The following is a 114,394-nucleotide window of genomic DNA, read 5'->3' as shown; positions in this document are numbered from 1 at the left end:
GGTGGATTTCGTGGCGAGTGCGGGAGTACTCCTGTTTTTCTTTGCTTTCCAGTGGTTTTCGGAACAGTTGCGCGTCATTATCGGTGGGTACCGCAGCGCGCGGCGGCGGTGCGAGGTCGCGGCACGGTAGGGGAAACATCGGAATGCTGGTTCGGATCAGGCCGGGTGCGGAGCTCACCGGCGCCGAGCGGGAGTTCGTCGAATGCCTGCGCGCCTTGTCGAGCACGGGGCTCGCGCTGGTCGACTGCCGGGTGGGTGATCGTCGGCTCGGGGCGGTGGTGATCACCCCACGGGGGATCACCGTGATCGAGGTGAAGGGCTTCCGGCGACGGCAGAGCGGACTGCTCGCGCTCTCGGCGCAGGGCGAATGGACGATCAGCGACAGCCCGCTCGACCTCGACGTGGAGAACCCGCACGGACTCACCGACCGGGTCGAGCACGGGGTACACGCGGTGCGGGTGGCGCTGGAAAACGCGTTGCAGGACAGCAGGCACGTCTGCGGCGGGGTGGTGCTGATTCCGTATCGGGGCGTGGTGGTCCGGCCCGCGCGTACCGCGCTGCGGCCCGGCCTCGACGTGCTTGTCGCCAATACCGTCGACGCTCATGAGTTGCAGATCTACCTGGAGGGGTTCTCCGCGGGACCGCGCGACTGGACCATCGATCGGGTACGCAACACCTGCACCGCGCTCGGCCTGGCCGAGCTGGCGCCGAACCGGGCCGACCTGGCCGAGGACGGCTTCCAGGAGAACCGTCCGCCGCCCACCCCGATCCCGCAGCAGATGCGCAAACCCGTCGAACCGACGCCACCGCCGGTCACCGAGGGCTCGCGCGGCAAGCTCGCCTCGGTGGTCGTGCTCGCTGTCGCACTGCTCGGGGTGCTGGTGGTCTTCGTCGTGGTCGGTGCGGCCCTGATCCGCGATTCCCCGCGGCCGCGTCCGATGTCGGAGACCACCGAGACCACCACCAGCGTGCCGACCCCGGCCAGCCAGGTGCAGTGCTGGCCGTTCCAGCCGGACTGCTGACCGGCATCAATCCCGCACGGCGCGACCGAGTTTGGTGAACGCGATCGCCTGCTCCGCGCGGACCCGCACGTGGGCGCGAGAGGAATTGATGTGCGCGGTGAGGGTGCGCAGCGCGCGTTCGTCGTCACCGGCGAGCACCTGCTCGGCGATGACGATGTGCTCGGCGGTCATCGCCGCGACCCGCTCGGCATTGGGCACGTCCAAGGTGCGGACGGGACGCACCCGCTCGTACACCGCGGTCAGCGCCTCGGCCAACGCGGAATTCCCCGCAGCCCTGAGCAATTCGGTGTGGAAACGCTCGTCGGCGGCGACCAGGTCGGGTCCGGGGTCCGGCGGATCGTCGCGGAACTCGCGCCAGCGGGCCAGTTCGGCGCGCACGGCGAGCAGATCATGGGCGGACGCGCCACGTGGATGCGCCGGGCCGGTGACAGCGATGCGCTGGAAACCCCTGGACTCCAGCACTATCCGCAACTCGAACAACTCATCGAGTTCGTCGAGTCGCGGCCGGTAGAGGTAGAGGCCGTCGGCGTGGCGCTGGACGAGTCCATCGGCTTGCAGCCGGGCCAGCGCCTCGCGCACCGGAGTCCGCGAGACGCCGTACCGCTGGGCCAGCCGTTCGGCTCGCAACCGTTCGGTCGGCTGGAGCGTTCCGGTGGCGAGATCGTGGCGAAGCTCGGCATAGACTCGCTCCGCCAGTGACACCCGCCCCCTGTGTGCCATTGTGCGTGCCTGCGTTCAGATGGCCATCGCCGCGCGGACCGCGGATTCCGCGCCGGCCCCGCCCGCGCCGCTCGAACCGAGATGCCCCGAATGCAGGACGTAGTACTGCTGGGCGGCCTGCAGCGCGAAGCCGATGTGCTGCTCCACCAGCAGCACGCTCAGCCCGCCGCGCTGGGTCAATTCGATGATGGTGCGCTCGATCTCGGCCACCACCGAGGGCTGGATGCCCTCGGTCGGCTCGTCGAGGATGAGCAGCTTGGGTTCGGTGATCAGCGCGCGGGCGATCGCCAGCTGCTGACGCTGACCGCCCGAGAGCAGTCCCGCCTTGCGGGTCAGCAGCTCACGCAGCGCGGGGAACAGGTCGAGCGACTCGTCGATGAGCGCCTTGCCGCGTTTGCGCCCGTCCGCCACCACCTGCAGATTCTCGGCGGTGCTCAGCTGGGGGAAGCTCTGCTGGCCCTGCGGCACATAGGCGATGCCGCGCTTGACCCGTTGCGAGGGCGAGAGTTTGGTGATCTTCTCGCCGTCGAAGGTGATCGTGCCCGACTTGGTACCGAGCAGGCCCACCGCGGTGCGCAGCAGGGTGGTCTTGCCCGCCCCGTTGTGGCCCATGATGGCGACCACGCTGTCGTCGGGAACGGTCAGGCTGACACCGTGGATCACCTCGGTGCGGCCGTAACCGGAATGGATCTCGTGTAGTTCAAGCATCCGCCGACTCCTTGTCTGTCGTTGGCAGGTCGTCGGTGGCCAGCGCCGCGGTGCCGAGGTAGACCTCCTGTACCTTCGGGTCGGCCTGCACCTGTTCGACACTGCCCTCGCTGAGCACCTTGCCGCCTGCCAGCACGGTGACCGAGGTGGCGAAGGACCGCATGAAGTCCATGTCGTGCTCGACGACGATGACCACGCGGTCGCCGCCGATGCGGCGCAACAGGTTTCCGGTCTCCTCGCGCTCCTCGGCGCTCATGCCCGCGACGGGCTCGTCGAGCAGCAGCACCGAGGCGTTCTGCACCAGCAGCATGCCGATCTCGAGCCACTGCTTCTGCCCGTGCGCGAGCACACCCGCCGGCTTGTCCCGCAGGTCGGTCAGACCAGTTGTCTCCAAAGCCTCTTCGATGCTGGGCAGCACCGACTTGCGGGTGCGCAGCAGCGACAGCGGCGAGCGGCCCGCGCCCGCGGCGATGTCGAGGTTCTGCAGCACGGTGAGCTGTTCGAACACACTCGCGGTCTGGAAGGTGCGCCCGATGCCGAGGCGGGCGATCTGGTGCACCTTCTGGCCGAGCAGTTCGACACCGGCCTTCTGCGCCGAGCCGGTGGCCGGGACCAGGCCGGTGATGGCGTCGATCAGCGTGGTCTTGCCCGCGCCGTTGGGTCCGATCAGGAACCGCAGGTCGCCCTGCAGCACGGTCAGGTCGACATCGGTGACCGCCTTGAATCCGTCGAAACTCACCGAGAGACCGCGGATTTCGAGGTAGTCACTGTCCATGCCCGCGTTGCCGCCGGCTTTGGGTTCGTGCGTGGGTTCGGTCATCGCGCTTCCACCTTCTCCTCGGTGCCGACGGTGTCCGCTGCCGGTGGCGGCGGCGGTGTGGTGCTCGCGCGCCTGCTGTCGAGCCAGCCGCGCAGCAGTGGCCACAGACCGGCGAGCCCGGCCGGGATGAAGCCGACCACCACGATGAACAAGATGCCCTGCATGTAGGTCCAGCCCGAGGGGAACGACTCCGACAGCGAGGTCTGCGCCCAGGCCACGCCGATCGCGCCGAGAACCGGGCCGAGCAGCGTGGTGCGGCCACCGATCGCGACACCGATGAGGAACGCGATCGACGGGATGACGCCGATGTCGGCGGGGGAGATGATGCCGACGATCGGAGTGAACAGCGCACCGGCGATACCGGCGAGGAACGCGGCGACCACGTAGGCGACGATCTTGATGTTGGCCGGGTCGTAGCCGAGGAAGCGCACCCGCTCCTCCGCGTCGCGCACCGCGACCAGCAGTTCGCCGTAGCGGCTGCGGTTGAGCTGACGGATCAGCGCGACGACCACCAGCAGCGTGCCCGCCGCGATGAAGAACAGCATCTGCCGGTTGGCCGGGTCCGAGAGCCGGAAACCGAAGAAGGAACGGAAGTCCGACAGGCCGGTGAAGCCACCGATCGCCTGCTGACCGGTGAGCAGGATGGCCAGCGCCGCCGCGAGCGCCTGGCTCAGGATGGCGAAGTAGGCGCCACGGACCCGGCGCTTGAACACGCCGTAGCCGAGCGCCGCGGCCACCAGCGCGGGCAGCACCAGGATGGCGATGATCGTGACCGGCGCGGAACTGAACGGCTGCCAGAAGCCCGGCAGTTCACTGATGCCCGAGATCTGCATGAACTCGGGGACATCCTCGCCCAGGCGCGCGGCATCGGCGAGCTGCATGTGCATGGCCATGATGTAGGCGCCGATGCCGAAGAACACGCCCTGGCCGAGGGTGAGCATGCCGCCCCGGCCCCAGGCCAAGCCGATACCGGCCGCCACGATGGCGAAGCAGAGGAACTTGGCGAGCAGGTTCAGGCGGAAATCGCTGAGTACCGCGGGGGCCACGGCGAACAGCAGGATCGCGGCGACGCCGAAGCCGACGAGCGGGGTTGCCCGAGGATGGGCGCGGAGGCGTTCGGTGAATGCGCTCATGCCAGGCTCCTTGTCCGCACGGTGAACAGGCCCTGCGGGCGCACCTGCAGGAAGATGACGATCAGCACGAACACGATCACCTTCGCGATCGACGCGGTGGTGGAGTATTCGATGAACGAGTTGAGCAGGCCGAGCGCGAACGCCGCGATCACCGTGCCCTTGATCTGGCCGAGGCCGCCCATCACGACCACGAGGAACGCGTCGATCAGATAGCTCTGCCCGATGGTGGGACTCGTCGAACCGATCAGGGTGAGCGCGACACCGGCCACACCGGCGAGGCCGGAACCGATGAAGAACGTACTGATATCGGTGAAACGTGAGGAGATGCCGCTGGTTTCGGCCAAGCCGCGGTTCTGCACGACCGCGCGGATGCGCCTGCCCATCGGGGTGGTCTTGAGTACGGCGGCCAGCGCGGTCACCGCGACGATCGCCAGCACCAGGATGAAGATGCGGGTCTTGGGGACCACCGCGCCCATGATGGTGATGCCGCCGCTGAGCCATTCGGGCACCAGCACGTTCTTGGCCGGTGCGCCGAAGATGTCACGCGCGGCCTGTTGCAGCACCAAGCCGACACCGAAGGTGACCAGCAGCGTGTCCAGCGGCCGGTCGTACATCCAGCGGATCAACCCCATTTCCAGGGCGGCGCCGAGCAGGCCACCCACGAGGAAGCCCATCAGCAATGAGACGAGCAGCGACACACCAGCCGATGAGAACACTTGCTGCACAACATAGGTCGTGTAGCAGCCGGCCATGATGAACTCGCCGTGCGCCATGTTGATGACGCCCATCTGACCGAAGGTCAGTGACAGGCCGAGTGCGGCGAGCAGAAGAATTGATCCCAGGCTCAACCCCGTGAAGAGCTGGCCGATCAGTACGTCCATTGCAGCGGACTCCTTGGAAATGGGGCGGTGTGGGACGCGCGGTGCGCGCGTCCCACACCTGTCGGGCTACTTACTTGAGGCCCTCGGCCCAGTCGTAGGAGGTCAGGTACGGGTCCGGCTCGATCGCCTCACCGGAATCCCAGGTGGTGTAGATCAGGCCGTCGGCGCGGATCTCACCGATGCGGGCGGTCTTGGAGATGTGGTGGTTGGAGCCGTCGATGGTGACCAGGCCCTCGGGAGCCTCGAAGCTGACACCGTCGGCCGCGGCCTGGATGTCGGCGACGGCGAAGGAGTTGGCCTTCTCGACGGTGTTCTTCCACAGGAAGACCGAGGTGTAGGCGGCTTCCATCGGGTCCGAGGTGGGCTTGTCGGCGCCGAAGGCGGCCTTGTAATCGGCGACGAACTTGGTGTTCGCCGGGCTGTCGACGGTCTGGTAGTAGTTCCAGGCGGTCAGCTGGCCCGCGATGTTCTGCGCGCCGATGCCACCGACCTCTTCCTCGGCGATCGACACCGAGACGACCGGCATCTCGGCGGCCTTCAGGCCGGCGTTGGTGTACTCGCGGAAGAAGGCGACATTGGAGTCACCGTTGAGGGTGTTGAACACCGCGTCCGCGTCGGCGGAGCGCACCTTGTTGACGATGGTGGAGAAGTCGGTGGAGCCGAGCGGGGTGTAGTCCTCGCCCTTGATCTCGATGCCGTTGGCCTCGGCGTAGGCCTTGATCACGCGGTTGGCGGTCTGCGGGAAGACGTAGTCCGAGCCCACCAGGTACAGGGACTTGACGCCCTTTTCCTTGAGGTAGTCCAGCGCGGGGACGATCTGCTGGTTGGTGGTGGCACCGGTGTAGAAGATGTTCTTGCTGTCTTCCAGGCCCTCGTACTGCACGGGGTAGTAGAGCAGCGAGTTCAAGCTCTCGAACTTGGGCTTCATCGCCTTGCGGCTCGACGAGGTCCAGCCGCCGAACACCGCGGCCACACAGTCGGAGCTGATCAGCTTCTCCGCCTTCTCGGCGAAGGTCTTGGGGTCCGAGGCGCCGTCTTCGAGGACCATCTCGATCTTCTTGCCGAGTACCCCGCCCGCGGCATTGATCTGGTCGATCGCCAGCTTGGTCGAGTTGGCCACGGTGACCTCGGAAATGGCCATGGTGCCCGACAGCGAGTGCAGCGAGCCCACCTTGATGGTGTCGGCGCTGGTGTCCACGCAGGACACGGCGGTCGTTTCGGTGGCATCGTCACGCGCACCGCAACCGGTGAGCAACAATCCGGCGATGGCCGCCGCGGCAGGCACGGCGAGTGCCTTGACCAAACGGGATTCAGACATGGGGCGGTTCTCCTCATCAGGTGTAACGGTGACGCCATACGCGCCACAACGAACACCGCTGCGCCCCGGCGACTGGATGTACACCGGGTTGTATACAGCGGCTGTATTCGTGATTCGAGACAGTAGGCGGCTCATGTTGCACCGGAATATCTGTCGATCACGGCCCGGTTTCATCTGTTTCCGATATGTGAATTGTTCATCGCAACCCGAATCGGACACCGGTGTGCCTACGGTTGCGTAGCCCGTGACCGGTGCGGCACGCTTGCCATTCGTACGACGTCGAACAGCCCAAACGCGCGACGACGGGTCGCGCGAGGTCAGTCGAGGAGGACCCCAGTGGGGCACTACAAGGCAAACGTGCGCGACATCGAGTTCAATCTCTTCGAGGTGCTCGGGCTCGACAAGCTCCTCGACACCGGCGCCTACGGCGACCTCGACTCCGAGACGGTCCGCCAGATCCTCGACGAGGTGAAGCGGCTGGCCGAGGGGCCGATCGCCGAGTCCTTCGCCGACGCCGACCGCAATCCGGTGGTCTATGACCCCACCACCTTCGACATCACCGTGCCCGAGCCGCTGCGCAAGACGGTGGCCGCCGTGCACGAGGCGGGCTGGTACCGCCTCGGCATGCCGGAGGGCATGGACGGTACCGCCGCGCCCAATGTGCTGATGTGGGCGATCAACGAGCTCATCATCTGCGCCAATCCGTCGGCCAGCTTCTTCAACATGGGTCCGCTGATGGGCTCGGTGCTCTACGAAGTGGGCAACGACGAGCAGAAACGCTGGGCGCGTGGCGGTTTCGAACGCGGCTGGCAGGGGACCATGGTGCTCACCGAGCCCGATGCCGGGTCCGATGTGGGCGCGGGCCGGACCAAGGCTGTGCCCCAGCCCGACGGGTCGTGGCACATCGAAGGGGTGAAGCGGTTCATCTCCGGCGGTGACGTGGGCGAGGCGGCCGAGAACATCTTCCACCTGGTGCTCGCCCGGCCGGAGGGTGGCGGTCCTGGAACCAAGGGGTTGTCGCTGTTCTATGTGCCGAAGTTCCTGTTCGATTCGCAGACACTGGAACTCGGTGATCGCAACGGGGTGTATGTGACCGGGGTCGAGCACAAGATGGGCATCAAGTCCTCGCCCACCTGTGAGGTGACCTTCGGCGGCACCTCGGTTCCGGCCAAGGGGTGGCTGGTCGGTGATGTGCACAACGGGATCGCGCAGATGTTCAAGGTGATCGAGAACGCGCGGATGACGGTCGGGGTGAAGTCGTCCGGGACGTTGTCGACGGGGTATCTGAATGCCCTGGAATACGCCAAGACGCGGGTGCAGGGCGCTGATCTGACGCAGATGGCCGACAAGGCGGCGCCGCGCGTCACCATCACTCATCACCCGGACGTGCGACGGTCGCTGGCGATGCAGAAGGCGTACGCGGAGGGGCTGCGGGCGGTGTATCTGTATACCGCCGCGCATCAGAACGACGATGTGGCACAACTGGTCTCGGGTGCCGATCCCGAGCTGGCGCACCGCGTGGACGACCTGCTGCTGCCGATCGTCAAGGGCGTCGGTTCCGAACGCGCTTACCAGCTGCTCACCGAGTCACTGCAAACCTTCGGCGGCTCCGGCTATCTGCAGGACTACCCGATCGAGCAGTACATCCGCGACGCCAAGATCGACTCGCTCTACGAGGGCACCACCGCGATCCAGGCGCAGGACTTCTTCTTCCGCAAGATCATTCGCGATCAGGGCGCCGCCCTGGCCCACGTCAACGCCCAGATCACCGCCTTCCTGGACAACGACACCGGCCGCTTCGCCACCGAACGCGCCCTGCTGCGCACCGCCCAGGCCGACATCGCCGCCATGGCCGCCACCCTCACCGGCTACGCCATGGCCGGCCAGTCCGATCCCACCGAGCTCTACAAGGTCGGCCTGGGTTCGGTCCGCTTCCTCATGGCCGTCGGCGACTACCTCATCGCCTGGCGCCTGCTCACCCAAGCCGAAGTCGCCACCGTCGCCCTCACCGCCGGATCCACCCCCAAGGACCGCCCCTTCTACGAAGGAAAGATCGCCGCGGCCACCTTCTTCACCAAGAACGTCCTGCCCCAACTCGCCGCGACCAAGACCATCCTCGCCACCCTCGACAACGACATCATGACCATCCCCGAAGAAGCCTTCTGACTATTTGATCAGGTAGGGCGACACGGAGCTGCGGTGTTCGCTGATGTCGAGGGACTTGCCCAGGGGTGGGAAGGCTCGTTGGGGGCAGTTGGCGCGGACGCAGACTCGGCAGCCCGCGCCGATGGGGGTGGCAGTGGCTTCGCCGAGGTCGATGCCGTCGGCGTAGACGACGCGACCCGCGTGGCGTAGTTCGCAGCCCAGCCCGATGGCGAAGGTCTTGGAGGGTTGGCCGTAGCGGGTGGCGCGGCGTTCGACGGTACGGGCGACCCAGAGGTATTTGCGGCCGTCGGGCATCTGGGCGATCTGGGTCATGATCTTGCCGGGGTAGGCGAAGGTCTCGTAGACGTTCCACAGCGGGCAGGTGCCACCGCTGGCGGAGAAGTGGAAACCGGTGGCGGACTGGCGCTTCGACATGTTGCCCGCGCGGTCGACCCGGACGAAGGAGAACGGGACGCCGCGCAGGGTCGGGCGCTGCAGGGTGGAGAGGCGGTGGCAGACCGTCTCGAAGCTCTGCGAGAAGAAGGCCGACAGGCGCTCGATGTCGTAGCGGAAGTCTTCGGCCACCTCGTGGAAGTGGGTGTAGGGCAGTACCGTCGCGGCGGCGAAGTAGTTGGCCAGGCCGAGCATGGCGAGCTTGCGCGAGGCCTCGGAGGCGAAATTGCCTTCGTCGACCAGCTTTTCCAGCAGTGGCCCGCATTCGAGATAAGCGAGCTCGGCGGCCAGCTTGAAGGTGCGCTGCCCGCCGGACAGGTGCGGGGAGATCTCAAGCTGCTTGGTCTCGGGATCGAAGGTGTGCAGCACGCCCTCGCCGAGGTCGATCCGCTCGCTGATCCGCACGCCGTGCGCGCGCAACAGCCGGCCGATCTCGGTGCTCACCTCGCCACCGTGGAACCGGATGCGGGCGGTGAGATCCTCGGCGGCGGTGTCGAGTTCGTGGATGTAGTTCTGGCGCTGATAGAAGTAGTCGCGCACTTCCTCGTGCGGCTTGCTGATCGCGGCGCTGCCGGAACCGTCGGCGAACCGGTCCTCGGTGGCGGCGGCCAGCTGGGCGCTGGTGTTGCGGTACCGGTTGTGCATGGCCACCAGCGCGCGCGCCATCGACGGATGCGCCGAGACCATGTCGGCGATCTCCTTGGTGTCGGCCTCGATGCCCAGCTCCGCGTCCATCACGACTTCCTGCAGTTCGGCGATGAGCCGGGTGTCGTCGTGGGCGGAGAAGAAGGTGGGATCGACGCCGAAGACCTCGTTGATCCGCGTCAGTACCGGCACGGTGAGCGGCCGCACATCGTGCTCGATCTGGTTGAGGTAGCTGGCCGAGATCTCCAGTTTCTGGGCTAGTGAGACCTGGCTCAGTCCTCGTTCGGTGCGCAGCTGACGCAGCCGCGCACCGACATAGGTCTTGGCCATATGTCCAGTTTATGGGTGGTTTCGCAACCTTGCCAACGGATTCTTAACAGCGCTGCCTGAGCGATGGATCACAGGCCGGGCGTGGCGGCGTCGGGCAGCAGTCGATGCAGGACATCGGTGATGGTGACGATCCCGATGAACTCCCTCGACTCGGGAGCGGCGATCACCGCGAGATGGTTGCGGCCCTCCCGCATGATTCCCAGCGCCTCGTAGACCGGCAGGGTCGTGGACAGCGTCAGCGCGGGACGCATGAGATCCCGTGCGGTGGCGTTCGGCTCGGTGAGCGAGTCGCGCACGTGCACGACGCCGTGGATGCCCGCCGCGTCGCGGACCAGCAGACGCAAGTGTCCGCTCGCCCGGGAGGTCTCCTGGATGGTGTCGGAGTCAGCCGCGGGCACGACCGTGCTGGGATCAGGGTCGGGGTGCACGATGTCGCCGAGGGTGAGGCGTTCGAGCTCCAGCGCGCTGGTGAGATTGCCGTGGTAGCGCTCGTCGAGCGTGCCGACGGTGGCCGAGTGTTCGACCAGGTGGCGCAGCGCGGCCGGATTCTGCCCGGCGTCGACCTCGTCGACCGGAGTCACCCCGACCTTGCGCAGGCAGGCGTTGGCCAGCTGGTTCAGCACGGTGAGCAGCGGCCTGGTGAGCCACATGAACGCGCGCATCGGCAGCGCGAGCATGGTGGCCGACTTCTCCGGGTGCGCGATCGCCCAGGACTTGGGCGCCATCTCGCCGACCACCAGGTGCAGGAATGTCACCACGATCAACGCCAGGACGAAGCCCACCACATCGGCGACCCACAGTGGGGCGCCGACCTGCTCGATCAGCGGGGTGAGCCAGTGATGCACCGCGGGCTTGGTGATCGCGCCGAGGGCGAGGGTGCATACGGTGATGCCGAGCTGGGAACCTGCCAGCAGCACCGAGAGTTCGGTCGAGCTGCGCAGGGCCGCGCGGGCGGCGCGACTGTTCGGCGCGGCGTCCTCGAGCCGGTGCCTGCGGGCGGCGATGAGGGCGAACTCCACCGCGACGAAGAAGGCACTGGCCGCGATCAGCGCGATGGTGACGGCCGTGATAGTCCACGGATTACTCATCGACGGCGGGCTCCTGATCGCGGCGGACGGTCAACGCGACCGTGGCGGGGACGTGATGGTCGATCTCGCGGACCTCGGCGACCACGGTCCGGTCCGTGGGTGGGTGGGCGCTCGCGTAGTCGGCGCCCTCGGGCAGCACGGTGATCTCCACGACGGTGCCCACCGGTGGCAGCCCGGCGAAGGTGTCGATCACGAGTCCGGCCACGGTGTCGTAGTCGCCGGACGGCAGTCGCACGTCGAGCAGACGCTCGGCCTCGTCGATCCGCAGATCGCCCGGCACCAGCCAGCCGTCCTCCTCGGCGACGATCTGCGCGTCCGAGGCCAGGTCGTGCTCGTCGTCGATCTCGCCGACCAGTTCCTCGGCGATGTCCTCGATGGTGACGATGCCGGCGAAACCGCCGTACTCGTCCACCACCAGCGCCATCTCGTCGCGCACGGCGTCGAGCTGGGCGACGACCTGGGGCAGCGGCAGTGAACCCGGCACCATGACCGCGGGCCGCAGTCGGGTGGCGACAGTGCCGGTGGGCGGGCCGCCGAGTAGATCGTTCAGGTCGATGACGCCGCGCAGGTCGTCAGTGGTCTCGCCGATCACGGGGTAGCGGGTGTGGCCGGTGCCCATCGTGCGCAGCACCTCGGCGACGGAGTCGTCGATGCCGACGGTGTCGACCCTGGCACGCGGGATCATGGCGTGCTCGGCGGTACTGGTCGGGAAGTCCAGGATGCGATCGAGCAGGGTGGACAGCTCGCGCGGCAGCTCCCCGGCATCGCGGGAGGCCGCGACGATGTGTTCGAGATCGCGCGGGGTGGCCGAGTGCTCGACATCGTGCACCGGCTCGATCCGCAGGGCGCGCAGCAGTATGTTCGAGGACTGGTCGAACAGCCAGATCAGCCAGCCGAACAGCCTCAGGTACAGCGTGGTCGAGGTCGCCAGCCACCGGGCCACCGGCTCGGGCCTGGCGATGGCCAGATTCTTCGGGAACAGCTCACCGAACAGCATCTGGACCAGGGTGGAGAACGCGATGGCCAGCACGGTGCCGACCGCCACGCCGACGGCGGTCGGCACACCGACACCGCCCAGCAGCTCGCCCAGCCCGCGCCCGATCAGCGGCTCGGCGACATAGCCGACCAGCAGACCGGTGACGGTGATGCCCAGTTGCGCCCCCGAGAGCATGAACGAGGTGCGCCGGGTGACGGCCAGCGCGCGGCCGGCGCGGGAGTCACCGGCCTCGGCGGCCGCGGCCAGCCGCGACCGGTCCACGGCCATGTAGGCGAATTCCTGCGCGACGAAATAGCCGGTCAGCGCGGTGATGAGCAGGACGACGACAACGCCGAGCAGGATACTCAACACGGTCAGCACGATCGGACCTCCGGGTCGACCGGTCGGTCAGAGGCGGGGTCGGTCATGAACCGACGTGCTCGGTTTCGAGATCGGCGGACTCGGTCCGCTTCTTGCCGAAGACGCGCTTGCCGACTTCGATGACGATCGGCAGCACCGAGACCGCGACGATCAGCAGGAAGATGTAGTCGATGTTGTCGCGCACGAACTCGATCTGGCCGAGCAGGTAGCCCAGGAAGGTGACGCCGGAGCCCCACGCGATGCCGCCGATGACGTTGTAGGTCACGAAGATGCGGTACTTCATGTTCGCCGCGCCGGCCACGACCGGGGCGAAGGTGCGCACGATCGGCACGAAGCGGGCGAGCACGATGGTGATCGGGCCGTGCTTGACGAAGAACTCGTGCGATTCGTCGATGTACTTCTTCTTGAAGAACTTGGAGTCTTCCTTGAACAGCGCGGTGCCGCCGCGGGCGCCGATCACATAGCCCACCTGGTCACCGGCGATGCCAGCGATCGGAATGAGGATCATGAGCAGCCAGATCGGGGCGAAGGGCTCGATCTCGGTGGACTTCGAGGCGGCGATCAGACCGGCGGTGAACAGCAGCGAGTCGCCCGGCAGCAGCGGGAACAGCAGCCCGGATTCGATGAACACCACGAGCAGCAGCCCGACGAGCATCCAGGTGCCGAACGAGTTGAGCAGGTTCACCGGATCGAGAAAGCCGGGGAGCAATGCCAGGTTCGTCGTAGAGCTCGCCACGGCGTACGTCATCATCTCTTGGTCTACCTCGCGTTCGTTCGGTCGGCGCCTGCCTGGCAGACTTGTCAGACAGTAACACGTGGCACTGTATGGTTTACCTGCGCGCCGGAAGGAGGGCCTGATGGCCGACGCATTGCTCAAGATCGGTGAACTGGCTGCCCGCGCCGAGGTCAGTGCCCGCACCATCGACTATTACACGAGTTTGGGTCTGTTGGTCCCCGCGCAACGCAGTGCGGGGAACTACCGCCTCTACAGCCCGGCCGACGTCGACCGGGTCCATCTCGTCCAGCGCCTGGAAGCCCAGGGGATACCGCTGGAGGAGATCGCCACGGCGCTGGCGGCCGGACCCGAGGACACCAGCGAGGTCCTGGCCAAGATCGACCACGATCTGCGATCCCTGCAGTCGATCACCGAGACCGCGCCCGCGGAGTTCCACGGGCTGCTCAGCATCATCGCCACCCGGGTTCACTCGCTGATCTCCGTCGCCGTTCAGGTTCCACCGCACCTACCGATCATCTGACGGCCGGACCGTTTGCGCAAATGTCCGCGCGGCGTGGCCGCTGACGGCGGCGGGCGGTTGTATTACCGTCGTGAGGTGCTGTTCAGCGATGTCGTCACGGTGTCGGCGGCGGTGCGGGCGACCCGGTCGCGCAAGGCGAAGATCGCCGCGCTGGCCGAACTGTTCGCTGCCGCGAGTCCGGGCGAGATCGGGACCGTGGTCGCCTGGCTCTCCGGTGACCTGACCCAGGGCCGCATCGGCGCGGGGTGGCGCACGGTGGCCGGTGTGCAGACGCCGCCGAGTGCGCAGGCGAACCTGACGGTTGACGCCGTGGACGCGGTCTTCACCCAGCTGACCGGCCTGAGCGGCACCGGTTCCACGATCAGACGCCGCGACATGCTGGGTGAGCTGTTCACCGCCGCCACCCAGGACGAGCAGTCGTTCCTGATCCGGCTGCTCACCGGTGAACTGCGCCAGGGCGCGCTGGCCGCGGTGGTCGTCGAGGCGCTGGCCGTCGCCACCGGCATCCCGGTCGAGGTGGTCCGGCGCGCCCACATGCTCTCGGGCCGGCTGCCCGCCACCGCCGAAGCCGCGCTCACCGGTGGAGCGGCGGCGCTGGCGGAGTTCCGGCTCGAGGTCGGGCGGCCGGTCGCGCCCATGCTGGCCTCGCCGGGTGGCGCGCTGGACGAGGCGTTGGCCGAGCTCGGACCGAGGGTGAGCGTCGAACACAAACTCGACGGCGCCCGCATCCAGGTGCATCGCCGCGGCGAGCAGGTGTGGGTCTTCACGCGGACGCTGCGCGAGATCACCGCGGGGGTGCCCGAACTCGTCGAGCTGGTCGCCGGACTGGACTGCACCAGCGTCGTCCTCGACGGCGAGACCCTCGCGCTGACCGACGCGGGCCGCCCCCGGCCGTTCCAGGAGACGATGAGCCGCTTCGCCACCGTCGCCGACGCCCAAAAACTGCTCCTGCACCCCTATTTCTTCGACTGCCTGCACCTCGATGGCGTCGACCTGCTCGACGAACCGCTGCGCGTGCGCCGCACCGCGCTCGAGCAGGTGGCCGGTGCGCACAGCATTCCCGCGCTCATCGCCCCCGACCTCGACGCCGCCACCGAGTACTACGACGACGCGCTCGCGGTCGGCAACGAGGGCGTGATGATCAAGGCGCTCGACGCGCCCTACGCGGCGGGCCGTCGCGGCAAGTCCTGGCAGAAGATCAAACCGGCGCACACCCTCGACCTGCTGGTGATCGGTGCGGAATGGGGGTACGGCAGGCGCACCGGATTCCTGTCGAATCTGCACCTGGCCGCCCGCGATCCGGACACCGGCGAGCCGGTGATGGTCGGCAAGACGTTCAAGGGCCTCACCGACGAACTGCTCCGCTGGCAGACCGAGGAGTTTGTGCGCCACGAGGCCCACCGCGACGATCAGACGGTCTACCTGCGCCCCGAACTGGTCGTCGAGATCGCGCTCGACGGGGTGCAGACCAGCACCCGTTACCCCGGCGGCGTGGCGCTGCGCTTCGCCCGCGTGCTGCGCTATCGACCGGACAAGGAACCCGCCCAGGCCGATACGATCGCGGCCGTACGGGCCCTCGTCTGAGTTCACTGGTCATCTCACCGATTACGAGGTGGCGATAATCGTCGAGCCCACACCGGAAACGGAGTAGTCGCGCGGCGACACTTTCGATGTGCCAGTGGAATTGGGGGCACGGTGGTTGGCGAATCGCTCGGATGCCGGACCGGTGCGCGCTAGCATGCATCCGTGGTTCGGCGTGCGGATGAATCCGACAGTGGTCGCAGTTATGGCGGATTGTCGCGCCAACAGCGAGTTGCCTTGCGACGCAGTCGGTTGACCGACGCCGCGCTGGAACTATTCGGCACCCAGGGCTATTCCTCGACGTCCATCGAGCGCCTGTGCGCGACGGCGAATGTGTCGACCCGCAGTTTCTACGAGGACATCGGCAGCCGCGAAGCCCTGCTGATCGCGCTCGTCGACCGGTTGAACACCGCCGCGCTCCAGCGGCTCGACGAGGCGCTCGCGCGCACCGGCGATCAGCCACTGGTGGTGCGCGTGGTGGAGAGTTTCCGCGCGTTCCTCTCGGTGACCTGCCGCGATCGCAAGGCGGCGCGGGTGTTCTTCGTCGAGGTCGTCGGGGTGAGTCCGGCGGTCGAGGAGTGGCGGCGCGGGCAGCGGCGCTCGATCTCCGGTCTGCTCACCCGTGAGGCGCAGCGCGCCGCCGAACGCGGCGAGGCCGAATCGCGCAGTTTCCACCTGTTCACGCTCGCGCTGATCGGCGCGGTGACCTCCCTGGCCCAGGAGATGGTGCACGCCACCGTGCCCGGCGAGGCGATCTCGGTCGACGAGATCTGCGACGAGATCGGCTATTTCATCCACTCCGGATTCTCGGTGCGCCCGGCGGTTCAGCCGACCTGAGCACAGCAAAAGGGAGGCATCCGAATGGATGCCTCCCTTTCCTCATGTTCGGGTATCAGATGCCCATGCCCTCGGCGAGCATCGGCCACGACTCGTGCAGCGCCTCTTCCCAGTACGGCCAGTAGTGGGTGCCGACCGGGTTGAACTTGTAGGTCGCCGGAATGTTCAGCGAATCCAGCTTGTTCTTCAGGTTCTTGGTGCACTCGTTGGTCGCGGCCTCGATCGCCACGCCGAGTCCGAGGTTGACCACACCCATCGGGCCGTTGCCCTCGGTGTAGTACCGCACGTCCTCCATCACCGGCATGCCGCTGCCGCTGGAGATGTAGAGGTTGGTGCCACGCAGCTTCTCGGCATTGATGACCGGGTCGTTCTCCACCCAGGCCGGATCGTTGTCCGGGCCGTACATGTTCGCGGTGTTGCCACCGGACCAGGTCTCGACCGAGAACTTCACGAACTGCTTGCCCATCGGGTCGGCGATCTGCGCGCAGCCACTGTAGGCGGCCACGGACTTGAACAGACCCGGCTTGGCCTCGGCCAGCTGCAGCACCGAGGTGCCCGAGGTGGACAGTCCGGCCAGCGAGTTCAGCCCGGTCGAGTTCAGCGTCTTGTCCAGCAGCGGCGGCAGCTCCTGGGTGAAGAAGGTGTTCCACTTGTTCAGACCCAGCTTCGGGTCTTCGCGCTGCCAGTCGGCGTAGTAGCTGCCGCGGCCACCGATCGGCTGGACCACGTTGACGTGCTTCTCGGCCAGGAAGCCGAGCGCGTCGGTCTGGGCGGCCCAGCTGGCGGTGCCCTCACCGGCGTCGAGGCCGTTGAGCATGTACAGGTTGGGAGCCGGGGTCGACTCGTCGGCCGGGCGCTGCACGTCGACGGTGATGTCGCGCTTCATCGACGCCGAGTACACCTTCAGGTGCCAGGTGCGCCCGTCCTTGACGATCGAGCTCACCGACGAGGGCTTCTCGGGTTCGGCGGAGGCGGCGCCACCGGCGAGCACGGCCACCGACAACGCGGTGGTGAGTGCCACGGCGGTCGTGCGCAGCGCGGCGGTCTTACGTAGTGCGGAGAGCTTCATCGAAACAGTCGGTTCCCAGTCCACGGGCCCTGTCGGCCCCGTCATCGCAGTGTGCCCCCGTCGCGGTCGAGCTGTGCGCCCGGCAGCGACGAGGCTGTCAGATCCTGTCGACACTCTATGTCCTCTTCGGGTCCCGAATTGTTACCGGTCCGCATCTCGGGGACGTTAACGGTGCCGCAATACTGCCCCGGATTCGGAAATACCGGCGCAATCGGGCGCTCTTATGGTGGCGCCATGGGTAGCGGGATCGAGATCAGCGGGTTGTCGAAGTCGTTTCGAGTGGGCCGCGACACAGTGAATGCGCTGGACTCGGTGGACCTGCGCACCGCGAACGGGGCATTCCTTTCGTTGCTCGGGCCCTCGGGCTGCGGCAAGTCGACGGTGCTGCGCATTCTGGCCGGGCTGGAGGAACCGAGCGCGGGGACCGCGCGGATCAACGGGCTCACGCCGACCCAATTGCGTGGCGGACATCAGCTCGGCATCGCCTTCCAGGACTCGGCGCTGCTGCCGTGGCGCAGCGTGGAATCCAACATCCGGTTGCCGCTGCAGGTGGCCGGGCTGCCCACCGAGCCGGAGCGGATCGCCGAACTGATCGCGCTGGTCGGGCTGGAGGGCTTCGAGAAGGCCAAGCCCGCGCAGCTGTCCGGCGGTATGCGCCAACGGGTTTCGATCGCGCGGGCGCTGGTGGTGCAGCCCTCGGTACTGCTGCTCGACGAGCCCTTCGGCGCACTCGACGACATGACGCGCCAGCGGCTGAACCTGGAACTGCTGCGCATCTGGACCGAGAAACCGGCGACCACGCTGATGGTGACCCACGGCATCGGCGAGGCGGTGTTCCTCTCCGACGTGGTGGCGGTCATGAGTCCGCGGCCGGGCCGGGTGCTCGAGCTGGTCGAGATCGATCTGCCGCGCCCGCGCACGCCCGAGATGATGCGCACCCCGGAATTCCACAAGCTCTGCGACTACCTGTCCGAGCTGCTGTTCGGGCGGGGTGGGGTGGCATGAGCGCGCCGGCCGTCACGACGGGCGGCGTGCGCGGGCGCCTGCCCGGCTGGGTGGGGCTGGATCGGGTCGCCGGGTCGCTGGGCGTCGCGGCCCTGATCGCGCTGTGGTGGGCGCTCGCCGCGGCCGGGGTGGCCGGTGGCACGATTCCCACCCCGTGGCTCGTGCTGAGCACCATGTGGTCGGACGGCTGGGCGCTCTACGGGCCGAACTTCCAGGTCACGGCGGCGGGCGCGCTCCAGGGATTCCTGTGGGGCAATGCCCTCGCCATCGGGATCGCGGCGCTGATCATGCTGGTGCCGCGGATCGAGCCGCTGGCCACCCAGCTGGCCATTCTGAGCTACTGCACGCCGCTGCTGGCGCTGGGCCCGATCATTCTGGTGGTGTTCGGCGGGCGGATGCCGACGGTGTTCCTCGCCGCGATGTACTGCTTCTTCACCACCATGGTCGGCGCGGTCAGCGGGCTGCGCTCGGCCGATCCGGCGAGCCTGGACCTGGTCCGCGCCTACGGCGGCGGCCGGTGGCAGCAGCTCTACCGGGTGCAGGCCATCGCGGCGCTGCCGAACACGTTCGCGGCCTTGAAGATCGCCGCGCCCTCGGCGGTGCTCGGGGCGATCATCGGTGAGTATCTGGGCGGGGTCGACAGCGGAATCGGCGTCGCGCTGACCGCCGCCCAGAACGCCTACAACGTGCCACGCACCTGGGGCATGGCACTCGCGGCCGCCGCGCTGGCCGGGCTCGGCTTCGCCGTGGTCGCGGTGGCGGCGCGCCTGATCACGCCGTGGACGAGCGCGCAGGAGAACCGATGACGATGATCGTGCTGGGCCGAATCGGCCGTTTCCTGCTGCCACTGGCGAGTTCGCTGGTGTTGCTGCTGGTCATCTGGACGCTGTTCCTGCGTCTGTTCCCGCAGATCGGGCCGCGCGTGGGCAAGACGCCCGCCGACATCTGGACCTACCTGGTGACCGCGCCGGGCGCCCCGGCGGCGCGCCAGGCGATCCTCGACGATCTGGCGATCACCCTCACCGACGCGGCGACCGGATTCGTCGTCGGAATGCTCGGCGCGCTCGGTGTCGCGGTGCTGTTCGTGCTGTACTCGGCCGTGCAGCAGACATTCATGCCGGTGGCCATGTTGCTGCGCTCGGTGCCGCTGGTGGCGCTGAGCCCGATCGTGGTGCTGGTCTTCGGCCGTGGCACGGCCGGTGTGACGGTGCTGACCGCGATCGTCGTGTTCTTCCCCGCGCTGGTGATGATCATGACCGGCCTGCGCGAAGCGCCCAGGCAGGCCATGGAATTGGTGACCGCCTACGGCGGGTCGCGGTGGACCAGGCTGCGGATGGTCGCGGTACCCGCCGCGTTGCCCTCGGTGTTCGCCGCGGCGCGGATCTCGGTGCCCGGTGCGCTGATCGGCGCCCTGCTGGGCGAATGGCTCGGCAGCGGAACGGGTTTGGGCGCCAGCCTGGTGCGGGCCATTCCGATGTTCCAGTACAGCCGGCTGTGGGCCTCGATCGTGGTGGTCACGGTGGTGTCGGTGCTGCTGTACGCGATCGTCGGGGTGATCGAGAATCTGGTGCTCGCTCGATTCGGGCCGAGCGCGGGGCGAGTCGCGAATTAGCAGCGGAACGTCGACGCAAAGTGGACGAAACGCGCTGAATCTACATTCGGCGTATGAACAGTATCGACCGTCGTTCCTTTCTTCGCTATTCCGCGCTGACCGGCGTCGCGCTCGGTGGCGCGGGTCTGCTCGCTGCCTGCGGGAGCAGCTCGGGTACGTCCCCGAACGGCTCGACCGACGACGGATCGAAATACGGCAAGGTCGCCGTGCAGTTGTCGTGGATCAAGAACATCGAATTCGCGGGTGAGTATTTCGCCGATTCGCGCGGATATTTCCGGGATGCGGGATTCGGCGCGGTGGACCTCATCGCCGGTGGCGCGGCCAGCACCTCGGTGGAGGCCGGACTCGACACCGGCAAGGTGTGGATCGGGCTGTCCGCGCCGCAGACCACCGCGCCCGCGATCCTCGAGGGCCTGCCCGCCAAGATCGTCGGCGCGACCTTCCAGAAGAACCCGTTCGCGATCGTCAGCTCGGCGGCCGATCCGATCAAGTCCCCGGCCGAGATGAAGGGCCGCAAGATCGGCGTGCAGGACACCAACCAGCTCATCTTCGCCGCCCTGCTGGCCGCCAACGGCATCGAACCCGACGAGGTGACTGTCGTGCCCGCCCAGTTCGACCCCACCCCGCTGGCCAACGGCGAGGTCGACGGCTGGGTCAGCTACGTGACCAACGAACCGATCGTGCTGGCCGCCAAGGGCTTCGCCAACGACCATTTCCTGTTCGCCGATTTCGGCCTGCCGCTGGTCGCCGAGACATTCACTGTCACCCAGGACACCATCGACAACGAGCGCGACAAGCTCAAGGCTTTCCTGATCGCCGAGATCAAGGGCTGGAAAGACGCGGTCGCCGACCCCGCCGAGTCCGCGCGCCTTGCCGTCGAGATCTACGGCAAGGACCAGGGCCTCGACCTGGCCGAGCAGACCGAGGAAGCCATCGCCCAGAACGAGCTGGTGGTCTCCCCGGACACCGAGGCCAACGGCTTGTTCACGATGACCGACGCCCTCATCGAACAGAACATCGCCGCCCTGCGCACCGCCAAGATCGACATCACCGCCGACCAACTGTTCGACATGTCCATCCTGAACGAGATCTACGCCGAGAACCCCGACTTGAAGTAGGGGTTCGTTCGCCGGACCTATCGATCACCTGGCCCTGGTTGCCCACCCACGACAGTGGGCGCCACCAGGGCCTCGGTCAGTAGCTGCAGAGCTCGATCCATACGCTCAACAGTCGCTGAAAACGCAGGTGACGGGCACCGTCAGATCGCCATGCCGACCGTGGAGGAACCGAAATCGCGGTGGGCGGCCAGGCGCATGCCCGCGCGGGAGGCGAGGAAGTCGGCGGTGATGAAGACGGCGGTTTCGGCGGGGGTTCGCGGCCCGGATTCGAGGCCGGCGGGCACGTGCAGGCGGGCCAGGGTGGGCTCGTCGAAGCCGCCCGCGCGCAGATCGTCGAGGCGACGGGCCTGGTCGGCGGGGGAGCCGAGGGCGGCGAGGTAGCCCAGTTCGGGCAGGCGCAGGGCGACGGTGAGCAGGGGGATCTCGAAGCGGGGCTCGTTGGCGAGGACGACGATGCCGGTGTCGGAGTCGATCTCGCCCGCGGCCGCGAGGGTGTTGAGGTAGCGGTGCGGCCAGTCCACGACCACCTCGACGCCGGGGAAAGAGGCCGGGTCGGCGAATTCGGGGCGCGAATCGCAGATGCTGACCTGGTACCCGATCATCCGGGCCTGCGCGGCCAGGGTGGCGGCATAGGCGTTGGCGCCGAAGATCAGCAGCCGCGGCGGCGGGCAGTAGGAGGCGACGAACAGATCCGACTCCGGCAGCGCGACGAGTTCGGTGGCGTGCTTGCGATCGGTGACCAGATGCTGGCCGATCACATCGGGGTCCTGATTCCACACCACGGTGAACACGGTGACCCGGCGATGGGCCTGGATGTCGGCGGCGATGGTGGGGAACTCGGGGAAATCGCGGCAGGAGAACGGCTCGACGAAGATGTCGACGAGGGTGCCGTCGTCGGAGGTGGACTCCATGCCGGTGATCATGCTGTAGCGGCGTAATTGCCGGACGCCGGTGCGCGCGGCTTCCAGCGCGGCCGCGTAGACGGTCTCTTCCAACCGGCCCGACGCGATGGATCCGAAGACCCCGCCGTTGGGGGTGACGAGCATTGCCGAACCGATCGGCAGCGCGTTGGTGCCGATGGTGCGGACCACGGTGGCGAGGCCACCCGTGCGGCCCGAATGCCACACTCGCAGAAGGTCATCGACGATATCGCGCATATCTCAAACTCCGATCACTGTGCGGCGACTTCCGGGAAATCGCGATCGGTCCCTGTCGCCAAGTCGTCGCACGTGACGCACACCATATCCTGTCGGGTGCCCAAATAGGAACCGCCCCCTGTATCACCTACTGCCGTCGCCGAAATTGCTTCCCAGTGCTTGTTCTTCATCACAGCGGGATGACCGGGTGTGCTGTGAAACACAGCACGAGCCAATCCACTGTCACTCGCGCGCGCCGCGGCCAGCACCCTGGCGACGACATCGGCACCGATATCGGGGAGGTCGACGGGCAGGAACGCCGCGTATTCGGTGTTCGCCTCGGCGGCCGCGCGCAAGCCCGCGCGCACGGTCGCGCTCAGCCCGGTCGCCCAGTCGGCGACCCAGCGCCACTCGGTGTCGGCTGGCAGATCGACGTTCGCTGGATCTGGTCCGGTGGCGCCGAGCATCACGATCACCGGCGCGCAGCCGCCGTCGCGCAGGGCGGTGACCGCCGCGCGCAACCAGGCGCCGTTCTCGGCGAGTGCCTTGGGTTTGCCGTAGCGGGTACCCGCGCCCGCGGCGAGGACGATTCCCGCGCACGGCTCGATCGGGGACATGTGAGCAAAGGTAATGACGCAATGTTGCCGGTCGATTACAGCCGCGCAGCCCCTCGGCGACGACACGCCGACGTGACGGACTGCACATCGGTGGCGGCCAGGTGGGGATGGGGAGATGCTGGACCGATGCAGAGCGAAGCGATCGGCCTCGCGGGTTTCAACGATCTTGCGGCGCCGGCCGCAGAGTCGGCATTGCTTGCCTGTTGCTCCGCCCCACGCTGGGCGCGGGCGGTGGTGGCCGCCCGCCCCTATGACACCGCGGATTCGCTGTTCGATGCCGCCGACGCCGCGCTGGCGGCGCTCGACGACGCCGATATCGACGAGGCGCTGGCCGGTCACCCGCGCATCGGTGACCGCCCGACCTCGGCGGCTTCGGCCCGCGAGCAGTCCGGTGTCTCGGGTGCCCAGGTGCGCTCGGCACTGGCCGAGGGCAACCGCGCCTACGAGGCGAAGTTCGGCCACATCTACCTGGTGTGCGCGGCGGGGCGCGGCGGCGAGGAGTTGCTGGCGCTGCTGCGGGCCCGGCTCGACAACGATGCTCCGACCGAAAGGCAGGTCATGCGAACCGAATTGGCGAAGATCAACCGACTGCGCCTGGCGCGACTGGTGGACGCGTCGTGACCGGGCTGAGCACGCATGTGCTCGACGCGGTGCGCGGGGTGCCCGCCGAGGGGGTCGCGGTGTGGCTCACGCGCGGTGAGCAGCGGCTCACCGAGGCGCTCACCGATGCCGACGGGCGGGTGAAAGAGCTCGCCGCCGGTTTGAATCCGGGCGACTACCGCCTGTTCTTCGATACCGGGGCCTATTTCGCGGCGCAGGGCGTCGAGACCTTCTACCCGGAGGTCTGCGTCGCGTTCACGGTGGGTGAGCAGCCGCATCTGCATGTGCCGCTGCTGCTGTCGCCGTTCGCCTATTCCACCTACCGAGGGAGCTGACCGATGGCATTGACCGGTCCGATCGTGTTGACCGACCACCGATACGGCAAAGCCGAGAACCGGGTCGTGCGCTTCCACAAGGAGAACGCGCGCCACGAGATCCGCGACGTGAACGTCTCGACCACCCTGCGCGGGGATTTCGAGGCGGCCTACACCGAGGGTGACCAGCGTCACGTCCTGCCCACCGACACCCAGAAGCACACCGCCTTCATCTTCTCGAAGAAGCCGGGGCTCGACACCGTGGAGGACTACGCGATCGCGTTGGCGAAGCACTTCGTCGACACGGTCGACCCGGTGTCGAGCGCACGCATCGACGTGGATTCCTATGGTTGGCAGCGTGTCTCGATCGACGGCACCGAACACGACCACACCTGGGTCCGGCAGGGTCCCGAGGTGCGCACCGCCGCGGTGACCGTGGCGGGCACCGGTGCCGAGCAGCAGAGCTGGGTGATCGGCGGGATCAAGGACCTGGTGCTGCTCAAGTCGACCGGCTCGGAGTTCGCCGATTTCCTGACCGACGAGTACACGACCCTGGCCCCGACCCACGATCGCGTGCTCGCCACCTCGCTGATCGTGCAGTGGCGCTTCGCCGAGACCAGCGGATTCGACTGGGACGAGGTCTACGACGGCATCCGCGCCACCCTGCTCGAACTGTTCGCGACCACCTACTCCAAGGCGCTGCAACAGACGCTGCACGCGATGGGCACCGCCGCGCTGGAACGGTTCCCGGTCCTCGCCGAGATCCGGTTGTCGGCGCCGAACAAACACCACTTCGACTACGACCTCGCGCAGTTCGGGCTCGGGAACGTCAACGAGGTGTTCTGGGCGGCGGACCGGCCCTACGGCTCGATCCACGCCACCCTGGCCCGCGCCGACGCACCCGAGGCGGGCATCGCATGGCAGCCGTGAGCACGCCGGACCTGCTGATCGACGGGTGCGCGGTGGTGACCGTCGACGCGGCGGGTACCGAGTATCGCGAGGGCTGGGTCACGGTGCGCGGCAACCGGATCGATGCCGTCGGTGCGGGCAAGGCACCGGGCCTCGGGCCCGAGGTCGCCCGGATCGACGGACGCGGCTGTGTGCTCACGCCCGGTCTGGTCAACACCCACCACCACCTCTACCAGTGGATCACCCGCGGCCTGGCTGCCGACAACACGCTCTTCGAATGGCTGACCACGCTGTATCCGGTGTGGGCGCGCATCGATGAGAAGTCGGTGCGCACGGCGGCGACCGGTGCGCTGGTCTCGCTGGCCCGCAGCGGCTGCACCACGTCCTCGGATCACCACTACGTGTTCCCGCGCGGCGGCGGCGATCTGCTCGGCGCCGAGATCGGCGCGGCGGCCACGGTGGGGCTGCGCTTCCATCCGGCGCGCGGGTCGATGGACCTGGGACAGAGCCAGGGCGGGCTGCCGCCGGACGAGGTGGTCGAGTCGATCGACGACATCCTCACCGCGAGCGCCAGGGCCATCGCCGAGTGGCACGACCCGTCCTTCGACGCCATGGTGCGGATCGCGCTCGCGCCGTGCTCGCCGTTCTCGGTGACCGCCGAACTGATGCGCGAGTCCGCGACCCTGGCCAGGACCGCCGGGGTCCGGCTGCACACCCACCTCGCCGAAACCCTCGACGAGCAGGACTTCTGCCTGCGCACCTTCGGTTGCACGCCCGCGCAGTACATGGAACAGCTGGGCTGGCTCGGCGACGACGTCTGGTACGCCCACGCCGTGCACCTCGACGATCCGGCGATCGCCGCGATGGCGCGCACCGGCACTGGGGTGGCGCACTGCCCGACCTCCAACGGCCGGCTGGGCGCGGGGATCGCGCGGACCGCCGATCTGGTGGCGGCGGGGGTACCGGTGGGGCTCGGGGTCGACGGCGCGGCGAGCAATGAGTCGAGTTCGATGATCGAGGAACCGCGCAACGCGCTGCTGTACGCGCGAGCCGTCGGGGGGCCGCGGGCGATGACCGTGCGGACCGCGCTGGAACTGGCGACCATGGGCGGCGCGCGGGTGCTCGGCCGCGAGGCCGAGATCGGGTCGATCGAGCCGGGCAAGCTGGCCGATCTGGCGCTGTGGCGGCTCGATACGCCCGCGCATGCGGGGATCGAGGACCCGGTGGTGGCCTTGGTGCTCGGGTCGGCACCGCCGCTGGCCGGGCTGTGGGTGAACGGGTGCGAGGTGGTGCGCGACGGTGTCGTGACGACGGTCGACGAGGCGATGGTCGGAGCCGAGGTGGCCCAGGCGCAGGCCGCCCTGCTGGCCGGTGCGTGATCGTCGCCGTGCGTGCTGAGCTGCGGTTTCGCCGAGATCGGCGCACACTGGAGTGGTATACCGGATTAACCGCAGCGCAATCTGTCGCGAGTGTCGCGCAACATCGCGGCAACTCCCGGCCCCTACTGTGGCCGGTGAGGTAAGCGAGGTGCAACGTGGATCTGGACACTGTTCGAGAGGTGGTTCTCGCCCGCGAACGCGCCGATCTGGCCCTGGTCGGGCCGGGCAGCGCGGTACTGGCCGGGGGCACCTTCCTGTACTCCGAGCCGCACGATCATCTCGACCGGCTCGTCGACATCACCACGCTGGGCTGGCCGTCGCTCACCGCGACCCCGGCCGGGCTGGAGATCGCGGCGACCTGCACGCTGGCCGAATTCGCCGGTGCGCGTCCAGGCCGGGAACTCGGCACGGCGACGCTGCGTCCGGATTGGCCCGGCACCGCGCTGTTCGCACCGGCGTGCCGGGCCCTGCTGGCCTCGCACAAGATCTGGCGCACGGCCACCGTCGGCGGGAACGTCTGTCTTTCACTGCCGGCAGGTGCGGTGCTCGGCGCGTTGGTCGCGCTCGACGCGGTCGCGGTGGTCTGGCCGCGCGGGGGCGGCGAGCGGCGGATTCCGCTGCGCGAGTTCGTGACCGGGCCCGGGGAGAACGTGCTGGCCGCGGGCGCGGTGGTGCGGTCGTTCCTGGTACCCGCCGCGAGCCTGATGGCGCACACCAGTTTTCGCAAGATCGCGTTGGCCCCGCTCGGTCGCTCCGGTGCGGTGGTGATGGGCAGGCGGACGGCCGACGGCCGGTGCGCGATCACCGTCACCGCCGCCACGGTGCGTCCGGTGGTACTCGACTTCGATTCTGTACCGAGGGAATTCGAGCTCGCCGACGCGCTGTCCGAGGTCGAGCCGTCGCTGTGGTTCGACGATCCGCACGGCGCGCCGGACTGGCGTCGGCACGTGACCGGGCTGCTGGCAGCCGAGGTGGCCGCCGAGCTACGGGCGACACCCTGACCACGGCCCGAGGAGGTGGCTCATGAGACTGGAAGTCGACGGACACGCGGTCGAGGCGACCGCGCGCCCCGGCCAGTGCCTGCGCACCCTGCTGCGTGACCAGGGCGAACTCGCTGTCAAGAAGGGCTGTGACTCGGGCGACTGTGGTGCCTGCTCGGTCCTGCTCGACGGCGAACCGGTCCACTCCTGCCTCATCCCCGCGCACCGCGCCGCGAACCGTACCGTGACGACAGCCGCCGGCCTCGCCGATACCGACGGCCCGAATTCGGTGCAGCGCAGCTTCGTCGAGCGCGCCGGATTCCAGTGCGGGTTCTGTACCGCCGGGATGGTGGTCACCGCGACCGGTCTCGCGGCGGCCCGCTCGGCTCCTGTCAGCGGCGACTCGCCGAGTCCGGCGGAAGACGGTCAGGCGGAGACCGCCGACACCGAACCCCTGAGCGCGGAGGCCGTCACCGACACCGAGCGCGCTGAACTGCTGAAGGGAAACCTCTGCCGCTGCACGGGCTACCGTGCCATCGCCGACGCCCTCACCACACCCTGTGCATCCCTGTGCACAACCGCCGGACCTGCCGATTCGCCGCAAACGGTGGCCGAGCGGCCTGGTCCGTCCGCTGGCGACGTGGAGGGGCGCTTCACTGACGAGGCGACTGCTCTCCCCGTGAATTCGCAGGTCGACGCCGCCACCGGTGCGGCGGTCGTCGCCGCGGGGCCCGCCGTCGACTCCTACGTCGGTGCGAGTCGGGAGCGGGAAACCACCACTGTTTCCGCGGCGGAAGGCCCCGACGTAGGGGAGGCCGCGGCGCACGCTGTCGAGGCGCGAATGGGTGGTCACGGCTCGGGGCTTGCGAGCGACGTGCAGGCGAGCCCGGCGGAGTCCGAGAGCGGTGCCGGGGCCGAGGCAGTGCCCGTAGTGAACGCCGAGGTCGGCGGCATGCGGGGTCGGCATCGCGCCGGACAGGTCGGGGACGGGGTACGGGCTCCTGGGGCGGAGCGGATCGTGCGGGGTGGGGAGGCGTTCACCCTCGATGTGGTGCCGGGGTCGGGGGAGCAGGCGCCGCCGGTGGCGCCGTGGCATCTCGCGGTGCTGGCCAGCCCGCATCCACACGCGCGGATCGTCGCCATCGATGTGACCGCGGCAGCGGCTGTTCCGGGAGTGCGGGCGGTGTTGACGCATGGGGACGCACCCGCGACAGCGTTCTCGACGGCGCGGCACGAACTGCGCGAGGACGATCCGGACGACACCTTCGTGCTCGACAGCACCGTGCGGTTCGCGGGGCAGCGGGTGGCGGCCGTGGTGGGCGAGACTCTCGACGCGGCGCGGGCCGGTGTGCGGGCGTTGCGGGTGGAATACGAGGTGCTGCCCGCGGTGTTCGAACCGGAAGCGGCGTTGGCCGACGATGCGCCGAAACTGCATGCCGACAAGCCGGATTCGGCGCGGATCGCCGACCGCGACCACAATCTGATCGCCGAGATCCACGGCGGTGTCGGCGATGTCGGCGCAGGCATCGAGGGTGCAGCGAAAATCGTTCGAGGCGTGTGGAATTCGCCGCGTGTGCAACATGTGCACCTGGAGACGCACGGCGGGATCGGCTGGCTCGACGACGCGGGCAGACTCGTGGTCCGGTCGAGCACTCAGGTGCCGTTCCTGGTGCGCGAGGAGCTGTGCCATCTCTTCGGACTCGGGCGAGATCGGGTGCGGGTCTTCGCCACTCGCGTCGGTGGCGGATTCGGGGCCAAGCAGGAGATGCTGGCCGAGGACCTGATCGCGCTGGCCGTGCTGCGGACCGGGCACCCCGTGCAGTACGAGTTCACCCGTACCGACGAATTCACCTCCGCCACCGTTCGTCACCCGATGCGAGTGGCGGTGACCGCGGCGGCCGACGCGAACGGCCTGCTCACCGCGTTGGCGGTGGACGTCCTCGCCGACGCGGGCGCCTACGGCAACCACAGCGCGGGCGTGCTGTTCCACTCCGTCGGCGAATCGGTGGCCGTCTACCGCTGCCCGAACAAGCGCGTCGACGCACAGGCGGTGTACACCAACAACGTTCCCTCCGGTGCCTTCCGCGGCTACGGCCTGGGGCAGGTGATCTTCGGCGTCGAGTCCGCCATCGACGAACTCGCCCGCGAACTCGACATCGACCCGTTCGAATTCCGCAGGCGCAATGTGGTGATCCCGGGCGACCAGTTCACCGGCGCCGAGGTCGACGAGAGCGATCTGACCTTCGGCAGTTACGGCCTCGACCAGTGCCTCGACACCGCCCAGCAGGCCCTGCGCCGCGGCAACGGTGCCGCGGTGCCCGGCCCGGACTGGCAGCTGGGCGAGGGGATGGCCGTGGCGATGATCGCTACCGTGCCGCCGCGCGGACACCATGCCGACGCCACCGCCAGGGTGCTGGCCGATGGTCGCTACGAAATCGGTGTCGGCACCGCCGAATTCGGCAACGGCACCACCACTGTGCACGTCCAGCTGGCCGCGACGGCGTTGGCCACCACCGCCGACCGCATCGTGATCCGTCAGTCCGATACCGATGTGGTGGGCCACGACACCGGCGCCTTCGGCTCCACCGGCACCATGGTCGCGGGCAAGGCCTCCTACGCGGCGGCCCTGGAACTGCACGCGATGCTGCTGGCCAGGGCGGCCAAGGTCAGCGGACATCCCGAACGGGAATGCGTGCTCGAGGCGGGCGGGGTGCGCTGTGGCGACGACCTGCTCGCCGCCGCTGCGCTGCTCGCCGACGGTCCGCTCGTCGCCCACGGCACCCACGCGGGCACCCCGCGCTCGGTGAGTTTCAACGTGCACGCCTTCCGGGTGGCCGTGCAGCCGTGCACCGGCATCGTGCGCATCCTGCAGTCGATCCAGGTCGCCGACGCGGGCACCGTGGTCAACCCGGTGCAGCTGCGCGGCCAGATCGAGGGCGGGGTCGCCCAGGCGATCGGCACCGCGCTCTACGAGGACCTGCGGACCGACCAGGGCGTGGTGACCACCAGGACTTTGCGCCACTATCACCTTCCGCAGTTCGCGGATCTGCCTCGCACCGAGGTCTATTTCGCCGAAACCAGTGACGAACTGGGACCACTGGGCGCCAAATCGATGAGCGAGTCCCCGTACAACCCGGTGGCGCCGGCCCTGGCGAACGCGATCCGCGACGCCGTCGGCGTCCGACCGGACCGACTACCGATGACCGCCGACCGTGTGTGGCGGACCGTCAAGGAAGGAACCGCCGGGTGAGCACCCATCTTCCCGAGCACATCCGCGCCCGGATCGACGCGGTGCTCGACTCGGTCGACGCCGACCTGCGGGCGCGATATCCGGGCCAGGGCGACCGGGTCCAGCCGGTGCACACCGCCTATGTGGCCGCCGACCGCGCCACCGCCGACACCCCCGCGGACTGGGGCGCGGCCGCCCTCGAACTGCTGCACCGGCACGCGGACTTCCTGGTCGGCCTCGATGCCACCGGTTCGTTGCCCGCGGTCCGGCGCAGGCTGACCGACCAGCCGATCCAGGATCTGCGGATCGACTTCGAGGACGGCTACGGCTTCCGCTCCGACGAGGAGGAGGACGCCGCCGCGATCGCGGCGGGCAAGGCGTTGGCGAGCTGGGCGGATCGGCCCGGCGCCCCCGCCTCGTTCGGGGTGCGGACCAAGGGGCTGGCCGCGGGTGAGCGCAGGCGCGCGCTGCGCACCCTGGAGCTGGTGCTCGACGGTGCGGGCGGCGTGCTGCCCGGATTCGTGTTCACGGTGCCGAAGATCCGCGCTGCCGAACAGGTTTCGGCGATCGTCGACCTGTGCTCTGGGCTCGAACGCGGGCACGGCCTGCCCGATCACACCCTGCGCTTCGAACTGCAGATCGAGAGCCCGCAAGCGATCATCGCCCCCGACGGCACCGCGCCGATCGCCCGGATGATCTCTCTCGCCGCCGGACGGTGCAGCGCACTGCATTTCGGCACCTACGACTACACCGCCGCCTGCGGCATCGCCGCCACCGACCAGGCGCTCGATCACCCGGCCGCCGATCACGCCAAGTCCGTCATGCAGGTCGCCGCCGCGCAGACCGGGGTGTGGATCTGCGACGGCTCCACCCAGATCGTGCCCGACGCCGATCCCGAGGCTGCCTTCGCCAACCACCACCGCCTGGTCGACCGCGCGCTGCGCCGGGGCTACTACCAGGGCTGGGACATGCACCCCGGCCACCTGATCACCCGCTGGCTGGCCACCTACGACTTCTTCCGCACCGCCACCGCCGTGGCCGTGCCCCGGTTGCAGGCATATCTGGACCGGCGCTGCGGCGGCGTCGTCGACGAACCGGCCACGGCCGAGGCGCTGTCGACCACCGTGCTGCGCGGACTGCACTGCGCGGCGACCTCGGAGTCCGAATTGCTCGACCGCGCACCGGAGCTCACCGCCGATGTCCTGGCCGCGCTGGCGGCACGACGCACCCCGCCGCAGGAATCCCGATGACACACCTCGGCGGGTTTGCGGCCGTATCTCGGCGATGCCGGCGGTACAGGAGAACGTGACAGCACCGGACCTGGCCCGACGCGGGGCGACACGCGCAGCGCAGCACACAGAGGGGCGTCCGCCGATCGAGCGGAGTGCCCGAGGCACGAGGAGACACGGTGAGCGAACACCACGGCAGCGAAGACTTCACGCTCCTACCGGACCTGGCGGCTCGACCGCTCGGCGGTTCGGTGATCTGGGCGAACGACGAGTTCTTCGCCGAGAAGGAGAATCTGGTCAACCCCGGTCCGGCCGAGTACCAGCCGTCGACTTTCGGGCACAAGGGCCAGGTCTACGACGGGTGGGAGACTCGGCGGCACCGGGGCAAGCCCGGTGACGACACCGCGATCGTCCGGCTCGGCGTGCCCGGCGTGATCCGTGGTGTCGTGGTGGACACGGCGTGGTTCAAGGGCAACTATCCGCCGGCGGTCTCGCTGTCGGCGCTGGTCGTGGCGGGTTACCCGCCCGCCGAGGACATCGCCGCGCGCACCGACTGGGTGACCCTGCTCGACCGCGTCGAAGTCGATGGTGACAGCCGCAATCCGTTCACCATCGACAGCGACGAGCGCTGGACGCACGTGAAACTCACCATGCACCCCGACGGCGGGGTGGCCCGGCTACGGGTGCACGGCGAGGGCCGCCCCGACCCGACTCTGCTCGGCCTCGGCCCGCTCGACCTCGCCGCGCTGGAGAACGGCGCGCTCGTACTCGACTGCTCCAACCGCTTCTACAGCTCGCCCAACCAGCTGCTCTACCCCGGTCAGGCGCGGGTGATGGGCGACGGTTGGGAGACCGCGCGCCGCCGTGACGACGGAAATGACTGGGTGCGTATCCGATTGGCCGGTCCCGGCGCGATCCGGCTCGCCGAGATCGACACCTCCTGCTTCCTCGGCAACAGTCCCGGTGCGGCCTCGCTCACTGGATTCACCAACGACGGCACCGAAGTCGAACTGCTGCCACGGACCGAGCTGCTCCCCGACACCCGGCACCGCTTCGCCCTCGCCCCGGCCGCCGCCTCGGTCGAGGAAGTGCGCCTCGACATCTATCCCGACGGCGGGCTCGCCCGGTTGCGGCTGTTCGGGGAGCTGGGCGCGTGAGCGATATTCGCGACTTCGTCGGCTACGGCCCGAATCCGCCCGACCCGCAATGGCCCGACGAGGCGCAGATCGCCGTGCAGTTCGTGTTGAATTACGAAGAGGGCGGGGAGAACAACGTCCTCGACGGGTCGCCGCATTCGGAGACCTTCCTCTCGGAGATGACGCCGGCCGAGGCGTTCCCGAACCGGCACATGAGCATGGAATCGCTCTACGAATACGGTTCGCGCGCCGGGCTGTGGCGGGTACTTCGCGTCTTCGAACGGCGCGGACTGCCGCTCACCATCTTCGCGGTGGCGCGGGCCATGCAGCGTAATCCCGAAGCGGTGGCTGCTTTTCGGGAGCTCGGGCACGAGATCGCCAGTCACGGACTGCGGTGGCAGTCCTATCAGCTCACTGATCGCGATACCGAGCGCGCCGACATGGCCGAGGCGGTCCGCGTCCTCACCGAGCTCACCGGTTCGGCCCCGCTCGGCTGGTACACCGGGCGCGACTCGCCGAACACTCGCGAATTGGTGGTCGAACACGGCGGTTTCGTCTACGACTCCGATTCCTACGCCGACGATCTGCCGTACTGGACCGAGGTGAACGGCCACGACCACCTCGTTGTCCCCTACACCCTCGACACCAACGACATGCGTTTCGCCTCGCCCGCGGGTTTCGCCAACGGCGAGGAGTTCTACGCCCACCTGCGCGACGCCTTCGACGTGTTGTATCGCGAAGGCGCCGAGGGTAGTCCGAAGATGCTCTCGATCGGACTGCACTGCCGCCTGGCCGGTCGCCCCGCCCGCACCGCAGCCCTGGAACGCTTCCTCGACCACATCCAGACCCACGACCGGGTCTGGATCACCCGCCGCATCGACATCGCCGAACACTGGCACAAGGTCCACCCGGTCTGAGGAGCCCCCACCGCCCACAGAAATATGGGCATTTCACTTTCTGTGGGCGGTGGGTACTGTTCGAATCCGGAACAGTCGCGGCGAAAGGTGATCCCCATGACTCGAACCCTGGCGAAAACCCTTGCCGCAGCGGGCATATCCTGCGCCCTCCTGGCCCTCGGCCCCACCGCCTCCGCCGCCGCCCAACCGGGCTCCGGCAGCGGCACCGAGCTGGTCCAATCGGGCTCCTCCACCGGCTCCGTCGGCGTAGATCTCCCCACTGCCGTCCTGCTCTGCGAACTCACCGGCGGCGACTACGTCATCGGCGCCTCGATGGCCAACACCCACATCGGCTGCTACGGCGGCCTCTTCGGCAAACCCCGCTACCTCGACTGAGGCTTGTCGGGGCGAGACGCTAATCCACAGTGGTCAGTCGTCCGACAAGACGATCAACGCAACCTTCTGTGCTGACCGATCGATGGCCACCAGTTCGTGGAACTCCGTGTGGATGTTTCCGTAGTCATTGATCGCGGATTTTCCCAGCTCGTTCAGCTCGTAGCAGGAATCGCTGGCCTTGATGGCCCGGTAAGCGGAGTCGTGCAGATCGCGTTGCAGCGTCTCGGGAAGTATCCCGCACTTCTGCAGCCACTGCTCGACGACAGCAGTGGCTGTCGTCGGATCCACAGATCGGAAGACATCGGCTGAAATGCTGGAGATCCAGTACGGCCCATGACGTGTGCCGCTCGGATCAACGCCGCCGCCAACATAATCGTCTCTGTACTCGACACTTGCGATGATCCCGGCCAAGATACGACGGTCGTCGCTGGGATCATCGTCGATGGTGAACGTTCGCACGTCCACCCATCGAAAACCGTGGGAACCACCTGCTCCGAAATTGTAGTCGCGAAAGTTCATGAACTCCATTCCAAGATACTTCATGGCGTTCGGCTCCATCCTTTCGTGGTCGATGTTAGATGTGCCAGCGCTTCACTGGGACGCCGGGGACATTATTGAAATCGATCTTCTGCACCCTCGTCTATCAGTACTTTCATAGCGATGATCTCGGCGAGGGCTAGGGCTACCTTTTGTGTGTCGGGCACCTCCTCGAAAGCGGTGATGGCTCCGACTGCTCCGCCGAATGCTGCGGTGAAACCGAGGATCTTCAGAAGCTTTTGTGAGTTCAGCGTCGTTCGGATTTTCGACACCGCGCTGACAACCAGGACCCCAACCCGGGCCGCCGCGATCGCTGCCGACCCTCCCATGGAGAAGATGAATCCGACGGCGGCGAGGACGATGGTGTCGGCAGAAGCGCTGATCGTATCGAGGTGTTGCTGGATCAGTGCACGGTTCTCGATTTCGTCGAGGCCGTCGAACATCTGCGAGATGGTTGTGATTCTGGCCTTGGCGCCGGAGAGCGCATCGCTCGCAGCGAATGTCGACCATGCTCGCGACACCTCAGCGAGCGCGTCGATGTTCGCGTTCGGCAGCTTGTTGAACTCGCTGGCGATGCTGTCGACAATTGGTCGAAGAAGTCGCCTTCGCTGTCCTTCTGGACTCCGATTCCGGCCGTGGCCGTCGTCGCCGAGGGGATCGTGACTTTGTACTCGGACAGTGCGGCGATGGTCGGTTGTGGCGGCGCGGGATCGCTGTTGTTGCTGGTTCCGTAGTTGTATCCAGCGGCGTAGAGGACGTTGCCGAAGTTGGTCAGAGCGTCGGCGAGATTGGTGCAGGACTGGAGGGTCCGTTGCGCGACGTCGTCGTACGCTCGGCCCACTCCACGCAGCCCGGAGCGTCTCCTGCCATGCCCGCGCCGATCTGTTTCACTGCGGTGTGTACGGGTTTGTCCGCTGCACGTAGTTCGGCGGCCAGATCATGGCACTTCTTCGCGGCGTCGTGGTAGGAGACCCAGTCGACGTACACGACGTCATCCGCCTTGCAGCATGCGCCGGTTCAGCTGGACAGCGGCGGTGTACCGTCCGTGTGCCGCCTGAGTGGCATCGCTGATCTCCCGGATGCCCTCGACGAATTCGCGTGCGCCAGCTGCCCATTGCTGGTGCGCGACCTGATATGCCTCTGCGGCGATGCTTTCCCAGCCGGTACCTGTCAAACTTGCCACCTTGCCGTCGATTTCATCGAGATGGTCGCTGATGAACCCGGACAGTCCGGTGAGTTTGGAGACGATCTGTTCGAGGTGGTCGAGGTCTACGTTGAAGTCGGTCGCCATCAGGCGCCCGGTAGGTCGAGGCTGAAGGTGTTCAGCAGGGTGGAGTTGGTTTCGTCTTGTCGGACGTAGGTGTCGGCGGTGACACCGGGCGAGCCCCGTACACGTAGCTACCGACTTCGCGAACTTTCTCCGGGACCACAGTCAACGACTGGCCGTCCCCCCCAAGGGCTGCTCATAGTCGGCGATACTAGCTGGTGGTAGCCGAAGACTTCAGGAAGGTCGGTGTGGGCGACTCACGCAACTCGGCGCCTGCTCCGGGCGTGATCAGGCCAGGCCACAGCGTTCGATGTTGGCCAAGGTGATCTGGCGGTCGGATTCCTTGGCCTGGGGGACGCGGTTGTAGGCGCCGAGGGAATCCATGTAGTTGACGAAGGCGTCGGCGATCTCTTCCGGCGTCGCGTCGGGTTTCGCGGCGCGAATGTTGTTCACCAGGTCGCGCGTCGTCTCGCACTGTTCTTCCTGGGTGAAGATCGGCGGCGGGTCGGCGTGTGCGAACGCCGGGGCGAACGCCAGGACGGCAGCAGCGAGAACGATGGATCTAATTCCCCTCATACGCCTGACCCTACCCGGCCGATCCGGTTGGTACACGAGGCGTTCAGCGCCATCGTCGATGGTGAAATGTTCTGCACTCCAACATTGGAGAGTGCGCGCGATCAGCGGATGCGCATGTCGTCCAGGCTGGCGGCGGTCAGGATGCGAGCGGACCATTCGCGGAGTTGTTCCTGCTCAGCGCTGTGCACACGGGAGGTGATCTCGGCGGTGAGCGGGCCGAATTTCAAGGTCAGCTGCTCGACGAGGATCTCGCGGAGCATCGCGGAACGTCCGCGGGCCTCGCCACGCGCCTCGCCTTCGGCGCGGAGTTGTTCGGCAGTGGTCACGAAGGCCTCCTTCGCCTCTGGTCCCAGTTGATCGATGAAGGGTTGCAGGTCGGCGGATGGAGTGTCGCCGACACTCACGATGTACGTCAGCACGGCGACCTGCAACCGCGGCAGGTGTGGTCCGAGTGCAGCGCGGGCGGCGGGGTCGATGCCGATCAGGTCGGCCACCTCCACGGGGGCGTCCCAGGCTTCCTGGCGGGTGCTGGCGTGCACCACCAGCGGAACGATCGGCGGCAAGGTGGTGGCTTTGGGGTGGTCGCGCAGGTAGTGGGTCCAGATCGCAACGAGGTAGTCGAGCATGCGCAGCGCCATGAACCGGTCGGTGCGTGACTGGTGCTCCAGTAGGAGGTACAGGTAGGCGTCGCACCCGTCGAGACGGGTACGGAAGAGCAGGTCGCTGTAGGTGGCGCGCAGGTGTTTGGAGACGAAGCTGCCGGACTGCGGTTCCAAGTTGGCCCAGTCGAGGCGGTCGGCGATTTCCGCCGGAAGCATTGGGCGTAGCTGGGAGGCGGCGTCGGCGGGACGGCGGAGCATGTGCCGGAAGAACGCGTCATGGGGCTTGGGCGCCGAATCAGCCATAGCGACAAGCTATCTCGCGACCGGTGGTGGCGCCGAATCGGACGGCGCACTCCCTCGACGGGGACGGATCGGGGAGTGCGCCGCGGGGGTCAGGCGAAGAGGGACTGGACGAAGGGGAGGGAGTCGACCAGGGAGGCGTTGACGGCGGCGTTGTGGTCGGTGGGGTAGGTGCGGACGGTGACCGGCTCACCGTTCGCTACGAGAACAGCGGCGAAGCGGAGGGTTTCGGGGGTGACGACGTCGGTGTCGCGCAGGCCCTGGCCGAGGAAGAGGGGGCGGTCGTAGCCGGATTCGGGGAGACCCATGTAGCTCGAGAGCAGGCCGTGGAGGTTGGGGATCGAGGACAGCGGGCGGGCGAACATGCTGCCGAGGGAGGGCTTGGCGTCGGACAGTTCGTCGCCGAGGGGGCCGATGCAGGTGGTTTGCGCGCGGTCGAGCCAGGTGCGGCCGGAGTCGGTGAGCAGACCCTCGATGTCGAGGTCGGGGAAGGTGGTGCGCAGGCCGTTGAGGATGTAGAGCACGTAGGCGGACAGGTGGGAACTCAGGGCGATGGGGGGCATGCCGGGGCCGAGTAGTTGCAGGACGTCTTCGATGTAGGCGGGGACGCCGGTGCCGACCGCGCCGCGGTAGTCGAGGTCGGGGCCGCCGAACTCGGTGGCGTAGCGGGCGGTGAACACCGCGGCGCCGCCGCCCTGGGACTGGCCGACCACGACCCACTTGGTGGACAGGTCGGTGTAGCGGTCGGTGGCGGCGCGCACGGCGTCGACCACGTTGTGTGCCTCGACGATGCCGTTGAGGTAGGGGTGCTCGCCGGGGCCGCCGAGGCCCGCGTAGTCGGCGGCGACGATCGCGTATCCCTGCCGCAGCCAGGTGCTCAGGTAGGCCCAGTCCCGTTCGACCGCGCCGGGACCGGCCACGCTGTAGGCGCAGTCGTCGCCGAGGCCGACGGTGCCGTGTGCCCACGCGATCACCGGCCAGCCGCCCTCGGGCGCCGCGCCGGGCGGGAAGTACACGGCCGCGCTGGTGGTGGTCGGCTGATCGCCCACGGTCGTCGATCGGTAGAGCAGGCGCTCGGCGCGCGCCGAGCCGGGCAGGGTCGCCGCGGCCGAGAGCGCTTCGACGCCGACGACGCTGCCGGCTTCGGGCTGTGCGGTCGCCACGGTGGCGGGCAGCAGGGTCATCGTGACCGTCGCGGCGACCACGGTCATGGCGAGCTTCGACGCCGCGATCCTCGTAATCCTCATGCGGTCACCTTCTCGTCTGGGCGCACGCCTGTCCAGCACGCGGCGCGCCCGCCCGGCGGTGACGACACGCACACCATTGCTCCCCCGCGTGGTGTGTGAAACGACTCACAGAGTGGAAGGGTTGGCCGGGTCGGTGCCGGTCCGGCCGGTGATCTCTAACAGTACGAGCGTTATGCTGAAACTCCTGGTCAGCACTACCCGTCGGTAGATTCGGTGCTTGCAATTAGCCCGCAAATTTCGCAAAGTTAGCAAACGCGGCGGCAAACCTAGCTGAGATTCACACAAGCAACAGGTAGACGGCTATTTCCTGGTGTGCCATCGTGTGGAAGTACACCCCTTGGGCCCTAGCTAGTCCTAGCAAGCCTGCAAATTGCTCCAGCAGTACGAGCCGTGCAACCGAAGGCGTTCAGACGCCGGATGTTTCACTGGCCGCGCGGCGCGGAGCACCGACCACACCGAGGAAGTGGAGTCAGAGATGTCGATCCCCGGCACCCCGAAGACCGCTGCGGAAATCCAGCAGGATTGGGACACCAACCCGCGTTGGAAGGGTATTACCCGCAACTACACCGCCGAGCAGGTCACCAAGCTGCAGGGCAACGTTGTCGAGGAGCACACCCTCGCGCGCCGTGGTGCCGAGATCCTCTGGGACCTCGTCAACAACGAGGACTACATCAACTCCCTCGGTGCCCTCACCGGCAACCAGGCCGTGCAGCAGGTCCGCGCCGGTCTGAAGGCCATCTACCTGTCGGGCTGGCAGGTCGCCGGTGACGCGAACCTGTCCGGCCACACCTACCCCGACCAGTCGCTGTACCCGGCGAACTCGGTCCCGTCGGTGGTCCGTCGCATCAACAACGCGCTGCTGCGCGCCGACGAGATCTCCAAGGTCGAGGGCGACGACTCCGTCAAGAACTGGCTGGCCCCGATCGTGGCCGACGCCGAGGCCGGCTTCGGTGGCGCGCTGAACGCCTACGAGCTGCAGAAGGCGATGATCGCCGCCGGTGCCGCCGGTGTCCACTGGGAGGACCAGCTGGCCTCGGAGAAGAAGTGCGGCCACCTCGGTGGCAAGGTGCTGATCCCCACCCAGCAGCACATCCGCACCCTGACCTCCGCGCGTCTCGCGGCCGACGTCGCCGACGTGCCGTCGGTGATCATCGCCCGCACCGACGCCGAGGCCGCCACCCTGCTCACCACCGACGTGGACGAGCGTGACCGTGAGTTCCTGGACGGCACCCGTACCGCCGAGGGCTTCTTCGGTGTGAAGAACGGCATCGAGCCCTGCATCGCGCGTGCCAAGGCCTACGCCCCCTACGCCGACCTCATCTGGATGGAGACCGGCGTGCCGGATCTCGAGGTCGCGCGCAAGTTCGCCGAGTCGGTGCGCAGCGAGTTCCCGGACCAGCTGCTGGCCTACAACTGCTCGCCTTCGTTCAACTGGAAGGCGCACCTGGACGACGCGACCATCGCGAAGTTCCAGCGTGAGCTCGGCGCGATGGGCTTCAAGTTCCAGTTCATCACCCTGGCCGGCTTCCACTCGCTCAACTACGGCATGTTCGACCTGGCGCACGGCTACGCTCGCGAGGGCATGACCGCGTTCGTCGACCTGCAGGAGCGCGAGTTCAAGGCTGCCGCCGAGCGTGGCTTCACCGCCATCAAGCACCAGCGTGAGGTCGGTGCCGGCTACTTCGACACCATCGCCACCACCGTGGACCCGAACACCTCGACGGCGGCCCTGAAGGGCTCCACCGAAGAGGGTCAGTTTCACTGAGTTGCTTTGACCAGCAACGGATTTCCTCTACAAAAGTAGGGGTGTACGCCCTCCCCCGTCGATCAGCCCCGACGGGGGAGGGCATCCCTATACTGTGGGCCGAAACCCGCGGGTTACAGGGCCGAAATCCGCGGCGCCAGCCGCTAATAGATACAGGAGCGGGACGTGAGCAGCAGCGAGAAGATCCAGCGCGTCGGAATCATCGGCGCGGGACAGATGGGCGCTGGTATCGCCGAAGTGTGCGCACGCGCGCACGTCGACGTCCTCGTCTACGAGACCACCCGTGAACTCGCCGCTGCGGGCCGCGCGCGCATCCTGCGCTCGCTGGATCGTGGCGTGAGCAGCGGCAAGATCACCGAGCGCGAGCGGGAGCAGGCCGCCTGGCGGCTGCGCTTCACCTCCGATCTCAGCGACTTCGCCGACCGTCAGCTGGTGGTCGAGGCCGTTGTCGAGAACGAAGAGGTCAAGACCGGCATCTTCAGCGAGCTGGACAAGGTCGTCACCGACCCCGACGCTGTGCTCGCCTCCAACACCTCATCCATCCCGATCATGAAGATCGCCGTCGCCACCGCGAACCCCGAGCGCGTGGTGGGCCTGCACTTCTTCAACCCGGTGCCGGTGCTGCCGCTGGTCGAGCTGGTCACCACGCTCAAGACCAGCGAGCCGGTCGCCAAGCGTGCCGAGCAGTTCGCCGCCGACATCCTGGGCAAGCAGGTCGTTCGTTCGGCCGACCGCTCCGGTTTCGTGGTCAACGCGCTGCTGGTGCCGTACCTGCTCTCGGCCATCCGGATGGTCGAGTCGGGCTTCGCCACCAAGGAAGACGTCGACAAGGCCATGGTGCTCGGCTGTGCTCACCCGATGGGCCCGCTGGCGCTGACCGACCTGGTCGGGCTCGATACGGTGAAGTCGATCGCGGACTCGATGTACTCGGAGTTCAAGGAGCCGCTGTACTCGGCGCCGCCGCTGCTGATGCGCATGGTCGAAGCCGGCCTGCTCGGCAAGAAGACGGGCGCTGGTTTCTACCAGTACTAGTTGGAGCGCTGGCGCGCTCGAGTTCGCGCCCCCGGCGGTCCCGCCGATCAGGCACCGTGGCTTGCTCCTTCGTCGCCTACGCCACGGCGCCTGATCGGCGGGACGGGCGCGAACCGCCGACTTCGTCGGCGGACCCTCCTCGAGGTCGGGTCGTGCGGGGCTGGGTTTGTTGCAACGGTGGCGCCCTCGGAGTTCGCGGCCCTGTCTTCTCGAGGTCGGGTCTTCCGGGGTTGGGCTTGATGGAGCGCTGGCGCTCGCGGTTCGCGGCCCTGCCGGTCCCGGTCGTGCGGGGTTGGGTGAGCGTGTCGAGGTCAGCGCCTAAGCTGCATAGTGCCGGTCCGGGGATTCGGGGCGGCTGAATTATCGCGAGCGCAGCGTTGCTCGGTGGACCACTGGCACTGGTTGGTCCCGAGCAGGTGATGGAAGGGATGTCCCGGTCATGGTCAACGTCACCGATGGATTCGGGTCGAGTGTTCTCGGCTATCCGAGAGTCGGTCCGCACCGCGAGCTCAAGCGTGCGCTCGAGGCGTATTGGCGCGGATCGCTCGAGCGCGAGGAGCTGCTCGCGGTCGGCCGCGACATCCAGGAGCGTCAGTTCAACGAGCTGGCCGCGACCGGACTCACCCAGGTTCCCGGCAACACCTTCTCCTTCTACGACCACGTGCTCGACAACGCGCTGCTCTTCGGCGCGGTCCCGTCACGGTTCGCCGAGTACCAGGAGGGTCTGGACCCGCTGGACTTCTACTTCCTGATGGCGCGCGGCAACCCGGATCTGCCGCCGCTGGAGCTGGTGCGCTTCTTCGGCACCAACTACCACTACCGCCAGCCCGAACTCGACGCCGACACCACGTTCTCGCTGCATCCCGAGGCCCTGCTCGACGAGTGGGACCGGGCGATGGAGCGCGGGATCGAACTGCGTCCGGTGGTGCTGGGTCCGGTGTCGCTGCTGCTGCTGTCGAAGGCGGGGCACGTGCCCGGCGAGGCCGAGTTCGACACGCTGAGCCTGCTCGACCAGCTGCTGCCGTTCTACGAGGAGCTGTTCGAGCTGCTGGCCAAGCGCGGCTCGACCTGTGTCCAGCTCGACGAGCCCTGCTTCACCGGTGAGCGCTCGCCCGCCGAACTGGCCGCGTTCGAGAAGGCCTACCAGACGCTGTCGAAGGCGCCGCTGCGTCCGCGCATCCTGGTCACCGGGCAGTACGGCGATTTCGGTGAGGCGCTGCGGATCCTGGCCGCGAGCAATGTCGAGGCGATCGGGCTGGATCTGTCCGCCTACCGGATGACGCCGGAGGAGCTGGCCGCGATCCCGGGGATCAAGCGCAAGCGGATCTACGCCGGTGTCATCAGCGGCACCAATGTCTGGCGCGCCGACCGCTACGTGACGTTGAACTACCTCAACTCGATCGCCGAGGTCTGCCCCGACCTGGTCGTGTCCACCGGCACCACGCTGTTGCACGTGCCCTATGACGTGCTCGCCGAGTACGACATCGAGGGCAATGTCGCCGACCGGCTCGCCTTCGCCAAGCAGAAGGTGGGCGAGGTGGTCTCGCTGGCCAAGGCGCTCACCGAGGGCCCGTCGGAGAACTGGCGCAAGCGGCCCACCGAGGTGCACTTCAAGCAGAAGCACGCGGTGCGGCAGCGGGTGTACGCGGTGACCCCGGACATGCGTGAACGCGAACCGTACGTGGTGCGCCGTGCCGCGCAGCAGGAACGGCTGAACCTGCCGGTGGTGCCCGCCACCACGCTGGGTTCGTTCCCGCAGAGCGGCAAGCTGCGGCAGGCCCGTCACGAGGTGGCCTCGGGGCGGCTGTCCGAGCAGGACTACCGCAAACTGGTCGAGGCCGAGATCGAGGCGACGATCCGGCTGCAGGAGGACATCGGCCTCGATGTGTTCGTGCACGGTGAGCACGAGCGCAACGACATGATCCAGTACTTCGCCGAGCAGCTCGACGGCTTCGCCACCACCCGCTTCGGCTGGGTGCAGGTGTACGGATCACGCTGTGTGCGACCGCCGGTCGTCTACGGCGATGTCTCGCGTCCGGCGCCGATGTCGGTCGAGTGGACCAGCTACGCGCAGTCGCTGACCGACCGGCCGGTGAAGGGCATGGTCACCGGACCGGTCACCATGCTGGCCCGCTCCTTCGTGCGCCAGGACCAGCCGCTCTACGAGACCGCCGACCAGGTGGCGCTGGCCATCCGCGACGAGGTGGTCGACCTGGAGAAGGCCGGTATCGCGATCATCCAGGTCGACGAACCCGCCATCCGCGAGCTGCTGCCCTCGCGTCCGCACGGACGCGAGGAGTACCTGCGCTGGGCGGTCGCCGCGTTCAAGCTGGCCACCTCCGGTGTGCGCGCCGACACCCAGATCCACACCCACATCGGCTACTCCGGTCGCACCGAGGTGGTCGACGCGATCGATCAGCTCGATGCCGATGTCACCGCGATCGTGGCGACCCGCTCGATCGAGTGGGTCATCGAGGCGCTCACCGAGGACGTCGCGAGCGGCCACGGTCTCAGCCACGGCGTCGGCCCCGGTGTCTACGAGAGCCGCTCGGCCCGCATCCCCGACATCGACGAGTTCGACGAGCTCCTCACCCAGGCCGCCAACGCCGTGACCCCGCAACGTCTGTGGGCCAACCCGGATGGCGGCCTCAAGACCCGCCACTACTGGCAGCTCGAGCCGTCACTGCGCAACATGGTCGCCGCCGCGCGCCGAGTGCGTCGGCGGGCACTGGCTGCCGAAGCCGAAGCGGCCTCGGCGGAGTAGACGCGAAACCGGCGCGCCCGGTTCTGCCGGCTCAGGTTCTGTTGATCTGGGGCAGGACGTAGGTCTGGTCGATGACCGGGGGCTGGGGCGCGTACATGCGCATGCAGGGGCGGAAGTCTCCGTCCGGGGCCGGAAGCCAGTTCGCGCGGGCTTTGGGGTCGCTGGGTTCGACGTGGCTGATGGTGATGGTGAGCGCGCCGTTCTCGTCGTAGACGAGGCCGGGCGTGCGGTCACCGATCGAGTAGCGGTCGATCGGGTTGGCGCACAGATAGAAGTCCGGCATCGAATACATGGTGACCGACCAGAACGCGTCGACCGGCGGGGTGGGGTCCAGGCGCAAGGTGTAGGTGTTCGCGCCGTTCAACTGCGCACCGGTGCTGTCGACGTAGATCATCGCGTAGGCGGCCTCGTAGGCGTGGTTGCCCCAGAGCCCGGCTTTCGCCGCGACGGCGCGCGCCACGATTCGCTGCGTGGGGTCGGCGATCTTGAACTTCTCGTCGTCGAGCGCGCCGACCTCGAAGTAGTCGAGGTTGTAGTCGAAGGTGTGCAGCATCAACTGCCAGACCTCGCCCACGACGCCCGCCCCGCCCCGCATCGCCGTCGTCAGTTCTTCCTGGCCCTCACCGAGCCCGGACCGCAGGGCGGAGGCTCGATCCGGGTCGAGATCGAGGTACGGGGAGTTACCCGCGGTCGTGACGCCGATCGGGGCGAACGATTCCTCGAGTGCGCGATCACGCGGCGCCGGCGGAAACGCCTGCGACCAGACCCGCAGCTTCTCGAGGAACATCAGGTCCGCGGCGACGGCCGGGTCCGGCGACGGAAGGCCGACGGGCTGCGCCGCTCGGTCGAGAGCGGTCAAGGTCGTCGCGTCCTGCAACGCGTGCACGGCGGCGAGATCGGCCTCGTCGGCACAGGCCCACCGGCCGACGATCACCCCGACGGTGGTCGGGAATCGGATGAGCGTCGTGGCGTCCGGGGTCGTGCCTTGCCAGCCCGGCGGTACCAGCAGATAGTCGCCCTCGCGGTTGCCGGTGGCCCGGGTGCCGACGTAGGCGAAGTTGTCGGTCCAGGCGTCGATGAACTGCATGACGTAGTACCGGTCCTCGGTGGGCGGCACATGGAGGGTGACCGGACCGACCGAGAGGTCGACCGGCGCGATCGAGTACACGGTGTCGTTGTTGACCGAGACGAACGTCGCGCTCGCGTCGGCGAGGACGCGAGCGTGGGAGAAGCTGTTGTACGGCGTCGCCGGGCTCGAACCGACACCTTCGCGGACGAATCGATCGATGGAATCGAGGTTGAACACGAGCGGGAACCCGTACAGGTAGGACTGCGCGGCGAGTTCGGATACGGGCGGGTTCGTCATGGGGACCAGCCTCGGCGGGAGCGCCGGGGTGCGCATCATCCGTCGAGGGTGAAATGAGGTACGGGTCGACCGGCCATGGACGGTCGACGGCGGCGATGCCGGTACTGCGAGCAGGACGGTCAGGCGGTCGGCACGCCGATGCTCACTCTTCGTCCGATTCGGCGGGTTCGGGCTTGGATTGCCCGCGCTTCTTCCTCGGCCGGACCGGTGTGTCCTCGGTGACCTCGTAGCGGCGAACGTAGGCGGCGGCGAAACCCTGCAGGGTGGCGGTGACGGGAATGGCCAGCAGGGCGCCCGTGGGTCCGAGTAGCGCGGCACCGGCGATCACCGCCCCGAAGGCCACCGCCGGGTGCATGTCGAGGGTGGTCGCGGTGATTCGTGGTTGCAGGACGTAGTTCTCGAACTGCTGGTAGGCCACGATGAACAGCAGAATCCACAGCGCGGTGATCGGGTCGTTGACCAGGGCGACCAGGACCGGGAGCGCCCCGGCCAGGTAGGTGCCGACGGTGGGGATGAACTGGGAGACGACGCCGACCCACAGGGCCAGCGCGAACGCCGATGGCACGTCGAGCACCCGCAGCGCCACGTAGTGGGCGATCGTCGAGCACAGGGCCAGCAGGGCGCGTGAGTAGATGTAGCCGCCGGTCTTCTCCACCGCGATGTCCCAGGCCCGCAGCACGTGCTTCTGCTGCTTCGGCGGTAGCAGCGAGCACACCCAGGTACGGAATCGTGGCCCGTCGGCGGCGAAATAGAAGGTGAACAGCAGCACTCCGAGCATCTGGAATATCGCGCCGATCGCGACAGTGCCGATGCCCCAGACATTTCCGGCCAGCCCGACCAGATACCCCTCGATCGTGGAACTCCACTCGGTGGCGTAGTGAGTCAGGTCGTCACCGGACAGATCCTGGTTGAAGGTGGCGTTGATCCAGTCGACCAGGTCCTGGACATAGTCCGGCGCGTTCGTCACCAGCATGGTCACCTGATTGACCAGCAGCGCGCCCAGCGTCCAGACGAACGCCACGATCACCACCAGCACCAGCAGGAACACCGCGCCGGTGCCCGCACCGCGCCGAACCCCGCGCGCGGCAAGCCAGTTCACCGCAGGTTCGATCGCGAACGCCAGGAACAGCGAAACCATCAGCACGGTCAGCAGACCCTGCATCTTGCCCAGCACCCAGAAGGCGGCGATCAGCCCGGCGATGGTCAGCGCGGCGTACAGCAGTGCCCTCGGCAACCACCGCGGCGGTTGCCGCACCGACCAACTCGGCGGCAGCAGCCCCGCCGCGCCGACCGGCGCCGGTGTGGCGGGGCTGGAGGGTTTTTCGTCGTCGTCGGCCACGTCGTCACGGTACCGATCCGGCGGCGACCCGGCCGTGCGGCACGCACGGCCCGAACACATCTGGAGCACAGGCAAACCCCGCAGGGTCACCAACCGGTGACTACTCCCCGAATCCGCACGGCCCCTTCCGGTCCCCGTACGACGGGACCGACAGTGCCACAAACCCCGAGCCCGTCAGCGCTCCAACAAACCGGCCCCGCACATCCCGACCCCGAGGAGGGATCGCCGACGCAGTCGGCGGTTCGCGCCCGTCCCGCCGATCAGGCGCCGGTGCGTACGCGACGAAGGAGCAAGCAACGGTGCCCGATCGACAGGACCGCTCAGGAACGCGAACCCCGAACCCGCCACCGCTCCAACAAACCGGCCCCGCACATCCCGACCCCGAGGAGGGATCGCCGACGCAGTCGGCGGTTCGCGCCCGTCCCGCCGATCAGGTGCCGTGGCGTAGGCGACGAAGGAGCAAGCCACGGCACCTGATCGGCGGGACCGCCGGGGGCGCGAACTCGAGCGCGCCAGCGCTCAAATAGACACAGTATCGATCACGAAGCGGTACTGGACGTCGCTGGCCACGACGCGTTCGTAGGCGGAATCGATCTCGTCGGCGGAGATGAGTTCGATCTCGGCGCCGATGCCGTGGGAGGCGCAGAAGTTCAGCATCTCTTGGGTCTGGGCGATGCCGCCGATCATCGAACCGGCCAGTGAGCGGCGGTAGGCGGCGAGGTGGCGGCCGGTGACGCGCATCGGGTTCTCGGGCAGGCCGAGGATGACCAGGGTGCCGTCGAGGGCGAGCAGGCGCAGGTAGTGGTCGATCGGGAGGTCGGCGGAGACGGTGTTGATGATCAGGTCGAACCGGCCGCGCAGCTGACGGAAGGTCTCCCGGTCGCTGGTGGCGTAGTAGTGGGAGGCGCCCATCCGCAGGCCGTCGTCGCGCTTGCGTAGCGATTGGCTGAGCACGGTGACCTCGGCACCCAGCGCCGCGGCGATCTTCACCCCGACGTGGCCCAGCCCGCCCATGCCGATGATCGCGACCTTCTTGCCCGGCCCGGCGTTCCAGTGCCGCAGCGGCGAATACAGCGTGATCCCCGCGCACAGCAGCGGCGCGGCGACATCGAGGCCGATCCCCTCGGGAATGGCGACGACGAAGCTCTCACCCACCACGATCTGGGTGGAGTAGCCGCCGATGGTGTACCCGCCGGGCTGCACCGACTCCGCGACGGGGGAGTTGTAGGTCCAGGTCGCGCCGGTGGCGCAGTACTGCTCCTCGCCGGCCAGACACGGTTCACACTTGCCACAGGAGTTCACCAGGCAGCCGACGCCGACCCGGTCACCGACCTGATATTTGCGCACCTCCGGACCGACGGCCGCGACGATGCCCGCGATCTCGTGACCGGGCACGCACGGGTACTGCGCACCACCCCATTCGTCGCGGGCGGTGTGGATGTCGGAGTGGCAGATGCCGGTGTACTTGATGTCGATCAGGACATCGTCGGGCCCGAGTGCGCGGCGTTCGACCGTGACCTTCTCGAAGGATCCGTCCGGGGCGGACATGGCGTAGGCGGCTGCGGTGCTCATGGATACATGCCTACAGCCGCATGCGAGGTTTGCCAACCCACCGGTTCCGGATCGAGACCGGCGGACCGGGAAATCGGGTGACAATGGAACCGTCGGCTCGGGAGAGAGGACGTGCGCGTGCATCGTGTGGGTCGGGTGCTGGTGACGCTGCTCGTCGCGGGGCTCGGCGTGTGCGCGTTCCTCGGTTACCGCGGTGAGGTGGGGTTTTTCGGCTCGGGCCCGGCGGCGGAGTTCGTCGCGACCGCGGAGCAACCGGCGCCGGTGCCGTTGGATCCGGTGCTGGTCGCCGATCAGGTGCGGCCCGCGCTGGTCAACATCTCGGTCGAGTCCTCGCCGTTGGGCATCGGCGCGGCCGGATCGGGGATCGTGCTCACCGCGGACGGGCAGGTCCTGACCAGCCATCACGTGATCAAGGGCGCCGAGGTGCTGACAGTGACCGGCATCGGCAACGGACTGGCCTACAACGCGACGGTCCTCGGGTACGACTCGGCCGCTGACATCGCGCTGCTGTCGTTGACCGGCGCCTCGGGCCTGGCGACCGCCCGGCTCGGCACCTCCGCCGACCTGCGGATCCGGCAGGAGGTGCTGGCCATCGGCGACGCGGGCGGTGACGGTGGCGCGCCCGACTCGGTCGCCGGACCGATCACCGGCCTGAACGCGACCATCATCGCGATGAATTCCGCCGACCTGACCCGCAAGGCGCTGCACGGCATGGTGGAGATCGCCGCGCCGGTGGTCGGCGGGCAGTCCGGTGGCGCGCTGGTCGACGCCACCGGCGCGGTCGTCGGGGTGATCACGGCCGCGTCGGGGGAGCGCGGCCGGACCGAGCACCAGACGAAACCGGCCAATGGCTACGCGGTGCCGATCGACACCGCTGTGCGGATCGTCGAGCAGATCCGGTCGGGCACACCGACCGAGAGCGTGCACATCGGCCCGACCGCCACCCTCGGTGTGCAGATCGTCGACGCCGAGCCGGCGGGCGCCCAGGTGAACTGGGCCTTCTACGGACAACCCGCGCGGGCCGCCGGGATCGGTACCGGTGACATCATCACCGCCGTCGACGGGCGGGCGATCACCACCGCCAAGGCGTTGAGGTCGGCGATCAATGTCCGCAAACCCGCCGATGTCGTCCTGCTCGACGTCATCGCGCCCGACGGCACCACCCGCACGGTCGAGGTGGTGCTCGGCTGGGGAACGCCCAGTTAGACCAGGCTCAGCCAGTAGTCCTGGAACTTCAGGAACACCAGCAGCAGCACCACCGCGTAGAACACCACGACCAGGGTCCAGCGCCATTCGGCCAGGATGCCCATCACCCCGCGCGCGCGACCCCAGGTCTCCTGGGTGGTCACCGCGAACAGCACCGGCACCGCCGCCCACACCACCATGCAGTACGGGCACAGCGCGTTGATCCGGTACAGGCTCTGGAAGATCAGCCAGCACAGCCCGGCCATCCCGAGCACCGTGCCCAGCCACAACCCGCCCCAGACCCAGCGCGGGAAACCGACCGCGACCACGGCGAGTACTGCCAGCGTCACGACGACCGAGAAGCCGACGACACCGATCAGCGGATTGGGGAACCCGAATACCGCGGCCTGGTCGGTCGTCATGATCGAGCCACACGAGAGCACCGAGTTGATGCTGCACGAGGTCACGTAGTCGGGGTCGACGAACAGCTTGAACCGTTCGACGGTGAGGGTGAACGACGCCAACCAACCCGCCAGCCCGGCGATCAACAGCAGCCAGGCCGAGCGGGCGGAGGCGGTGATCACTTGGCCGCGTCAGCGATCACGGACGCCAGGCCGTTCGGAGTGAAGAGCGCGTCGGTCTGGTTCAGCTCGCCGTTGACGAACACCGACGGGGTCGACTCGACGCCACCGGCCATGGTCTCCTGGGTGACCGCCATGACGTAGTCGTGGTAGGGCCGGTCGACGATGCAGGTGGTGACGGCCGGATCGGTGTACCCGGCGTCGTTCGCGATCTGGACCAGCTCCTCGTTGGACAGCCCCGCACCGCCCTCGCCCGACTGGCGCTCGAACATCGACTGCAGCCAGTCCTGGTAGTTGTCCGTACCGGACTGCGCCACGCAGAAGGAGGCGTTCGCGGCCCGCGAGGAGTACTGGTTGCTCGAGGCCCGGTCGAGGAACGAGATGACCTGGTACTCGACCACCGCGGTCCCGTTGGCGGTCGCCTCGGCGAGCGCGGCGCCATTGGCGGTCTCGAACTGCTGGCAGGCCGGGCACTGCATATCGGCGACGACGCGGACCTGCACCGGCGCGTCCGGGTTGCCGACCCGCACGGTGCCGGTCTCGGTGACCGCGCCGCCGACCGGCGACAACTGTGTCTCGACGGGAGGCGTGATCTCCGCGCTGACCTCGGGCTCGGACGACCTGTTCATCGCGATGCCGATGCCGATCGCGGCGACCAGCGCCACCAGTACCGCGGTGACACCGACCTGGATCGCGATCTTGCGCTTCTTGTCGGCCGCCTCGGCTTTGGCCAGCGGGTTCTTCCCGGTGCTCACCGTCGTCTCACGCCTTTCGTTCGTCGTCTCCCCACCGGAGACATCATGCGGGCCGAACCTGAGAGTTTCCGAAAAAGATCGCCGTCAGGACTCGTCGAGCCTGCGCAACTGCTCGGCGACGTCGAAATCGGCGGGCGGCCAGTCCAGATTCAGACCTGTCAGCGCGTCGATCAACAGCTCGGTGACCGCGAGGCGCGAGTACCACTTGTTGTCGGCGGGCAGCACGTACCAGGGCGCGTAATCGGTGTTCGTGCGGTCAAGGAGCGTCTCGTAGGCTTTCTGGTACTCGGGCCAGTAGGCGCGTTCGGAGATGTCGGAGGGGTTGAACTTCCAGTACTTGTCGGGGCGCTCGAGGCGCTCGCGCAGCCTGCGCTTCTGTTCCTCGAGCGAGACGAACATGGCGACCTTGATGATCATCGTCCCGTTCTCGCTGACCTCGCGTTCGAACTCGTTGATCAGGTCGTAGCGGGGTTCCCACTCCCGCTGGGGCACCAGTTCGTGCACCCGCACCACCAGCACGTCCTCGTAATGCGACCGGTCGAACACGCCGATCTGGCCGTGCGCGGGCAGCCGCTTGCGGATGCGCCACAGGAAGTCGTGTTGCAGTTCCTCCGGGGTCGGCACGCCGAAGGACGCGTGATCGACACCCTGCGGGTCGACCGAACCGATGACGTGGCGCACGATGCCGCCCTTGCCCGCGGTGTCCATGCCCTGCAACACCAACAGCACACTGCGGGTGCCTCCGGTGCGCCCGTGGGCGAACAGCTTCTCCTGCAGGTCCGAGAGCACCGTGGCGCGTTCGGCGAGCAGTTCCTTGCCCTCCCGCTTGCCGCCGGTGAAGCCGGGAGTGCTGGAGGTGTCGAGATCGGCCACCCGCTGACCGTTCGCGCGCAGCGCGGTGACAGCGGGCTCGGCCCAGTGTTTCGCCATTTCCCATGCCTACCACTACTGCGGGCGGTCGGTCGGCAAGCTCGACGCAATCGTTGTCTGCCAGCAGGCTACCCCGGCGGGGTCGGCGATCTCGGGGCGGTGCACGTACACCGGATCGACGCCGGCCTTGCGCTGCGCGCGATAGTCGGCGAGCAGCCGGAACGCGATGACGCCGAGCGGGATGATCGCGGTCAGGTTGACCAGCGCCATCACACCCATGAACACGTCGGCCAGGTTCCAGACCAGGCTCACCGAACCGAGCGCGCCGCCGAAGACGGCCAGCAGCACCAGAACCCGGAACGCGGTGAGCACCTGCGGCTTGTCGGTGATGAACTCGATATTGGTTCGGCCGTAGTAGAAGTTTCCGATCATCGAGCTGAAGGCGAGCATGAACACGACCGCGGTGAGGACGTGGCCGGCCCACGTGCCCAGCGTGGCCTGGAGCGCGCTCTGGGTGAGGTCGGCGCCGCGCCGCTCGGACAGATCGGGGTGGCTGGTCAAGATGATGAACGCGGTGATCGAGCAGATGAGCAGGGTGTCGAAGTAGACGCCGAGCGACTGCACCAGCCCCTGCTTGACCGGATGGGAGACATCGGCGGCCGCGGCGGCGTTCGGTGAGGAGCCGAGACCGGCCTCGTTGGAGAACATGCCGCGACGGATGCCCTGCGCGATGGCGACGCCGATCCCGCCGCCGACCACCTCGCGCAGCCCGAACGCCCCGCCCACGATATCGGCCACCACCCGGGGCAGGTCGCCGATGTTGAGCGCTACCACCGCGATACCGAGCAGCAGATACACCATCGCCATCACCGGGACGAGTACCTCGGTGATGTGGCTGATCCGGCGGACCCCACCGAAGATCACCAGGCCGAGCAGGGTACTCAGGCACAGCCCGATCAGCGGGGCGAACCAGTCGCCGTCCAGCGCCGACAGGGTGGCTCGGCCGGTGGCCACGATGGTGTTCGACTGCACCGCGTTGAACACGAAACCGAAGGTCACCGTGATGATGACCGCGAAGATCATGCCCTGCCAGCGTCGCCGCAGGCCGTGTTCCATGTAGTAGGCGGGTCCGCCGCGGAAGGTGCCCGGCTCGTGCTCGGGCCGCTTGTACAGCTGGGCGAGCGTCGATTCCACGAATGCCGAGGCCGCGCCGAGGGTGGCCATCGCCCACATCCAGAACACCGCGCCCGGTCCGCCCACACTGATCGCGGTGGCGACGCCGGCGATGTTGCCGGTGCCGACCCGCGCCGCCGCCGAGATGCTGAACGCACCGAACGCCGAGACCGAGCGCTTCCCGTCAGCGGCGACCGGGCCCTTCTCGGCGACCGCCCGGAACATCTCCGGGATCATCCGCAACTGCACGACCCCACTGCGCACCGTGAAGTACAGTCCGGCGCCGATCACCAGCGGAATCAGCAACCAGCTCCACAACACGTCGTTGATATCGACGACCACCGAGTTCACCGCGTCCATGCCGCGAAACGCTACCGCCCGGCTATCGCCGCACCCGCCAGGCCGCGCCCGACAGCAGCGTGATCACGCTTTCGTGGCGTCGACGTACTGCATGAATCGGTGCACGCGCTGGTGAATCTCGGTGAGCCCGGACTCGGCGAACAACCGCGGGAAGGTGTCGCGGTCGAACAGGCGCAGGCCACTGATGCTCGCGGCGAGGGTGGTGGCCCGACCGAAGAGGTTGTCGTCGCGGTAGCTGGTGGTGATGGCGATGCGGCCGCCGGGGGCGAGGACGCGGATCATCTCCCGGGTGGCGGTGATCGGGTCGGGGATCAGGTAGAGGGCGCCGAAACAGCAGACGGCGTCGAAGGTTCCGTCGGCGAAGGGCAGGGTGCGAGCGTCGCCGCGGACGTAGCCGACGCGGGGGCCGGAGTTGTCGGCGGCGGCCTTGGCCAGCATGGGTTCGGAGTAGTCCAGACCAGTGACGTAGCCGTCGCCGGTGAGGTGGTCGCTGAGGTGGCGGGTGAAATTGCCGGGGCCGCAAGCGAGGTCGAGCACCTTCTGTTCGCCGTCGAGGCGCAGGGTGTCGACCGCGTCGCGGCGGTCGTCACCGGTGGTGCGTCCGCTGGCCAGGTAGAACAGCGTCGGCCGCCAGGCGTGTTCGTACACGGCGGCCAACGCGGGGGCGTTCATGGTCTTGCGGGCGAGATTCACTGCCGGGTGACCTCGATGGTCATGCCCGCGCCGCGCAGCCGCTCGGTGAGCGCCTCGCCCATCGCGGTGGCGGGGGTGAGAATGCCCGCGCGCTGGGGGAGTTCGTCGAAAGCCAGTGACAGCCCGCTCTGGCCGAGCAGCACCGCGGTGGCCTGGTAGCCGGGGTCACCGGTGCCCGAGAACGTGGCCTGATACTTGGCGCCGGAGCTGGTGCGGGCGAAGGTCCTCATGGTGAACCAGCCACTGCGACGGGCCTTTTCGCTGGGGCCGGTGCCGGGCTTGGGCAGGATCCGGTCGAGCAGCTTGCGACCGAGCGACACCCGCGACAGCACCGCACCCGAGGCCATGCCGGCCACGATGCCGCCCGCGATCCCCGCGGCGACCAGCGGTGCGGCGGTCGAGCGGCCCGCGTTCATCACCTCGCGGTAGCGGAACTGCTTGCCGTAGGCCCAGCCGAGCAGGCCGTTGGAGCGGCGCACGACCTTGGTGTTGTGCGAGGCCATGATGAAGGTGGTGACCCAGCCGTCGAGGCTGGGATCGATGTTCTCGGCGCGTGAGAGCGCCTGATCGGACTGGCGGCCCACCTCGGGCTCCATCGAGCGGTCCGGGCTCAGCGAGTACGGGTGGGCCAGGATCTTGCCGCGCGTGGAATCGCTGGCGACGTCCTCCATCATGGCCCGACCGGAATCGATGGTGCCGCCGCTCATGCCGCCCTTGAGGTAGGCGACGAGGGTGGTGTCCTCGAGCTCGCCGGTGTCGTCGGCGACGGTCGCGCGATAGATCTCGTAGACGCTCAGATCCGACGGAATCGAGTCGTAGCCACAGGAATTCACGATCTTGGCGCCGGAGTCGATCGCGGACTGCTCGAACTGCTCGATGGCGTCGTGGATGAACAGCGGCTCACCGGTGAGATCGGCGTAGTGGGTGCCCGCGGCGGCGCACGCGCCCAGCAGCGGCAGGCCGTAGCGCAGGTACGGGCCGACCGTGGTGACCACGACCTTCGTCCGCTCGGCCAGCGCGACCAGGGAGGGCTGGTCGGTCGAATCGGCCACGACCAGTTCCCAGTTCGCCGCGGCCGGGCCCAGCTCGGCGCGCACGGCGGCGAGCTTGTCGGCCGAGCGACCGGCCAGCGCGATCCGCGCGCCCGCCGGCGCGGCGGTGAGCAGGTACTCGGCGGTGAGTTTGCCGACGAAGCCCGTGGCGCCGAACAGGGTCAGGTCGAACTCGCGGTGCTCAGGACTCACGGGCATGGCGTGCCTTTCATCGGGTGCTCGTCTTGCGGGAACGGGTCTTCTTCGCCGGTTTCGGCGGGTGGGTGCTCAGCCATTCGCGGTGGGCGAGGCCGAGTTCGGTGACCGGCGGCTCGTCGTAGAGCCATTCCCGGGCGATCAGATGCCAGTTGGCAGTGCACTCGAGCTGGCCGAGCATACCGAAGGTGAGGAAGTCGGCGCGACGGGAGAACAGATGCTCGGGCGGCAGGTTCTGCTGCTTCATGCCGGTGAACTCGCTGGCACGCGGGTCGACCGCGAGCAGGAACGCGCCGCTGGCCAGTTCCGGGGTGATGGTGAGTTCCTCGTCGACCAGACACCACTCCGAGGCCGCGAGCACGTACTCGAGACATTCCTCGGCGCCGATCTCCTCCGGCGAATCGATCACGCCGCGTTCGATCATCAGCTGGCGCAGGTCTTCCGCGCGATCCTCGGCGGCCGCTCGCAGGCACAGCGTCTCGAAATGCACCAGCTTCGGGTCCATCCGGTTGAACAGGCCGAAGTCGAGGAAGGCCACTCGGCCGTCGCGGGCCAGCAGCACATTGCCCGGATGCGGGTCGCCGCAGAACTCGTTGAAGGTGAACAGCGAGCCGACGTAGAAGCGGTAGATGATCTCGCCGACCCGGTCGCGCTCGGCAGCTGGCATATGCCGGATCTCGTCGAAGCCGGTGCCCTCGACGAACTCGCTGACCAGCACCCGGGTGGTCGACAGCTCCGGCACCGCGTTCGGCACCACGATGAACGGGTGGTCGCGGTACAGGTGCGCGATCTCGGTCTGGGTCGCGGCCTCGGCCTGGTAGTCGAGTTCGCTCTCCATGTTCAGCTTCAGCTCGTCGAGCACCGCGGGGGTGATCCACGGCATCGCCGAGGCCAGCACCCGGCGGAACATGGTGAGATTCTTCAGATCCGCGCGCACGGCGGCGTCGACACCGGGGTACTGCACCTTCACCGCGACGGCGCGACCGTCGGGCAGGGTGGCCCGGTACACCTGGCCGATCGAGGCCGCGGCGATGGGTTCGGGATCGAACTCGGCGAACACCTCGGCCAGCGGAGCGCCGAAATCCTGCTCGATCACCGCGCGCATGGATTCGAACGACACCGTGGGTGCCGCGTTGCGCAGCACGGCGAGGCGCTGCTGGAACCGCTCGCGATGGTCCTCGGGCACCAGGTCCAGGTCGAGGACCGACATCATCTGGCCCAGCTTCATCGCGACGCCCTTCATGGTGCCCAGCACCATGACCACCTGTTCGGTGGTGCGGATCATCGACTCCTCGGCCATCCGCGCGCGCACGGCCTCGGACCGTCCGCGCATCGAGAGTCTGGTCTTCTTCGAGCGGATGACCGAACTGGCCGCCACCGCTCCCAGCTTCGTCCCACGGGCAAGCCGGGATGTCGGCACGTTCTTCGCCATCGAGGTACCTCCGTTGGTGCCGACGCGCACGGCGGCACACGGCCGCCCCTGCGGTGACGCAAGCCACAGCGTCCCGCCCGGTTCAGCGTAGCCAACCGCGCCACGATGTCGAGCCCGGCTCCCGCCGAACGCCGAAAAACGCAGTTCAGGAGGGCTGTACGGGGATTTCCGGAAGCGGGTGGCTCTCGGCGTTGAACAGTTCGGGCGAGCCGCCCGCCCTGGCGACGCCCTCGATCGCGCTCCACGCCATCATCGTCAGGTAGTCGATGACGTCCTGGCGCGGCATGGCCTTGTCGGTGGTGGTCCACCAGTGGGTGGCCAGCTGGATGCCCCCGACCAGCACGTACGACCACAGCATCGCGCCATCGGTGCGCACGCCCTTGCCGCCGGCGCGGTCGATCAGCACCGTGGTGACCACTTCGGCGAACAGCCGCTCGAACTCCGCCAGCGAGGACTTGTCGCCCGCACTGTTGCTCATGATGAACCGGTAGACCTCGGGGTCGTCGTCGACGGTGCCCACGTATTCGGTCATCGCCGCGCGCACCAGCTGGTACTCGTCGGCGTCGAGGCTGATCGCGCCGTACACGCGCGGCAGCAGCGTGGTCTCGATGAATCGCTGCATGGTGGCGTGCACCAGGTCGTTCTTGTCCGCGAAGTAGCGGTACAGGACGGTCTTGGACACGCCGATCTCGGTGGCGATCTCGTCCATGCCCGCCTGACTGCCACGGGCGCGGATGGCGTTGAGGGTGCCGTCGACGAGCTCCTCGCGCCGGTCGATCTTGTGCTGGCGCCACCGCCGTTTGCGGCCGTCGACAGGGCCGCCGCCGCGGACGGCGGGACCTCGGCCGGTCTTCTCGCCGATCTCGACAAGGTCTTCGGTGGACAGAACAGCCCCCTTGTGATCGATGTTGGCGTTTGCTCTTGACACAGCTTAGGCCCGCTGCTGTGGGGCGTCGCTCGTTTGGGCGACGTTGGGGCATTTACCACACTCGGATGCTTACGCGCGCGTATGCCAAACCACCCGGTTTGCGTGTTTGCCGCGTGCGGTGGCGGCGTTGTCGCGGCGCGCACAGCAGAATGGTGGCTATGGAGAAAGCTCCCGGCACCACGGCGGTTCTCGCACCGCGCTCCGCGCCCGCGGCGCAACCCGCGGGATTCGCGGATCTGACCGACGAGGCGGGCAAGAAGCGCGACCTGTTCAAGATGAAAGCTCTGGCCACCAGCTTCCTGCTGGTCGCCTCCCTGGTGTATCTGTTCTGCCGCTGGCTGGAATCACGTGGTGGCGGTGGCGAGTGGGTCGGTTATGTGCGCGCGGCCTCGGAAGCCGGCATGGTCGGCGCGCTGGCCGACTGGTTCGCGGTGACCGCGCTGTTCAAGCACCCGCTCGGGCTGCCGATTCCGCACACCGCGATCATCCGGAAGAAGAAGGACCAGCTCGGCGAGAGTCTCGGCGCCTTCGTCGGGACCAACTTCCTCGCGCCCGACGTGGTCTCGGCTCGACTCGAGTCCGCGCAGATCTCGCTGCGGGTGGGTCGGTGGATGGCCGAGCCCGGGCACGCGGCGCGGGTGGCGCAGGAGAGTTCGACGATCCTGACCGCGGTGGTCGGCGTGCTGCGCGACGAGGATGTCGAGCAGATCATCGACAACACCATCGTCAAGCGGATCGCCGAACCGCTGTGGGGCCCGCCGCTGGGCCGGGTGCTCTCGGAACTGATCGCCGACAACCGGCAGTTGCCGCTGATCGATCTGCTGGCCGAGCGCGCCCATCAGTGGGCGCTGGGTTCGCAGGAGACGATCGACAAGATCGTGCTGCGCGACGCGCCGCAGTGGGCGCCGAAATTCGTCAACACCTTGCTCTCGGAGCGGATCTACCGGGAGCTGGTCGAGTTCACCTGGAAGGTGCGCTCCAATCCCGATCACGAACTGCGCAAGGCCGCCGATCGCTTCCTGCAGGACTTCGCCGACGACCTGCAGCACGACGAGGCGATGATCGCCAAGGCCGAGAAGGTCAAGGCCGAGATCATGGGCCGAGAGCAGATCACCGGCATGGCCGAGGCGACGTGGCGCGCGGCCAAGCGGCTGATTCTGGAGTCCGCCGAGGACCCCGATTCCACGTTGCGCCGCAAGGTGGCCGAGAATGTGCAGCAGCTGGGTGAACGACTGCGCGACGACCCGGCGATGCGCGGCAAGGTGGACGGCTGGATCGACCGCGGCGCTCGCTATCTGGTCGGGAACTACTCGGCCGAGATCTCGACCCTGGTGACCGATACGGTCGCGCGCTGGGACGCCGACGAGGCGAGCCGCAAGATCGAACTGCAGGTCGGCCGGGATCTGCAGTTCATCAGGATCAACGGCACGGTGGTCGGCTCGCTCGCCGGACTCACCATCTACACCCTCTCGGACCTGCTGTTCCACTGAGCTCGGTCCGTCGTCGAGCCCGTGCTAACAGGAGTGCTTGCAATAGTTAGCACCCTGATTTATCATTGACCGTACAACCGCCAGAAGGTGAGTGATGGCAGACCAGCCCGAGGGTCGTGTAGCGCACGCGGCTCAAGATATCGGAGGGTTCATCAGGTCCCAGCGTGAAGCTGCGCAGGTGTCCTTACGTCAGCTCGCCGCCCTGGCGGGGGTCAGCAATCCGTACCTGAGCCAGATCGAACGCGGATTGCGCAACCCCTCCGCCGAAGTGCTCGCGCAAATCGCCAAGGCGCTGCGTGTGTCCTCGGAGGTGTTGTATGTGCGGGCCGGATATCTCGAACAGCGTCCGCACAGCCCGGTCAGGGACGCCCTGCTCGCCGACACTTCGGTGACCGAGCGGCAGAAACAGGTGTTGCTGGAAATCTATGAGTCGTTTCGCCGGGAAAACGGGGAAGAAACCGGCTCAGGGGGGATCGAACGGGACAGCGACGTTTCGTTCACGACAACTGACACTCCGCCACGCCAGGAGAACGAAGACTGATGACCGAGAAGACCGCAACCGTGACCAAGCCGCTGTTCGCCACCGTCGGCGCGGGCGATGCCCTCTACGCCGCCGTGAACGACGTCGTCGCCGACGTCCGCGAGCGCGTCACCACCACCGATGCCAAGGCCCGCGTCGACGAGGCCCGCGAGCGCTTCGCGAACGTGCCCGCCGATGTGCAGGCTCAGTTCGACACCCTCCGTGAGCGCCTGTCCGGCCTGCCCTCGGAGCTGCCGGAGGACCTCGCCGAGCTGCGCGAGAAGTTCACCCCGGAGGAACTGCGCAAGATCGCCGAGCAGTACTACCGCCAGGCGCTCGACATCTACGCCGACCTCGCCGTCCGCGGTGAGGAGACCGTCGACCGGCTGCGTACCAACGAGGCCGTCGACGAGCAGATCAGCCGGGTCGAGTCCCTGTACAAGGACGCGTCCGCCCGCGCCGAGGATGCCCTGGCCAAGGTCACCGACCTGATCGGCCGTGGCAAGGCCGAGGCCGAGGCCGCCGCCGAGAAGGTCGAGGCCGTCGTCGAGGCCGAGGTCGTCGCCGTCACCACCGAGCCGGCTACGGCCAAGGCTCCCGCCGCCAAGAAGGCTCCGGCCAAGAAGGCTCCGGCCAAGAAGGCCGCGCCGAAGAAGGCGTAGAGCACCACCGCTCGAACCGGCGGCCCCGGACACGACTCGTGTCCGGGGCCGCTGTTCGTATCATGGGGGTGTGAACTTTGTGGGTGGAGTGACATCGCTGATCATGCTGGTCCTGTGGCTGGCTGCCTTCGGCGCGACGGTGTTCGCGTTGATCCATGCCGTGCGGCAGCGCCCGGATGCCTTCACCGCGGTGGACAAGATGACCAAACCGATCTGGCTGGGAATCCTGGGCGGCGCGCTGCTGTGCCTGCTGCTCGCGGCGGGCGGATTCCTGCTGCTGGCGATCATCGCGATCGTGGCGACCGGGGTCTACCTGGCCGATGTGCGTCCCAAGGTCGACGAGGTACAGCGCGGCCCACGCTGGTAGCAGCCCGGAAATTTCCGCTCGGCAACACTCGCGGTCACTGATACGCGGTGTTACTGTATCTAGCAGTAACACAAAGGAGTGTGCCGATGCGCGCAATGCTGCCGACGGCTGTGGTGAACCTGGTCGACACGGCGTCCGCCGTGGTCAAGTCCACCCTGGCGGCCCACCGAGCCGATCTGCGGACCCGGTCCCACGGGATCGCGGCCTTCGATCCGCCGACCGTCCCGCACGAGGTGATCCCGGTGGTCACCGCGGACGGCGCGCGGTTGCGCGTGCACGCCTACGGGCCCGTCGACGCGCCGGTCATCGTGTTCGCCCACGGCTGGACCTGCTCGATCGAGTACTGGAACGCCCAGATCAACGCCTTCGCCGGTGAATACCGTGTCATCGCCTACGACCAGCGTGGCCACGGCGAGAGCACCAACGGCTACGCCAAGCCGAGCACCAACCTGCTCGCCGACGACCTGTGCGACGTGCTCGACGCGGCGCTGCTGCCGGGTCAGCGCGCGGTGCTGGTCGGGCACAGCATGGGTGGGATGACGCTCATCGCCTGGGCCGGTCGCTATCCCGAGCGGGTCGCCGAGCAGGCCGCCGCCGTCGTGCTCACCAACACCGGCGCGCACTCGCTGGTCGAGGTCTCGACCATGGTGCCCGGTCTGAACAAGCCGCTGCGCCTGCTGCGCGGCCGCGCCCTGCCGAGCCCGGACTGGCTCGGAAAGCTGATTCTCGGCACCCCGGTGGTCATGCCGCCGGTCGCGCCGGTGCGCTGGATCTTCGCCCGTCAGGTGATGACGCTGGACACCTCGCGCCAGAAGCTGGACTACGCGCTGTCGGTGGTGCGCGGCTGTCCGATGATGACGCGCTCGCGCTACGGCCTGCTGCTGGCCGCACTGCACCTCGGCGACGCCGCCACCAATTTCACCGTGCCGACCACCGTGCTGGCCGGCGACCGCGACGACATGACCCCGGCGATCCACGCCGAGCGCCTGGCCGAGCTGCTGCGCCGGGCAGGCACCCTGGCGGCCTTCAAGGTGCTGCCGACCGGTCACCTCGGCAACGTCGAGCGCTTCGACCTGTTCAACGCCGAACTGGCCGAGGTGCTCACCGCCGCCACCGAGCCCGCGCGCGCCATGGCCTGATCGCCTGCGAGGATGGGCAGATGAGTTCTGCCCCTGTGACCTCGGATGACCGCCGGTTCGTGCTGACCCTCGGGTGCCTGGACCGGCCGGGCGTGATCGCCCGGATCTCCTCGTTCATCGCCGATTTCGGCGGCTCGATCGTGGAGGCCGGATACCACTCCGACAGTGACATCGGCTGGTTCTTCACCCGCCAGGCCGTGCAGGCCACCACCGTGCCCTTCGGCCTCGAGGAACTGCGCACCCGCTTCGCCGCGGTCGCCGCCGAGTTCGGTCCGGAGACCGACTGGCAGCTGCACGACACGGGCGCACCGCGCCGCGCGGTGCTGCTGGTGAGCAAGGACGGGCACTGCCTGCACGACCTGCTCGGGCGCGCGGCGGTCGGCGAACTACCCGCCACCATCGAGGCCGTCATCGGCAATCACCCCGATCTGGCCGGGATGACCGAGGCGCACGGGGTGAAGTTCCACTACGTGCCGTTCCCGAAGGACCCGGCCGAACGCGGCCCCGCCTTCGAACAGGTTCGCGATCTCGTCGACGCGCACGACCCGCACGCGGTGGTGCTGGCCCGCTTCATGCAGGTGCTGCCCTCGTCGCTGTGCGAGCACTGGGCCGGCCGGGCGATCAACATCCACCACAGCTTCCTGCCCTCGTTCGTCGGCGCGCGGCCCTATCACCAGGCGTACGCGCGCGGGGTGAAGCTGATCGGCGCGACCTGCCACTACGTCACCGCCGAGCTGGACGCGGGCCCGATCATCGAGCAGGACGTGATCCGGGTCGACCACGCCGACGACGTGCGCGACATGGTCCGGCAGGGTCGCGACATCGAGCGGGTGGTGCTGGCGCGCGGTCTGCGCTGGCACCTCGAGGGCCGGGTGCTGGTGCACGGGCGGCGCACCGTCGTCTTCGAGTGATCAGAGGTCGTAGAAGGGCCCCGGATAGCGGAATTCCCCGGTGACGGCCGGGTCGTAGGCCGTGAGCGCGCGGACCTGGAAGTGCGCGGCCCAGTCCGGCTCGTCGGGCACGATGCCGAGCCGGGCGCCGGGGACGAAGCCGAAGCGCGCGTAGTAGTCGGGGTCGCCGACCAGGCCGACCACCGATTCGTCGAGCGCGTCGGCCGCGCCGAGGGCCGCGTGCGTCAGCGCCGAGCCGACGCCGGACTTCTGGTGGTCGGGTTGCACGCCGAGCGGGCCCAGCGCGAGGACCGGGAACGGGCCGATGCCCGCCCTGGTGAGGCAAAGGTGCCCGATCACGGTGTCGTATTCGAGGGCGACCAGCGACAGCGTCGGCATCCAGGACTCGTCGGTGCGTAGCGCCTCGACGAGGGCGGGTTCGGGTGGTTCGGTGACAGCCGGGTCCTCGGCGTAGTGCGCGGCGAACGCGGCACGGTGGATCGCGGCGATCGCCGCGGCGTCCGCTGGGGTCTCGCGACGGATCAGCACAGGCACAAGTCTCCCGGATATGGGTAGGCGGGCGCAATGATGTTCCGGCACCGATGTGGTCGGGCGGGCGTGTGCCAGACTCGAACCCATGACCGTTTCGACGCCGCTGACCCGGGCCGACGTGGCCGACATGATCGATCACACCCTGCTCGCCCCCGACGCGACACCGGCACAGGTCGAGGCGCTGATCGCCGAGGCGCGCGAACTGGGGGTGTACGCGATCTGCGTGTCGCCGTCGATGCTGCCGGTGCGGGCGCCCGGTCTCGTGGTCGCGACCGTCGCGGGATTTCCCTCCGGCAAACATCATTCGCTGGTGAAGGGCGCCGAAGCGCGCCTTGCCGTGGACCAGGGCGCGGTCGAGGTCGACATGGTGATCGACGTCGGTGCCGCGCTGGCCGGAGATTTCAATGCCGTTCTCGCCGATGTGATCACCGTGCGCGAGGCGACGGTCGACCGGGCGGTGCTCAAGGTGATCATCGAATCGGCCGCGCTCACCGACGAGGCGATCGTGGGTGCGTGCCGGGCGGCCGAGCAGGGCGGAGCGGATTTCGTGAAGACCTCCACCGGTTTTCATCCCGCGGGCGGGGCCGGCGTGCACGCGGTGCGGCTGATGGCCGAGACCGTGGGCGGGCGGCTCGGGGTGAAGGCCAGTGGCGGCATCCGCACCGCCGAGGACGCCGCGGCGCTGATCGCCGCGGGCGCCACCCGGCTCGGGCTGTCGAAATCGGCCGCGGTGCTCGCCGGATTCGCCGACTAGCAGGCGATCTCGGTCTGCTGCCGCGTGGTCGGGTCGACGGTCTCGAGTGGGGTCTTGCCACCGGACAACTGCACGGTCAGGCCGTCGTCGGTGACCGTCACCTCGTCGGCGCGCAGGCCCAGCGGGTAGCTCTGCAGGCTCTCGGTGAAGACATCGACGATGCCCTGCACCAGATCGGTGGGCAGCCCGATGCCGAGCAGCTGAGCCGACTTCGTCTCCACCACGACACTGCCGTCGCGGACCGTCGGCTGCACCTGCAGCTGGGCCAGGCCGCCGAGCACGTCGAGGGTGAGCGTGTCATCGCTGGCCGAGGACCGCACGCCGCTGACCATGGTGCCCAGCGTCTGGCGGATGCCGTCGTTGCCCCAGCGCACCTCGGCCTCGGAACCGCCGATCGTCCCGCCGCCGCGACCGCGGTCGACGAGTTCGATGTCGCTGAACTTCGCGTGCACGGCCATGCCGATCGCCGGGCCGAACTCGTTGTCCTCGCTGTCGATGGTGACCGAGCCGACCTTGCCGTCGAGGTAGGTGATCAGCATGGGCTTGGGCCCGAAACTCACGTCGATGCTCGAGCCCATCTCCTGCTCGAACTGGCCGGCGATGCAGCGCGAGATCTGGTGGCGAGCATAGGCTTCGGCCGCGACGAGGGTGGTGACGATCAGAGCGGCGACCACGACCACCGCGATCACCAGCGTGCGCCGACCGATCCTGGGCCGTTGGGGTGTCTGCGTGCTCATGACATCGGATTCTTCCCGATGTTTCTGTGTCTGCTCTGAGGACCCGATGAAAGCCTTCGCAGGCAAAGTGTGACCTGGCACACGTTCGGCGGCGTACCCTGAAGCCATGACTGGCGAGGCGGAGCGCCGGGTGGCGGGAACAGCGGACCATCGGTGGCGGGTGCTGCGGCGCCTCGCGGGGCGGCACGCTGGATTCTTCACCACCAGGCAGGTGCTGCGCACCGGCTGCGAATCGCAGGTGCGGGCGGCGCTGGGCGACGGCTCGGTGACCAGGGCGGGCGTCGGGATGATGCGGCTGGCACAGTGGCGCGCCGGTCCGCTCGACGAGTACGCGATGTGGGCGGCCTGGTTCGACGGCGCCGCGGCGGTGTCGTATCAGAGCGCGGCCGAACTGCACGGGATCGGTCGGCTGCGGCCGCGGTTCCTGCACCTGTCGGTGTCGGCGGGGCGGCCGCCGGTGACACCGCGGCTGGTGCTGACCCGGCGCAAGCTCGGTGGACCCGATGTGGAATCGGCCGGGCCCTTCCTGGTGACCACGCCGGTGCGCACCGTGCTGGATCTGGCCGAGACCGAGATCTCGCAGTCCGCCCTCGACGAGGTGGTGGCCGACGCGGTCGCGATCCATCGCAGCGATATCGACGAGATCTGGTGGGAGGGGCAGCAATTGGCGCCCCGGGCGGCCACAAGGGTGCGCCGGGCTTTGAACGCGGTCTGATCAGGTGGGCGCGACCACGTCCCACGGGACCGACAGCACGTTGTCGCGCATCCGGCGGCGATAGGCCCGCACCGGGAAGCCGTTGGCGCGCAACAACTCCGCGGTGACACGCCAGCGCACGCGTGGGCCGTAGGGCGCCAGTGCGGCGGATCGGTCCCAGGCGCGGTCGGTCGCGGTGAGCAAGGCGTGAATCGGTTCGCCGGGAATGTTGCGGTGGATCAACGCTTTCGGGAGGCGCTCGGCGATGTCGGATGGCCGCTCGACGGTGAACGGGTCCCAGGCCAGGGTGAGCGAGAGCGGGCGGTGCTCGTCGAGCAGCACCCAGGCGCAGCGGCGGCCGAGTTCGTCGCAGGTGCCGTCGACGAGCAGTCCACCGGGGGCCAGATTCGACTGGATCCGGGCCCAGGCGTCGGCGACGGCGTCCTCTGGGTACTGACGCAGCACGTTGAACGCGCGGACCAGGACGGGGCGCAAGCCCGCCAGTTCGAAGCCGCCGCGGGCGAAGCGCACGCCATCGCGGCCCTCGACGACTCGCGCCGGGTCGATCTCGAGCCCGACCACACGCAGGTCGGGGCGGACTGTGCGCAGGCGGGCGGCCAGTTCGAAGGTCGTCCATGGCGCGGCGCCGTAGCCGAGGTCGACCACCATCGGGTCGGGTGCGGTCAGCAGGCGGTCGGTGACCAGGTCGTCGTGGACGAGCCAGCGGTCGCTGCGGCGCAACCGGTTGACGCCGGTCGTGCCGCGGGTGATCGTGCCGACCGGGGGAGGAGATTTCCGGCCGGGACGTGCCTGGTCCACGGGTGGGCGGTCCTCGGCGGTGTCAGACCGTCTTCTCGGCCTTCTCCAGCCAGCGCGCGGTCTCCTCCTGCTCGGCACGGAACAGGTCGACCAGGTTCACCAGCATCAGCTGTTCCAGGCGCGGGCCGACCATCGGGATGAAGACCTTGGCGGTGGGGGAGAAGCGCATGGTGGCGCCGGTCTCGGTGGGGAACAGGCGGATCGTGCCGTTGAGGCTGCCGGGACCGGCCGGGATCGAGGCGGAGAACCGGCCCTCTGTCTCGTCGTGGGCGAAGCGGCCCCAGCTCTCCTTGCGGGTGATCACCATGTCCTTGCGCATCACGGTCTGGGCGATCTCGGGCAGCATCTCACGCGGCAGCGTGTGGGCGAGCACCACGTCGATGCCGTCAGCGCTCACCTCGTGGCTGACCACCTCGTTGTGCGGCGAATACTTGCGCATCTCCGCGACGCGCGCTTCCCAGTAATCCCTGCTCTGCAGCGCCGCATACAACTCTTCGGTGGTGTGCAGCGGGTAGCGGGCGGAGTAGTCCAGTCGACGTGCCATGTGCCGACACGTTACCGGGGGTGTGTTGTCGGAGCGCTGGCGCGCTCGAGTCGCGGCCCCTGGAGGCAGCCGGTCCTCGGGGTCGCGGGTGCGGGGTTGGGAGTGGCGGTCAGCGGGCCAGCCATTGCTCGGTGAACTCGGCTTCGTTGGCCAGGAGTGCGACGAGGTGTTCGGAGATGGCGGCTTCGATCTTGCTGCCGAAGAGGGGGATCTTGACCTCGATGCTGCCGGTGACCGTGCCGACCGAGACGTTGCCCTCGGCGGTGAGGGTGACGGTGCCGCGGACGATGGCGGGGGCGCCTTCGACGCGGGCCTCGAAGCTGCCGGTGGTGCCGGTGTAGGTCTCGGTGCGGGGGATCACGAGATCGCCGGGGCGCACGGCGGTGATGGCGGGCGGGAGCTGGTCGGCGGGGATGGCCTGGACCATCTGGACCCGGACCTGGTCGCCGTCGACGGTGAAGGAGTCGAGCCGGGCGCCGGGGCCGCCGACCTCGGCGATGCGCGCCTTCCAGTACTGCTCATCGGAGAACGCCGCGCGCACGGCCTCGACCGAATAGGTATAGCGAGCCGTGTACGCCAGAGGTGTAGCCATGCGCGACACGCTACCGTCTTGAACCGTGCGAACAACACGGGTGGTGTCCTCCGATCAGCTGCGTGACCTCCTCGCCGACACCGGCGCGGTGGTGCGGGAATCGGTGCGTTTGTCCGAACTGACGACGCTGCGGGTCGGCGGGCCCGCGCTGGTCGCCGAATGCGGCAGTACCGAGGCGCTGGTCGCCACGGTGCGGGCGCTGGACGCGGCCGGGGTGCGGGTGCTGCTGCTCGCGGGCGGCTCGAACCTGCTCATCGACGACGCGGGCTTCGACGGGGTCGTGGTGCGGGTGGGCAACGCCGGCGTCGAGCTGGGCGCCGACAGCGTGCTCGCCGAGGCCGGGGCGAACTGGGACGAGGTCGTGGCGACGACGGTGGCAGCGGGATTCGGCGGGCTGGAGTGCCTGTCGGGGATTCCCGGGTCGGCCGGTGCCACGCCGGTGCAGAACGTGGGCGCCTACGGCGTCGAGGTGGCGGCACTGCTGCGGCGGGTTCGGCTGCTCGACCGCGAGACCGGCGCGGCGCGCTGGGCCGAGCCCGCCGAACTCGGGTTCGGGTACCGGACCAGTGTGCTCAAGCACCGTGACGACGCGGTGGTCCTCGCGGTCGAATTCGCGCTCGACCCGACCGGTGCGAGCGCGCCGCTGCGCTACGGCGAGTTGGCGAAGGTCCTCGGTGCGGGCGAGGGCGAGACCAGGCCCGCCGCGGACGTGCGGACCGAGGTGCTGCGGCTGCGGTCGGGCAAGGGCATGGTGCTCGACACCGCCGATCACGACACCTGGAGCGCGGGCTCGTTCTTCACCAACCCGGTGGTGAGCGCGGACCGGCTACCGCAGGTGCTCGCCGCCATCGCCACCCATCTGGGCGACGCGGTGAAGGTGCCCACCTATCCCGCGCCCGAGGGAACCAAGCTCTCGGCGGGCTGGCTGATCGAGCGCGCCGGGTTCGCGAAGGGGTTCCCCGATGAACAGGCTGCGGCACGTCTGTCCACCAAACACACCCTCGCGCTGACCAACCGCGGTACCGCGAGCGCGGCCGACATCGTCGCCCTGGCCAGAACCGTGCGCGCGGGTGTGCTGGACCGTTTCGGCGTGACGCTGGAACCGGAGCCGGTGACGGTCGGCCTGACTCTGTAACCGGCACCGGCTCCGGCCGAGCGTCCGGCCAGCGCTCGAGCACCATGGTGTGCGGCACACCCGACCGCCAAGATCGTTAGCTCGGCGTACATTCGATACGTGAGCAAACTTTCGGTAACCGGACCGTCGCGTGCACGCGGGGCGGCAGCAGGGCGTGCGCGCCGCGGTCCCGATCGAGGGTGACTTCACCACGGTCGCTCCGACATCGACCACGCCCGCCACGATCAATATCGGCGACGGTCAGGAGGTCGGCATCGCCGCCCCGATCATCGTGAAGTTCACCGGGCCGGTCACCGACAAGGCCGCGGTGGAGAAGGCGCTCACCGTCACCACCGAACCGGCGACCGAGGGCTCGTGGGCGTGGCTGCCCGATGACGGCGGTTCCCGCGTGCACTGGCGGCCCAAGGAGTACTGGACGCCCGGCACCAGCGTGCACGTCGCGGCGAACCTCTACGGAGTCGACTTCGGCGAAGGCGCCTACGGCGATGCCGACCTGACCTCCGATTTCACCATCGGCCGCAGCCAGATCGTGCTCGCGAACGCGCCGAGCCACCGCATGCAGGTGGTTCGCGACGGTGTCACCGTCTTCGACTTCGCCGTCTCCTACGGCGAGGGCAACGAACCGCGCAATGTCACCCGCTCGGGTACCCACGTGGTCACCGAGAAGTACGAGGACTTCCTGATGTCGAATCCCCCGTACTACACCGACGTTCGCGAACGCTGGGCCGTTCGCATCTCCAACAACGGCGAATTCATCCACGCCAACCCCGAATCCCTGTCCGCCCAGGGCTCCTCGAACGTCACCAACGGCTGCATCAACCTCTCACCCGCCGACGCCCAGGCCTACTTCCCGACCGCCCGCTATGGCGACCCGGTCGAAGTCACCGGCACCACCATCGACCTCTCCGCCGCCGACGGCGACATCTACGACCGGGCCATCGACTGGCCGACCTGGCAATCCCTGTCGGCCCAGTCCGCCGATTCGCCGATCCCCGGCGTCGCCGCTCCGCGCTAGACACACAGGAATCGCCGGGGCGCGATGGTGGACGAGCGGTCAAGCCGCGGCAAGTGTGGGCCAGCGAGGGTGGTCGCGGTCGATGACGTAGGGGTGGGTGTGTTGGTAGTGGCGGGGGCCGACTCGGATGGCGTCGGTGAGGATGGCGGGGTCGACGGTGCCGAGTTCGTGGACGTGAGTGATCTCGGTGGGGTCGTTGCTCGGCCACAGGCGCAGGGCCGCGAGGGCGCCGAGGGCGGCGATGGCGGCCAGGACCAGCCAGGTGGCGGTGAAGCCGGTGGTGGTGGCCAGCCAGCCGGTGATCGGGTAGGTGACCAGCCAGGCGACGTGGGAGAGCGAGAACTGGGCGGCGAAGAGGGCGGGGCGGTCCTCGGGGCGGGCCGAGCGGCGCAGGACGCGGCCGGTGGGGGTGAGGACCAGGCCGGTGCCCGCGCCGATCACGGCCCAGACGGTGAGCGCGGCGGCCCAGCGCCAGTCGCCGGTGGTGGCGGTCGACAGGGCGATGGCGGCGATCAGTCCGGCGGCGAGGACGGCCGCGCCGGTGAGCATCACCGGACGTTCGCCGCGTCGGTCCAGGAGCCGGGGCAGCGTCAGCGCGACGACCATCGTGCCCAGACCGTTGGCGGCCAGCAGGATCGCGACCCCGGATTGGCTGCCGCTCAGCATGTCTCGCGCGTAGTTGACGGTGTTCACCATGACCACCGAGCCCGCCGCCGCGACCACGAGGTTCAGTCCGAGCAGTCCACGCAACCGCGGGGTGGCCGCGAACAGGCGCAGCCCGGCGACGAGGCGTTCGGTGATCGCGCCCTCGCCGGTGGCCGCGTTCGGGATGCGCGCGGCGAGAACCAGCGCCACCGAGACGGCGAAACCGAGGCCGGTGCCGACGAACAGCCAGTGGAAGCTGAGCACGCTCAGTGCCAGCGCGGCCAGCATCGGGCTGAGCAGCGTCTCCATGGTCGCGGCGAGCTGGGCGGCCGAGAGTGCCCTGGTGTAGTCGCGTTCGTCGGGCAGGATGTCGGGCAGTACGGCCTGGTAGGTGGGGGTGTAGGCGGCCGAGGCGATCTGCAGCAGGGTGATCAGCACGTAGATCTGCCAGATCTGGTCGATGAACGGCAGCGCGAGCACGATCGCGCCGCGAACGGCGTTGAGTGCCACCAGGAACTGTCTGCGCGGCAACCGTCCGGCGTAGGCGCCCGCGATCGGCGCGACGGTGACATAGGCGACCATCTTCAAGGTCAGCGCGGTGCCGAGCACGATGGCCGCGTTGCCGCCGGCGAGTTCGTAGGCGAGCAGGCCGAGGGCGACGGTGGTGAGACCGGTGCCGAACAGGGCCGCCACCTGTGCGGTGAACAGCAACCGGTAGTCCCGGTGGGCGAACAGTGATACGGACATTCTCCCGGCCTCCTGCATTATCGCTTATCTGCGTATGAATGCAATAAGCACTAAACCGGCTCGTTTATTCCGTCGACTTGACCTGAAGAGAGGTTGAGGTACGACCGTGGAGCGGAGCGGCGATCGAAGGGTCGCCACCGAGCAAGGGGAATAGTGATGAGCGAGCACGTCCAGACCGCGCTGCGGGTCGCTGTCGTCGTCGGAAGCACCAGAGAGGGCCGGTTCGGGCCGACGGTCGCCGACTGGTTCGTGCGACAGGCCGAGCTCAGGGACGCGATCGACGTCGACGTCGTCGACACCGGCCAGGTGGAACTGTCACACACCTTCGGCGCGGCCACCGAGCATCCGTCCCTGGCGGCGGCCACCGAAAAGCTCGCCCGCGCTGACGCGTTCGTCGTGGTCACGCCCGAGTACAACCACAGCTACCCGGGCTCGCTGAAGAACCTGATCGATCTGCACCACAGTGAGTGGCAGGCCAAACCGGTCGGCTTCGTCTCCTACGGCGGCATCTCCGGCGGCCTGCGCGCGGTGGAGCACCTGCGCCCGGTGTTCGCCGAACTGCACGCGGTCACCGTGCGCGATTCGGTCGCCTTCCCCAACCCGTGGGGCCGGTTCGACGCCGACGGTGCGCTGAGCGCGCCGGACGAGGCCGAGGCCGCCGCGGCGGTCATGCTCGATCAGCTGAGCTGGTGGGGCGAGGCCCTGCGCACCGCCCGCGCCGTTCGCCCGTACGGGAAGTGACGGCCGTGCTCATCGAACCGAAGGCGGCGCCGGTCACCCGCAACCCGATGCGCATCGCGCTGGTGCTGGTGGTCGGCATGATCATGGCCACGCTCGATCAGACGATCGTGAACGTGGCCATCAACCGGCTCTCAGCCGAATTCGACACCGGGCTGAGCACCATCCAGTGGGTGGCCACCGGCTACTCACTGGCTCTCGGCGCGGTGGTGCCGACCTCGGCGTGGCTGGTCGGGCGCTTCGGCGCCAAACGGCTGTACCTGGCGGCGGTCGCCGCGTTCGCGGTCGGTTCGGTGCTGGCCGGATCGGCCTGGAACATCGAGTCGCTCATCGCGTTCCGGGTGGTGCAGGGCGCCAGCGGTGGGTTGCTGATGCCGGTCGCGATGACGATCCTGCTGCGCGCGGCGGGTCCGGAACGGCTCGGCCAGTTGATGAGCACCCTCGGGTTGGCGATCCTGGTCGGCCCGCTGCTGGGGCCGGTGATCGGTGGCTATCTCATCGACGAGATGTCGTGGCGGTGGATGTTCTTCATCAACCTGCCGCTGGGCGCGCTGGTCCTGGTGCTGGCCGCGCGGGTGGTTCCCCAGGACGTGCCCGAACCGCCGCGGTCCCTGGATGTGCGCGGTCTGCTGCTCATGTCACCCGGACTGGCACTGCTGATCTACGGCGTGACCGCCGCGGGTGAGCACGCGGACTTCACCTCGCCCGCCGTCCTGGTACCGCTGCTGCTGGGTGCCGGGCTGATCGCCGCGTTCGTGCGGCGTTCACTGCGGGTCCCGGTGCCGCTGCTGGACCTGCGCGTTCTCGCCAACCGCACTTCGGGCGCCTCCGCAGCTCTGTTGGGGCTGTTCGCGACCGGCTATTTCGGGTCGATGTTGTTGCTACCGCTGTACTTCCAGGTTGTTCGCGGTGAATCCGCGCTGGTGGCAGGTGCTTTGGGTATTCCGATGGCGCTGGCCTCCGGGATCTCCATGCAGGTGGCGGGCAGGCTGATCGATCGGATTCCGCCCGGCCGCTATCTGCCCGCCTCGATCACGGTGGCGCTCACCGGTTTCGTGCTGTTCGTGCTCCAGCTCGGCGCGGATGCCTCGTACTGGGCGCTCGGCGCCACTCTGCTGCTGATGGGCGCGGGCGGTGGCGGCACGATGATGCCGGTGCTGACCACCGCGACCAGGTCGCTGAGCCGGGAGCAACAACCGGCGGGGTCGACGGTGCTGAACATGATCAGCACCACCGCGATGGCCATCGGCATCGCGGTGAGCTCGGTGACCTTGAGCGCGCTGCTCCCGGTGACCGGCGGACTGCAGGCCCTGCACGGCCTGGACCCCGGCGCGCGGGCCGAGCTGGCGCCGGCGCTGGCCGAAGCCTTCCAGTACACCTATCTGATCGCGCCGATCATGATCGCGCTGGCTCTCGTTCCGGCCTTGCTGCTGCCGCGCCGGATGCCGGAGGACTAGGCGGATTCGCTGGCGCGTTCGCGGCTGAGTTCCTCGGTCTGGTCGGTGCTCAGCCCCTGCTGCTTGGCGAGCAGATCGCGGATCTCGATGAGCAGTTCGGTCTCGGTCGGCTCGGCGGCCTTGGTGGTGCCGAATTTGTTGGTGAAGGTCTTCATCGGCAGCATCAGCACGAAATACAGGACCGCGGCGACCACGAAGAAGTTGATGAAGGCGGTGACGATCGGGCCGATGGCGATGAAGGTGGCCGGCTTGTCCGCCATCAGCTGGACACCCAGTCCCAGCTCGTTGGTCGAGCCGAACACCGCGAGCAGCGGGTCGACCAGGCCCTTGGTGAACGAGGTGACCACGGCGGTGAACGCGGTGCCCATCACCACGGCAACCGCGAGGTCGATCACGTTTCCGCGCATCAGGAAGTCTTTGAATCCATCGAGGGCGGGTTTCAGGCTGGGCATATCTGGGTACTCCGTTCGGCTGTCAGCAAAACTCGGGCGATGCTATCGGCCGCGACAGGGTGATAGCGAACTCGCAGCAACGCCGCAGGGCCCCCGCTGGCAGTATCGGCGACCTGCCTCGAGCGCGCCAATCGGGCACGGTGGTCAGGGATCGTCGTGGAATGCCTTGGGTCGGTGTGGAATCGACGCGAAGCGACCAGCTCGGCAGGAGCCTCCGAGCTGGTCGCGGGGGTGTTCGAGGGTGGTGAGGTTCACTGCCCCGACCACCGGGAGAGCGTCGAGCGGTTCAGGAACGACGGGCGAAACGTCCGGGTTCGGCCTGGTCACGGGGCTTGACGATGATGGTGTCGAGGTTGACGTGCGGCGGGCGGCCGGCGACGAATCCGACGATCTCGGCGATGTCGGTCGCGTAGAGCGGGTCGATACCCTCGTAGACCTTGGCGGCACGCTCGGCGTCACCGTCGAAGCGAACCAGGGAGAACTCCGTCTCGACCGCGCCGGGCGCGATCTCGGTGAGCCGGACCGGCTTGCCGAGCAGTTCGCCGCGCAGGGTGCGGTGCAGCACGCCCTGGGCGTGTTTGGCCGAGGTGTAGCCGGAGCCGTTGTCGTAGGTGAGCAGGGCGGCGATGGAGGTGATGGTGACGATCAGGCCGTCACCGGAGTCGATCAGTTTCGGCAGCAGGGCCTTGGTGACCCGCAGGGTGCCGAGCACATTGGTCTCCCACATCCAGCGCCAGTCGTCGAGGTCGGCCTCGGCGACGGTGGACAGGCCCTTCGCGCCGCCCGCGTTGTTGACCAGCACGTCCGCCCGCTCGATCGCGTCGGCGAACGCGCGCACGGAGTCCTCGTCGGTGACGTCGAGTTCGAGCGCGGTGCCGCCGATCTCGGCGGCCAGCTTCTGCACCCGGTCGAACCGGCGGGCGCCCACGTAGACGTGGTACCCCTGCTTGGCGAGTTCACGGGCGGTGGCTTCCCCGATGCCGGAGCTGGCTCCGGTGACGACGGCGGTACGAGTGCTCATGTCTGTCGATCGTATTCTTCTGCGGCTGGCGCCGCTGTTCTCGGCCCCTGTGCCCCCGGTTCTTCCTCCCTCCCCCCGGGCAGTCCTTCGTCGCACCCTCCGGTCACTCCAGAGCCGGGGGCGGGCCGAGAACTACCCTGGCGGCATGGCTATTCGTGACGCTGTCGGTGCCGAGGGCACGAGGATCGTCTACCGGGTCACCGGCCCGGAGACCGGGAGGCCGCTGGTGCTGCTGCACGGCTGGGCCGGAAATCTGCGCTGCTGGGGTGGCGCGGCCGATGATCTGGCCCAGCGCCACCGGGTGATCGCGGTGGATCTGCGCGGGCACGGCTATTCCGACGATCCGGGTACCGGCTACGACGATCCGAAGGCGTGGGCGGGCGATGTGGCGGCGGTGCTCGCGGCCGAGGGGATCGAATCGGGTGCGGTGCTGCTGGGCTGGTCCTACGGCGGGATCGTCGCCACCGACTACCTCGCCACCCACGGCACCGGCGCGGTCGCGGGGGCGATCTACTGCGGTGCGCCCGCGAGCATCGGCCCGGACGTGCCCGGCGCCGCTCCCGGACCGGCCATGGTGCAGGCGATTCCGGGTGTCTTCGACGAGGCCGCGGGGCGTGCGGTGCGTGCGTTCGCCGTGTTCGGCCATGCCAACACCGGCCCGGGCGAGGACAAGGGCCCCGATGCCCAGCGCCTGTTCGGCGGCAGTCTGGCGACCGCGCCTTCGGTGCGCAAGGCGCTGTTCTACCGCACGATCGACAACACCGAGACCCTGCGTGGACTGGACATCCCGGTGCTGGTGCTGCATGGCACCGAGGACCCGGTGGTGCCGGCCGACAACGGTCGCTACATCGTCGACACCGCGCCCGATGCTCGGGGTTCCTACTGGGAGGGCGCCCAGCACGGCCTGTTCATCGAGGACCGCGCACGTTTCGTCGCCGAGGTCAGCGCCTTCGTCGACGCGCTGGAGTGACCTCGGCCGCGCCGCGCCCGCTCTGAATCGCAAATGTTTCAGAAATGTGTCCGCGTGGGCTGATCGCGGCCTACCCTCTGTCGCACGGTCTCGTCTTCGGCCGGACAGGGAGGTGGCGCATGGGCGTCGTGACGCGCTACGCGCTGCTGCTCGCGCTGATCGCCGGGATCGCCTACGTGCCCGCGGCGGTCTCGGCCCAGCCGCCGCCGGAACCGGCACGCGCCGTCGACGCCGCCCGGCTGGTGTCGGCGACGCCGGGGCCGGGCCGGGTGGTCGACCTGGTCGTGCACTCGGCGGCCATGGGCACACCGGTGCATGTCGCGGTGCTGCCCGCGCCCGATCGCGACGCGGCGGCGCCGGTGCTGTATCTGCTCAACGGGGTAGACGGCGGTAGCCCGACCGATGACTGGCGCGACGGCCACAACTGGCTCACCCGCACCGACGCCGAGCGATTCCTCGCCGAACAGCAGGTGACCGTGGTCGTGCCGATCGGCGGGGCAGGCAGCTACTACACGGACTGGATCGCCGATGATCCCGTGCTCGGCCGCCAACGCTGGACGACCTTCCTCACCGGGGAACTCCCGCGGGTGATCGACGCCGAGTTCCACGGCAGCGGCGCCAACGCGATCGCGGGCGTCTCGATGGCGGGCACCGCCGCCTTCCACCTCGCCCTCGCCGCACCCCGGCTCTACCGCGCGGTCGGCTCCTACAGTGGTTGCGTCTCCACCAGCGGACCGCAGGGTCATGCGATCGTCAACACCGTCGTCTCCGGTCAGAACGGCGACCCAGTGAACATGTGGGGTCTGCCCGGCAACCCCCTCTGGGCCGCCAACGACCCGCTCCTGCACGCCGATCGCCTCCGCGGCCTCGCCATCTACGCGTCCTCGGGCACCGGCCTGCCCGGCCCCCTCGACCATCCCGACGGCCCCGGCATCGCCGGCGACACGAGGAAGCTCGTGGACCAGATCCTCATCGGCGGCGTCCTCGACGCCGTCACCGACCAGTGCACCCGCCAGCTCGCCACCCGCCTCGCCGACCTGAACATCCCCGCCACCGTCGACCTCCGCCCCACCGGCACTCACTCGTGGGGCTACTGGCAAACCGATCTGCACGCCTCCTGGCCCGTGTTCGCCGAGGCCCTACGGGTGCGCTGATCGGGCGCGGGTCCTCTGCGGGTTCGTGGTCGGTCCAGGAGGTCGCCGGGCAGACGTTGCTGATCGCCGAGATCACCTCCGAAGGCACGGTCGACGGCGACATCGGTGTCAAACGCCAGCTTTATGCCCGCGCCGGTATCCCGGTGTACCTCATCGTGCACTTCGACAAGGACTGGCAGCAGGTCACCGAGATCGAGGAATGCCGCCTCGACTGGTCGGGGCGCCGCTACATCACCCGGCACACGCACACCGACGCGCTGGTCCTCACCACACCGGTGCGTCTCGCCGTGACATTCGCGGACCTGCAGAGCCGGTTACCCCGCCAGCGCTGACCTCGCCCGCGACGGGCTGGAAGATCGCTTGCGACGGATCAGACGGCCACCAGGACGCCGAAGTGCAGTTCCGCGACGGTGGCGGCACTGATGGTGAGCAGGCCGGGGATCAGGGTGATGTTGTGCGCATGATCGAGCGCAGGGTGGTGACATAGCGGGTGACCGAGTGGTGGGCGGTGGGGGTGTCGGGGTAGATGACGCTGAGGGTGGTGGCGGTGGGGAGGCGGTTGATCCAGAGCAGGACCTGCTCGGTGGCGGCGCGGTTGGCGTAGATGCCGGTGCCGGGGGTGTCGAAGTAGTGGTTGCCGGTGAAGTCGCGGGCGTCGACGTAGGAGAGCATCGGGGCCGACCAGCCGGGGCGGACGGTGATGTCGGGGTCGTCGGCGGCCAGTTGCAGGACGCGGTGCGGGGAGACGTGGGTGAGGGTGAGGCCGGTGTCGTAGGCGCGCTGGGCGGCGGTGAGGGTGCGGGCGAAGGTGGCGGTGGCGCCGATCGGGAAGGCGACGGGGACCAGCGTGACGTACCAGCCGACGGAGACGAGTTCGGCGACGGTGGAGCGGGTGCTGATGGGCGAGAGGGTGAAGTAGTAGTCGCTGTCGAGCAGCTCGCGTTCGGTCAGCGCGGCCGCGGCGAAGATGCCGCCGGTGAATTCGGCACCGTGATCGCGGCAGACCTTCTCGAACCGCAGGGCGGCCGCCTCGTCGAAGAGAGGAAAGGTGCGGTGCGCGCTGCGGGGATAGGCGCCGGGACGTTTGCCGAGATCCAAGGGGAAGCAGGGCAGTTCGCCGCCGTTGCCGCGTAGCAGTTCGAGCCAGCGGCGCACGCCGGGAGAGGTGCGCGTCAGCGCGGCGGAGGCGGTGCGTTCGCGAGCGCAGTAGTCGAGAAAGCTCGCGGGTGCGCTCAGCTGACCGGTGTCCTCGCCGACTTCGCGCAGATACAGGTGCGCCAGTTCGAAGCACGAGATGTACTGGGCCACACCGTCGGTGTGCAGATGATCGACTGCCAGGTACAGGGTGGTCGAGTCCTCGTGCTCGATCGCGCCGAAGGTGAAGCAGTTCCAGCGGAAGGGTCCGGGCGTGCTCTCCTGCACGTGCGCCCTGATCTGCGCGCCGGTGACGAGTCCGCGCTCCCGCTCGGCGAACTCCACCACCTCCGGCGCGACGAGATGACGGTGCACCACACCGTCGGACCCGATCGCGAACCAGGTGCGAAAGGTGTCGTGGCGCAACAGGAACGCGTTGATCGCCCGCGTCATGGCGCCGCGATCGAGCAGCCCGGGCACCGCGGCGGTGACCACGCACAGCCCGGAGAACCGGAACGTCGCCTCGACATTACGGTGCGCCAGTCGCAGGTACTCCTCCTGCTGATGCGACGGCGGCACCGGGTGTCTCGGCGCTCGGTCCGCGCCGGCCACCGCGGCGGGGGTCGCGTGCCAGCTCACCAGGCGTCCCGGCGCGGGCTGCCATTCCTCGATGAGGCCGAAACTCACCACGGGTCAACTCCGTTCGTTGCTGGGCAGGGCGAGGGTGAGCGCGCCCATCGCCAGGGCCAGGACCGCGACGGCGGCGAACATGCCGATCGCGCCGCCGAGGGTGTGCGCGCGGAAGAAGACCGCGCTGAGCAGGGCCAGGCCGAGCCCGTTGCCGACCTGTTCGATGGTCGGCAGCAGGCCGGAGGCGTCGTCCATGCGCTGCTGGGACAGCCCGGCCAGCATCATCGGCTGCAGCTGGACGCCGAACACGCCGACGCCGATGCCGGAGACGAAGATCGGGAACAGGGCGATCCGCAGGTCGACGGTGCCATCGGTGAACCACAGGTAGCCGGCGCCGATGGCCACGCAGCAGCCGAACCAGGCGATGCCGACCGCAAGCGCGCGGGCGCCCCAGCGCGCGACCAGCCACGGCGAGAGCACCGCGCCCACACCCGCGCCGAGCGCGAACGGGGTCATCGCGATGCCGGTGCGCAGCGGGGAGAACCCGACGATGTCCTGCAGGGTAATCGAGATGGCGAAGACGAACGCGGTGAACACGCCGAAGAACGTCGTCACCAGGATCGAGCCGATGGCGAAGCCTCGATCGTCGAACAGTGTCAGCCGGACCAGTGGCGCCTGCGACGAACGATATTGCTGGACAAGGAATCCGGCGCCCAAGGCCAGCGCGGCCACGATGACCGCGGCGGTGCCGAGCCGCCAACCGTGTTCCTGCACATCGGCCAGCGCCGACAGCAGCGCGAACAGGCTGACCGTCGACAGCGCTGCCCCGGTGAGGTCGAGCCGCCCCGGCTCGGCCGCGCGACCCAGATGCAGCCAGCGCCACGCCAGGACGAAGGCTAGCGCGCCGAGCGGGACATTGATCAGGAAGATCGCATGCCAGCCGGTGCCGGCGATGTTCGCGGTGATCAGCGCGCCGCCGAGAATCGGTCCGAGCATTCCGGCGAAACCGGCGGTCCCACCGTAGACGGCGAACACCAGCGGGTGCTTGGCGCGCGGGAAACTCGCGGTGAGGATGGCGATGGTCTGCGCGGCCATCCCGCCGCCCGCGATGCCCTGGGCGACGCGGGCGGCGATGAGCTCGGTCGCGGACTCCGACATGCCGCACCAGACCGAGGCGGCGGTGAAGGCCACCATCGACCACAGGAACAGCGTGCGCCTGCCGAACATCGCGCCGAGTCGCGCGGCCGGGAGCAGGGTGCAGGCGAAGGCCAGCGAGTACCCGGTCACCACCAGCAGCTGCGCCGAGGACGAGGCGCGCAGGTCGGCGGTGATGCTCGGCAGCGCGGTGTTCACGATCGTCACGTCGATCATCTGCATGAACACCGCGATCAGGCACCCGGCGAAGGCAGGCCACGCGCCGTGGCGAGCGCCCGTTTCCGTCGGGGCGCTCGCCCGCACGTCGGTCATCGCGCATCTGCCCGGGTGCACGAGGTCATCGCTGACCGCCGACCAGTGCGGGTTCGCCGGTCTCGGACTGATCCGCGGAGTCCACCGGCGCCGCGGCGATGTCCGGCAGCGACATCCGGGTGGTGTCGGCGGCCAGGATCAACTCGGCGACCTTCGGGCCCGCCTGTTCCAGGCTGAACGAGCGACCCATCTGCAGCGACATGAGTTCGATGCCGAGCGATTTACCCACGCGCGCACCGAATTCCACCGCCATGAGCGAGTCGAGACCCAGTTCGGGGACCGGCACGGTGAGGTCGATCGAGTCGGGGGCGACGCCCATCACCACCGCGAGCTGATCGGCCAGCATCCGGGCGACGGCGTGACCGCGTTTGCCCTCGTCGAGGGCGGTGAGTTCGGCCTGCAGGCGAGCCAGCGCCGAATTGTCCTCGACCGAGGCCGCGATCAGCGCGGTGAGTCGGCCGGTGCGGGTCATCTGCGGGAACGACGCGGCCAGCCGGGACCAGTCGGTCGGGATGATCGAGGCCCTGGTGACGCCGAGGCGCAGTGCCTGTTCGAGGTAGGCGGTACCGTCGGCCATGTCGATGGGCGCGAAACCGGCCACCTCGAGGTACTTGGCGACCTTCTCGTCGGCCGCCATGCCGCCGGTCGCGCCGGACATGTGGCCCCAGCCCACGCACAGCACCCGCTCGCCGGCGCGCGCCCACTGCTCGGCCAGCGCCTCCACCGCGAGATTGGCCGCGCTGTAGTTGTACTGGCCGAAGATGCCGAACATCGAGCCGCCCGAGGAATACAGCACGAACATGTCCAGCTCGATGCCCGCGTTGGCGACCGCGCGGTGCAAGACCTTGGCGCCGTGCACCTTCGGGCGGTACACGCGGGTGAGTTCGTCCAGGTCCATCAGGCCGATCCGGTTGTCGGCCACCGCGCCCGCCGCGTGATAGACCCCGCGCAGTGGATAGCCATCGGTGTGCGCCCGCCCGACCACCCCGGTGACCGTGACCAGATCGGCGATGTCGGCGAGTTCCTCGACCACCTCGACGCCCTTGGCGCGCCACGCATCGAGCTGCTGACGGGCATCGTCGGTGCGCGCGCCACCGCGCCCGACCAGCACCAGTCTGCGCGCGCCCTTGCTGACCAGCCAGCGGCCGGTGGCCAGGCCGAAGCCGCCGAAGCCGCCGCTGATCAGGTAGGTGGCCGCGCCGTGAATGGTGACCTCGGGCAGCTGCGGACGCACCGGCGGCGCGGGATCGTCCATGCTCAGCGCCACCCGGCCGATCCGCGACGAGCGGATCACCTCGTCGAAAGCCCTTGCCACCTCGTGGGTTTCGAACAGTTCGTAGGGGAGTGCCTGATAGACGCCGGCCTCGATCTTCTCGTAGACCCGACGCAGCAGGTCGGCCAGCTGCATCGGGCGGACCGCGCACATGCGATCGAGGTCGACGGAGAAGTACGAGAGGTTCTTGTCGAAGTTGGCCAGCTCGAGCAGACCGCCGGTGTACACGTCGGCCTTGCCGACTTCGACGATCCGGCCGAATTCGGCGACGGCGCGGAAGTTCTGGCGCAGGATCTCGCCCGGCGCCGTGCTGAGCACCACGTCGACGCCGACGCCATCGGTGAGCATCAGGACGTCGTCGGCGAAGTTCAGTGAGCGCGAGTGCAGGGCGTGATCGACGCCGAGGGCGCGGATGTGGGCGCGCCGTTCGGGGGTGCTCGCCGTGCCGATGATGCGGGCGCCGCGCGACTTGGCGACCTGGATGGCGGCCGAACCGACACCGCCCGCGGCACCGTGGACGAGCACTGTCTCGCCCGGCAGCAGTCGGGCCAGGTCGAGCAGTGCGTATTCGGCGGTGCCGAACGCGGTGGTGCTGGTGCACAATCCGGGCTCGGCGCCCGCGGGGAGCCGGATCGCGGCGTGCTGGTCGACCAGGTGGTAGCGGCGCATCATGTCCTTGGCGGCGATGGCGACCAGGTCACCTTCGGCCAGCGCGTTGACGCCCTCGCCGCGTCGTACCACCGTGCCGACGCCCTCCATGCCGGGGGCCGTACCGAAGAACGTGCCCGCCAGTTCCCGTTCACCGAGCAGGCCCATCACCTTCAACGGGTCCTTGTAGTTGAGGCCGATGACCCGCATCCGCACCTCGACTTCGCCCGGTCCCGGATCGCGCCGGGTGCTCGCCCGCCACGAGAGCGCCGACAGCAGACGCGATTTCGGGACCTCGATGGCGAAGTCGGCGGCCGGGTCGGCGAGCGGATGTGCGGTGTCGAGTTCGTCGATGCGGTCCGGCAAGGGCTTGGTGACCGTGGGCGCCCAGCGTTGGCCGGCCCGCAGCAGGATTTCGTCGGTGTTGTCGTGGGTGAAGGCGCCGGGCACCGACAGCTCAGTGGCGAGCAGGTCGAGCGATACGTCGGGGTCCACGTCGATCAGGCGCCAGCGCAGGGCTGCCTGTTCGTTGAGCAGGACCCGGCGGGCACCGGCAAGGGCTCGGTGGCGGTACTGGGGTTCGGATTCGTCGTCGGGGAGTGCGAAGGCATCCTCGGTGATCAGGGTGATGTCGATCAGGCCCTCGCCTAGCGTGGGCAGCACCTCGCCCTGCTCGATCAGGGAATCGGCGAATTCGCCCAGCGTGACGGCGATCTGTTTGAGCGTCCACAGGGCGGCGAGGTCGTCGTGGACGGCACCGGCGACCAGACAGACGTGTAGGCGCCGGGTGATCGCGGTCGGAGAGCCGGACTCGGGTGTGGAGAGGTCGCCGATGGAACGCGCCGTGCGACTCGACGTTTCATCCGCGTCCGAGTCGGTGTATTGCGCGGAGTCACCGCTCGTACCCGCTGGCTCTGCCGGTGTCTGTCCGGCGAGGTGACTGTGCGCGCCCGTTGCGCTGCCGGTGCCCTCCGAGCTCGCTGTCCGCTGGCCTAGGTCGCAGTCGAGGGTGTCCAGCGCGTGGGCGGCGGCGTACAGATGCTGGGTGAGTTCTTCGGTGAGGTAGGCGGTTTCGGTGGGTTCGGTCGATGGTTCGGTGATTTGCAGGACGGCCCCGGGCAGTGCGGCGGCCAGGGCGCGGGCGCGGTGGCTGGCGCCGAGTGCGACGACGACGGTCGCGGTGTCGGCGGCGGGGAGCGTGGCAGGGTCGATCGGGTCGCGGGGTTCGAGTTCGTCGGTGTAGTAGAACTCGGCCATGCGGTGCAAGGGGTCGGCGCCGGGGTTGAGGGCGCCGACCTGGACGCCGACCAGGTGCAGGCAGCGGTGGCCGGACTCGTCGAGCAGTTCGATGTCGGTGCGCAGGCGGGTGCGCGGGTCGCGTCGGGCCAGCACGGTGATCTGTTCGGGCAGCGCGCTGTAGAGGCGGACCGCGTCGACGGCGACCGGCACCAGCGCGCCCTCGCCGATGGCGTCGTCGGCGAAGAGCAGGGCCGCGACCTGCATGGCCGCGTCGACGACGGCCGGATGGGCGAGGTGCCCTGACCCGGTGCCGATGCCGGCGTCCACGGTCGCGACGACGGTGTCGCTGCTCGCGCGGACTGCAGTGACCCGGCGGAAGGTCGGCCCGTACTGCAGGCCACGCGCGGCCAGGGCGGAGTAGAACAGCTCGGGAACGAGCTCGATGGCCGAATCCAGTTCGGGAACGGGCACCTTCGTTGTCTCATAGCCGCCGGTGAGCAGGCGACCGATCGCGTTGACCGTCCACACCGAGCCGGTGGCGCTGCGCGAGCGGATCAGGAAGCGCCCGCTGGCCTCCTCGACGCTGAGTTCGAGCAGCGGTACATCGGGGGCGCCCATGATCACCGGCGCCACGAAGCGCACGTTCTCGAGCGCGACCCGCTGCTCACCCATCCGCTGGGCCGCCGCGCTCAGCGCCGCGTCCAGATAGGCGGCACCGGGCAGGATGCGCACCCCGCCGACGACGTGATCGACCAGCCACGGCAGCTTCTCGGTGCCGATCTGCAGCAGCCAGCCGGGCCTGCCCTCGAGGTCGGGATCGCCGAGCATGGCGTAGCCGCCGGGCGACCCGTTGCGCAGCTGCTCGAACAGCGGCAACGCCGAGTACAGCCGGGTGCGCTGCCACGGGTAGCGCGGCAGTGGCAGGTGCGGGGTGGCGCGGCGATCGGCGGGGAACAGGATTTCAGGATCGAGCGCGCCCGCGCTGTAGAGCCCGGCCACGGTCTGGCGGACACTGATCGAGTCGGACTGTTTGCGGTCGAGCGTCGAGACCGTGACGCCATTGTCACCGGTCTCGAGCAACAGCTCACGAATGTTGCCCGACAGCACCGGGTGCGGGCTGACTTCGACGAAGACCCGATGGCCCGCCTCGATCAGCGCGCTCATCGCGTCGGCGAACCGCACCGTCTGGCGCACGTTCGCACACCAGTACCGCGCGTCCCAATCACCTTCGGTGACCTGGTGACCGGTGACGGTGGAGTACAGCGGGATCGTCGGCGCCTGCGGGGTGAGATCGGCCAGGACCGTGCGCAGTTCGTCGAGGATGGGGTCCATCAGGCGGCTGTGATACGGCACCTCCACCCGCAGTCGCCGCGCGAAAACGCCCTGTTCGGTGAGGGTTTCGGCGAGCTGGTCGAGGCGGTCGGGGTCACCGGCGAGGGTGAGGCTGTTGGGGCTGTTCACCGCGGCGATGTCGATGGCGTCCTCGGGTCCGATCAGCTCGGTGGCCCGCTCGACGCTGATCCCGGCGGCCAGCATCGCGCCCGATCCGGCGGTGCTCGCCTGCAGCCGCGCCCGGTGATAGGCCACGGTCACCGCGTCGCGCAGCGAGAGCGCACCGGAGACGTAGGCCGCCGCCACCTCACCGACACTGTGCCCCACGATCACCGACGGGGTGATCCCGTACTCGGCCAGCTCGCGCACCAGCGCGACCTGCACCAGGAAGTTGGCGGGCTGGGCGACCATGGTCGCGGTGACTCGCGATTCCTGTTCCGGCCGCAGCAGTTCACCGATGATGGACCATCCGGCCACCTCCCGGAAGACGGCGTCCACCTCCTGCGCGGCGGCCGCGAAAGCGCCTTCGGCGCACAGCAGTTCGCGCGCCATGCCCCACCACTGCGGGCCCATGCCGGAGAACACGAACACCGGCGCCGCACCGCGGGTGAGAGCCCTGGTGGCGTCGCGCCCCGCACCCTCGGCGTAGTCGCGCAGTGCCCGAATGAGTTCGGTGGTGCCGTCGATGAGGACACCGGTGCGGAACGGGTGGTGCGCGAGCCGGGTCCATGCCGCTTCGGCCAGCCGGTCGGGGTCGGCGCCCGCGGCGATCAGCTCGGCGAAACGGCCGGCCATCGCCCGCGTCGCGGCGGGGCTGCGGGCGGAGACCGGCAGGATCCCAGAGTGTTCCGGCGGCTCGACGGGTGCGGGCTCGCGGTGGAACTCCTGCACGATCGCGTGGGCGTTGGTGCCGCCGTAGCCGAAGCCGTTGACCGCGATGGTCATCGGCAGATCGGAGTCGACCGGCTCGGGCTCGAGCTGGACGTGCAGGCCCAGCTCGTCGAACGCGATGTCGGGATTGGGGGTGTCGAACCAGCCCTGCGGCGGAATCGTCCGATGTGCCACGGCCAGCGCGGATTTGATCACGCTCGCCACCCCGGCGGCGGCCTCGGTGTGCCCGAGCGTGGCCTTGAGCGAGCCGACGCCGAGCGAACCCGCGCGTCCGGAGGCGGCGCCGTAGACGCGGCCGAGCGCGCGCAACTCGATCGGATCGCCCACCAGGGTGCCGGTGCCGTGCGCCTCCACATAGGTCACCTCCTCGGGCGCGGTGCCGGAGCGCTCACACACCGCCCTGGCGAGCGCCTCCTGGGAGACGTCATTGGGCACGGTGATGGCGGTCGTGCGGCCGTCCTGATTGGCGCCGGTGCCCTTGATCACCGCGTAGACCCGGTCGCCGTCGCGCACCGCGGCGTCGAGCTTCTTGAGCACGACCATGCCCGCGCCCTCACCGCGCCCGTAGCCGTCGCCCGCGGCGTCGAAGGATTTGCAGCGTCCGTCGGTGGCGAGGAAGCCGCCCTTGCACATCATCACGAACGTCTCCGGCTGCAGCATCACGTTCACGCCACCGGCCAGCGCCACGGTGCAGTCGCCGTTGTCGAGCGCCTGGCAGGCCAGATGGATCGCGACCAGCGAGGACGAGCACGCGGTGTCGACGGTCAGGGCCGGGCCGGTGAGGTCGAGGGCGTAGGCGATGCGGTTGGACAGCATCGTGTACGACGCCGAGGCCGCGGTGTGCATGTCGACGTGGGCCAGTGCCGGGCCGACCACCCCGATCACCGACTGGTCGACGACGAACCCGCCCACGTACACACCCACCGAGCGCCCCGCGGCCTTCCCCGCGACACCGGCGTCGTCGAGCGCCTCCCAGGTCACCTCGAGCAGCACCCGCTGCTGCGGGTCCAGCCCGGTCGCCTCACGATGGGAGATCCCGAAGAAATCGGGGTCGAACTCCCACGGGTCGCCGGTCATGAACGCGCCACGACGGGTGTAGCTGCGACCGGGTGTCCGTTTGTCCGGATCGTAATAGCGGCGATAGTCCCAGCGACTCGCCGGAATATCCCCGACCGCATCGCGCTTTTCGACAACGAACTCCCAGAACGATTCCGGTGAGTCTATTCCACCGGCGAATCGGCAGCCGATTCCGACAACAGCGATGTCCGACATGATTCCTCCGCATCAGGGCCCTCGATGTCAACATGTGCCCGGTCTGCGCAGCGTAGGACTCATCACAGCGAAAACCGGCCTGGAGTAGCGTGGTTCGTCCATGGCACCAACGTGATAGGTCTGTGATTGTGATCGCGACTCGAGGAGAACGTTTCCTACCTGCTCGCACAGGGTGCCGGAAAATCTTCTGGTAGTCGTCACAGTGTTTTCGCGAAACCGTGTGTAGCGTTCGGAAATACCGTTGAATCGCGGGCAGAAGACAGGATTCGGCGTAGAGATCGGAGTTCGATGATGTCTGGTCGAGCAGTGTGCGCTCGAATCGTCGCCGCCATCGCCCTCGCGGTGGCCGCGCTGGGGGCGGCCCCCGCCGCGACCGCGGCACCCGCCGCCTGGATCGACGACCTGCGCCACGAGCCCGACCGCACGATCGATGTCGGCGTGTACTCGCCCGCCATGGACATCGTCACCCGGGTGCGGGTGCTGCGCGCCGCCGACCCGAAAGCGCCGGCGCCCACGCTGTATCTGCTCAACGGGGTCGGTGGCGGCAGTGACGGGAACTGGCTCGATCGCACCGATGTGGTCGAGTTCTTCAAGGACAAGCAGGTCAACGTGGTGATCCCGTTCGGGGGAGCGGGCAGCTACTTCGCCGACTGGCGGGCCGACGATCCGGTGCTCGGCAAACAGCGCTGGACCACCTTCCTCACCAAGGAGTTGCCCCCGGTGATCGATGCCGAATTCGGCGGCAACGGCGCCAATGCCATCGCGGGACTGTCGATGGCGGGCACCTCGGTGTTCCAGCTCGCCCTCGCCGAACCGGGGCTGTACCGGGCGATCGGCTCCTACTCCGGGTGTGTGCGAACCAGTGATCCACGCGGGCAGGCCATCGTGCGCACGGTGGTCGGGAGCAGGCTCGGCAACGCGGCCAACATGTGGGGGCCGCCGACCGACCCGGCCTGGTCGGCCAACGACCCCTACCTGCACGCGGAAGCCCTGCGCGGCACCGAGGTCTACATCTCCTCCGGCACCGGCATTCCCGGACCCTTCGACACCATCGACGCCCAGGGCGACCCGATGCAGCTCACCTATCAGCTGCTGTTCGGCGCCTCGCTCGAGGCCGTGACCAACCTGTGCACGCACCAGCTGCGGGATCGACTGCAGTCATTGGGGATTCCCGCGACCGTCGACCTGCGGCCCACCGGCACCCACTCGTGGGGGTACTGGGAAGAGGATCTGCACAAGTCGTGGCCGGTGTTCGAGGCAGCGTTGGCGCGGTGAGCCGATGGGCGGACTTCGTCGTCGTCCGGCGATACGCCGTCCTCGGCGCGGTGGTCGCCGCGTTGCTCGCGCTCGGCGGCTACGGACTCGGGCTCGGCGACCGGCTCAGCGCCGACGGCTGGGACGATCCCGGTTCGGACTCGGTGCGCGCCGGGCACATTCGGACCGAGGCCTTCGGACGTGACCACTCCGCCGACGTGTTGCTGCTTTTCCACGCACCTGACGGCCGCACCGTCGACGATCCGGTCTTCGCCGAAGCCGTTGTCGCGCATCTGAACCGGCTGCCCCGCGCACACCCCGCCGAGATCGACCGTGTGAACGGCGCGTACTGGCCCACCGAAACCGGTGTGGCCCAACCGGCGATGTTCGGCACCGACGATCACCGGCACGCCTTCGCGGCGCTCTCCTTGCGCGGCGAGGACAACACCACGCTGCTGCGCAACTACCGCGCGGTCCGCGACGACCTCGCTTCCCCCGGCCTGACGATGGAGGTGGCCGGTGGGCAGGTGGTGGCGGGCACCCTCACCGACACCATGGCCACCGACCAGCGGCGCATGGAACTGATCGCGCTCCCGGTGGTGGCGGTACTGCTGTTCCTGGTGTTCGGCGGGGTGATCGCGGCCGCCCTGCCGCTGCTGGCAGGCGGGCTCACCGTGCTCGGCGCGTGGGGCATCATCCGGGCCATCACCCAGGTGACCGAGGTGAACTCCTTTGTCGCCCCGGTGGTGTCGATGATCGGCCTCGGATTGGCCATCGACTACGGGCTTTTCGTGGTCAGCCGGTTTCGGGAGGAGCTGGACGACGGTCGCGAAGTGGCCGACGCGGTCCGCCGCACAGTCCTCACCGCCGGACACACCGTCCTCGCGTCCGCGACGATCGTGATCGCCGCGGCGGCGACGATCCTGCTGTTCCCCCACGGCTTCCTGCGTTCGTTCGCCTACGGCACCATCGTCACGATCACCCTCGCGGCGCTCACCGCCCTCACCGTGCTCCCCGCGCTGTTGGCGATACTCGGCGCTCGCGTCGACGCCCTCGGGTGGCGCCGGCTCGCCTCGACAGCGCACCCCCCGCGCGCAGCTCGCGGTGCGGAATCGGTCGGGGTGTCGGATCGTGAGGGGCCGGCGCGGGGCTCGGATCTGGGCAAGGGATCGCTGTGGTGGCGCCTTGCGGGGTTGGTGATGCGACATCCTCGGGCGGTCGCGCTCTCGGTGTGTGCCGGGCTGCTCGTGCTGGTGGCACCGATCGGGGGGTTGGCGTTCGGGAGTGTGAGCGAGCGGTATCTGCCGCCGGACAACGGGACTCGGCTGGCCCAGCAGCACTTCGACGAGCTGTTTCCGTTGCGTCGGGCCGATCCGATTCGGCTGGTGTTCGTCTCCGGCGATCCGCTCGCGGTGGGTGCGGTGTGGGCCGCGGCCAACGATGCGCCGGGGCTGGCCGGGCCGTTCGGGGTACCCGCGCGCGGGACGCAGCGGACCGAGGTGTTCGCCACCGAGGCCGCGCTCAGTGATCCCACCGACGCCCGCGCCACCGTCGACTACCTGCGCGGTCTCGCGGTACCGCCGGGAACCACGATGCTGGTCGGCGGGGAACCGGTCATCGGGCAGGACAGTGTCGACGCGTTGGTCGACCGACTGCCCCTGATGATCCTCGCGGTCCTGCTCGTCACGACCGCCCTGCTGGTGTGGGCCTTCGGCTCCTGGGTGCTGCCGATCAAGGCGGCGTTGTGCAATGCGCTCGGACTGGGCGCGACGCTGGGCATCCTCACCTGGATCTTCGTCGACGGGCACGGCGCGCAGCTGCTGAACTTCACCCCCCAGCCGATCATGGCGCTGCTGCTGGTGGTGATCGTCGCGGTGATCTACGGGCTGTCCACCGACTACGAGGTGTTCCTGCTGTCGCGGATCGTGGAGGCCCGCGCCGCGGGGGCGAGCACCGCCGACGCCGTGCGCGAGGGGACGGTCCGCACCGGACGCATCATCACCGCCGCTGCCCTGGTGCTGCTGGTGGTGACCGGGGCGTTCGCGTTCTCCGAGCTGCTGATGATGCAGTACATCGCCTACGGCATGGTGGCCGCGCTGCTCATCGACGCCACGGTGCTGCGCCTGCTGCTCGTCCCCGCGCTGATGACCTGGCTGGGCGAGTGCTGCTGGTGGCGACCGTCATGGCCGAAAATCGCTCGCGGTGACGACGCCGATCGGGCAGGCTCGGTGTCGAGCCACGCGTGAACTCACTCACGAAGCGCTGTGACGGCCGTCACCGATCCCGGTAGGGGTATGGTCGGCGGCGTCGCGGCGTGCACACTGGAGAGTGTGAGTGAGCGTCGTTCGGAACTTTTGCCACACCGCATCGCGGTGCTCTCGGTGCATACCTCACCCCTGGCCCAGCCCGGCACCGGCGACGCGGGCGGCATGAACGTCTACGTGCTCAACACCGCCATCGAACTGGCCCGACGAGGCACCGAGGTGGAGATCTTCACCCGCGCGACCTCCTCCGAACTGCCCCCGGTCGCCGAAGCCGCGCCGGGTGTGCTCGTTCGCCACGTCGTCGCCGGCCCCTTCGAGGGTCTGGACAAACACGAACTGCCCACCCAGCTGTGCCCGTTCACCGCCGAGGTCCTGCGCCAGGAGGCCAGGCACCTGCCCGGCCACTACGACCTCGTGCACTCGCACTACTGGCTCTCCGGCCAGGTCGGCTGGCTCTCGCGCGACCGCTGGCGGGTACCGCTGGTGCACACCGCGCACACCCTCGCCGCGGTGAAGAACGCCGCGCTCGCCGAGGGCGACACCCCCGAACCCGAGACCAGGGTGATCGGGGAGAAGCAGGTGATCGCCGAGGCCGACCGGCTCGTCGCCAACACCGGTGACGAAGCCCGTCAGCTCGTCGACCTCTACGGCGCCGACGCCCACCGCATCGATGTGGTGCCGCCCGGCGCCGACCTGACCCGCTACCGCCCCGGCGACAAGCGCGCCGCCCGCGCCGCGATGGGTCTGCGCGCCGACGAGCAGATCGTCGCGTTCGTCGGCCGGATCCAGCCGCTCAAGGCGCCGGACGTGCTCGTGCGGGCCGCCGCCGAACTGCTGCGCCGCGAGCCGAGCCGCAGGCTGCGCGTACTCATCGTCGGCGGGCCTTCCGGCACCGGGCTGGCCCGGCCGGACGCGCTCATCGAACTGGCCGCCGACCTCGGCATCGCCGACCGGGTCACCTTCCTGCCGCCCCAACCCGCCGACCGCCTCGTGCAGGTCTACCGCGCGGCCGACGTCGTCGCCGTGCCCAGCTACAACGAATCCTTCGGCCTGGTCGCCATCGAGGCGCAAGCCAGCGGCACGCCGGTGCTCGCCGCCGACGTCGGCGGCCTCGGCACCGCCGTGCGCCACGGCGAATCCGGTCTGCTCGTCCCCGGCCATCGCACTCCCGAGTGGGCCGACGCGCTGGCCGCCCTGCTCGACGACCCGGCCCGGCTGGCCCGCATGGGCGCCACCGCGGTCGAACACGCCGAGCGCTTCTCCTGGGCGCACACCGCCGAGGGACTGCTCGACAGCTACGCTGCCGCGATGGCCGAATTCCGGGCCCAACGTGGCCCGATCGCCCTGCTCGCGGGCGATACCGGCCAGGCCAGATCACAGGCGCTGTGGCGGCGCCGGACAGGAGTACGACGGTGAGCGCCGTATCGCAGGTGATCGACGAGACGCTGCGCGATCGCGAGATCGAATACACCCGCCACGGCGACGACACCTTCATCGCCGTGCTGCCGGGCGAGCGCAAACTCACGACCACGGTGATGCTGACCGTCGGCAAGCACGGCGTGCGGATCGAATCGTTCGTCTGCCGCAAGCCCGACGAGAACTTCGAAGGCGTCTACAAATACCTGCTGCGCCGCAACCGCCGCCTGTACGGCGTGGCCTACACCCTCGACAACGTCGGCGACATCTACCTCGTCGGCCGCATGTCGGCCGAATCGGTGACCCCCGACGAACTCGACCGCGTCTTCGGCCAGACCCTCGAAGCCGTCGACAACGACTTCAACACCTTGCTCGAACTAGGCTTCGCCGAATCCATCCGCAGGGAATGGAAATGGCGCGTCTCGCGCGGGGAATCCCTGAAGAACCTGCGCGCCTTCGAGCACATGATCGACGACGCCGACAAGCCATGACCCGATGCTGGGCGCGATCACCACGCCCAGCACCGGGTTTCGACTCAGCAGTTCGTCGGGACCGGTTCGTCGCGGAAGCGGGACTCGACGTAGTTCCACGCGTCGACGAAGCCCGCCGCGGCGGCGGTCATGTGTTCGGAGATCTCCACGGTGACCATGTTGACCGGGGCGCCCTTCGAGCAGAAGTGGGCGACGCTCCGGGCCACCGGCTCCCACGGGGTGAGGGTGTCATAACGACCCTGCCAGATGTAGGTCGGCGCGGTGGGGGCACCGGTGAAGTGGACCAGGCTGTTCTCGCGCAGCACGCCGCGGGCGACCTCGCTGGTCATCAGATCCTTCGACGCCGCCATCTGTTCGGCGTTGCGCGCCAGGCCGTGGAACAGCAGGAAGCGGCGGCACGCGTCCTTGGTGAACTCGCGGAACCACAGGCCGTCCTCGTTGAGCGAATCCGAGACCGGTACCCGTTCGGGGTACTCCCGCTCGATGCCCATCGCGGCGGCGAAGGCCAGGCCGAAGCCGGGGTGCGGGGCGAAGCCGAGCGCGTCGGCCATCAGTTCGAGATCGGCGGGGATGCCACCGGCCACCACGGCCGCGAGTTCCAGCTCCGGCGCGTAGGTGGGCTGCAACGCACCCGCCCACGCGGTGGCCATGCCGCCGCCGGAGTACCCGGCGAGCGCCACCGGTGAGGTGCTGACGCCCAGTTCGGCCACCTTTTGCACCGCCCGCACACTGTCGAGGGTGATCATGCCGCTGAGCTTGGCCGCGCCATAGGCGACGGTCGGACCGAGGTAGTCCGGCACCGAGATGGCCCAGCCGCGCTGCAAGGGCAGCATGGCGCCGGGCGCGTCCTGCAGTTCGCCGTTGAACAGCGACTGCGAGGGGTTGCAGCGGGTGCCGATGGAGTTGATCAGCGCCTGGTACGACACCAGCGGCGGATTCTGCACGCCGATCGGCAGCAGCACGGTGGTGACGCCCATGATCGCGTTGCCCGCCGAGTTGGTCGAGCGGAACGCCACCTGCCAGCCTTCGGTGCCGGGGTAGAGGAAGGTATCGATACGGCGCTTCCGCACGACGTCACCGGGCGCCAGCTCGCCGATGTCACTGGGCGCCGTGAAGAACGGATCCGGATCGGGGGTGGGGTACAACGGGTTCGCATTTGCGGGTGCGGCGAACAAGCCGAGCGTCAGCAGGCTCACCACCAGAACAACGATTTTCGACACAGCTTTCCTTCATCAAGTAGTGCTGCCCAACTGATACTTACAACCCGACCCTGGTGAAGTATCCAACGAAAACTGGTCATCCGTACCAACCAGTAGTCAAAGTGTCGGGAGACACATCTTGTGAGCATTCACATCCGCGGGCCCCGGCGCAGGTAGTTCGTGGCAACAGACGGAAGGACAGTAATCGCAATGACCGTGCTGGCGCTCGACATCGGGGCGACCAAATTCGCTGTGGCAGTAGTCGAATCGGACTTCCGGCTACGCGACGTGCGCCGGGCGGCGGTCACCGCCGACGACCCGTGGGCACACTGCCGAGCACTGCTGCTCGCTGTGGCGGGCGACAACCTGGTAACCGCCATCGGCATCGGCTCGGCCGGGCCGATCGAGGTGGCCGACGGGGTGGCGAGCCCGTTGAACATCCCGCGGTGGCGCGACGGCTTCGCGATCGTCGAACACGTCAGGGCGCTGTTCCCGGCCGCCGTGGTGCGGTTCGCGATCGACGGCGCCTGCCTGGCGCTGGCCGAACATCGCATCGGGGGGCTGCGCGGGGTGCGCAACGGGCTGGCGCTGACCGTGTCCTCCGGTGTCGGCGGCGGGATCATCGCCGACGGGCGCGTGTTGCTCGGGCGAACCGGAAACGCGGGACACCTCGGGCACATCGTCGTGCCCGGCGACGACACTCCCTGCGCCTGCGGCGGATTCGGGTGCGTGGAGGCGGTGGCCAGTGGGATGTCATCGGTGCGCTGGGCGCGTGGTCGCGGCTGGTCCGGCGAGACCGGCGTCGAACTGGCCGAGGCGGCCGGGCGGGGCGACCCGATCGCGCTCGACGCGCTGGCCCGTGCGGGAACCGCGCTGGGACAAGCGATTTCCTCGGCATCGGCGCTGCTGGATGTGGACCGGGTGGTGATCGGCGGCGGCTTCGCGCACTCGGGCGCGCCGCTGTGGGATCCGCTGCGTGCCGCCGTCGACCGGCACGCGCGCCTCGCGTTCACCCGTGGGCTCACGGTGGAGCTGTCGGCACTGAGCGAGGGCGCCACGCTCGTCGGTGCCGGTGTGCTCGCGGTCGAGGCGGCGTCGATCTGATCGGTGGTGGCGCCGTGCGCCCGGTGCGGTGGGGTTGTGCGCGCGATCAGCCCGATCGTCAACGCGCTCGGCGAGTTGGCCTCGACCCGCGCGGGGCGCGCGTAGCCTCGAACAGGTGGCTGCCGACTACGTGCCGGGCGATGTCGTCCATATCCCGGAGGGTCCGTTCCAAGGAGTGTGCGCCGTAGTGCGCGAGGTCGACTCGGTGGCGTCGCGATTGCGGGTCGACGCGCTCGTCGTCGGCGGCCCGCACAGGCTGAGCATCGGGTTCGACGAGGTGGAGTGGGCCTGAGCGTCGGCGAAATGCCAGAATGACCCCATGACCCACACCCTCGTGCTGCTGCGCCACGGCGAGAGCGAATGGAATGCCCTCAACCTGTTCACCGGCTGGGTGGACGTGCACCTGACCGACAAGGGCATCGCCGAGGGCAAGCGCGCGGGTGAGCTGCTCAAAGAGCACGACATCCTGCCCGATCTCGTCTACACCTCGCTGCTGCGCCGCGCGATCAGCACCGCCAACAACGCCCTCGACGCCGCCGACCGGCACTGGATCCCGGTCATCCGCGACTGGCGGCTCAACGAGCGCCACTACGGCGACCTGCAGGGCAAGAACAAGGAGCAGGTCCGCGAGCAGTACGGCCAGGACCAGTTCATGCTGTGGCGGCGCAGCTACGACACCCCGCCGCCGCCGATCGCCGACGACAACGAGTACAGCCAGGAAGGCGACCCGCGTTACGCGGGCATCGAGGTCCCCAAGACCGAGTGCCTGAAGGACGTCGTCGCCCGGATGATCCCGTACTGGGAGAACACCATCTCCAAGGAACTGCTGACCGGCAAGACCGTCCTGGTCGCCGCGCACGGCAACTCCCTGCGCGCCCTGGTCAAGCACCTCGACGGCATCTCCGATGAGGACATCTCCGGCCTGAACATCCCCACCGGCATCCCGCTGCGCTACGAACTCGACGAGAACCTGCGCCCGGTCAAGCCCGCCGAATATCTCGACCCGGCCGCCGCCGCGGCAGGTGCGGCGGCTGTCGCCAACCAGGGCGGCAAGTAGTCGTTTCGTCCGAATCGGCCCCGCACCTGGACACGGTGCGGGGCCGTTCTGCGATATCCGCAGGCGCTCCCGCCCTACCAAGGATGGCTTGGCGGTGAGTTCCAGGCGACTCGCGTCAGGATTCGGTGGCCTGACGCGACGATGTCACAGCTCGGTCGCCTGTGTCGTCACCTCGATAGACGCCGCGAAACGCGCGGCCACTGAAGGAGCCACGACATGCGCACCGCCTACCTCATCGTCACCGTCGTCGCGGCCCTCTGGGTCGGCTTTTCGGCGTTCTCCCTCCTGCGCCGAGCCCCGTTCGTCGTAGAACCCCTGGTCACCTACGGGGTCCCCGAGACCTGGTGGACCCCACTCGGCCTCGCCAAGGCCGCCGGATCATCGGTCTGCTGGTCGGCCTACTCGTCCCGCCGATCGGCATCGCCGCCGCCATCGGCCTGATCCTCTACTTCACCGGCGCGGTGGTGACCGTCCTACGAGCCCGCTCGTACAAGACCGTCGCGTTCCCGGTGCAGTACCTGGCGCCGGTCGCGGTGGCCCTTGGCCTCGGGATCGCTGCGTAAACGTCTGGTTCAGGCGTTGGCCGTGAATCGCGACGGCGAACTCGTCGGCTGGTCAGGCCTCGTCGGATAGTCGACCAGCAGCGGCGGACACCTAGGCTCCGCGCACAGCGTCGCTACCGTCGTCAGATCAGCTCGAACGCTGATCTGATGGCGATGGTGAGGGCGGGCTCGGCGTCGGCGTTGAGGTAGCCGATGACCTTGCCGAGATCGGCAACGGGGATGGTGACGATGTTGTCGCAGGAGACGACGCAGTCGTGGTCGAGTCCATTGCGGCGGCCCACAGGCACTTCGGTGGACAAGCCGCGGATGGTGCTGGTGATCGGTGCGACGGTGACCCTGGTGAGGTAAGGGCGGACGGCTTCGCGGGTGAGTACGAGGACGGGTCGGGTTTTGTCGAGTCGGGCGAGGTGGATGGGCCTCACGCGAGGTCGTCCATGGGCGTGCGTGCCGCGTGTGCGGCGAGGTCGTTCATGTCGTCGTCTGGGGTGCTTTCGGCAAGGGCGGCAAGGATCGCGGCGTCAGCCTCGGCGGTTCGGCGAAGCCGGTCGCGTTCGAGTGCTTGCTCGATGATCGCTGCGCGGCTCGGTGCAGCACCGCTGGATACGGTGCTGTCCAGGTATCTGACGGTTGCCTCGGCGAGACGAATCGAAATCTGCGAGCTCATCCCATAATGGTACCCGATTCGGGATGCGGGGGTGCGCGGCGAGCTCCGATCGGAGCACCCAGGGGTGCCGGTGTCGTAACCATCCCTGCCCGGCTCCCCGCTCACCGACCCCGATTCGCGACCTCGGCCAACACTGGTAGCCCCACGCCTGGATCGGCGTGTGGCGGGGTTGGACCTGGGCGTAGGTGTGCACTCCCGAACCGGCCAGGTGCGTACGTGCGAGGCGTACGACGAAGGTGCTCGCAGGAGGCTGGGTGTCAGGGTTGTGTGTCCCTCGGTCGGGCTCTCCGATAACGACCGACAACAGCGGCCAGGAGCCCAGGAACGCAGGTGGCCCGTCGCGCGGGGCAGACCTCACCCTAGAACGACGAAGGCCCGACGCCATGAGGCGCCGAGCTGTTGCATGTAGGATTTCATCCCACGGTGCGAACAGTGTGTACCTGTTTCGTACCCAGGCCGTTCGGTGAGTTGGCGCTCGCCGGGCGGCCGTTCTTGTTCGTGTGACGCTACACACTCCGAGATCAGTGGGCAACCAGCCAAAATCGGACACTAGAATCGCACAACAATCGGCTCAGATGACGCGCGGGCAGGTTCGATGCCCGTTCCGGGAGGTGGCTACGTGGGGGACTTGGTCAAAGCGGACTTGGATGCGCTGCGCGCATTGTCAGGCACGCTCAACGTTGAGGCCGACAGCATCGGCACCATCATGGGCCCTGTCAGCTCCGGGCTCGAAGCAGTGGTCATGCCGGGAGCCGGCATCGATGAGCTGCTGGGCCGTATCAACGAAAAGCTGGGCGCCAACATCACCGAGCACGAGACGAACGTTCGGCAGATGAGTCAGGGCGCGGCGACTGCCGCGAACAGCTATGAAGAGGTCGACACCGTGTTTAAAGGCCAGCTGGATGGTTTGCGGAGCGAGGTCGAATGAGCGGCGACGCCGTGCCCACGATCTCCCAGGTGAGGTCCTGGCAGCCGACGGCCCTGGTCACGGCTGGCCGGGCGATCGTCACCGCTGGTGATGGGCTTGCTGACCGGATGGCCAAAGTGGACCGTGCTGTCGATCAAACCGCACTCGACTGGGAGGGCGACGCAGCGACGACCGCATCGATGCGGGCGGTGTCGGAGCTGCTGTCCTCATCCCAGACTCGGCGCGCCGCGGTGTCCATCGGCGAAACGCTCACCACGCAAGGTAGCGGTATAGACGGCCACCGCAGCGCACTGCTCAACGCCGTCACCATGATCCAGGCCGGCTATCCCAACCTGACGATCGCCGACGACGGAACCGTCACTGCACCAGCACTGACCGGCACCCAGGCCACGGATCCAGTCACGGTTGTCATGCAGCAAAAGCTTGTCAACGTGGCGACTGACTTCACAACGACGCTGAAGGAGTATCTCAACAGCATCGCAACCGCGCTAAACGCCCTGAAATTCGCTGCCGCCCTCGGCTTGACCGACCTCGAGCAGCACGGTGGTCCCGGCGGAGCCGTGAGCGGCTCTGGTGGACTGAGTGGTGACAGGGGTGCGAAGCTCGGCAACCAGATCAGCGCTGCTGTCGCGGACGGAAGGCCGATCCCGGATGAGGTCCTGGATCAGGTTAAAGATGACTTCAAGGCTGCCGGTATTCCACCCGAGCAGCTCGACGCGTACCTGCGGGGCGAGGAAGCGACTATTCCGGCTTCTACAAAGGCGTACTTGCAGAACTTCATGAACGCCGCAGGCGCCGATGGCTTCACCCAAACCAGCGAGCAGCTCCGTGCTCAAGGCCCAGCGGGACAGCAAGCGGCAGCGTCTATGGCGAACTCAGCGATGATCTTGTCTAACGAGAAGGTTGGCACCGGTCGAGATGTCAACGGAAAACTTGTCAATCCTGGCGGCTATGATCAGCTCCCGACGAGTATGCAGGAACTGGTCTCGACTCGAATCAGCGCCGGTGGTGCTCCTGACGGCAATGCTTCGGGAGCACCCGGAGCCGCGATCGACGGTGCATCACCCGCGTACGTTGAGCAGCAGGCACGATTCATAGACGCGTTGTCTCAGGCGGAGTCAGGAAACGAGCCGGGCACGAAGATATCTACAGAGTTGTATCGGCAGGGCGCCCACATGGCGTGGCTGGAACAGAACAACTCTCAGGTCAGCGATGGTTCGGTTCCGGGCCTCGATGGTGCGGTGGGCGATGCGGTCGAGTTGGCTGCCAGGAATCCGGAGGCCACGACCGCATTCCTGACGGGGGAGGGGAGCCCGGAGATCTTGGGCGCCGGATACGATCCGAAGACGGCGGTCCTTCCGTTGTTGACCTATGAATCGGAAGACCCGAAAAGTCCGGCCATAGCGCCGATGACCGACTGGATAGCAGACAATGCGAAATCGGGTGAATTGCCCGATGCTGAATTGGCCGGAAAGTCCGCACATGGGTTGTCGCAGATCATCTCGGCCACTGATACCAAGAATGGCATCAACAACTATGAACTGCTGCTCGCTGGAACCGGAGAGGGACAGACCGGCGGCATGACCGCCGGGACCTCCCAAGAAGTAGCGAAGGCGTTGGCGCCGTATGTCGGGAAGATGGCCGACATGGACGACGGCTTGTCCGGTACGCAGGGTTTTGGTCCAATCACGCCGGTAGAGTCTATCCGAGTATTCAGTGTGCTGTCTGGTGACGAACTCTCCAGCGCCACGATCAATGGGGCGGCGTTGGCTGAATCGCAGCGGATGGACTCTGCCTTCATCGCAGACAAGAACACCGAGAACGGGCAGTATGCAACTCGGTTGGAATGGCTGACGAACCAAGGAATCGCCGTTGACCATGACCAGCAGGTTGGTGCGAACCAAAAAGAAGCTGCAGACAAGACGACGCGGCTCAATCAGGCGTATACCGCTGGTCAGATCATGCTCGGCGGTCTAGGTCCGGGTCAGGCGGCTATCGCAGCGGTCGCTGAACCAGGTAAATCGTTCCTTACTGTCGATCCGGAATCGGTTTCTCCGCATGCTCCATTGAAGACTGATGGCGGCACCTATGACGCCCCAAACTTCGGATCGGCAAATGACCGCGGCTACCGTATGATCCAAGCGATGGCGAGTAATGGAGCGCTGGACTTTGATTCGCTGCCTCCGGAATTCAAGAACGGTGACCGAATGAAAACCTATAGCGAGTATATGTCAGACACGCCTGGGGGGTATGATAACAGCAAAGAGATCGGATCCGTTCTGGTAAATGCCAGTGCCATGGATCAGCGGGATATCGATAGGTACTTGGCGCTTGCGAACAATGGTGAGTCTGACGAGCTCGGTCTTGCGGTGCGGCCACCGAGCTCGGATCAAGAGGCGCGAATTTCGGATGTCTTGGCCACGAATGAGAGTGGGCGCAGTGAGCACAATAGATGGGTTCGCACATGATCAGGAAGATTGCGATACGCAATGTTGTTCCAGCCGGACTGGTCTTCGTGCTTATGGTCGGGTGTTCAGCACCGGAAGGGGGCTATCCTGAAGAAATCCCACCGTATCGGCCACCGGGGGAAGTTCGGATGGCTACAGCAGTTTGGTCTGGTGCCCCAGGTGTTGACTTGAGCTCGGGTCAAGGGGTGCTGGCCCGCGCTGGCTTCGAAGCGCGAATTGTTGGTCAGCAGTCCGGACTTGATCGAACGTATCCTGGATTTCGTGAATCGATTGACTTCAGAATCAAGTCTGAGCTTGAGGAAACATGGAAACGGGGTCCAATATTTGGAACATTGTTGACGCATATTAACGCCATACACGGAACGCCGAGAGATTTCGTGGTCGAATTCTGCATGCTGGGTACGGAAGTTGCTGTACCCGAGGGTGAAGGGTATTTGAGCTGGCGGTCACGTGGTGAGTCGTCGGCGATGCATTTCAGGGCTGATTCGAATGATTCCGTATTGCCCGCCAACATGCCATGGCAGTTCTCGGACTCTCCGCACTGGCAGGCGCCGGTGTTCGACCTGTTCGAAGGATGGTCCGTCGAAATTCCACTATCCGGCGATAGGCAGCAGTGCGATCCATGGGCATTGAGCCTAGATCCAAGCCTGCCTGCGGAGCGGGAACGCGTGTTGAACGCAAGCCCACCCTCGGCGCGCCCTGCCTATCCCGGCTGGCCCGCAGGACTACTCGCCGCAAGTTCGACCTCTACGACGACCGCTCGCTGACGAAAGGGCTGAAGATGACTGAAGAACTTGCCGCCAAGTTCAGTCGGGTTCGACATGCCGTCAACCAGATTCGCGGCCGCGTCGATACTGGCGGTGTCACCGTCGAGGCTGATGGGAGCGGAAGGCTCACGGCGCTCTCACTCACCCCGGAAGCGCTCGCCTACGGGCCACAGGTCCTCGCTGACTTGCTTTTGCGCGCCCACCAACACGCGACAGAGGACGCCGCAGGCCGGGCGAATGATGCGATGGCCGAACTGTACGACGATCCGGTCGTGTCGAGGCTCGCCGCGATGACTGACAGCGAGCTCACCGCAGACCGTCGCCAAGTGGGCAACGCACCGACTATCAGCCAGCCTCAGCCAAGTCAGTATTCCCCGCCTCCGCCGAATTCCCAGCCCCAGCTGACATACGCCCCACCAGCAACTCGCCAATATGCAGTGCCGAGTATGCCTGCCGCCGAGGCATCCGCCGAATATGACGCTGCCGCCGCTACGGTCCCGCAGGATTCAGCGCAGTGGGCTGCTTATCGCATCGCCCAGTCGCGGGCGGCGCGCGCACGGGCGGAGGCCGAAGCCCTGCGTAATCAATCCGACGAATGGGATGCCGAGGACACGCGAAACCGCAAGTACTGGTAACCCCGATGGGGAATATGGCTCGATCGCCCTTGCCGTATGCGTGGCGGTGGTGGTCGTTCTGGTCGTCGGCTGTGGATCCGCCGTTCACGAGCGAGTTCCTGCGACACGATCACCCTCGGGCAAAGTAGAGACATCACTGATGTCCTGAGCTAGGTCTAAAACTGACGGCGGTTCCGTCGGTGAGTAATGCTTGAGCGCTAGGAGGCAGAGCTCGCATGTTCTGCGAGTCTTGAAGGTTGGCTCGATTGCGCGCACTCTCGAGGCCTGCGGTGGCAGCTGCCACGTGGGGTGGATGCGGTTAGACTCGTCGGTCGAGCGATAGGGAGGGCTCAGGTGGCTATCGGAGGGGATGCTGCGGCGCAGCTGTGGCAGGGGGCGTCGGCAGGGACGTTGACTATGGAGCCGGATGCTGCTCGGGAGGTCGCACAGGCGTACCTCCGGTTCGCGGCGCAGTGCGATGAGTGGTCCGGCACCGCGTTGCGGCTCGAACGGATCCACGGGTTCGGGCCGCTGGACTCCGCGCAGCAGTTGCAACAGGGATTCGCGAACAAGGCGACGGGGGCGAAGCAGGTGCTCGAGCAGATGGCTTCGGCGGCGAGGGGAATGGCTGATGGATACCTGCTGGCCGCAGGCATCTTGGCCGAGGTGGATGAACTCAGGGCCGCGGCATTGAGCGCAATCGGACATTAGGACGGGTATGAGGTCGGGATTTGTTGTCGCTGGCGTTCTGATGGCGTTGGTCGTGACAGGGTGCGGGACGACTACTGAGCCCGATACTCCTACTTCGTTGACACCTAGCGCGTCGACGCAGGCGGCGCGGCCGACATTGACGGACCCGAAGTTGCAGCCGCCGCCGCAAGACAACCAGTACACGCAGGCCACGGCACGGCCGAAGGTGGTGTTTGATCCGTGCACGTGGATCAGCGACGCCGACATCGAGTTGACAGGTTTCCAGCCGGAATCGCGAAAGCGTGGCGCGGATCTGGTGGCCGAGTACACGTTCTTGACGTGCGATTTCCGCACCACGGATCAGACGATGTCGCTAGGGCTGGACTCGGGAAATATCACTTGGGAGGAGAACCTCCGCAAGAACGGGGAGTGGTTGGAGCCGACGACCGTCAACGGTCGCCAGGCGGGGTTTGTCAATGGTGAACCTGGCAGCGAAAACGACTGCAGTGTGCACCTCCTGACGAAGGTCGGTGTGGTGTTCGTTCGGACGCACAGCCTGAGCCTCGGTCAGCGCCAGAACCTCGACCCCTGCGCCAACATCATGGAAATCGCCTCCGTAGTAGAGAAATCCATCGGTAAGGAGAACTGAGCAATGGCGGATGGGGGAGGGGCGTCACTGCCGGGAGACCCGGTTACGCAAGCAATCTTGGGACTGACGCCAGGGGTCCAAGCCGGGCTCAACGGGCGGCAGCAGCAGGCGGGGGCCGAGAAACAGCAGGATGGGCTGAGTCACGGCGGCACCGATCCGGCCTACATCGCGAATATGGAGGCCTTCGAAGGGTTTTCCCACGAGGAGATCTACAACGCGGTGCAGCAGATGCAGCCCGGGGTGATGCAGCAGTTCGGTGACCAGTGGGTGTCGATGTCGGTGGAGATCTCCGGTGCGGTGACCGGGTTGATGATCCAGACGGCGCGGGCGTCTTCGAGTTTGCAGGGCGCGGCGGCGTCTGCGGGTGAGGCCGCGGGGAAGCGGTTCGTCACCGAGGTGTCGGATGTTTCTACGGTGCTGTCGGCGGTCGGTCGTCGGGTCAAAGCCGCTGCCTTTGGGTCAGAGGCGGTGAAAGCGGCTGTGCCGCCGCCAGTTTCCTCCTCTGGTGTGACGGTATCGGGGGATACGGCGATACCGCCGGTGCTCGAAATGCTGGTGGATGTTTCCACGCCGGGAACCGCGGCCGACACCGCGCGGGAGAAGGAGGAGCGGCGTCAACAGGCGATCACTGCGATGAACACGACCTACAAGCCGACTTACCAACCCTCCGGTGACAACGTGCCGAGTTTCGTCGCGCCGACACAGCCCGGGGCCGGTGGCACGAATGGCCTCGGTGGCGGGTCCGGAACCAGTGGTTCGGGCTCGGGTGGAGACGGGTCCGACAACGGTACCGGTGCTGGGAACGGAGAGCGCAACGGCGGCGAGGGTGACGGCACGGAGGCCGCCTCGAACGGGGACGAGACCGCCACCTCCTCGGGTTCTGGAGACGGCAGCAGGACCGGCGGTAGTCAGGGACAGGACGGGGACACCTACTCGGCGAGTACCAATCCTGCCGCTACAACTCCGGCGAGCACCAATCCCGCTGCTACTACTCCGGGGGCCGGCGGATCTGGTGGTGTGGGCGGGTCCGGCGGTTCCGGTTCGGGAACAGGCGGGGCGCTCGGCTCGGGCGCACCCGCTGCCGGGCGAGCACTCCCCGGGGCGGGACAGATTGCCGCGACCGCAGGAACTTCCGGTGCGGCAGGTGGCGCCGTATCGGGCGCTGCCCGTGGGATGGGAATGCCCGGCATGGGGGCGCCCGGGGCTCGCGGAAAGAACGACGAACAGTCCGAACACGCCATTCCCGACTACCTTCGACGGGTCCAGCCCGAGCTTCTCGGGCCGGATCACGATGCCGTGCCCGGCGCCATCGGCGCGGACGCGCCAGCCACCCGCCTCGCAGACCAAGGTCCGGGGACCGAGTGAGCTGGGTGTTCACCGCCGACGAGTTCGCCTGTGTCTGGCGAACCGAGACCGGCGCCGACTGCTATCCCTTTCCGATCACCGCGCACTCGGCAGTTCGTGATGAACACGACTACGAGGCGCTCGCCCGAGCCGCCGCGCAGCGTTGGCCCACCGGAGCCGACCCTGATCTGACCGCGGTACTTCGGCACGCCGCACAGCCGGAAACCGCGATGGCGCTGTTCAGCAATGCCGGGCCGCCCCTGCGGGCCTACGGAGCACGCTCCGGAGTGCGCGGTGTGGTGCTGAGGCAATACGACGACCACAGCGTCGAAGTGTTCTCGGGTGGCGCCGCGATGGTGGGGCGTGCTTTCGCCGCGTTCCTCGGCGAACAGCCCGCCGGTCGCGCGGGACATCTCATCGAGGACGTCGACCGGCTGACCGCGCATTTCGAATCCTGGCAGCAGTCAGGAGAATCCATCGCGGCGCGGATGCATACGGTCGCCGCGGCTGAGCGCACCGCTGCCGGCCACATCGAGGCGAGGGTCGGCACGGACACCGACCATCCCACCCCGGCCCGCTACCTGACCTGGTTCGACGTAGACGGCGACGGACGCTACCTCACCTATCGCTGGTATCGAGACCTCCACATCGAGCCGGTCGGCAAAGACCGGCTGATCGAGGCGATCTCGACCCTTGGCGCCCGCCCCGCGTCGGACGATTGAGCCACCGCTGTTCTGAATCGCCTGGCGACGCCGTGAAACCGGGGAAACAATCTCCAGGTTCACCGGGGCGGATCGTTTGGTGAGGCCGAGCGGGTTGCCGGCCGGGGGCCAGGAGTTCCCCGGCCGCGCGCGTCCGCAAATGCGCCTGATCTCCTCGAGCGGGTGGTGTCCGGTGGCGGGCTTGCGGACGACTCTCTAGTTCTCCGTCTCGGTCGCGGGTTCCTCGCGTCCGCCGAGGTGCTCGGCCAAGAAGTGCTCGATCGCTGCATGGAGTCGTTCGCTGTTGTCCGGCTCGAGCACGCCGTGGCCCTCGTCGTCGAACAGAATGTACTCGTGGGCGATGCCCGATTCGGTGAGCGCGGCGACGATCTGCTCGGCCTCCTCGACCTTGACTCGTGGGTCGGTGCGGCCCTGCACGATCATCAGCGGGATGCTGATATCGGCGGCACGCGACAGCGGTGATCGCTCCCACAGCATGTCGGCGTCTGTGTCGGGATTGCCCACCTGTCGGTGGAAGACCCCGATCTGGGACTGGTATTGCGCCGAGAGCGACCCGAGCAGGGTCAGGATGTTGGACGGCCCACACACATCGATTGCCGCGCAGAAGGTTTCGGGGGTGAACGCCGCACCGCACAGGGCCGCGTAGCCGCCGAATGATCCGCCATAGATCGCCACGCGCTTCGGATCGGCCCACCCCTGCGCCACGACGTGATCGACGGCGTCGACCAGGTCGTGATGCATCGCGCGGCCCCACTCGCGGTCACCGGCGTTGACGAAGGTCTTGCCGTAGCCGGTCGAACCGCGGAAATTGACCTGGATGACAAGGTAGCCGCGGTTGGCCAGCCACTGCACCCTTGGCTGGAACCTCCAGCTGTCACGCACCTGGGGTCCGCCGTGCACGAGCAGGACGGCGGGCAGGTCACGCCGGAGTTCGTCAACGGGGAATGTGAGGTAGCCGTGAATGCCCAGGCCGTCGCGGGCCCGGAAAGTGAACGGCTCCATCGCGGCGAACTCGAAGTCATCGAGTTGGCGGTCACCACTGTCGAGTTCGGTGATGGTGTTGGTCGGCAGGTCGTAGCAGTGGAACGTGCTGGGTGCGCGGTCGGAGGATTTGGCGACGAGCCAGCGCCGGCCCGCCGTGGAACGGGTGATGCTGATGTCACCGCCGAGCCGGTCGCGCAGCTTGTCGACGGTTGCGCCGAATGTGGCGTCGAGGTGCTGCCAGATCTGCAGGTCTCCCGCGAAGACAACAGACTGCGGACGCCCGGTGTCGGGATCACTGTAGACCGAGGCCACGTCGAAGATGTCGTGGGCGGCAAGCACAGTGGACTCACCCGTCTCGACGTCGATCTGCACGAGCCGACGTGTCTGGGCGCCGACGCTCGACAACATGTACATGGTGGCGTCGTCGCGGTCGAAGGTCGGTAGTCCGGTCGTTGCGGTGTCCTCGGGATCGACCATCATCCACAATCGGTCGATCCCGGTCGCACGATCGCGCAGATAGATCTCCAGACCACCGGCGGCGCTGAAGATCGCGCCGCCACGGAGCCGCAGGTCCGAGTCGATCAGCCAGCTGCGGTAGCCCGGGTTGGTGGCGACCTGTTCGAGTTGGCCGTTGACCAGGTCGAGCCGATATGGGTCGACGTATCGAGGTTGCGGGCCCGGCAGTCCGATCAGCACGGTTGTCGGGTGAAATCGGCTGTGTGCCAGCATCGTCGCGCGCACACCTTGACCGGGCGTGTACTGCCGCACATGCCCGTTGTCCAGGTTCAGACCGTAGATCCGCCAGTTCTCGTCACCGTCGGTGTCCTGGGCGTAGAGCAGGGTCGAGCTGTCGTGGCAGAACACGAATGAACGGACTCCGCGGCCACGGTCATGGGTGACCGGGACCGCGGCGGCAAGGTTATCGGCCGGACCGACCCAGATGTTGGCGACACCATCGATGCTGTCGACGTACCCGATGCGGGTCCCGTCCGGAGACAACGCCGGACGAGGTCTACCGGGGAGGCCGAACAGGGCAGAACGCGGAATCAACTCGGTGGCCATGGATTTCAGCGTGCCGCATCCGCAGTGATCAGAAACTCAATTCGGATCAGAAGTTGGCCGGGTCACAATACTTGGCCGGACTTCTTCCGGTGATATTCAATCATCGTGTTCTTTCGACCATTTGTTACTGAGGGGGAAATCGTGGCTCTTCGCCATGTCACCAGGAAATTCAGCAGGGCGCTCGTTGCCGGTGCGCTGCCCTTGGCGGTTGTTGTGACCTGCGCGGATGTGGCAACTGCCGCTCCGGCTTCGCCTGCGGTGTCGAATATCGAGCGCACCACCACCTATGCGGGTCATGAGATTGCGTTCATCGATGATCGGACCATGACGATCGACGGGCACACGCTCACCGTCGACGACCAGAATGTGGTCCGGGTCGATAATCGCCCGGTGTCTTTCCAGGCTGTGTCGACTCCGGCGGAGGCGCTCCTTTCCATCGACGGCCCGATGGCCGGCCTCGACAAGGTCGGGACCGGTGCGCTGGTCGGCGCCGGGGTCGGTGCTGCGGCGGCCGGTATTCCCGCGGCCGTGGTCGGTGCTGTGCCGGGTGCCGTGGTCGGCGGTGTCGTAGGTGCGGGTGCCGGATTCCTGATTGGAATCGGTACGGTCGCGGCCGGCATCCTGATCGGCTCCCTGGCGGGCTGCGTAACCACCGGCTGCATCATCAATGTGCCGGTCTTCATCGCCGGCTTGGCGGCGCAGGCTGTGATCGCCGGTCCGTCCATTGCCATCGGAGCCGTCGCGGGTGTGGCGATCGGTGCCGCGATCGGAGCCGGTATCGCCGGTCTGCCGGCTGCCGGGATCGGCGCTCTCGTCGGGTCCGGAATCGGGGCGGCCGCGGTCACGCTGAACCCGGAACTCGTGCCGTAGCCCGACTGAGCGGGTAGCCGCCGAGTCCGGTCGGGTTGCTCCCGTCCAGCGGGAGAGAGCGGGTCGGGGATTCTCTCGCTGTTGTTCACTCGCCAGGAGGTGGGCCGCGTCGAAGACGGGTGGTCGACTGACAGCGGAGGGAGTCCACAGTGGGTTTAGGTTCGGATTGGGTGGTCGTGGTCACCGGGGCCAGCCGGGGTGCTGGTAAGGGGATCGCGCTGGCGCTGGGCGAGACCGGGGCGAAGGTGTACGTCACGGGACGGACGCGAGCCGACGGGGATTCGCCGTTGCCCGGGACCGTGTTCGCGACCGCCGAGGAGATCACCCGCCGTGGTGGCGTCGGGGTTCCCGTGGTGGTCGACCACAGCGATGACGCTCAGGTGCGGGCGCTGTTCGAGCAGGTGCGGGCGGAGAACGGTCGCCTCGACATCCTGGTCAACAACGCGCTCGCCGTACCGGACGCGCTCGTCCTGCGTGGCCCGTTCTGGGAGAAGCCGCTTTCCTTGCTCGATCTGTTCGATGTCGGCATGCGGTCGAGCTACATCTCCAGTTATTACGCCGCGCCGCTGCTCACGGCGAACGGCGAGGGCCTGGTGGTGAACACGTCGTCGTTCGGCGGCACCTGCTACATGCACGGTCCCGCCTACGGCGCGGGCAAGGCCGCAGTCGACAAGATGGCACACGACATGGCCGTCGACTTCCGCCCGTTCGACGTCGCGGTCGTCTCGATCTGGATGGGCCTGCTCAAAACCGAGCGGACCCTGGCCGCCTTCGCGGCGAATCCCGGCGCCTACGAGGGCCTCGCCGCCACCGCCGAGTCCCCAGAATTCACCGGCCGCGTGATCGACGCCCTCGCCCGTGACCCACAACTGATGCAACGCAGCGGCCAGGTCCTGATCGGCGCCGAGATCGCGGTGGAACTCGGAGTCCGCGACACCGAGGATCAGCAGCCGCCGTCACACCGCCCGTTCCTCGGTGATCCGCCGGTGTTCAGCGACGCCGTCATCGAATGACGTCCATCGTGGCCTGAACGGTCCGGGCGGTTGATGCGCGGATGAATCGCTTCGACGAGGGTCGCCGCCGCAGAGGTCCGGAAGGGTCCGCAACATCACAGCGAACCGGCGGGAAGATCGGCGAAGCCGGGCGGCGAGCGCGCTCGCGGGTCCTGCTCGGTGGAGCGTGAATGACCCTCCTGAGCAGGCGGCCTCGGCGGGAAATGGCCCCGTGGCTCGCGGGTGAATGTAGCGAAACGAGTCTTGCGCCGGGGGTATCGAGTCATGCGAACGGTGCATGGGTTCGGCGGTGTGCGGCCGGTGAAACGCCGGATTGACACGCCCGGGTACGCGCCAAGTGCCTGCCGGGTGAACGGCAAGAGAACACCATGCCAAGTGCCTGTGACCTGCGCGAAACTTCGTCGACCCGGCGCCGGTGGCCGGGTTCGCACTCGTACGATCAAAGCGTGAGCGTTCCGCAGGCCGTGCTGTTGGCAGTCCTCGCGGCTGTCGTGGGGCTGGCAGTCGGGGGCCTGCTGATCCCGTTCGTCAATGCCAGGCACGCGGCCCGCACCCAGGAAGACTCCGGGCTGACGATGTCGCAGGTGCTCGATCTGATCGTGCTCGCTTCCGAGAGCGGTATCGCCGTCGTCGACGAATACCGCGACGTGGTCCTGGTGAACCCGCGCGCCGAGGAACTCGGCCTGGTCCGCAACCGGCTGCTCGACGAGCGTGCCTGGGCCGCCGTCGAAAAGGTGATCGCCACTGGCGAATCCACCGAATACGATCTGTCGGCGAAGAATCCGCTACCCGGTCGCGGCCGGATCGCCGTGCGCGGCGTCGCCCGCCAGCTCTCCCGCGACGAGACCAGTTTCGTCGTGTTGTTCGCCGACGACGACTCCGAGCAAGCCCGCATGGAGGCGACCCGGCGCGATTTCGTCGCCAATGTCAGCCACGAACTCAAGACTCCCGTCGGCGCGATGAGCCTGCTGGCCGAGGCCATGCTGGAATCGGCCGACGACCCCGAGGCCGTGCGGCACTTCGGTTCCCGCGTGCTCGCCGAATCGCGGCGCCTCGGCAAGATGGTCACCGAGCTGATCTCGCTCTCGCGGCTGCAGGGCGCCGAGAAGCTGCCGGATCTGGCCGTGGTCGATGTCGACACCGTGGTGCAGCAGGCCGTGGACCGCTCGCGCACCGCCGCCGAGGCCGCGGGCATCACCGTCAGCACCGACCGGCCCAGCGGGCTGGAAGTGCTCGGCGATGAGACGCTGCTGGTCACCGCGCTGTCGAACCTGGTGGAGAACGCCATCGCGTACTCGCCGCAGGGCTCGCACGTGTCGGTGAGCCGGTCGCTACGCGGCGACCACGTCGCGATGGCGGTCACCGACCGAGGCATCGGTATCGCCAAGGAAGATCAGGAGCGGGTGTTCGAGCGGTTCTTCCGCTCCGACAAGGCCCGCTCCCGCTCGACCGGCGGGACCGGACTCGGTCTGGCCATCGTCAAGCACGTGGCGGCCAACCACAATGGTGAGATCACCCTGTGGAGCAAGCTCGGCACCGGCTCGACGTTCACGCTGCGCATCCCCGCCCATCTGGAAACCGATGGAGACGAGGACGCGGAGCAGGCGCCGGAGCTCGCCACGAGAGAAACCATCGTCCAGCGCACCCCTGCTGGCCGAACGAACGGTGTGGAGGCACGCAGATGACGAGTGTGTTGATCGTCGAAGACGAGGAGTCGCTGGCTGATCCGCTGGCGTTCCTGTTGCGCAAGGAAGGCTTCGACGTCACTGTCGTCGGCGATGGACCATCGGCACTGGCCGAGTTCGACCGCTCCGGCGCCGATATCGTCCTGCTCGACCTCATGCTGCCCGGCATGAGTGGCACCGATGTCTGCAAGCAGCTGCGCACCCGCAGCGGCGTGCCGGTGATCATGGTGACCGCGCGCGACAGCGAGATCGACAAGGTGGTCGGGCTGGAACTGGGCGCCGACGACTACGTCACCAAGCCGTACTCGGCGCGCGAGCTGATCGCCCGCATCCGTGCTGTCCTGCGCCGCGGCGCGGGTGACGAGCTGGACTCCGGCAGCGAGAACGGCGTGCTGGAGGCCGGACCGGTGCGGATGGACGTCGACCGGCACACGGTGCACGTCAACGGCGGGCAGGTCACCCTCCCGCTCAAGGAGTTCGACCTGCTCGAATACCTGCTGCGCAACTCCGGCCGGGTACTCACCCGCGGCCAGCTCATCGACCGCGTCTGGGGCGCCGACTACGTGGGCGACACCAAGACCCTCGACGTGCACGTCAAGCGCCTGCGCTCGAAGATCGAGGCCGACCCGGCCAAGCCGGAACACCTGGTCACCGTCCGCGGCCTGGGATACAAACTCGAAGCGTAGACCGACCTCACACGAAGAACCCGGCACCACTACATCAGTGATGCCGGGTTCCCTCGTCAACGCCACCGCCACATCCCGACCCCGAGGAGGGATCGCCGACGAAGTCGGCGGTTCGCGCGAACTCGAGCGCGCCAGCGCTCCGAAATTACAGCGAGCTCCAGGCAGCGCCCAAAGGGGTGTCGATCTTGCGCAGCGGGAACCAGCCGAACTCGTCTTCCTGCATGCAGTCGTAGATCTCCACGTCGGTGCCGGTGCCACGGCAGGCGATCGTGGTCGTGGTGCCCTTCGGGCTGATGATGATGTACTTGCCGTTCGCGGCCGCGTCGAGGGCCGCCGGATCGGTGTATTCGACGAAGCTGGCGGTGAAATCGGCGTACTTCGCCGGATCGCCGTTGGGTTCGGCGTTGGCCAGGCCGGTCATGGTGAGAGTGGCGCCGAGCACGAGGGTCGCCACCGAGAGCGCTTTCTTGGACATGGTCGGCAATCCAACCCGATCCCGATGACGCCCACGTGGCGGGCAGGTGAACCGACCTATTGCGAGGTGCTCACGCCGGACTGATCCGCGATGCGAGCTCCCGCGTCGATCCGTTCGGCCGCCACCGTGGCCGGGTGCACCGCGATCAGGCCGAGGCCCTCGCGCCGGCGGCACAGTCGCGAAAGCTCCTCGTAGGCGGGCGCACCGAGCAGTTCGCGCAGTTCCGGTCCATAGGACTGCCAGACCGGTCGCGCGCCGACATGGGCGTCGGGGGAGCCGGTGCAGTACCAGTCCAGGTCGAGTCCGCCCGGACCCCAGCCGCGCCGGTCGTACTCGGTGACGACCGTGCGCAGGATCTGTTCGCCGTCCGGGCGTTCCACCCAGTCCTGGGTGCGCCGGATCGGCAGCTGCCAGCACACGTCCGGCTTCACCTCAAGCGGTTCGATGCCTTTGCGCACGGCCATGATGTGCAGCGCGCAGCCGGGGCCCGCGGCGAAGCCGGGGCGGTTGAGGAAGATGCAGGCGCCGTCGAAGCGGCGGGTGCGCAGGGCCGGTTCGTCCTCGAGCTCGTCGAGTTCGAGGTAACCCTTCTTGACCACTTTGCCCTTCTCGGTGGCCTCGCCCATCAGCTGCCAGTCCTGGGGTGTGAGCATCTTCACAGCGCCGGCCAGGCGCTTGCGGTCGTCCTTGTCGGCGAGGAAGGCGCCGTGCGAGCAGCAGCCGTCGTCGGGCCGTTCGGCAATGATGCCCTGACAGGCGGGGGTGCCGAACACGCACGACCAGCGCGAGAGCAGCCAGGTCAGATCGGCCACGATCTGGTGCTCGTCGTTTGCTGGATCGGTGAACTCGATCCATTCGCGCGGGAAGTCGAGCTCGACCTCGGGGCTCGGATCGATCTTCCGCCCAGGTCGGAGCCCGGTCTCCGCGGTGCCAGATGCGCCTTCGGTCACAACTGCTGACGCTAACAGTTCAGTCGCCTGGCCTGTAGTACCGGATCACCAAGTACCGTATTCCTGTGCGGCTTGGTGTTCTCGATGTCGGAAGCAATACCGTTCACCTGCTCGTGGTGGACGCGCATCGTGGTGGCCACCCGATGCCGATGAGTTCGTCGAAGTCGGCGTTGCGGCTGTCGGAGAACATGGATGCCGGGGGGCGGATCACCGAAGCCGGCGAGGCGCGACTGATCGCCACCATCGTCGAGTTCGCCGATCTGGCGCGCACATCGAAGTGTGTGGAGCTGATGCCGTTCGCCACCTCCGCCCTGCGCGAGGCGACCAACTCCGAGGAAGTGCTCGCGCGCGTGCGCACCACGACCGGGGTCGATCTGCGGGTGCTCTCCGGTGACGACGAGGCCCGGCTGACCTTCCTCGCGGTGCGCCGCTGGTTCGGCTGGAGCGCCGGGCGCATCATCAACCTCGACATCGGCGGCGGCTCGCTGGAGATGTCCAACGGCGGTGACGAGGAGCCCGATGTGGCGCTGTCGCTGCAGCTGGGCGCGGGCCGACTCACCAGGGAGTGGCTGCGCGACGACCCGCCGGGCAAGCGCAAGATCGCGGTCCTGCGCGACTGGCTCGACGCCGAGCTGGTGGTGCCGACCAAGACGATCATCGAGGCGGGCAAGCCCGATCTCGCCGTCGGCACATCGAAGACATTCCGTTCGCTGGCCAGGCTGACCGGTGCGGCGCCCTCGGCCGCCGGTCCTCGGGTGCGACGTACACTGACCAGCTCCGGTCTGCGTCAGCTGATCGCGTTCATCTCCCGGATGACGGCCGCGGATCGCGCGGAACTGGAAGGCGTGAGTTCGGACCGGTCCCAGCAGTTGGTCGCCGGGGCACTGGTCGCGGAGGCGAGTATGCGGGCGTTGTCGCTCGACAGCATCGAGATCTGCCCATGGGCGTTGCGGGAAGGACTCATCTTGCGCAAACTCGATACCGAGCCCAACGGAGGTCCGGTCATCACGCCGCCGGTAGCGCCGGTGGCGAGAGCGGAGTCGGCGTGAGCGGTGAGGATTCGAAACAACTATCGGTCGCCGAGCTGCTGGCGCGCAACGCCGCTCAGGGCTCGGCCCCGCCGAGCAGCGGTGGCGGCGGCCGACGTCGGCGCAGCGGACGTGGGCTCTCGGTCACCGATCTGACCGGCGAGAACGCGACCGTCCGCTCGGGCCCGAGTTCGCACGCGGCCCCCGCGCCGGAACCGGCGGCGCCCGAACCGGCGCCGACCTACGTGCCGGAACCGACGAGCTACGAGCCGCCCGCGAGCTACCAGCCCGCGCCCTACCCGCCGCCCGGACCGGCCGAACCGGTGTTCTCCCCGGTCTCGGACCCGATCGCCCGCGTCGATCCGAACTCGCGATTCTCCGCTCCCGATCCGCGCGATCCACTCGGCATGGGCGGTTCCGCGTCGGACCCGTTCGGTCCCTACCGGGCCGAGGCGCGCGATTCCGGGACGCGCACCCATGGCCGTGGTCCGGACCGGCTCGGCGCACCCGGTACCGGGTCGCAGCCGGTCGATCCTGGCATCGCCGAGTTGTTCGGTTCCGGTGCGATTCCGGCCGTGCCCGGATCGGGTGGTGGGCGTCGCCGAAAGCCCGATCCCGAGGACGAGCCGACCCCGTTCCCCGAACCGCCGCCTGCCACCGGTGGCCGGGCCGCGCGTCGACGGGCGGCCGAGGCGGCCGAGGACGCTGCCGAACCGTGGTCACCGGCGCCGGGGTACGGGCCGAACGGGTACGACGCGTTCGGGCCCGCGGATGCGCCGCAGGCGTTCAATGGGGCGGGGACCACCGATCCGCTGTCGAGCTTCAACGGTCGGGGTGTCGATCCGGGTCACGGGCGCATCGGTGGCCCTGCCCCGGACCGCGCGGCGGGATTGAACGGGTTCCCTGGTGCCGGGCCCACTCCGAGTTTCAACGGGTTCCCCGGCGCCGAGCCCGCTT

The 114,394-nt window shown here is 68.1% G+C and carries 106 protein-coding genes and 1 pseudogene (1 of these 107 running past the window's edge); 60 read left to right on the top strand and 47 right to left on the bottom strand.

Features of this window, described 5'->3' with window-relative positions:
• The first annotated feature begins 143 nt into the window (after window positions 1–143).
• A complete protein-coding gene (locus BOX37_RS30685; protein WP_071930652.1) occupies window positions 144–1,022 on the top strand; it encodes a nuclease-related domain-containing protein in 879 nt (292 codons plus the stop codon).
• 6 nt (window positions 1,023–1,028) lie between these two features.
• Here BOX37_RS30685 and BOX37_RS30680 read toward each other — a convergent pair whose 3' ends face one another.
• The 6 genes from BOX37_RS30680 to urtA form a co-directional block, all read right to left on the bottom strand.
• Window positions 1,029–1,742 carry a GntR family transcriptional regulator gene (locus BOX37_RS30680; RefSeq protein WP_071930651.1) on the bottom strand — a complete coding sequence of 238 codons (714 nt, stop codon included), beginning with the start codon at window positions 1,740–1,742 and terminating at the stop codon, window positions 1,029–1,031.
• Between the two features lie 15 nt (window positions 1,743–1,757).
• Window positions 1,758–2,450: an urea ABC transporter ATP-binding subunit UrtE gene (gene urtE, locus BOX37_RS30675; RefSeq protein ID WP_071930650.1), complete on the bottom strand. Its 693-nt coding sequence runs from the start codon at window positions 2,448–2,450 to the stop codon at window positions 1,758–1,760.
• Window positions 2,443–3,270: an urea ABC transporter ATP-binding protein UrtD gene (urtD, locus tag BOX37_RS30670; protein ID WP_071930649.1), complete on the bottom strand. Its 828-nt coding sequence runs from the start codon at window positions 3,268–3,270 to the stop codon at window positions 2,443–2,445. Before urtD ends, urtE begins: the two co-directional genes overlap by 8 nt.
• Complete coding sequence (gene urtC / locus BOX37_RS30665; protein WP_071930648.1) at window positions 3,267–4,403, bottom strand: urea ABC transporter permease subunit UrtC; 1,137 nt, start codon at window positions 4,401–4,403, stop codon at window positions 3,267–3,269. Before urtC ends, urtD begins: the two co-directional genes overlap by 4 nt.
• Entirely contained in the window at window positions 4,400–5,284 is an 885-nt protein-coding gene (gene urtB / locus BOX37_RS30660; protein WP_071930647.1) for an urea ABC transporter permease subunit UrtB, read from the bottom strand. The genes urtC and urtB overlap by 4 nt, the downstream gene beginning before the upstream one ends.
• Before the next feature lie 70 nt (window positions 5,285–5,354).
• Window positions 5,355–6,602 carry an urea ABC transporter substrate-binding protein gene (gene urtA, locus BOX37_RS30655; RefSeq protein WP_071930646.1) on the bottom strand — a complete coding sequence of 416 codons (1,248 nt, stop codon included), beginning with the start codon at window positions 6,600–6,602 and terminating at the stop codon, window positions 5,355–5,357.
• Between the two features lie 336 nt (window positions 6,603–6,938).
• On the opposite strand from urtA, the gene BOX37_RS30650 reads away from it, so the two are divergent.
• Window positions 6,939–8,768 (top strand): acyl-CoA dehydrogenase, encoded by a 1,830-nt coding sequence (locus BOX37_RS30650; protein ID WP_071930645.1) that lies wholly within the window; start codon window positions 6,939–6,941, stop codon window positions 8,766–8,768.
• Here the strand turns inward: BOX37_RS30650 and ramB are convergent, their stop codons facing one another.
• From ramB to BOX37_RS30630, 4 genes are all read right to left on the bottom strand, one after another.
• Window positions 8,769–10,175, bottom strand: a complete 1,407-nt coding sequence (gene ramB, locus BOX37_RS30645) for an acetate metabolism transcriptional regulator RamB (RefSeq protein ID WP_071930644.1) — start codon at window positions 10,173–10,175, stop codon at window positions 8,769–8,771.
• 68 nt (window positions 10,176–10,243) lie between these two features.
• A complete protein-coding gene (locus BOX37_RS30640; protein ID WP_071930643.1) occupies window positions 10,244–11,263 on the bottom strand; it encodes a hemolysin family protein in 1,020 nt (339 codons plus the stop codon).
• Entirely contained in the window at window positions 11,256–12,620 is a 1,365-nt protein-coding gene (locus BOX37_RS30635; protein WP_071930642.1) for a hemolysin family protein, read from the bottom strand. Before BOX37_RS30635 ends, BOX37_RS30640 begins: the two co-directional genes overlap by 8 nt.
• A 43-nt stretch (window positions 12,621–12,663) precedes the next feature.
• Entirely contained in the window at window positions 12,664–13,371 is a 708-nt protein-coding gene (locus tag BOX37_RS30630) for a VTT domain-containing protein (RefSeq protein ID WP_071930641.1), read from the bottom strand.
• Window positions 13,372–13,477: 106 nt separating this feature from the next.
• Between BOX37_RS30630 and BOX37_RS30625 the strand changes: the two genes are divergently transcribed.
• The 3 genes from BOX37_RS30625 (at window position 13,478) to BOX37_RS30615 (ending at window position 16,294) form a co-directional block, all read left to right on the top strand.
• Window positions 13,478–13,876: a helix-turn-helix domain-containing protein gene (locus BOX37_RS30625; RefSeq protein ID WP_071930640.1), complete on the top strand. Its 399-nt coding sequence runs from the start codon at window positions 13,478–13,480 to the stop codon at window positions 13,874–13,876.
• A 75-nt stretch (window positions 13,877–13,951) separates the two neighbouring features.
• Window positions 13,952–15,460 carry an ATP-dependent DNA ligase gene (locus BOX37_RS30620; protein WP_071932019.1) on the top strand — a complete coding sequence of 503 codons (1,509 nt, stop codon included), beginning with the start codon at window positions 13,952–13,954 and terminating at the stop codon, window positions 15,458–15,460.
• Between the two features lie 234 nt (window positions 15,461–15,694).
• Window positions 15,695–16,294 (top strand): TetR/AcrR family transcriptional regulator, encoded by a 600-nt coding sequence (locus BOX37_RS30615; RefSeq protein ID WP_240505115.1) that lies wholly within the window; start codon window positions 15,695–15,697, stop codon window positions 16,292–16,294.
• 55 nt (window positions 16,295–16,349) lie between these two features.
• Here BOX37_RS30615 and BOX37_RS30610 read toward each other — a convergent pair whose 3' ends face one another.
• On the bottom strand, window positions 16,350–17,363 hold the full coding sequence (locus BOX37_RS30610; protein ID WP_071930638.1) for an alpha/beta hydrolase: 1,014 nt from the start codon (window positions 17,361–17,363) through the stop codon (window positions 16,350–16,352).
• Window positions 17,364–17,597: 234 nt separating this feature from the next.
• Between BOX37_RS30610 and BOX37_RS30605 the strand changes: the two genes are divergently transcribed.
• The 4 genes from BOX37_RS30605 to BOX37_RS30590 are packed head-to-tail and all read left to right on the top strand — an operon-like array spanning window position 17,598 to window position 21,098.
• A complete protein-coding gene (locus tag BOX37_RS30605) occupies window positions 17,598–18,368 on the top strand; it encodes an ABC transporter ATP-binding protein (protein ID WP_071930637.1) in 771 nt (256 codons plus the stop codon).
• Window positions 18,365–19,174: an ABC transporter permease gene (locus BOX37_RS30600; protein WP_071930636.1), complete on the top strand. Its 810-nt coding sequence runs from the start codon at window positions 18,365–18,367 to the stop codon at window positions 19,172–19,174. Before BOX37_RS30605 ends, BOX37_RS30600 begins: the two co-directional genes overlap by 4 nt.
• Window positions 19,175–19,176: 2 nt before the next feature.
• Window positions 19,177–19,980, top strand: a complete 804-nt coding sequence (locus BOX37_RS30595) for an ABC transporter permease (protein ID WP_071930635.1) — start codon at window positions 19,177–19,179, stop codon at window positions 19,978–19,980.
• A 53-nt stretch (window positions 19,981–20,033) separates the two neighbouring features.
• Window positions 20,034–21,098 (top strand): ABC transporter substrate-binding protein, encoded by a 1,065-nt coding sequence (locus tag BOX37_RS30590; protein ID WP_071930634.1) that lies wholly within the window; start codon window positions 20,034–20,036, stop codon window positions 21,096–21,098.
• Between the two features lie 140 nt (window positions 21,099–21,238).
• Here BOX37_RS30590 and BOX37_RS30585 read toward each other — a convergent pair whose 3' ends face one another.
• Window positions 21,239–22,255, bottom strand: a complete 1,017-nt coding sequence (locus BOX37_RS30585) for an XdhC family protein (RefSeq protein WP_071930633.1) — start codon at window positions 22,253–22,255, stop codon at window positions 21,239–21,241.
• Between the two features lie 14 nt (window positions 22,256–22,269).
• Window positions 22,270–22,851 (bottom strand): nucleotidyltransferase family protein, encoded by a 582-nt coding sequence (locus tag BOX37_RS30580; protein WP_071930632.1) that lies wholly within the window; start codon window positions 22,849–22,851, stop codon window positions 22,270–22,272.
• 126 nt (window positions 22,852–22,977) lie between these two features.
• Here BOX37_RS30580 and uraD point away from each other — a divergent pair, with 126 nt between their 5' ends.
• The 10 genes from uraD to BOX37_RS30525 all read left to right on the top strand — a co-directional run bounded on the left by uraD (window position 22,978) and on the right by BOX37_RS30525 (window position 33,919).
• A complete protein-coding gene (uraD, locus tag BOX37_RS30575) occupies window positions 22,978–23,472 on the top strand; it encodes a 2-oxo-4-hydroxy-4-carboxy-5-ureidoimidazoline decarboxylase (RefSeq protein ID WP_071930631.1) in 495 nt (164 codons plus the stop codon).
• Complete coding sequence (gene uraH, locus BOX37_RS30570) at window positions 23,469–23,786, top strand: hydroxyisourate hydrolase (protein WP_071930630.1); 318 nt, start codon at window positions 23,469–23,471, stop codon at window positions 23,784–23,786. The genes uraD and uraH overlap by 4 nt, the downstream gene beginning before the upstream one ends.
• Before the next feature lie 3 nt (window positions 23,787–23,789).
• On the top strand, window positions 23,790–24,695 hold the full coding sequence (pucL, locus tag BOX37_RS30565) for a factor-independent urate hydroxylase (RefSeq protein WP_071930629.1): 906 nt from the start codon (window positions 23,790–23,792) through the stop codon (window positions 24,693–24,695).
• Window positions 24,683–26,053, top strand: a complete 1,371-nt coding sequence (locus BOX37_RS30560) for an 8-oxoguanine deaminase (RefSeq protein WP_071930628.1) — start codon at window positions 24,683–24,685, stop codon at window positions 26,051–26,053. Before pucL ends, BOX37_RS30560 begins: the two co-directional genes overlap by 13 nt.
• 155 nt (window positions 26,054–26,208) lie before the next feature.
• The gene (locus BOX37_RS30555; RefSeq protein ID WP_071930627.1) at window positions 26,209–27,054 is read left to right on the top strand and encodes an FAD binding domain-containing protein; all 846 of its coding nucleotides are present in this window, start codon (window positions 26,209–26,211) and stop codon (window positions 27,052–27,054) included.
• A gap of 22 nt (window positions 27,055–27,076) precedes the next feature.
• The gene (locus BOX37_RS30545; RefSeq protein WP_156910633.1) at window positions 27,077–30,283 is read left to right on the top strand and encodes a molybdopterin cofactor-binding domain-containing protein; all 3,207 of its coding nucleotides are present in this window, start codon (window positions 27,077–27,079) and stop codon (window positions 30,281–30,283) included.
• Window positions 30,280–31,512: a DUF6986 family protein gene (locus tag BOX37_RS30540; protein ID WP_084760409.1), complete on the top strand. Its 1,233-nt coding sequence runs from the start codon at window positions 30,280–30,282 to the stop codon at window positions 31,510–31,512. The genes BOX37_RS30545 and BOX37_RS30540 overlap by 4 nt, the downstream gene beginning before the upstream one ends.
• 158 nt (window positions 31,513–31,670) lie before the next feature.
• Window positions 31,671–32,648, top strand: coding sequence for an allantoicase (gene alc, locus BOX37_RS30535; RefSeq protein ID WP_071930625.1), 978 nt, complete (start codon window positions 31,671–31,673; stop codon window positions 32,646–32,648).
• Complete coding sequence (gene puuE / locus BOX37_RS30530; RefSeq protein ID WP_071930624.1) at window positions 32,645–33,544, top strand: allantoinase PuuE; 900 nt, start codon at window positions 32,645–32,647, stop codon at window positions 33,542–33,544. The genes alc and puuE overlap by 4 nt, the downstream gene beginning before the upstream one ends.
• A gap of 96 nt (window positions 33,545–33,640) precedes the next feature.
• Complete coding sequence (locus BOX37_RS30525; protein WP_071930623.1) at window positions 33,641–33,919, top strand: hypothetical protein; 279 nt, start codon at window positions 33,641–33,643, stop codon at window positions 33,917–33,919.
• A gap of 33 nt (window positions 33,920–33,952) precedes the next feature.
• Here BOX37_RS30525 and BOX37_RS30520 read toward each other — a convergent pair whose 3' ends face one another.
• The 6 genes from BOX37_RS30520 to BOX37_RS30495 form a co-directional block, all read right to left on the bottom strand.
• Window positions 33,953–34,477, bottom strand: coding sequence for a hypothetical protein (locus BOX37_RS30520; RefSeq protein WP_167660012.1), 525 nt, complete (start codon window positions 34,475–34,477; stop codon window positions 33,953–33,955).
• Window positions 34,478–34,530: 53 nt separating this feature from the next.
• A complete protein-coding gene (locus BOX37_RS30515) occupies window positions 34,531–34,899 on the bottom strand; it encodes a hypothetical protein (protein WP_156910632.1) in 369 nt (122 codons plus the stop codon).
• A gap of 548 nt (window positions 34,900–35,447) precedes the next feature.
• Window positions 35,448–35,747, bottom strand: coding sequence for a WXG100 family type VII secretion target (locus tag BOX37_RS30510; RefSeq protein WP_071930621.1), 300 nt, complete (start codon window positions 35,745–35,747; stop codon window positions 35,448–35,450).
• A 264-nt stretch (window positions 35,748–36,011) separates the two neighbouring features.
• A complete protein-coding gene (locus tag BOX37_RS30505; RefSeq protein WP_071930620.1) occupies window positions 36,012–36,299 on the bottom strand; it encodes a hypothetical protein in 288 nt (95 codons plus the stop codon).
• 101 nt (window positions 36,300–36,400) lie between these two features.
• A complete protein-coding gene (locus BOX37_RS30500) occupies window positions 36,401–37,204 on the bottom strand; it encodes an Rpn family recombination-promoting nuclease/putative transposase (protein WP_071930619.1) in 804 nt (267 codons plus the stop codon).
• An 89-nt stretch (window positions 37,205–37,293) separates the two neighbouring features.
• Window positions 37,294–38,448 (bottom strand): lipase family protein, encoded by a 1,155-nt coding sequence (locus BOX37_RS30495; protein WP_071930618.1) that lies wholly within the window; start codon window positions 38,446–38,448, stop codon window positions 37,294–37,296.
• Window positions 38,449–38,923: 475 nt separating this feature from the next.
• On the opposite strand from BOX37_RS30495, the gene aceA reads away from it, so the two are divergent.
• The 3 genes from aceA (at window position 38,924) to metE (ending at window position 44,009) form a co-directional block, all read left to right on the top strand.
• A complete protein-coding gene (aceA, locus tag BOX37_RS30490) occupies window positions 38,924–40,213 on the top strand; it encodes an isocitrate lyase (RefSeq protein ID WP_071930617.1) in 1,290 nt (429 codons plus the stop codon).
• A gap of 165 nt (window positions 40,214–40,378) precedes the next feature.
• Window positions 40,379–41,245, top strand: a complete 867-nt coding sequence (locus BOX37_RS30485; protein WP_276207224.1) for a 3-hydroxybutyryl-CoA dehydrogenase — start codon at window positions 40,379–40,381, stop codon at window positions 41,243–41,245.
• A 439-nt stretch (window positions 41,246–41,684) separates the two neighbouring features.
• Entirely contained in the window at window positions 41,685–44,009 is a 2,325-nt protein-coding gene (metE, locus tag BOX37_RS30480) for a 5-methyltetrahydropteroyltriglutamate--homocysteine S-methyltransferase (protein ID WP_071930616.1), read from the top strand.
• A 31-nt stretch (window positions 44,010–44,040) separates the two neighbouring features.
• Here metE and BOX37_RS30475 read toward each other — a convergent pair whose 3' ends face one another.
• From BOX37_RS30475 to BOX37_RS30465, 3 genes are all read right to left on the bottom strand, one after another.
• Window positions 44,041–45,375, bottom strand: a complete 1,335-nt coding sequence (locus BOX37_RS30475; protein WP_071932016.1) for a DUF1254 domain-containing protein — start codon at window positions 45,373–45,375, stop codon at window positions 44,041–44,043.
• A 142-nt stretch (window positions 45,376–45,517) separates the two neighbouring features.
• Entirely contained in the window at window positions 45,518–46,714 is a 1,197-nt protein-coding gene (locus BOX37_RS30470; RefSeq protein WP_071930615.1) for an AI-2E family transporter, read from the bottom strand.
• A 519-nt stretch (window positions 46,715–47,233) separates the two neighbouring features.
• Window positions 47,234–48,286, bottom strand: a complete 1,053-nt coding sequence (locus BOX37_RS30465; protein ID WP_071930614.1) for an NAD(P)-dependent alcohol dehydrogenase — start codon at window positions 48,284–48,286, stop codon at window positions 47,234–47,236.
• A gap of 117 nt (window positions 48,287–48,403) precedes the next feature.
• Between BOX37_RS30465 and BOX37_RS30460 the strand changes: the two genes are divergently transcribed.
• Window positions 48,404–49,492: a S1C family serine protease gene (locus BOX37_RS30460; RefSeq protein ID WP_240505113.1), complete on the top strand. Its 1,089-nt coding sequence runs from the start codon at window positions 48,404–48,406 to the stop codon at window positions 49,490–49,492.
• Here BOX37_RS30460 and BOX37_RS30455 read toward each other — a convergent pair.
• From BOX37_RS30455 to BOX37_RS30420, 8 genes are all read right to left on the bottom strand, one after another.
• Window positions 49,489–50,055: a vitamin K epoxide reductase family protein gene (locus BOX37_RS30455; protein WP_071930612.1), complete on the bottom strand. Its 567-nt coding sequence runs from the start codon at window positions 50,053–50,055 to the stop codon at window positions 49,489–49,491. The two genes, BOX37_RS30460 and BOX37_RS30455, sit on opposite strands and share 4 nt — an antisense overlap.
• Window positions 50,052–50,807, bottom strand: coding sequence for a DsbA family protein (locus tag BOX37_RS30450; RefSeq protein WP_071930611.1), 756 nt, complete (start codon window positions 50,805–50,807; stop codon window positions 50,052–50,054). The genes BOX37_RS30455 and BOX37_RS30450 overlap by 4 nt, the downstream gene beginning before the upstream one ends.
• A gap of 84 nt (window positions 50,808–50,891) precedes the next feature.
• On the bottom strand, window positions 50,892–51,737 hold the full coding sequence (locus tag BOX37_RS30445) for a polyphosphate kinase 2 family protein (protein WP_071930610.1): 846 nt from the start codon (window positions 51,735–51,737) through the stop codon (window positions 50,892–50,894).
• A gap of 15 nt (window positions 51,738–51,752) precedes the next feature.
• Window positions 51,753–53,210: an alanine/glycine:cation symporter family protein gene (locus tag BOX37_RS30440; RefSeq protein WP_071930609.1), complete on the bottom strand. Its 1,458-nt coding sequence runs from the start codon at window positions 53,208–53,210 to the stop codon at window positions 51,753–51,755.
• Between the two features lie 63 nt (window positions 53,211–53,273).
• Window positions 53,274–53,903 (bottom strand): class I SAM-dependent methyltransferase, encoded by a 630-nt coding sequence (locus tag BOX37_RS30435; RefSeq protein ID WP_071930608.1) that lies wholly within the window; start codon window positions 53,901–53,903, stop codon window positions 53,274–53,276.
• Entirely contained in the window at window positions 53,900–55,153 is a 1,254-nt protein-coding gene (locus BOX37_RS30430) for a saccharopine dehydrogenase family protein (protein WP_071930607.1), read from the bottom strand. The genes BOX37_RS30435 and BOX37_RS30430 overlap by 4 nt, the downstream gene beginning before the upstream one ends.
• A 10-nt stretch (window positions 55,154–55,163) precedes the next feature.
• A complete protein-coding gene (locus BOX37_RS30425) occupies window positions 55,164–56,582 on the bottom strand; it encodes an ABC1 kinase family protein (protein WP_071932015.1) in 1,419 nt (472 codons plus the stop codon).
• Between the two features lie 145 nt (window positions 56,583–56,727).
• The gene (locus tag BOX37_RS30420; protein ID WP_071932014.1) at window positions 56,728–57,444 is read right to left on the bottom strand and encodes a TetR/AcrR family transcriptional regulator; all 717 of its coding nucleotides are present in this window, start codon (window positions 57,442–57,444) and stop codon (window positions 56,728–56,730) included.
• Window positions 57,445–57,668: 224 nt separating this feature from the next.
• Between BOX37_RS30420 and BOX37_RS30415 the strand changes: the two genes are divergently transcribed.
• From BOX37_RS30415 to purU, 6 genes are all read left to right on the top strand, one after another.
• Window positions 57,669–59,000 (top strand): DUF445 domain-containing protein, encoded by a 1,332-nt coding sequence (locus BOX37_RS30415; protein WP_071930606.1) that lies wholly within the window; start codon window positions 57,669–57,671, stop codon window positions 58,998–59,000.
• A 94-nt stretch (window positions 59,001–59,094) separates the two neighbouring features.
• Window positions 59,095–59,541: a helix-turn-helix domain-containing protein gene (locus tag BOX37_RS30410; protein WP_071932013.1), complete on the top strand. Its 447-nt coding sequence runs from the start codon at window positions 59,095–59,097 to the stop codon at window positions 59,539–59,541.
• A complete protein-coding gene (locus tag BOX37_RS30405) occupies window positions 59,541–60,182 on the top strand; it encodes a heparin-binding hemagglutinin (protein WP_071930605.1) in 642 nt (213 codons plus the stop codon). The genes BOX37_RS30410 and BOX37_RS30405 overlap by 1 nt, the downstream gene beginning before the upstream one ends.
• Window positions 60,183–60,252: 70 nt before the next feature.
• Window positions 60,253–60,549 (top strand): DUF2516 family protein, encoded by a 297-nt coding sequence (locus tag BOX37_RS30400; protein WP_156910631.1) that lies wholly within the window; start codon window positions 60,253–60,255, stop codon window positions 60,547–60,549.
• Window positions 60,550–60,635: 86 nt separating this feature from the next.
• Window positions 60,636–61,688, top strand: coding sequence for an alpha/beta fold hydrolase (locus BOX37_RS30395; RefSeq protein WP_071932011.1), 1,053 nt, complete (start codon window positions 60,636–60,638; stop codon window positions 61,686–61,688).
• 20 nt (window positions 61,689–61,708) lie between these two features.
• Window positions 61,709–62,599 (top strand): formyltetrahydrofolate deformylase, encoded by an 891-nt coding sequence (gene purU / locus BOX37_RS30390; protein ID WP_071930604.1) that lies wholly within the window; start codon window positions 61,709–61,711, stop codon window positions 62,597–62,599.
• Here the strand turns inward: purU and BOX37_RS30385 are convergent, their stop codons facing one another.
• Window positions 62,600–63,127 (bottom strand): GNAT family N-acetyltransferase, encoded by a 528-nt coding sequence (locus tag BOX37_RS30385; RefSeq protein WP_071930603.1) that lies wholly within the window; start codon window positions 63,125–63,127, stop codon window positions 62,600–62,602.
• A gap of 88 nt (window positions 63,128–63,215) precedes the next feature.
• Here BOX37_RS30385 and deoC point away from each other — a divergent pair, with 88 nt between their 5' ends.
• On the top strand, window positions 63,216–63,884 hold the full coding sequence (gene deoC / locus BOX37_RS30380) for a deoxyribose-phosphate aldolase (protein ID WP_071930602.1): 669 nt from the start codon (window positions 63,216–63,218) through the stop codon (window positions 63,882–63,884).
• Here the strand turns inward: deoC and BOX37_RS30375 are convergent.
• The gene (locus BOX37_RS30375; protein WP_071930601.1) at window positions 63,881–64,621 is read right to left on the bottom strand and encodes an LmeA family phospholipid-binding protein; all 741 of its coding nucleotides are present in this window, start codon (window positions 64,619–64,621) and stop codon (window positions 63,881–63,883) included. The genes deoC and BOX37_RS30375 overlap by 4 nt on opposite strands.
• 106 nt (window positions 64,622–64,727) lie before the next feature.
• On the opposite strand from BOX37_RS30375, the gene BOX37_RS30370 reads away from it, so the two are divergent.
• The gene (locus BOX37_RS30370; RefSeq protein ID WP_071930600.1) at window positions 64,728–65,336 is read left to right on the top strand and encodes a hypothetical protein; all 609 of its coding nucleotides are present in this window, start codon (window positions 64,728–64,730) and stop codon (window positions 65,334–65,336) included.
• Here the strand turns inward: BOX37_RS30370 and BOX37_RS30365 are convergent, their stop codons facing one another.
• From BOX37_RS30365 to BOX37_RS30355, 3 genes are all read right to left on the bottom strand, one after another.
• Entirely contained in the window at window positions 65,337–66,134 is a 798-nt protein-coding gene (locus BOX37_RS30365) for a class I SAM-dependent methyltransferase (protein WP_071930599.1), read from the bottom strand.
• Window positions 66,135–66,156: 22 nt separating this feature from the next.
• Window positions 66,157–66,678, bottom strand: coding sequence for a DUF2505 domain-containing protein (locus BOX37_RS30360; protein ID WP_071930598.1), 522 nt, complete (start codon window positions 66,676–66,678; stop codon window positions 66,157–66,159).
• Window positions 66,679–66,787: 109 nt separating this feature from the next.
• Window positions 66,788–67,270, bottom strand: a complete 483-nt coding sequence (locus BOX37_RS30355; RefSeq protein WP_071930597.1) for a DUF2505 domain-containing protein — start codon at window positions 67,268–67,270, stop codon at window positions 66,788–66,790.
• Window positions 67,271–67,310: 40 nt separating this feature from the next.
• Between BOX37_RS30355 and BOX37_RS30350 the strand changes: the two genes are divergently transcribed.
• Both BOX37_RS30350 and BOX37_RS30345 read left to right on the top strand, forming a co-directional pair.
• The gene (locus BOX37_RS30350; RefSeq protein WP_206045936.1) at window positions 67,311–68,405 is read left to right on the top strand and encodes a UDP-N-acetylmuramate dehydrogenase; all 1,095 of its coding nucleotides are present in this window, start codon (window positions 67,311–67,313) and stop codon (window positions 68,403–68,405) included.
• Window positions 68,406–68,562: 157 nt separating this feature from the next.
• Window positions 68,563–69,420: pseudogene (locus BOX37_RS30345) on the top strand (L,D-transpeptidase); the annotation flags it as partial.
• Window positions 69,421–69,459: 39 nt separating this feature from the next.
• On the opposite strand, the gene BOX37_RS30340 reads toward BOX37_RS30345, so the two are convergent.
• Window positions 69,460–70,812: an MFS transporter gene (locus tag BOX37_RS30340; protein WP_071930596.1), complete on the bottom strand. Its 1,353-nt coding sequence runs from the start codon at window positions 70,810–70,812 to the stop codon at window positions 69,460–69,462.
• A gap of 156 nt (window positions 70,813–70,968) precedes the next feature.
• Here BOX37_RS30340 and BOX37_RS30335 point away from each other — a divergent pair, with 156 nt between their 5' ends.
• Both BOX37_RS30335 and BOX37_RS30330 read left to right on the top strand, forming a co-directional pair.
• Window positions 70,969–71,553, top strand: a complete 585-nt coding sequence (locus BOX37_RS30335; RefSeq protein ID WP_071930595.1) for an NADPH-dependent FMN reductase — start codon at window positions 70,969–70,971, stop codon at window positions 71,551–71,553.
• A gap of 5 nt (window positions 71,554–71,558) precedes the next feature.
• A complete protein-coding gene (locus tag BOX37_RS30330) occupies window positions 71,559–73,007 on the top strand; it encodes a DHA2 family efflux MFS transporter permease subunit (RefSeq protein WP_240505112.1) in 1,449 nt (482 codons plus the stop codon).
• On the opposite strand, the gene mscL is transcribed toward BOX37_RS30330, so the two are convergent.
• Together mscL and BOX37_RS30320 are read right to left on the bottom strand one after the other, a co-directional pair.
• Entirely contained in the window at window positions 73,004–73,459 is a 456-nt protein-coding gene (gene mscL, locus BOX37_RS30325) for a large conductance mechanosensitive channel protein MscL (protein ID WP_071930594.1), read from the bottom strand. The two genes, BOX37_RS30330 and mscL, sit on opposite strands and share 4 nt — an antisense overlap.
• 286 nt (window positions 73,460–73,745) lie before the next feature.
• Window positions 73,746–74,480 carry an SDR family NAD(P)-dependent oxidoreductase gene (locus tag BOX37_RS30320; protein WP_071930593.1) on the bottom strand — a complete coding sequence of 245 codons (735 nt, stop codon included), beginning with the start codon at window positions 74,478–74,480 and terminating at the stop codon, window positions 73,746–73,748.
• Between the two features lie 145 nt (window positions 74,481–74,625).
• On the opposite strand from BOX37_RS30320, the gene BOX37_RS30315 reads away from it, so the two are divergent.
• The 3 genes from BOX37_RS30315 (at window position 74,626) to BOX37_RS30305 (ending at window position 76,936) form a co-directional block, all read left to right on the top strand.
• Window positions 74,626–75,450, top strand: coding sequence for an alpha/beta fold hydrolase (locus tag BOX37_RS30315; RefSeq protein WP_071930592.1), 825 nt, complete (start codon window positions 74,626–74,628; stop codon window positions 75,448–75,450).
• Window positions 75,451–75,569: 119 nt separating this feature from the next.
• Window positions 75,570–76,604 (top strand): alpha/beta hydrolase, encoded by a 1,035-nt coding sequence (locus BOX37_RS30310; protein WP_071930591.1) that lies wholly within the window; start codon window positions 75,570–75,572, stop codon window positions 76,602–76,604.
• Between the two features lie 56 nt (window positions 76,605–76,660).
• Window positions 76,661–76,936: a Uma2 family endonuclease gene (locus BOX37_RS30305; protein WP_071930590.1), complete on the top strand. Its 276-nt coding sequence runs from the start codon at window positions 76,661–76,663 to the stop codon at window positions 76,934–76,936.
• Between the two features lie 109 nt (window positions 76,937–77,045).
• Here BOX37_RS30305 and BOX37_RS30300 read toward each other — a convergent pair whose 3' ends face one another.
• The 3 genes from BOX37_RS30300 to BOX37_RS35650 are packed head-to-tail and all read right to left on the bottom strand — an operon-like array spanning window position 77,046 to window position 86,490.
• Window positions 77,046–78,428: a condensation domain-containing protein gene (locus BOX37_RS30300; RefSeq protein ID WP_071930589.1), complete on the bottom strand. Its 1,383-nt coding sequence runs from the start codon at window positions 78,426–78,428 to the stop codon at window positions 77,046–77,048.
• A 3-nt stretch (window positions 78,429–78,431) separates the two neighbouring features.
• A complete protein-coding gene (locus tag BOX37_RS30295; protein WP_084760394.1) occupies window positions 78,432–79,835 on the bottom strand; it encodes an MFS transporter in 1,404 nt (467 codons plus the stop codon).
• A gap of 25 nt (window positions 79,836–79,860) precedes the next feature.
• Entirely contained in the window at window positions 79,861–86,490 is a 6,630-nt protein-coding gene (locus BOX37_RS35650) for a type I polyketide synthase (protein ID WP_240505111.1), read from the bottom strand.
• A gap of 288 nt (window positions 86,491–86,778) precedes the next feature.
• Here BOX37_RS35650 and BOX37_RS30280 point away from each other — a divergent pair, with 288 nt between their 5' ends.
• From BOX37_RS30280 to BOX37_RS30265, 4 genes are all read left to right on the top strand, one after another.
• The gene (locus tag BOX37_RS30280; protein ID WP_071930588.1) at window positions 86,779–87,765 is read left to right on the top strand and encodes an alpha/beta hydrolase; all 987 of its coding nucleotides are present in this window, start codon (window positions 86,779–86,781) and stop codon (window positions 87,763–87,765) included.
• Window positions 87,762–89,990, top strand: coding sequence for an MMPL family transporter (locus tag BOX37_RS30275; RefSeq protein WP_071930587.1), 2,229 nt, complete (start codon window positions 87,762–87,764; stop codon window positions 89,988–89,990). Before BOX37_RS30280 ends, BOX37_RS30275 begins: the two co-directional genes overlap by 4 nt.
• 75 nt (window positions 89,991–90,065) lie before the next feature.
• Entirely contained in the window at window positions 90,066–91,424 is a 1,359-nt protein-coding gene (gene mshA, locus BOX37_RS30270; RefSeq protein ID WP_206045935.1) for a D-inositol-3-phosphate glycosyltransferase, read from the top strand.
• Window positions 91,421–91,915, top strand: a complete 495-nt coding sequence (locus tag BOX37_RS30265) for a type III secretion system chaperone family protein (RefSeq protein ID WP_071930586.1) — start codon at window positions 91,421–91,423, stop codon at window positions 91,913–91,915. The genes mshA and BOX37_RS30265 overlap by 4 nt, the downstream gene beginning before the upstream one ends.
• Window positions 91,916–91,959: 44 nt before the next feature.
• Here the strand turns inward: BOX37_RS30265 and BOX37_RS30260 are convergent, their stop codons facing one another.
• On the bottom strand, window positions 91,960–93,135 hold the full coding sequence (locus BOX37_RS30260; RefSeq protein ID WP_084760392.1) for a lipase family protein: 1,176 nt from the start codon (window positions 93,133–93,135) through the stop codon (window positions 91,960–91,962).
• A 189-nt stretch (window positions 93,136–93,324) separates the two neighbouring features.
• Here BOX37_RS30260 and BOX37_RS30255 point away from each other — a divergent pair, with 189 nt between their 5' ends.
• The 5 genes from BOX37_RS30255 (at window position 93,325) to BOX37_RS36350 (ending at window position 95,838) form a co-directional block, all read left to right on the top strand.
• Window positions 93,325–94,218, top strand: coding sequence for an ROK family protein (locus tag BOX37_RS30255; protein WP_071930585.1), 894 nt, complete (start codon window positions 93,325–93,327; stop codon window positions 94,216–94,218).
• Between the two features lie 115 nt (window positions 94,219–94,333).
• Complete coding sequence (locus BOX37_RS34775; RefSeq protein WP_167660011.1) at window positions 94,334–94,510, top strand: KOW domain-containing RNA-binding protein; 177 nt, start codon at window positions 94,334–94,336, stop codon at window positions 94,508–94,510.
• Window positions 94,511–94,537: 27 nt separating this feature from the next.
• Window positions 94,538–95,275, top strand: a complete 738-nt coding sequence (locus BOX37_RS30250) for a phosphoglyceromutase (RefSeq protein ID WP_071930584.1) — start codon at window positions 94,538–94,540, stop codon at window positions 95,273–95,275.
• Between the two features lie 216 nt (window positions 95,276–95,491).
• A complete protein-coding gene (locus BOX37_RS36355; RefSeq protein WP_420811568.1) occupies window positions 95,492–95,716 on the top strand; it encodes a DoxX family protein in 225 nt (74 codons plus the stop codon).
• On the top strand, window positions 95,620–95,838 hold the full coding sequence (locus BOX37_RS36350; protein WP_240505109.1) for a DoxX family protein: 219 nt from the start codon (window positions 95,620–95,622) through the stop codon (window positions 95,836–95,838). The genes BOX37_RS36355 and BOX37_RS36350 overlap by 97 nt, the downstream gene beginning before the upstream one ends.
• Window positions 95,839–95,960: 122 nt before the next feature.
• On the opposite strand, the gene BOX37_RS30240 is transcribed toward BOX37_RS36350, so the two are convergent.
• Both BOX37_RS30240 and BOX37_RS30235 read right to left on the bottom strand, forming a co-directional pair.
• Window positions 95,961–96,260 carry a type II toxin-antitoxin system PemK/MazF family toxin gene (locus BOX37_RS30240; protein WP_071930583.1) on the bottom strand — a complete coding sequence of 100 codons (300 nt, stop codon included), beginning with the start codon at window positions 96,258–96,260 and terminating at the stop codon, window positions 95,961–95,963.
• Window positions 96,257–96,502: a hypothetical protein gene (locus BOX37_RS30235; protein ID WP_071930582.1), complete on the bottom strand. Its 246-nt coding sequence runs from the start codon at window positions 96,500–96,502 to the stop codon at window positions 96,257–96,259. Before BOX37_RS30235 ends, BOX37_RS30240 begins: the two co-directional genes overlap by 4 nt.
• Window positions 96,503–97,121: 619 nt before the next feature.
• On the opposite strand from BOX37_RS30235, the gene BOX37_RS30230 reads away from it, so the two are divergent.
• The 7 genes from BOX37_RS30230 (at window position 97,122) to BOX37_RS30200 (ending at window position 104,684) form a co-directional block, all read left to right on the top strand.
• On the top strand, window positions 97,122–97,430 hold the full coding sequence (locus BOX37_RS30230) for a type 2 periplasmic-binding domain-containing protein (protein ID WP_071930581.1): 309 nt from the start codon (window positions 97,122–97,124) through the stop codon (window positions 97,428–97,430).
• A complete protein-coding gene (locus BOX37_RS30225) occupies window positions 97,427–99,898 on the top strand; it encodes a TPR repeat domain-containing protein (RefSeq protein WP_156910630.1) in 2,472 nt (823 codons plus the stop codon). The genes BOX37_RS30230 and BOX37_RS30225 overlap by 4 nt, the downstream gene beginning before the upstream one ends.
• 622 nt (window positions 99,899–100,520) lie before the next feature.
• Entirely contained in the window at window positions 100,521–101,300 is a 780-nt protein-coding gene (locus BOX37_RS30220; RefSeq protein ID WP_156910629.1) for a YbaB/EbfC family nucleoid-associated protein, read from the top strand.
• A 396-nt stretch (window positions 101,301–101,696) separates the two neighbouring features.
• Complete coding sequence (locus BOX37_RS30215) at window positions 101,697–101,990, top strand: hypothetical protein (RefSeq protein WP_156910628.1); 294 nt, start codon at window positions 101,697–101,699, stop codon at window positions 101,988–101,990.
• A 7-nt stretch (window positions 101,991–101,997) separates the two neighbouring features.
• Window positions 101,998–102,618, top strand: coding sequence for a DUF3558 family protein (locus BOX37_RS30210; RefSeq protein ID WP_071930577.1), 621 nt, complete (start codon window positions 101,998–102,000; stop codon window positions 102,616–102,618).
• A 57-nt stretch (window positions 102,619–102,675) separates the two neighbouring features.
• Entirely contained in the window at window positions 102,676–103,983 is a 1,308-nt protein-coding gene (locus tag BOX37_RS30205) for a hypothetical protein (RefSeq protein WP_156910627.1), read from the top strand.
• The gene (locus BOX37_RS30200; protein ID WP_071930575.1) at window positions 103,980–104,684 is read left to right on the top strand and encodes a hypothetical protein; all 705 of its coding nucleotides are present in this window, start codon (window positions 103,980–103,982) and stop codon (window positions 104,682–104,684) included. Before BOX37_RS30205 ends, BOX37_RS30200 begins: the two co-directional genes overlap by 4 nt.
• Before the next feature lie 195 nt (window positions 104,685–104,879).
• Here BOX37_RS30200 and BOX37_RS30195 read toward each other — a convergent pair whose 3' ends face one another.
• Complete coding sequence (locus tag BOX37_RS30195; protein WP_071930574.1) at window positions 104,880–106,730, bottom strand: S9 family peptidase; 1,851 nt, start codon at window positions 106,728–106,730, stop codon at window positions 104,880–104,882.
• A 105-nt stretch (window positions 106,731–106,835) separates the two neighbouring features.
• On the opposite strand from BOX37_RS30195, the gene BOX37_RS30190 reads away from it, so the two are divergent.
• The 4 genes from BOX37_RS30190 to BOX37_RS30175 all read left to right on the top strand — a co-directional run bounded on the left by BOX37_RS30190 (window position 106,836) and on the right by BOX37_RS30175 (window position 110,984).
• Window positions 106,836–107,600, top strand: a complete 765-nt coding sequence (locus tag BOX37_RS30190; RefSeq protein WP_240505108.1) for a hypothetical protein — start codon at window positions 106,836–106,838, stop codon at window positions 107,598–107,600.
• Window positions 107,601–107,749: 149 nt separating this feature from the next.
• A complete protein-coding gene (locus BOX37_RS30185; RefSeq protein ID WP_071930573.1) occupies window positions 107,750–108,613 on the top strand; it encodes an SDR family NAD(P)-dependent oxidoreductase in 864 nt (287 codons plus the stop codon).
• Between the two features lie 446 nt (window positions 108,614–109,059).
• Window positions 109,060–110,298 (top strand): sensor histidine kinase, encoded by a 1,239-nt coding sequence (locus BOX37_RS30180; RefSeq protein ID WP_071930572.1) that lies wholly within the window; start codon window positions 109,060–109,062, stop codon window positions 110,296–110,298.
• Window positions 110,295–110,984 (top strand): response regulator transcription factor, encoded by a 690-nt coding sequence (locus BOX37_RS30175; protein ID WP_019049472.1) that lies wholly within the window; start codon window positions 110,295–110,297, stop codon window positions 110,982–110,984. Before BOX37_RS30180 ends, BOX37_RS30175 begins: the two co-directional genes overlap by 4 nt.
• Before the next feature lie 145 nt (window positions 110,985–111,129).
• Here BOX37_RS30175 and BOX37_RS30170 read toward each other — a convergent pair whose 3' ends face one another.
• Both BOX37_RS30170 and BOX37_RS30165 read right to left on the bottom strand, forming a co-directional pair.
• Window positions 111,130–111,459, bottom strand: a complete 330-nt coding sequence (locus BOX37_RS30170; protein WP_071930571.1) for a hypothetical protein — start codon at window positions 111,457–111,459, stop codon at window positions 111,130–111,132.
• Window positions 111,460–111,515: 56 nt separating this feature from the next.
• Entirely contained in the window at window positions 111,516–112,409 is an 894-nt protein-coding gene (locus BOX37_RS30165) for a DUF3109 family protein (RefSeq protein WP_240505107.1), read from the bottom strand.
• A 65-nt stretch (window positions 112,410–112,474) separates the two neighbouring features.
• Here BOX37_RS30165 and BOX37_RS30160 point away from each other — a divergent pair, with 65 nt between their 5' ends.
• Window positions 112,475–113,458 (top strand): Ppx/GppA family phosphatase, encoded by a 984-nt coding sequence (locus BOX37_RS30160; RefSeq protein WP_071930570.1) that lies wholly within the window; start codon window positions 112,475–112,477, stop codon window positions 113,456–113,458.
• On the top strand, window positions 113,455–114,394 hold the 5' end (the start) of the coding sequence (locus BOX37_RS35640) for a hypothetical protein (protein ID WP_071930569.1). 1,115 nt of this gene lie beyond the right edge of the window; only the first 940 of its 2,055 coding nucleotides appear in the window; it begins with the start codon at window positions 113,455–113,457; its stop codon lies beyond the right edge, outside the window. The genes BOX37_RS30160 and BOX37_RS35640 overlap by 4 nt, the downstream gene beginning before the upstream one ends.

The organism is Nocardia mangyaensis (assembly GCF_001886715.1).
Taxonomy (GTDB): Bacteria; Actinomycetota; Actinomycetes; order Mycobacteriales; family Mycobacteriaceae; genus Nocardia; species Nocardia mangyaensis.
Note: the sequence above shows the minus strand (reverse complement) of the source record. Positions and strands in the feature narration are given on the sequence as shown.

Coding starts and splice junctions, on each gene's coding strand:
- metE (WP_071930616.1), top strand. CDS start 41,685: ATGGTCAACGTCACCGATGGATTCGGGTCGAGTGTTCTCGGCTATCCG.
- BOX37_RS36355 (WP_420811568.1), top strand. CDS start 95,492: ATGCGCACCGCCTACCTCATCGTCACCGTCGTCGCGGCCCTCTGGGTC.
- BOX37_RS30195 (WP_071930574.1), bottom strand. CDS start 106,730: ATGGCCACCGAGTTGATTCCGCGTTCTGCCCTGTTCGGCCTCCCCGGT.
- urtD (WP_071930649.1), bottom strand. CDS start 3,270: ATGACCGAACCCACGCACGAACCCAAAGCCGGCGGCAACGCGGGCATG.
- BOX37_RS30440 (WP_071930609.1), bottom strand. CDS start 53,210: ATGGACGCGGTGAACTCGGTGGTCGTCGATATCAACGACGTGTTGTGG.
- BOX37_RS30340 (WP_071930596.1), bottom strand. CDS start 70,812: ATGTCCGTATCACTGTTCGCCCACCGGGACTACCGGTTGCTGTTCACC.
- BOX37_RS30395 (WP_071932011.1), top strand. CDS start 60,636: ATGCGCGCAATGCTGCCGACGGCTGTGGTGAACCTGGTCGACACGGCG.
- BOX37_RS30175 (WP_019049472.1), top strand. CDS start 110,295: ATGACGAGTGTGTTGATCGTCGAAGACGAGGAGTCGCTGGCTGATCCG.
- BOX37_RS30210 (WP_071930577.1), top strand. CDS start 101,998: ATGAGGTCGGGATTTGTTGTCGCTGGCGTTCTGATGGCGTTGGTCGTG.
- BOX37_RS30320 (WP_071930593.1), bottom strand. CDS start 74,480: ATGAGCACTCGTACCGCCGTCGTCACCGGAGCCAGCTCCGGCATCGGG.
- mscL (WP_071930594.1), bottom strand. CDS start 73,459: ATGCCCAGCCTGAAACCCGCCCTCGATGGATTCAAAGACTTCCTGATG.
- BOX37_RS30250 (WP_071930584.1), top strand. CDS start 94,538: ATGACCCACACCCTCGTGCTGCTGCGCCACGGCGAGAGCGAATGGAAT.
- BOX37_RS30355 (WP_071930597.1), bottom strand. CDS start 67,270: ATGGCTACACCTCTGGCGTACACGGCTCGCTATACCTATTCGGTCGAG.
- BOX37_RS30465 (WP_071930614.1), bottom strand. CDS start 48,286: ATGAGCACCGCAGCCGCCTACGCCATGTCCGCCCCGGACGGATCCTTC.
- BOX37_RS30680 (WP_071930651.1), bottom strand. CDS start 1,742: ATGGCACACAGGGGGCGGGTGTCACTGGCGGAGCGAGTCTATGCCGAG.
- BOX37_RS30215 (WP_156910628.1), top strand. CDS start 101,697: ATGGAGCCGGATGCTGCTCGGGAGGTCGCACAGGCGTACCTCCGGTTC.
- BOX37_RS30625 (WP_071930640.1), top strand. CDS start 13,478: ATGGCCGACGCATTGCTCAAGATCGGTGAACTGGCTGCCCGCGCCGAG.
- BOX37_RS30590 (WP_071930634.1), top strand. CDS start 20,034: ATGAACAGTATCGACCGTCGTTCCTTTCTTCGCTATTCCGCGCTGACC.
- BOX37_RS30500 (WP_071930619.1), bottom strand. CDS start 37,204: ATGGCTGATTCGGCGCCCAAGCCCCATGACGCGTTCTTCCGGCACATG.
- BOX37_RS30310 (WP_071930591.1), top strand. CDS start 75,570: ATGGGCGTCGTGACGCGCTACGCGCTGCTGCTCGCGCTGATCGCCGGG.
- BOX37_RS30595 (WP_071930635.1), top strand. CDS start 19,177: ATGATCGTGCTGGGCCGAATCGGCCGTTTCCTGCTGCCACTGGCGAGT.
- ramB (WP_071930644.1), bottom strand. CDS start 10,175: ATGGCCAAGACCTATGTCGGTGCGCGGCTGCGTCAGCTGCGCACCGAA.
- BOX37_RS30425 (WP_071932015.1), bottom strand. CDS start 56,582: ATGGCGAAGAACGTGCCGACATCCCGGCTTGCCCGTGGGACGAAGCTG.
- BOX37_RS30525 (WP_071930623.1), top strand. CDS start 33,641: ATGACTCGAACCCTGGCGAAAACCCTTGCCGCAGCGGGCATATCCTGC.
- BOX37_RS30410 (WP_071932013.1), top strand. CDS start 59,095: ATGGCAGACCAGCCCGAGGGTCGTGTAGCGCACGCGGCTCAAGATATC.
- deoC (WP_071930602.1), top strand. CDS start 63,216: ATGACCGTTTCGACGCCGCTGACCCGGGCCGACGTGGCCGACATGATC.
- BOX37_RS30415 (WP_071930606.1), top strand. CDS start 57,669: ATGGAGAAAGCTCCCGGCACCACGGCGGTTCTCGCACCGCGCTCCGCG.
- BOX37_RS30335 (WP_071930595.1), top strand. CDS start 70,969: ATGAGCGAGCACGTCCAGACCGCGCTGCGGGTCGCTGTCGTCGTCGGA.
- BOX37_RS30520 (WP_167660012.1), bottom strand. CDS start 34,477: ATGGAGCCGAACGCCATGAAGTATCTTGGAATGGAGTTCATGAACTTT.
- urtE (WP_071930650.1), bottom strand. CDS start 2,450: ATGCTTGAACTACACGAGATCCATTCCGGTTACGGCCGCACCGAGGTG.
- BOX37_RS30255 (WP_071930585.1), top strand. CDS start 93,325: ATGACCGTGCTGGCGCTCGACATCGGGGCGACCAAATTCGCTGTGGCA.
- BOX37_RS30475 (WP_071932016.1), bottom strand. CDS start 45,375: ATGACGAACCCGCCCGTATCCGAACTCGCCGCGCAGTCCTACCTGTAC.
- BOX37_RS30685 (WP_071930652.1), top strand. CDS start 144: ATGCTGGTTCGGATCAGGCCGGGTGCGGAGCTCACCGGCGCCGAGCGG.
- BOX37_RS30280 (WP_071930588.1), top strand. CDS start 86,779: ATGATGTCTGGTCGAGCAGTGTGCGCTCGAATCGTCGCCGCCATCGCC.
- BOX37_RS30445 (WP_071930610.1), bottom strand. CDS start 51,737: ATGGCGAAACACTGGGCCGAGCCCGCTGTCACCGCGCTGCGCGCGAAC.
- BOX37_RS30640 (WP_071930643.1), bottom strand. CDS start 11,263: ATGAGTAATCCGTGGACTATCACGGCCGTCACCATCGCGCTGATCGCG.
- BOX37_RS30220 (WP_156910629.1), top strand. CDS start 100,521: ATGGGCATTGAGCCTAGATCCAAGCCTGCCTGCGGAGCGGGAACGCGT.
- BOX37_RS30510 (WP_071930621.1), bottom strand. CDS start 35,747: ATGGCGACCGACTTCAACGTAGACCTCGACCACCTCGAACAGATCGTC.
- BOX37_RS30545 (WP_156910633.1), top strand. CDS start 27,077: ATGAGACTGGAAGTCGACGGACACGCGGTCGAGGCGACCGCGCGCCCC.
- BOX37_RS30580 (WP_071930632.1), bottom strand. CDS start 22,851: ATGTCCCCGATCGAGCCGTGCGCGGGAATCGTCCTCGCCGCGGGCGCG.
- BOX37_RS30225 (WP_156910630.1), top strand. CDS start 97,427: ATGAGCGGCGACGCCGTGCCCACGATCTCCCAGGTGAGGTCCTGGCAG.
- urtB (WP_071930647.1), bottom strand. CDS start 5,284: ATGGACGTACTGATCGGCCAGCTCTTCACGGGGTTGAGCCTGGGATCA.
- BOX37_RS30235 (WP_071930582.1), bottom strand. CDS start 96,502: ATGAGCTCGCAGATTTCGATTCGTCTCGCCGAGGCAACCGTCAGATAC.
- aceA (WP_071930617.1), top strand. CDS start 38,924: ATGTCGATCCCCGGCACCCCGAAGACCGCTGCGGAAATCCAGCAGGAT.
- BOX37_RS30585 (WP_071930633.1), bottom strand. CDS start 22,255: ATGCGCGATATCGTCGATGACCTTCTGCGAGTGTGGCATTCGGGCCGC.
- urtA (WP_071930646.1), bottom strand. CDS start 6,602: ATGTCTGAATCCCGTTTGGTCAAGGCACTCGCCGTGCCTGCCGCGGCG.
- pucL (WP_071930629.1), top strand. CDS start 23,790: ATGGCATTGACCGGTCCGATCGTGTTGACCGACCACCGATACGGCAAA.
- BOX37_RS35650 (WP_240505111.1), bottom strand. CDS start 86,490: ATGTCGGACATCGCTGTTGTCGGAATCGGCTGCCGATTCGCCGGTGGA.
- BOX37_RS30495 (WP_071930618.1), bottom strand. CDS start 38,448: ATGAGGATTACGAGGATCGCGGCGTCGAAGCTCGCCATGACCGTGGTC.
- BOX37_RS30315 (WP_071930592.1), top strand. CDS start 74,626: ATGGCTATTCGTGACGCTGTCGGTGCCGAGGGCACGAGGATCGTCTAC.
- BOX37_RS30360 (WP_071930598.1), bottom strand. CDS start 66,678: ATGGCACGTCGACTGGACTACTCCGCCCGCTACCCGCTGCACACCACC.
- BOX37_RS30295 (WP_084760394.1), bottom strand. CDS start 79,835: ATGACCGACGTGCGGGCGAGCGCCCCGACGGAAACGGGCGCTCGCCAC.
- BOX37_RS30630 (WP_071930641.1), bottom strand. CDS start 13,371: ATGATGACGTACGCCGTGGCGAGCTCTACGACGAACCTGGCATTGCTC.
- BOX37_RS30170 (WP_071930571.1), bottom strand. CDS start 111,459: ATGTCCAAGAAAGCGCTCTCGGTGGCGACCCTCGTGCTCGGCGCCACT.
- BOX37_RS30605 (WP_071930637.1), top strand. CDS start 17,598: ATGGGTAGCGGGATCGAGATCAGCGGGTTGTCGAAGTCGTTTCGAGTG.
- BOX37_RS30405 (WP_071930605.1), top strand. CDS start 59,541: ATGACCGAGAAGACCGCAACCGTGACCAAGCCGCTGTTCGCCACCGTC.
- BOX37_RS30560 (WP_071930628.1), top strand. CDS start 24,683: ATGGCAGCCGTGAGCACGCCGGACCTGCTGATCGACGGGTGCGCGGTG.
- urtC (WP_071930648.1), bottom strand. CDS start 4,403: ATGAGCGCATTCACCGAACGCCTCCGCGCCCATCCTCGGGCAACCCCG.
- purU (WP_071930604.1), top strand. CDS start 61,709: ATGAGTTCTGCCCCTGTGACCTCGGATGACCGCCGGTTCGTGCTGACC.
- BOX37_RS30515 (WP_156910632.1), bottom strand. CDS start 34,899: ATGTTCGACGGCCTCGACGAAATCGAGAACCGTGCACTGATCCAGCAA.
- BOX37_RS30505 (WP_071930620.1), bottom strand. CDS start 36,299: ATGAGGGGAATTAGATCCATCGTTCTCGCTGCTGCCGTCCTGGCGTTC.
- BOX37_RS30600 (WP_071930636.1), top strand. CDS start 18,365: ATGAGCGCGCCGGCCGTCACGACGGGCGGCGTGCGCGGGCGCCTGCCC.
- uraD (WP_071930631.1), top strand. CDS start 22,978: ATGCAGAGCGAAGCGATCGGCCTCGCGGGTTTCAACGATCTTGCGGCG.
- BOX37_RS30370 (WP_071930600.1), top strand. CDS start 64,728: ATGACTGGCGAGGCGGAGCGCCGGGTGGCGGGAACAGCGGACCATCGG.
- BOX37_RS30430 (WP_071930607.1), bottom strand. CDS start 55,153: ATGCCCGTGAGTCCTGAGCACCGCGAGTTCGACCTGACCCTGTTCGGC.
- BOX37_RS30610 (WP_071930638.1), bottom strand. CDS start 17,363: ATGAAGCTCTCCGCACTACGTAAGACCGCCGCGCTGCGCACGACCGCC.
- BOX37_RS30375 (WP_071930601.1), bottom strand. CDS start 64,621: ATGAGCACGCAGACACCCCAACGGCCCAGGATCGGTCGGCGCACGCTG.